Below are 84,360 nucleotides of genomic sequence, written 5' to 3' on the forward strand. Positions count from 1 at the left end.
CTGGACCCGACCGGCAGAGGTCAGGCACGATGGATCACACGGTGGAAGCCCGCTCTGAACGCTTTCGCGATCACCTTCGCGGACCGTTGGCCCGGATCAGAAACCTACTAATGGAAAACGGCCGAAACACCGTTAACGGGATAGTCCCCGACCCTGTTGGAGGGTCGCGGCTTTCGCTGTCTGGGTTGGCTAGTCGGCGAGCTTGGCGACTGCCTGAGCCCAGAGGAAGTACTTGTTGGTGCCCAGATCGCGCACGGTCTTGATGTTGAACGCATTTTTGAGGTGCTGGGCATCTCCGGGGCTCACACCTTGGAGTGCCTCGACGGGGGCGTCAGCGAGCTCACTGATCGGCTTTTCCTCGTATGCCTTGTCGAACTTGTCGGCTATTCCACCCATGACGATGACCTCCTGTGTGCGGCTCGGTGTACCGGGGTTGGCACACCGTCACCATCCTAGGAAGCGCGGCCCGAGCTCGAACCGGCGATCAACTCGCCTGGCGGCAGTCCAACAGCCGTGTGGACCGGGCCGGCCTCGGAGGTGCGCCGATAGGGTCACCCGGCCGGTCCCACTGACACCGTCAAGTGGGTTCGAGCATTCGAGCCATCAGGCACCAAGAAGCCGCGAGATTGATCGGGCAAACCCGTGTGCCAAAGCATCAACGCCAACAGTCCCGGATACACCTACCTGCACTCCAAAATGGACGCCGGGATGACCCGCCGGTGAGCCATGCGCTGCCTCAAACGTCAAGTCGCCGAGAAACTCTGGCGCACCATGTGCGACGACCACCGACGATGGCAAGCACTCCAGCAACTCGAAAGCCTAGCGATGTAAACCTCGACAGATCCCCGGCCGTCGCGGCGCAACACCCGCCTGCGACGGCTATTCCGGGGTGGCTGGCGAAGGGGCGGGGACCTGCTTCCCGCGTACCCCGAATCGGTGTGAGTGCGCCAGGTCCCCGCTCGGCTAGAGCGTACTAGGCCGCTCGAACATGCGTTCGCTGGCTGGGGTGGACGCATGAATAAGAACCCGTGGCGACCTGTTTTGGGCATGAAAAAGCCCCGTGCGTCGAATTGGGGTTCGACCACGGGGCTTGCAAGAACGCCCAGGGGGTTGGGGGGTGCGCAACCAGTGGGTGCGCGGCGCCTTACGGCGACATCAGCGTCTCCATGGTGGGGATATAGGTGTTACTTCCGTCGCCAGGCCCGCAGCGGCACAGCGAGGGCTTTGAGCAAGCGCTCGACGCGTCGGACCGGTGCGTCGCGGCCACCGAGGACCACGAGGTAGAGCAGCGGAAGAACACCCACCCCGAGCAGGGTGAGAGCGATGAGTCCCAGAGCGCAGAACGCAGAGACGTCTCCGAACATTTGATTACCCCTTAGGTGAGGTGCGCCGCGCACGCCGAAGAGACCAGCCGCCACGAGGGCGTGCCGGTCGGCGGTGCGTGACAGGGTGGTGGCCCCGATGCTGACCAGACGGTCAGCGGGCACAAAAAAACCGGCCAGTGGCCGGTTGTGCGCATAGTTCTAGCGCGTCATCAGTGTTGCACGATTTTCTGTGGATAACTCGCAGCTGCGACTCGGCGAGTCGGCACCTGCGGCCCCCCGAGGCGATGGCCGCCGCGCCAGGCAGCTCGCCACAGAGTTCACCTGTTGTTGGTTGGCAGCGCATATCGATGCCTGTCAATATTGAAGGATGTCGATACAAGAGGGATCTGCGGGCGAGGCGTGTTGTTCTCCGCTGGTGCGTGAGCCGTTGACCGAGGATTGGGCCGCTGATCTGGCGCGGATGTTCAAATCGTTGGCCGACCCGGTCCGGTTGCGGATGCTGAGCCTGATCGCCAGTCACGCGGGCGGTGAGGCGTGTGTCTGCGATCTCTCCGATTCGTTCGACCTGTCCCAGCCCACGATCTCGCATCACCTGAAGGTGCTGCGCTCAGCGGGCTTGCTCGACTGCGAACGCCGAGGCACGTGGGTTTACTACTGGGTGGTTCCGTCGGCGCTGCAGCAACTGTCGGCAGTGTTGCTGGTGGAGAGCACCATGACGGTGCCGGCCCAGGCCCAGGCGGAGGTCGGGGCATGAGCCAGAGCACCGCCGAGCATCCGGCAGTGGTGGGCAAGCTGTCGACCCTGGATCGGTTTTTGCCGGTATGGATCGGGGTGGCGATGGTGGCCGGTCTGCTGTTGGGCCGAATGATTCCGGGCTTGGACGATGTGGTGAGCGCGGTCGAGATCGATGGGATCTCACTGCCTATCGCGATCGGGTTGCTGATCATGATGTACCCGGTGTTGGCGAAAGTGCGCTACGACCGCCTCGACACTGTCACCGGTGACCGCAAGCTGCTGATCGGCTCGTTGGTGTTGAACTGGGTGCTGGGGCCGGCGTTGATGTTTGCGCTTGCCTGGCTCATGCTGCCCGACCTCCCCGAGTACCGGACCGGTTTGATCATTGTCGGTTTGGCCCGTTGCATCGCCATGGTGATCATCTGGAACGACCTGGCCTGCGGTGACCGTGAAGCCGCAGCGGTGCTGGTCGCGATCAACTCGGTGTTCCAGGTGATCATGTTTGCCATCTTGGGCTGGTTCTACCTGTCGGTCCTGCCGGGCTGGCTCGGGCTGGAACAAACCACCATCGACGCCTCCCCGTGGCAGATCGCCAAATCAGTATTGATCTTCCTGGGTGTCCCGTTGCTCGCCGGGTTCTTGACCCGCCGCTACGGCGAAAAAGCCAAGGGCCGCACCTGGTATGAGGAGACGTTCCTGCCGAAGATCGGCCCGTGGGCGCTGTACGGGTTGCTGTTCACCATCGTCATCCTCTTCGCCCTGCAGGGCGACCAGATCACTTCCAAACCGTGGGATGTGGTGCGGATCGCGCTCCCGCTGCTGGCGTACTTCGCCATCATGTGGGGCGGTGGCTACGCCCTGGGCGCCGCGATGGGGTTGGGGTACGAACGCACCACCACCCTTGCGTTTACCGCCGCCGGCAACAACTTTGAACTCGCGATCGCTGTGGCTATCGCAACCTACGGCGTCACCTCGGGCCAGGCGTTGGCCGGTGTGGTCGGCCCGCTGATCGAGGTCCCGGTCCTTGTTGGTCTGGTGTATGTCTCTCTCGCTCTGCGCAAGCGCTTCACCCCCACCCCCGCCCTCTCGTCTGTGACCAAGGAGTCCTGATGTCTGAACACCGCGCTCAACCCGAACTGTTGATGCCCCAAGCGTTGCTGTCGCGCACTGCAGCGGTGCTGTCTGAGAAGTACGAGGGTGTGTTCTCCCCGCAAACGGTGGAACGCTACGTGTTCGAGTCTTACACCGCGCTGCGCCGCACCTCCACGATTCACAACCACCTGCCGACGCTGGCCGGCCGGTTCGCTGCCGACCGGCTCACCGCTCTGGCCCAGTCCCAGGGCGACGCGCCCAAAGACGTCCCCGAGGTGTTGTTCATCTGCGTGCACAATGCCGGGCGATCACAAATGGCCGCAGCCCTTCTCAACCATTACGGCCAAGGCCGCGTCCATGTGCGCTCAGCCGGGTCGGCACCGGTCAATGCCATCAACCCGATGGTCATCGACGCCATGTCCGAGATCGGTTTGGATTTGGGTGCCGAGTACCCCAAGCCGCTGACCGACGATGTCGTGGCTGCCGCCGATGTGGTGGTGTCGATGGGGTGTGGTGATGCATGCGCGATCTACCCCGGTAAGCGCTACCTGGACTGGACGCTCGACGACCCGCAAGGACAATCCCTCGATGTGGTGCGCGCTATTCGTGACGACCTCGACACCCGGGTCCAGGAGTTGTTGCGCGAGTTGACCACTCCCGTTCCCGCCTGACCAGCTCGCCCCTCTCCCTCTGCCCTTGACGAAAGGATCTCGACTCCCATGACCACCACCCCCAGCGTCCTGTTCGTCTGCGTGCACAACGCGGGCCGTTCGCAGATGGCCGCCGGTTTCCTGGCCCACCTGGCCGGCGATGCGATCGAGGTCCGCTCCGCGGGCAGCGCCCCCGCTGACACCATCAACCCTGCCGCGGTGGAGGCGATGGCCGAGGTGGGTATCGACATCACCGCCCAAACCCCCAAGATCCTCACCACTGATGCCGTGCAGGCCTCTGATGTGGTGATCACCATGGGATGCGGCGACAGCTGCCCGATCTTCCCCGGCAAAAGCTACCGGGACTGGGTTCTCGATGACCCCGCCGGTCAAGGCGTGGAGGCGGTCCGGCCGATTCGCGACGAAATCAAAACCCGCGTCGAAGCGCTCATCGCCGAACTCACCTCCGCGTCCCCGGCCCACTGATCAGCTGATTGTTCAAGCCAGGAGAACCATGACTGACACCGTGCACGAACTGATCATCGTGGGCTCTGGGCCCGCCGGCTACACCGCCGGTATCTACGCCGGCCGCGCCGAACTGGCACCGCTGCTGTTCGAAGGCAGCCAGTTCGGTGGGGCGTTGATGACCACCACCGACGTGGAGAACTTCCCGGGCTTTCGCGCCGGGATCATGGGTCCGGAGTTGATGGAGGAGATGCGTGAGCAGGCAACACGTTTCGGTGCCGCCATCCACACTGAGGACGTCGACCAGCTCGAGCTGGCTGGGCCGATCAAGACTGTTCACGCCGGCGGGGTTGCCTACCACGCTCATGCGGTGATCCTGGCGATGGGCGCTGCGGCCCGCTACCTGAACATCCCTGGGGAACAAGAACTTTTAGGGCGGGGCGTCAGCGCGTGCGCCACCTGTGATGGCTTCTTCTTCCGGGACCAGGACATCGTGGTCGTCGGCGGCGGTGATTCAGCGATGGAAGAGGCCACGTTCTTGACCCGTTTTGCCCGCAGCGTCAGCCTGGTGCACCGCCGCACCGAGTTCCGGGCGTCGCGGATCATGCTCGAACGCGCCAGAGCCAACCCCAAGATCCGGTTTGTCACCAACGCCGAACCGGTACAGGTTCTCGGCGAGGGCAGTGTCACCGGACTGGTTGTCCGCGACACGATCACCGGCGAGCACACCACGCTCGCGGCGACCGGGATGTTCGTGGCCATCGGTCACGATCCGCGCAATGCATTGGTCGCCGGACAGGTCGACCTCGATGACGCCGGCTACGTACGGGTGCAGTCCCCCACTACCGCCACCTCGGTGGACGGGGTGTTCGCCGCGGGCGATCTGGTCGATCACACCTACCGGCAAGCGATCACCGCCGCCGGGACCGGTTGCGCTGCCGCGATCGATGCCGAACGGTGGCTCGCTGACCGCGGCGACATCACCAGCAACACCCTCGCCGCGGCCGGCCAGCCCGTCGCCGCCACCATCACCGCCTGACCACCTGTAGAAAGCCTGTGCCTGATGACTATTGAGATTTTTGAACCGGCCCTGTGTTGTGCCACCGGTATGTGCGGCGACGACGTCGATCAAGCTCTGATCAGCTTTACTGCGGACCTGGACTGGCTCCGCAGCCAGGGCGTCGACATCGCCCGATTCAATCTGGCCAGCGAGCCGATGGCCTTCGCCGATCGCGAACCGGTCACCGCATTTTTGCAGCTCTCCGGATCCCAAGGCCTGCCGTTGGTGCTGGTGGACGGTGTCACCGCGATGACCGGCCGCTACCCCACCCGCGAACAGCTGGCCTCTTGGGCCGGGCTCACCGCCTCGGGCGACACTCCCGCGACCGCACCGGCAGCAGGTGCCGGACTGCTCACCCTCACCGACACCAGCGGAAGCTGCGCTCCTGGCGCCGACGCCGCGAGCGGTTGCTGCTGACCGTGCCTTCCCCCACATTCCTCGACCAGGCACCCCGGTTTCTGTTCTTCACCGGCAAAGGCGGTGTCGGGAAAACCTCCATCGCGTGTGCTTCGGCCATCACCCTGGCCGGAGCCGGCAAGAGTGTGTTGCTGGTGAGCACCGATCCGGCCTCCAACGTCGGCCAGGTGTTCGGGCTGACGATCGGCAACACCATCACCACAATCCCTGCCGTGCCGGGCTTGTCGGCGCTGGAGATTGATCCTGAGGAGGCCGCGGCCGCCTACCGAGAACGGATCGTCGGACCGGTCCGTGGCCTGCTGCCCGAGGCCGAGCTCGCCACCATCACCGAACAGCTATCGGGCTCGTGCACCACTGAAATCGCCTCGTTCAACGAGTTCACCACTTTGCTCACCGACGTCGACGACAGGTTGGCCGGGTTCGATCACGTGTTGTTCGACACCGCACCCACCGGCCACACCATCCGCTTGCTGCAACTACCCGGATCATGGACCGACTTCCTCACAGACGGCAAAGGTGACCCGTCCTGCCTGGGACCACTGTCTGGGTTGGACAAACAACGCACCATGTATGCCGGGGCGGTCGCCGCGTTGGCTGACCCGACGCTCACCCGCCTCGTCCTCGTTGCCCGCGCCCAGCACTCCACTCTGGCCGAGATCGCCCGCACCCACACCGAACTCGCGGCCATCGGACTGACCACCCAACACGTGGTCATCAACGGCGTCCTTCCACGCCCGGACACCGATGATCGACTCGCACACGCCATCTACGACAGAGAACAACAGGCCGTCGCTGATCTGCCCCGTGAGCTCCGGGCGTTGCCGGTCGACCACATCGACCTCAAACCCACCAACATCGTCGGACTCGATGCACTCGCGAGTCTGCTGCGCCCGACCACCACTGATCGCCACGTCGGTACAGGACCGGAGATCACTGCCGACCTCGATGATGCCCCGCTTTCAGCACTGATCGACGAACTCGAGCCCCAGGGCCACGGGCTCATCATGTGCATGGGTAAAGGTGGGGTCGGCAAGACCACGATCGCCGCAGCGGTCGCGGTGGCCTTGGCCGGCCGCGGCCACCAGGTGCACCTGACGACCACGGACCCCGCCGCCCACCTCGCCGACACCCTCAGTGACGATGTGGACAACCTGACGGTCTCACGCATCGACCCCGCCGAGGCGACCGAGCAGTACCGCCAGCGGGTGTTGGCCACCAAAGGCGCTCACCTCGACGAGCGGGGCCGCGCCACCCTGGCCGAGGATTTGCGGTCACCGTGCACCGAGGAAGTCGCTGTCTTTCAAGCCTTTTCTCGTGTCATAAACCAATCGCGACGCACCTTCGTGGTCGTCGATACCGCACCCACCGGGCACTCCCTGCTACTGCTCGATGCGACCGGCTCCTACCACCGTGAGATCACCCGGCAGATGGGTGAGAACGCCTCGTTCACCACCCCGATGATGCGATTACAGAATCCGGACGACACCAAAGTGCTGGTCGTGACCCTGCCCGAGACCACCCCACGCCTGGAAGCCGAAGGCCTGCACCACGATCTGCAACGCGCCGGCATCACCCCGTGGGCGTGGGTCATCAACAACTCGCTGGCCGCCGCACACCCCACCTCGCCGCTCCTGGCCCGTCGGGCTCACGCCGAACTCGACGAGATCGCCGCCATCACCGACACGCACCATCGTGTTGCGGTCATCCCCATGCTGGCCACCGAACCCGTCGGCGTCAGCGCCCTACTGGACCTAGCAGCACCGACGCCGCACATCCGCACACCTGTCCACCACTGACGAACTATGCGCTACACCGAACGAAAAGGATTGCCTGCCATCATGAGTTCGACTCCTCGTGTTCTGTTTGTCTGCGTCAAGAACGGCGGCAAATCGCAAATGGCGGCCGGCCTGATGAGCAAGGTCGCCGGTGACTCGGTCGACGTCTTTTCCGCGGGCACCGCTCCCGGGTCGGCCATCAACGCACTCTCGGCCCGATCGCTCCTCGAGGTCGGTGTTGACATCTCCGCCAACACACCCCGCGCCATCGATCCGGACCTGCTCGCACACATGGATGTCGTGGTCACCCTCGGCCGCGAGGCCACACCTCCGGTCGTCGACGGACCCCGATACGAGAACTGGGACACCGACGAACCGTCCGAGCGTGGCATCGACGGCATCGAGCGAATGCGACTGGTCCGCGATGACATCGCCGAGCGGGTCACCGACCTCCATACCCGCCTCACCACCAACTAATTTCACCACCAGCACGCGCTCACGGACGCGGACCCGTACACACCCGAGTGGCGGGCACCCAATACCGGTGCCCCCACTCGTGTTCGACTCGTCAGCTAGCAATGCGCTAGTGGGAGGCGGCGCCAACCTGCGAGGCCTGCGCGGTGCCGCAGCACGCCGACGCCGACTCGTCAGCGACCGGAACATCGTTGTCGGCCAGCAGCTGTGGGCTGGTGCCGAAGGTGTCCGAGGCGGCCAGGACCGTGTAGACCTCCCATTTCTCGCCCGCCGGGCCGGTCACCCACACCTTGTCCTGGGTCGCGAAGCAGCACGTCGCGTTGATCTCTTCCTCGGTGAACAGGCCCTCCCCACTCAGGCGCGCGATCTCGGAATGGACCTTCTCGCTGGACTCCACCTCGACACCGAGATGGTTGATCGTTCCGCCCTTACCGGGGTTTTCCAGCAACACCAGCTTCAGTGGCGGCTCGGCCACCGCGAAGTTCGCGTATCCCGGCTTACGTTTGGCCGGAGCAACATTGAACAACTTCGAGTAGAACTCGACCGCCTGCTCCAGATCGTCGACGTTGAGTGCCAACTGCATACGGGACATAACTTCCTCCACCTGTGAGACATACATCGAACTAGCCGAGACCCAGAGTGCCGACCTCTTCGACATATGTCAATAGCGTGCGTAGGATTGAGACATGCCCAAGACGCTGCCGGTGATCGACATGACCGCACCCATCTGCTGCGCCCCAGTCTCGGCATCACCCATGGATGATGCAGCCGCCCTGGAAGTCGCGTTGCGGCTCAAAGCCCTGGCCGATCCAGTGCGCATCAAACTGATGTCCATCCTGCTCACCGACGCCGCCGGCGAAGTGTGCACCTGCGACCTGGCGGCCGCCGTCGGGCTCTCTGAGCCGACCGTCAGCCACCACCTAGGGCAGCTCAAGAAAGCCGGCATGGTCCACCCCGAACGCCGAGGCATGAACGTCTTCTACCGCGCGCATACCGACGCGCTCCAGGCGTTGCGACAGGTGTTGGACCCGACCTGCTGCCGCTAGCCAGCGCGCATCCATCAGGAGTTGTCCAACAACCTGTTGGACAACTTCTCCCCAGAACTTGACTAGTGCAGTCAAGGTTGAAAACGCCGCTACGGAAAGCGACATCGGTGGTGGTGTGCGGCTGGGATCCCGGTCCGCGCGGTGGACTTCGGGCGCTGGTGCCCCGGTGTCCCACAACCCTGCCGGCGAGCTGTGTTACATCAGGCATGTGGGTACCGGGTTCAGCGCCAAAGACCGGCGCATTCTGCGTGTGCAGCTCGAGGCGATCGAGCAACCGACCCCACCATTCAACCAATCGCTCGCGGCCGATGCTGGCTCGTCGATGCGGTGGGTCAGCGCCGTCTACGTCGGCGACATCGAGTACCGCGAGTTCACCGGCCACCTGCGCCATCCAGCTGGAAACGACTGCGGGACATACCCACATCCACTGTCGGGTGGCCCGGCGAGCATTAAGGGAGGTTATGGCCCTGCCTGCGGGCCCAGTCCCGGATCCCCTGCGTCTGCTCGGCTGCTGCCGACCGTTGGGGCTGGCGGTCGGCGGCCGCGGGCGTTCCTGGCCTGTTGACGACCTCGACGACCGTGAAGGTGGCAGCGCGCAACAGCTGCGGAGTCAGACGCAGACCGGTCAGGCTGTCGCAGAGAGCAAAGGTCGCTTCGTCGTCGTGAAACTCGGTACGTTTGACCGGCTCGTCGGGTTCGAGTTCGAACCCGCCGATCTGACGCATGATCGGCACAAGCTCATCAGGTGCCGATCCGTTCCGCTGAGAGGCGAACAGCGTTTCAAACCACGTTCGGTTCTCACCGTCGACGTACCAAAAGAAGTACGAGTTCTCGCTGCCGTGATGGACGACCACTTCCCTGCCGACTGAAAGTGGTTGCATCAGTTCCGGTGTCGCACCAACATAGCCGTTGTTTTCGTACATGATGACCCAATCGCCATGCTGGACGAGGCCGACCAAAAGATTGTTATCACCGATCTCCTCCCACGACTCTCGCGACCGCGACAGGAGCGTGGTGAGGTCGCCCCGCTCGGGTTGCCCGACTGTAGGCAGAGCGTTAATCACGTCGGGAACCGTCGCGTGGCGGATGAACGTCAAACAGAACCCGTAGAACAGATCCGGCGCCTTCTTGGTCCACGCGTAGTCCCGGTACGTCACATTCCCCATGGCAGCCACCATAGACAAATCAGACGCACAGTCGCAGTTGCGCACAAGGCCAATGCTTTCCAGGCTTTTTACACCCCATCGCCCCGCGCCTACTGAAATATCGAACCTAGTGTACCCCTGGGTCCCGCGCTGGGTGCCGTCGACGTAGCCGACGGGCAGCCAAACAGGCTCTTGGTGTGCGTTATTCGGGATTATCCAGTTCGTCTCTGACGTAGCGCTCCGATCGTCGCCCTGGGCGGTCGGCGGGTTGTGTCTCTGCCGAAGACTGCTGGCCTGAATCTTAATTCTCTGTCCTCACCATTCCGGGCCAGTAGTCTGCCCCTAGGGATATATCGAGCGGGGTGGGGGCGTTGGTTGTGGTCAAGTGGGTACAGGTCCTTTCCGCAATGGTCGACGGGCCCAGTGCCCCCGTGTCCGGCGTCGTTAGTCCAGAGGTGCCCGATGATCAGCGCACCTTTAACTTCGGGTGGGCCGGTCAACCACCACTGGTCGTAAACACGAACACGCCAGTACGGATGTGGAGACACGGTCACCGTCTTCGCGCCGAATTACTCAGTGGTGAACCAGCTTTCCGGACCGACGGAACTACTGCTTGGCAATTCAGCAACGGCGAGTGCGTCCGGGCCCCTCTTGGACGTGTCCTGTACGTCGGCCCCGGGGACGTGTTGATTCGAACGCGGTCGGCCAACGAATGGACTGGCTCTGACTTCACACGCCCCACAGACCGACCAATCAGGGAGATCGACTTCTTAGGACGGCACTGCTGGGAAGTTGAACTCGCTCCGCCGTCCCACAAGCCGGCGCCGATCCAGTTAGTCGTCGATGTAGCCACCGGGACGGTGCTCGAGCAACGCAACGACGCTTTCGCGATGAGGGTTTCATACATCGAGTTCGCAGTGATCGATCCGCCCTCGACGGACTTCTTTCAATGGGATGGGCCCGCCACGTCGATCGAAGAACGCGACGCGCTCATGCGGGCCGAACGAGAAAGGGCCACCCAGAACGGAGTCGAATGGTTCCGCGAGCACGTTAGCGCCGAGAAACTGCAGATCCCCGTGTCCATCGAACTGGAGGTTCAGGACGTACGCCAGTACACCGAGGATGGATCTTTCGAAGCAACCGTAGGCAGCCCCCGAAGCGGCATCCGTGGCATCCTCGCGCGACGGCCTCGGGGCTCAGAGTCGTGGCCATTGCGCTGGGAAAACGCCGAGCATTTGCCAGCGACCAGGTGGTCAACGCCTGACTATGACTGGGCCCTCGGCATGTATGAGCACATGACACTGGATACGTCGGTCCTGCACCGTCTGCAGGATCTTCTGCACCCCGGCTTTCCGGCCCAGCCGTCCACCTATCCCTCGAAACCCTGAAGCACTCACCTCGCGTGCAGCCAAGTCGCAAGACCCCACTGAGCGCGTTCGCTGTCGGTGGCCCCGGCTACGGTCCGAAACACGTGTTTAGGCCGGGCTACGAACGGAGCCACCATGTTGGTTACAACGGGTGCTCGATGCCGACGGCGGCGACACCTCGTGGACCGTGCTCGATGAGCACTACGCGGTCCTCGAGCCGGTAGATGTCTTCCTCGCTTACCTGACACGGATCGAGCGTTCTTCGACGACCGTGCGTTCGTATGCCTTCGATCTCCGCGACTACTTCACCTTCTTGCACTCGCGACAGATTGACTGACTGCGGTGGTCTCCGGAAGATCTCGGCCGCTTCGTAGCCTGGCTACGACTCACTTCGGACGCACGGCGAGGCACAGTGACTTGATTGATGCGGCGACCGGGCGTCGCCCGTGCGGTGGCACCGCGCAAGCGCCCGCTACGTCTTAGGCGCATCGGGCGTTTGTCCAACCGCCTGTTGGACAATTGCTGTGGGGCGCCGGTGCAGTGTGGCTCCTGCGGTCGCTGTGTTAGTTGGCCTCGTGGAAAGCGTCGACGATGGTGTTCGGGATGCGGCCGCGGTCGGACACTTCGTATCCGTTGGAGCGCGCCCATTCCCGGATCGCCGCCAACTGTTCCTTATTGGTGCGCGGCGCCGAGACGGTAGGCGCCTGCTTGCTGGAGCTGCGTTTGTGTCGGCCACCGATCCTGGTGGCCTTGTCGATCCACTTACCCATGTCTTTGTCGAACTTCTCCGCCGACTTCGCCCCGAGATCGAGCGAATAGTCCACACCGTTGATCGTGAACGTCTGCACAATGACCTCCGACGGGTCGAGTTCAGAGCCGTCGACGTCATCGGTGATTTGTTCAATGGTCGCGCGCGCCATAGCGGTCAGCCCTGTCGTAAATGGTGGTCAGTGGCGATCGTCCACCTGTTTAAGGGGGACGTCCGGTCTGTGTTCGCTGAACATACCGTTCATTTACCGGCACCTTCCGAACCGTGGGTGGCCACGTTATGTCGCGGTGCGCGCTCACACCAGATATCCGCTCCAACGGAAGGCGTCAACGGAAGGCCTGCACCCACCTAGTCGTCTTGGGCGTCGACGCTTACACCGTTGGCGCAGAACAGTGTCGCTCGAAACGTCGGTCGACGAGTCCTCGAACAAAACCCTGTCGTCGGCCAACCCCTATCTCTCGAGAGGCCGGCATGGCTCCGGGGACAGCAGAAGTCTCTAGTTGCTCCACACGATGTTGAGCAAGTCCATAGCGTGGGTGAGGTCGGCGTTATCTGGTGTCAGGGTGGTGTGGCCGAGGTCAACGATGTGTGGGCTGATGGTGGGGTCCCCGCCTTGTTCGTAGACCGCCCACAATGTGAGGCCGTCGCCGTGGCGGGAGTCGAACTCGATACCCGAGACCGGCTCCATCCTCGGGATAAGGGTGTTGATCCAGCGGGAGATCGCTTGGGTCAGGGCGCGGGGGCGCCCGTCGCGGATCGCGGCACCATCAAGATCATCCAACCCGTACGTGATTGCGGTCCTGCGGAACAGGGTGCGTAGTGCAGCGAGGGTGACCAGATGACCGGGCAGAACATAGGTTCCGGTGATCGTGCCGTAGGCCAGCACCCGCGGATGACACCACGCCGACGGCAGCTGCCCCGGCGATGCCGACGGGTACAGTTCGGCGTCCTCGTCGTCGACCACGATGTCCTCGAGCTCAGCAAGGACCTGGGGGGCTGGGCCGCGCGAACGCTAGTACTTCCAGCAGACACGCCAGCGGTGTGGCCCCGCAGTAGAGGGTGCGCCACACCCCGTCGGGGTCGTCCCACCGGCCGGTGAACCGGCCGTCGGTAGCGTATTCCCACGGTGTCCACGTCCACGGCTGCGGCAGATACCCGACCCGGTGCACCGCTGCACTGTCGCGGCGGGCCGCGGCCACCAGGCCGGCCGGTGTCTCAAACTCGATAACTACTGGCTGGGTCATCCGATGGCAGCGAACTGCCGTGCCGCAGCCAACACAAGCGGGCCGGTCTCGGCGAGGTCACCGTCACGCAGCAACACCGCGGGGGCCCGGTCATCAAGGATGGGGTTGAGGCCCTGGAACCACGCCTGCGCCACCGCGGGAGTGTCGCGGCTGGTGATCAACCGGGCCGCCCGATACGCGATCCGCAGACGCTCCACATCGGTGTCGTTGCCAATCGTGCGAACACCGTCGGCCCACTGTCGCACCGCCCGAGTCTCTTTGACCCGCCCCAGATAGGCAACCAGCTTCACGCCCAACAGATCCCGCAACGCCGTCACCAACTCGGCCTGCGACATCCGCGCCGCCTCGTTATACGCAGCCAGATCCGGCCTAGGATGAGCAGCAGTCATACCCAACACCTCCAATCACAGTGTAAAACACAACCAGCATCCCAGCCAGGTGATCCCGTTCCGCGCTCGCCACTCGGGCTGCGAGCGCCCCCCGCCAGCGATCAACAGTCGCGGGCCCTGCGGCCGTCAGCGCGCTTCACACCTGCTCGCGGGCGCTCACCCGATCTCGCTCAGGAGGTGTTCGGTGCGCGCCAGCAGTTCGCTGGTCTGGCGGTCCAGTGCGGTGAATATCTCGCCGAGGTCATCGAGTTCAGCGGTCGCGTGCCGGCGGGCAGACACTCCCTCGTCGTACGTGTCGGGCAGATCGACGACGGGAATGGTGACGCTGGCGGTGACGGTGGGTGCGGTGTGGCGGTCGGCCACGGTCTGTGCCCACAGTCCGCGGTCGGTGACGGGTCTGCCGGTCGCGCGTAGGTGGGTGTGCAGGATCGCCGAGACCGCCCGGGGTGAGAGGCCGGTGGTGGTGTCGCCGATGGGTGCAGTGGGGTTGCCCCACCTGTCGAACGCCGGCAACAGGACAGCGTCGGGATCGACAGGCTCATAGGCGACCAGGCACGGTGCTGGTGGTCGGGCGGGGGCCTGATGCAGGACCGGTGCCCAGGTCAAGGGTGAGGGCCGGCGGAGGGTGAGGTCTCGGAGCAGGGTCCAGCGGGTCCAGACCGCGTACGGCCCGTACCGATCGTGCAGGTCGGGTGCGGCGGTGATGTGGTGGTATCCGCCGACGTGCACAGTGCCGTCGACGGGGTCGGCGGTGATGTCCCCGCACCGCAACTCCCCCACCTGACCGACCGGGATCCCCAGCTGGCAGACCAGGGTGAGGATGAGGGCGTCGCGGCGGCCGAACAACCCGGCCGGCCACCCATGCGCCGGCAACCGCCCGATCGCCTGTACCGCGGTGTGGTGGTGGCGTTCTCGGTCCGACAGCAAAGTGCGGACGGCGGTGATGGTGCCCGGCGGGGTACGGCCGGTCAGGCGGTGGGCAGTGTTGATGGCCGAGACCCGACGGCGCAGCGTGGCCCGCGACAGACCCGGCTCGAAATGCAGGTACCGGGCCGTCGTGACCGGCGACGACCCCAGCGGGTCGAGATCAAAGGCGGTGCACCAGTCGGTGTAGAGCTGCCAGTCACCGCGGTAGGACCGCGGCAACCGATAGAGCATCTCATCGGCCAGTGCTGCGAGCGGTGGTTGGTGCCTGGTCATCGGGGTTACATGCCGATGGTGGTGGCGGCGTTCTGGACGTGAATGTTGTTGTCCCGGGCATAGTTCAGCAGCGATTCAACGGATTTGTGGCCGGTCTGCTTCATGATGGTGGTCGGTTCGTGGCCGGTGCGGAACGCTTCGGTGACGAACCCCGCACGCAGACTGTGCGCTCCGTAGCGGGTGATGTCCAGATCCGGGCGCGCGGCCGCCAGGCGGCGGCGCACCAGGGTGTGGATGAGTTGCCCGGCTGGGGCGGTGTCGGCGAGGTCGCTGGCCGCGGTCACCGACCGAAAGAGATCCGACTCTGCCGGCACCTCCGGAAGGACGCCGGCGCAGACGTGATGCTCATGAGGGCGGTCGGCGGCCAGGAGTCGGATCAGCCCGGCCCGCCCTAACCGGTCAAACGCATTGTGGCAGTGCAGCCACCGCACATACGCGCACGGCCCACACGTTTCCAAATGCTCCCCGGTCGGGAGGGCCTTGCGTTGACCCGTCCCATCTTGGTCGGTTTTCGACTTGCGGACGGTGATGATCCAGCCATCGCGGGTCCGCCGCACATCACCCACCGCCAGGGCGACGATTTCTGAGCGGCGCATCGCCCCCGCCCACCCGAGCACCAACGCGGCGGTGTCGCGGCGCTCCCTGAGTTTGGTGCGCCACGTGGTCGCCGACGCGCGGGCGGTGTGCACCATCGCCCGCAAATCCACCAAATCCAACGGATCTTCCGGTTGGCGGGGCCGCCGCCCTGACGCTGCGCCGCGGCGGCGGATCGCCGACAACGTGCCCGCGACCACGGGACTGAGCCACAGCGGTGTCTCATCGGGCGTCGACTGTTGCTGGGGTGCATGGGCTTTGTGGACGAACTTGATCGCCGCTGCCGCGCCCTCGATCGCCGACATCGAATACGCCGCATTCCCGCGGACGTCGACGGTGTTCTCCAGCGCGAGAAGGTAATCGGCCACCACATGCGGATGCGCCGGCAACGCCCGATGCCCATACTGGTCGCAGTACTTCTCGAACACCGACCACGCCCGCGTGTAATTCCTGCGAGTGGACGGTGCCCTGGTATCGAGCAGCGAGGTTTCCACCCGCCGCCGCACCTCCGCCGACACCTCCAACGACGCCACCGAACCTGGCGCCGGACCAGGATCAGCGGGTGACAGTAACTCCGTCACGCCACAACACCTTTCGGCTCGAGCGCATCACGTGCAGGAGGGCGCGAGAACAGGACGACCGCGCCCAAGGCCATCGAAATGACAGCCGGGGCTGTCGTCGACACCATAAAGTGTTCGCTGCCACTCGAGTACCGACACATGAGCCACCCGCCGGCACGAACCTCGGGCAGCATTGTCAGCGTGTGGTCGACGGCGTCGGCAACAACCAGCAGGTGCTCGGTGATCCAGTCCCACTCGTCCTCGGCCGCCAGCACCGTCGGCGCATCCGCGGTCGGCCATATGACTGTGTCATCGGGATACATGTCGGCAAACGCGGATTTCAGCCATGAAGGGCAATCCCCCACTACCGCATCGCGTAGCTCAGCGCGCATGCTGACCGCCACCGTCACGTCATCATCCTCCGCTGACCGAACCCCACTGTGCACCCTAGGCGACAGCGGCGAGCGAGCTGGGCGTGACGCGCCTACCACCCGCCGAACCTAACAGCGGCCACCGACAACCCCACCGGACACAGTCGGCCGTGGCAATTAAGGTTCCGTCCTTCACGAATCGGCGCTGCTGTAGCTGACGTAAACAGACATTATCGGCGTTGTATGGCCACACAGTGCGTTCTCCCACCCAGAGTCGAAGAACTCAAGCGTGCATACTCTGGCCTGCCGTCAGTGCCCCGTCGGCTCCGCGCTAACTGGTTTTGGCAGGAATACCCGGGCAACGCCGGGAACTGCACCGGCCACATCGGCGGTCGATCGGATGTCGCCAATCACCACCTCGACCGCACCGTCGGCACGCGCGAGGCGGGCCTGTTCCTCGCTCTTGACGAAAGCACGTACGGTCTCGCCTCGCTCGGCCAGCCTGCGCCACGCTGCGGCCCACTCCCGCGCCGGCTCCGGTCACCAGGATCATCTCCACCACGTCCACTCCTCTCGTCGACAACCGAACCGGCATGCGCCGTATGCGCTTTTGGACGCGACTTCATTCCGCTGCTCGTCGAGCGTCGCGCCCATGAACAGATCGCCGGCTCGTCCTACCTCGCTCCCCCGGAACTGAGCACTACCGCCCCCTGAGGTTCGCCCCGGAGAACTTCTTCCCCCGCCACTGCAGATGTGGCTCAGTGGACGCGCTCAGCGAGCACGGTGGCGATATCAACTGCAGTAGCGCAGTTCTCATCCACAACGCCAGCATTTTTGAGCGCGTACTCGAACTGGATGGTCCCACCCGATGGCACCGACACCCACAGCTGGCACGTTTGAGTGCCACTGAAGTTGCGGTCATCCTCGACGAACGCCGGCCGCCCAGCGACGGCCAGGGTGCGAAAGTTCACTTCATTGCGGTAGGCGTCCTCAAGGTCCTCGAATTGCCGCCAGATGTCGGGCAGGAAATACATCACCGCCGTAGTGGGCGCGGTGGGCAGGCTCTGCCACCGACAAAACCCGGAGCCGTCCCCGACCACACCCGGACTGACCATCCCGAACCGGGCCAGGTCGGCCTCGTCGAACACCGCGCACTGATGGTTCACCAGATCCGCCAACGTCCAGGGCGGAGACGACGGCGGCGGGGTATCAGATCCCCGAATCGTCACTGGCGTCGACGGCTGCGGCCGCGAGGAACCACCGTCGTCACCGAGATCGCACGCTGACACCACAAACCCCACCAACAGCACCACCGCGATCGCACGACTGAACCTCCTGCACCGCAACACAACATCCCCCTTACGTGCCCAACATCACTCAGTTCTCTTCCGGCACCACACGGCTAGTTTCTACCGGGTCGGCTGCGGTGGCGACCACGGCGGCGGATGGTAGTCGCCAGGCTTCGGTAGCGGAAAGGTCAAAGTCGGAGAGCTCACCGGCGGCGGCACGATGATCGTTGCTTCCGGATTCGCGTGCATCGCCTCAGTCAGCACCGTGATCGGCGGCGAACCCACGTCGCGCGCGTCCTGTTCGCTGATAGGCACATCGCCCACGACCGGGATGACCGTAAACCACCCCTTCGATTCCAAGATGCGGGCAGCGAACAAGTACCACTGACCGGGCGCGAGTGGTACGTCGCCGCCCAGGGACATGTACACCCCGGCCACTGTTCCCCCTTGCTGATTGACCAACGCGGTGCGCGCGACCGTACCTTTCACCACTACGCCGACAGTGACGTCGTACTGCGTTTCCGGACCACCTCCTAGAGATTCGGTGCCAGAGAGTGCGGCGACCTGCCCGGTGAAGATGTGGGTGGCCATAGCCACCAGGTTGCGCGGGTCGGTGGTGTCGGCGACCGGGTCATAGGGCATGACCAGAGTGGACGTTGCTGAATCGAGGGTGACAACACCGCCGGGCCACTGCGAATCACCCTTGCTGTCACCACATCCCGCCAACATCGCGACGGCCACCGCAGCCGCGCACGCCATCCGATGCGGCGACCGTCCACTTATGTTCACCACAACCCACCCTCCGCTGCCGAATCGATACCCCGCCGACAGGCCCGTCCCCGACAGTCTGCGCCCCGGCGCCTGCGTCTGCCCGAGTTACGACGTGATCGCCATGACTGGTCGGTGGTCAGACCCAGGGGTATTGCGTCGTTCGGCGGGGTTGTCGGTGATCGACGGGGTGGCGCCGGCGTGGTCGGTGGTCACCGCACCGTCGGCGATCTGATCGACCAGTGCGTGGCTGACCAGGATGTGGTCGATCAGTTCACGGCGGCCGCGGTAAATACGGGAGAACCGTTGATCCTCGGGGATGCGGGCGGCGAGGTTCCACAAGCGTTGACGATCGCCACTGTCAGGTTGGGTGTACCCGCCGGTGCCGATCTCAGATCCGGGCGGCCCCGCCAGCAGCTGGGTGGTCGCAGCATCGACGGTGTCATTGAGATCACCGAGCACCACCACCGGTGCGTCATCAGCGGCGGTGAGGATCGTTGTGGCGGCCGCACGGACCGTCGCCGCCTCCGCTGCCCGCCGGAACAACGCGTAGGTAGCGAACCGGGCCCGCTCATCCTCATCGCGAGGATTGAACCGGCCGCCAGGAAAGGTCAACAGTTTCGACTTGAGGTGGCAGGTCAGCACATGCATCCCGTCGACCACCGCATGCAAGGCGGGCCGGCCCATCGCCGTCTCCCCCACTGCGGTGTCATCGATCTGGACCGGGCGCAGCCCGTCGAGGAACGGGCCCACCTGGTACACCTGCGACAACGGGGTACGAGCTGCTATCGCCACCCTGATCCCGCGCCCGTCCGGATCAGCGGTCTCCACATGCCACGTACCGCCGACCCGGCCCAGCACGTCGTCGAGGGCTTCGGGGTCACCGATCTCCTGCAGCGCAAGAACATCCGGGTCCATAGCGGTGATCGTCGCCGCCAGCGCATCGGCCTTGGCCGCAAACTCGGCCGCACCGTCCGGGCCGCTGTCAGCGTTAGGGGTGAACAAGTTTTCCACATTCCACGTCGCGATCGAGACCATAAAGCCCACTGTCCCAAGACGTGAACGGGCAAGCGCGGAACCTCGGTGACCTCAAGCGAACGATCCGGTGAACACCTGTCATCCACCATGCGCGGGCAACGATCAGCGTGCGCAAGACTGAAGCCGACGAGTCCCGGCGGAACGGTAGCGTCGGCCTGGTGATCGTCTGGATTAACGGCACCCACGGCTCGGGAAAGACAACGACCAGCCGCCTCCTGCCGACGCTACTTCCAGATACACGAGTGCTCGACGCCGCGAACCCCGGCGATGCCCCCAATTTGATCGCGAGCTACGGGACCAACGGCGAACTCGGCTACGTGAAAGCGTTAGACCTACCGGCCACCGACCCCGGTTCGTCAACCGGACAGCGGTTCTCAAGACTCCTGTACGCCAACGATGGACAAACCGTGAAGGGTGAGTTCACCATCAGCTGATGACCCCCGGTAGTTGGCACGATCTTTTTACCCAGCGGGCCCGGCGACTCGAGACCAATAAACTCGGGAACATTCGCCGGGTCAGCTGGCGTTCCGCCGACGCCAGAATGCTCCAGCGTTTGGAACGAAGTCAACCACGAGATGTCCTATCACGCGTTTACAACGAGTCTCGCCACCGTCAACCCATCGCTTACAGTAAAACCTTCCGGCGCTAAATCTGCATCCTGGGAGCGACCCATTTCCCCGGTTAGACCGGCAGCTTCCCTGCGGGGGACGTCGAGATCTCGTTCGCCAGCTCGCAGCCTGGGTAATCTGACCGATCTATAGCTACCAGATCGATCGATACCACCTCCGATCACGCAAGCGTCGATAGAAGCACCAGCTACACGTTCAGAGGACAGATCCTTTATGATCTGCGTAACCCGTTGTGTTGCAATTGGATTCGTCTCCGTTGACAAGGTAGGCATTTCGCCGACTCCTGCATCTTCTTCGCCGTCGTCGTTCTGATTCTCACTGTCCTCTTCGAACCCGGCATCAGCGGGAGCTCGAGGCGCCGCTGCTACAGGCTCCCTTGGTAACCCAGCACCGTGCCGCTCAACGGGGATGGCCGTTCATTTTGGTCGGGGCGGGTCGTGGTGGGATCGCGAAAGCAGAGATCGCGGCGGCGACGGCAGCGGCTACCGAGGTGAACAGGAAGGCTTGCTGGAAGCCGGTGTTGTTCCCGTCGGCGACGAGACTGATCGCGGCGACGCTGGAAGCGGTGGCCACACCAACGGAGGCGCCGAATTCGTGGAAGGTGCTCAACAGGCCCGAGGCTATGCCGGCTTCCTCCGGACCGATTTGGCCCAGGGCGGTGGCTGAGGCCACAACGAACAGCGCGCCGATGCCGAAGGCGGAGAAGCTGACGCCGATCGTGGTGGCCAACGTCGTGGACCAGACCGCGGGCACCAGCAATCCTATGGCGGCGACGATCATGCCCGAGGCGCCAAGTGCGCGCGCTCCGAGACGGCCGATGAGGCGTCCGACGAGGTTGGCTCCGGCCATGGTGGCCAGGGCGATCGGGAGGAATAGCAGTCCGGTGGTGAGAGGTCCGTGGCCGGCCGACTGTTGGAAGTAGAAGGTGCCCAAGAAGAACACTGCGACCATCAGTGCTGTGCCGATCATGATGACGAACACTCCAGCTCCGACCGGTCGCCGGCCCAGAAGGCTGAGTTTCATCAGCGGCGATGAAGCGGTTCTCTGACGCCAGGTGAACAGCAGGTAGAGCACCACCGCGGTCCCGGCGGCCGCGACTGTTTCACGACTGGTCCAACCAGTCTCGCCGGCAACGGTCAGAGAGTAGATGGCCGAGCCCGTGGCTGCTGTGACCAGCAGTGCGCCAAGAACGTCCAGTGACGACTGGGGCGTCCGTGCCGGGGGCAACGGTGGCAGCACACGCAGCAGGCCGATCAACACAATCAGGCCTACCGGGATGTTGATGAAGAACACCCATGGCCAGCCTGGCCCGGCGGTGATCAGTCCGCCGAGCAGAACCCCTACCGCCGCGCCCCCGCCGCCCAAGGCCGACCAGATACCCAGGGCGCGATTGCGTTCATCCCCGACGAACAATCGAATGACCACCGACAAGGCCGCAGGTGAGAGCATTGCCGCTCCGACGCCCTGCGCGACTCGGCCGCCGAGCAACCATTCGGCATTCTCGGCGAGCCCAGCTGTCAGGGATCCGGCGGTGAAGGCGACGAGGCCTGCGAAGACAAGCGGCTTGGCCCCGTACAGGTCTGCACTTCGCCCACCGAGCAGCATCAAACCGCCGAACGTCAGGGTGTATGCGGCAACCACCCACGTCAGCGCCTCGCGCGACAGGCTCAGATCCGTACCGATCTGCGGCAGCGCGATCGCCACCACGGTCACGTCGAGGATGAGCATGAACTGGGCCGTACCCAATAGGGCGAGAGCAAGCCACCGCTTCGGGTTCAGCCCCTCGCCAATTTCCGAAATGTCCGTCGCGGAATTCATCACAGCCTCCTAAGTCATACACGAGCGTTCGAGTTATTCGCTGGTACGATAACTCATACAGTCGTGTACGGGAAGTGGGGATTCATGTCGACCGCCTCTCCGCGGGTCAACGTCAAAAGGGCTGACGCTGTCCGCAACGTCGAGCGCATCCTTGACGCCGCGATTGCCTGCCTGGCCCAGCGTCACAACGCGACGATGGCCGACATCGCCAAGGAGGCCGGACTCGGGCGGGTGACCCTCTATGGTCACTTCGCTTCTCGGCCTGAGCTCATCGACGCCGTCGTCGCTCGCGTGATCGAGCGCGGCGAGCAGACGTTGGCCGAAGTCAACACCGAGGGAGACGCCCGCGAAGCGCTGGCCCGTGTGATCGAGAGCAGCTGGCAATTGGTGAATCAGTCGCGCTCGGTCATCGCCGCCGCTGCAGAGGAGCTCTCGCAGGAACGCATCCGCCAACTTCATGACAGCCCAGCAGCCAGAGTAGAATCACTGATTGAACGTGGTCGCCGCGACGGGTTGTTCAGAACCGATATGCCGACCTCATGGCAACTCGCCGTGGTCCACCAAGTCCTTCACGGCGCAGCGACCGAGATCGCCGGCCACCGCCTCGATCCCGCCGACGCGCCCCGGATCATCATCACGACCGTCTTCACGCTTCTCGACGCCCGCTGATCCGAGCCGAACTATCGCGGGCTGACGCTCCCAAACAGAATCGCCCTAAACGCATCCGAACACGTGCGGCCGGCCCTACCGCACCCCGTGTGCACACGAACACGCTGCATGCGCTGCAAAATTCTCCACGGCCGCCCAATCATGCTCGACCGGCTTAACGAACTCGAAGCAGACCTGTCACCCGCCGAACCATAGCCCAAGCAAAAGGGGCGGATCGGCGGGGTCGAAGGCCTCACCCTCACCCTGTCGTTCCTTGCCCCAGAAGCGCGCCGGCTTCGAGCGCCTGAATCCCACTACGTCTACGCAACTGGGCATTACTGCCGAAGTTTCCCCTCTAGCGCCACACCGCAGCGACTGGTTGATCGTCGGGCCAGACGGTTCATCCTTGGTGCGCTGTTGCCAGGCGCGGGCACGCTCCGTACTAACGGGCATCCCTGCTCCTGGTGTGGTCCTAGGAAGTGAACGTTGGCGGTCCGCTGTGTGGTCGTTGCACTTGCGCGAAGGCACTCGTGGCCGCCAATGTCTGTAGGGCGTCGAACAGCTCGTCACCTCGCGGTGATCGGGGATGGCTGTGAGCACCGGCCCGAAGAATCACTGTCCGTTGATGCACATGATGGGGCTACCGCTAGAGTCACCGAGATTGTCCTGGCTCTGCTGGTGTCCCACGCGCACCGCACCGTCGTAAGTCGAGTCGTCGAGACTGTCAGCTAGCTGGGGATCGAGACCGCTCTCGGAGAGTGCATCGGCCACCATTGCTGTGGACACGTCGGCGCTCTGGGGGTGCACACGCTGGCCCAGGCGGTGCAGAGCGGTCCCAGTGCGCTGTCGCCGGCCCTGCCATGCGCAGCAGCCAGGACACGGCCCAGTTGCTCGGACACTTCCATGTGGTGACGTTGCTGCTCGGAAACATCTGCGCCCTTGTTGAACACTGCCAAACCTATTTGCCGCCAATCGATCTCGATGTCGCGGCGCCGCGCGGTGTTGGCCAGGCACCGGTAGGTGGCCCACGCGAACGGGCATGCCGGGTCAAAATAGAACGTCACTGCGCTCATAGGTACTCCTTCAGGTCACGGACTGTTGGACGTGTTGGCTCACTGGGAGTCTGCCGCTTCCAATGCGGCGATAGCGGCCGAGAGTTCGGCGGACGCTTCGGTGGCCACCGGCGCAAGTTCGGCTTCTCCGGAGACCTCGACCATCAGGTCGGGGTTCATGGCCTCGATGATCGAGTTCGATGGATTGGTGGGGTCAACGCGGACCACGACATTGCAGGGCAACAGCAGACCGATCTGGCGATTGACTCCCAGTGCGCGATGGGCCAGAGGTGGATTACAGGCACCGAGGATCAGGTAGTTTTCCATGTCCACATCGAGCTTTGTTTTCAGGGTGTCTTTGACGTTGATCTCGGTGAGGATCCCAAAACCTTGGTCGGCCAGTGCGGCGCGGGTTCGTGCGACTGCCTCGTCGAACGGGAGGTGGAGAACAGTGGAGATGGACAGTGCCATAATAGTTTTCCTTCCGGGCGGGGTGTACTTGATCGGATTCAGCGGAGTTCGGTGCGGCGTGGTAGTCCCAGGCGGTGCATCAGCAGGCTGGCTGGGCACCAGCCAACGGCAGCGAAGAGCAGCAGGTTCGCCGCTACGAAGGCGGTCAGCAGCAGCCACCAGGTCGACAGGCCAGTAGCCAGGGCCAGGCTCACTAGAATCATGAATCCTGCCAGAAGTGGCACTGCTCGGTCGACCGTCCACCTAGCGGAAGTTGTTCGGGTGTTCATCGGGTAGAGGCCTTTCTGGTGGGTGCTTAGTGGGAAAACGAGATGGCGGGCAGAACCTTTCGGAGCCAGATCGGTGACCACCATGCTGCCCGTCCGGAGATCCGGAGCAGTGCTGGTAGGAGCATGAGCCTGATCAGGACTACGTCGAGCAGAACGGCAACACCGAGGATGATGCCCATCTCTTTGGGCGGCAACGGGTCTGCCAGTGCGAAGGTGAAGAACACTGCGACCATCACCGCTGCCGCGGCGAAGATGATGCGTCCCGAATGAGCCATGCCGTCGATCTGCGCAGTATCGGCATCGCCGGTGCGTTCAAAGTGTTCTTTGGCCGTGGCGAGCAGGAAGACGGTGTAGTCCATGGCGATGGCAAAGATCATCGCGAAGAAGAACACCGGGCCCCAGCCGTCGAGGAACCCTTGCGGGGTGAACCCAAGCAGCCCGGACAGGTGGCCGTCCTGAAAGATTAGCTTGGCGACACCGAACGCAGCCGCCGTCGACAGGAGGCTGACGACGGTGCCGATCAAGGCGATCAGTGGGGCTTGCAGCGAGACCAACAGTAGGACGAACCCGAGGATCAAGATGATGCCGACGATCAGCGGGAAGTAGTCGTTGAGAGCCTGTTGCAGATCAAGGTTCTCGGCCGGGGCGCCGCCGACCAGCGCATTAGCGGGGAGTCCGTGGCGCAGGTCATCGACAATAGTGCCTAGTTGGGCATCGGAGGGATCAACCGCAGGCAGTGCTTGCAACAACACGTAGTCGGTGCCGTCGAGCGCCGGTAGCGCAGGGGTGACCATGCTGATACCAGGGGTCTGTGCCGCCGCCGTGGCAGCCTGCTGCGCCTGTGCTGAAGGTGCAACGATCTGGAGCATGCCGGGGGCTCCCTCCCCCATCTGCTGCTGAACCAGTTCATAACCCTGACGCACTGGTGCCTCCTCGGGGACCACCGAGATCGACGGCATAGCCACCTTGAGCCCGATGACCGGAATAGCCAGCGCGATCAACACCGCCAGCGAGCCGAGTGCGAACGGCCACGGGTGGTTGTGCAGGATCTTGCCCCACCGTTCGAACAACGGCGAACGATGTTGCTGGCGTTTGACGTACGGGAGCGAAGCAGCGTTCACCTTCGGACCCAGTGCGCCTAGCGTGGCCGGGAGCAACGTCAACGTAGCCGCGAGAACAAACGTCACCGCGAGCATGATGCCCACAGCCATCGTCCGCACCGCCGGCGCCGGCACCAGCAACACCGCCGACAAACTCACCAGCACGGTCAAACCCGACAGCACCACAGCCTTACCGGCGGTATCCATCGTTTCGGCGACCGCATGAGCCTTGCTGGTGTGATGTCTGAGAGCGTCCCGGAATCGGGAGACGATGAACAGCGCGTAATCGATGCCCAGGGCGAGGGCGAACATCATCGCAAAATTCATAGCCCACACCGAGATCGGCGTCACCTGATTAAGCAAAACGAGGCCACCGGCCGACGCGACCAGGCCCGCGATGGTGAGCAGCAACGGCAGCCCCGCGGCCACAAGCGAACCGAAAGCCAAAACCATGATCGCCAGAGTGACCGGCCACGAGAACAATTCGGCCTTGATCATCGCGTCATGGTTGGCCTTATTGAAATCGCTCCACAAGGCCGAGGCCCCTGTGGGATACACCTCGACACCATCACGCGAGAGCTTGGTGAGCTCCCCCTTGACCTCGCCGACAGCCCGAACCATGTCGTCGGTGTTCGCATTCGCGCCGGCGATCAAGATGCCGGTGTGCTGATCCGGACTGATCGTCATCCCCGGTTGTGGGGGCACCACCGCTCCGAACCGGAAGTCACCGCCGAACACTGTCGTGGCATTCGCGATCGTTTCTTGCATCACCGGGCTGTTGATGGTGTCCCGGTCAGAATGAATGACGACCTGCACCGCAGCCGACGAGTTCCCGCCGAAGTGCTGGCCCGCCAGCTCCCGCACCTGCACCGACTCAGACCCGTTGGCCTGCCATCCGGCACCGGCCAAGGAAGAAAACACCGATGGCGCAGCCGCCCCGAGACCGACGAGCACCAACAACCAGACGGCGAAGACCCAGCGGGATCGCCCGGCCATCGCCGAACCCCACCGGCCCAGCAGACCAGGCGCTGAGGTCGGTGGCGAACTGGGCTGCTGATCGGTGGTCGAGATGGCGGGCATGCAATTGATCCTTTTCTCCGAGATACCGGGGCTAGATACCCCCTGGGGTATCTATTCACAACCCGAAGGTACCCCCGGGGGTATCAATGGGTCAACCCCCGATCGGATCGCGTTCCCATACCCCCTGGGGTACCCTGGCACTTGTTACACAGACAGAGAGGCATGTCCCGTGACCGATGACGAAGAATCAATGGCGGCTGTACTGAACCGACTCCGCCGGGCACAGGGACAACTCTCCGGGGTGATCACGATGATCGAAGCAGGCCGCGACTGCAAAGACGTCGTCACCCAACTGGCTGCAGTGTCCCGAGCTCTCGACCGCGCCGGGTTCAAAATCGTTGCATCGGGGATGCGTCAATGCATCAATGGCGCCGACGGCGACCAACCGCCCCTGACTGAAGCCGAACTGGAGAAACTGTTTCTCGCCTTAGCCTGACGGCCGTGCCCATGTCCATAACCAGGCAGCGACGTCGTGGACTGGCCACGGGATAGGAGCATTCCCCTTGGACTACTGCAGTCAAGGGGCGAAATACGCTGCTACGGAATGCAACGTCGGTGGCATGCGGCTGCGATCCCGGTCCGCGCAGTGGCCACCAGGCGCTAGCGCTCGGAGCCCACAATCATGCCGGCGACCTGGTTGAGTTGGGCACGCGGGTACCGGGTTCAGTGCCAAGATCGCCGGCTTCTGTGGATGCAGCTCGAAGCGATCGAACAACCGATCCCGCCATTCACCCAACCGGGCCGATGCCGACTCGTTAATCGGTAGGTCAGCGCCGTCTACGTCGGCGATATGGGTACCGCGAGTTCACGGGCCACCTGCCACATCCCTGCCGTGAAGGGCCTGCGCGACATGCCCATCTCCACAGTCGGGAGGGCCGGGCGATCACTAGTCAGGGAGGTTGTGGTCCTGCGGGCTGGCCCCATCCCGGATCCCGTGCATCCGTTCGGCTGCTGCCGATCGTTGGGGCTGGCGGTCTAACAGACGTCGAGGGGCTGGGAGCCACCAGTTCCATTGTCCGAGTAGCCGCATGAGGGCGGGTACGAGGATGAGTCTGACCAGAATGGCGTCGATGGCTACGGCGATGGCGAGGGCGAAGCCGATCTGTTTGAGTTCGAGCATGTTTGCGGTGATGAAGCTGCCGAAGACGACGACCATGATGGCTGCGGCTGCGGTGATGGGTCGGGCGGTGTGAGCGAGACCTGCTGCCACGGCGTGTTGGTTGTCGCCGGTGGCGGCCCAGTATTCGCGCATCCGGCCGATGAGGAATACCTCGTAGTCCATCGACAGACCGAATAGGACCGCGAATACCAGTGTCGGTAGGTAGGTTTGGATGAATCCGGGGCTGGTGAAGTCGAGCAGCGATTCACCGATGCCCCACTGGAACACCACCACGGTGATGCCGAGTGCCGCTCCCGTGGCCAGCAAGTTCATCAGTATTGCCTTGAGTGGCAGTGCGATACTGCGGAAAGCAACGATCAGGAAAAGGAAGGACACGGTCAGCACCAGGCCGATGACGATCGGCAATTTGGCGGTCATCTCGTTGTCGAGGTCGACGAACTCGGCAGTGCTGCCACCGATCAGGATGTCCGAGTCTGCCCCGACTTGTCGTGCGCTGCTTCGCAAGTCAGCGATGAGGTCGGTAGCTGCAGTGGAATCGAACGGCACCGACAGGATCAGCGAGGTAGCCAGTCGACCATCACTGATGGTGGAAGGTCCGAGAGCGGCTACCCGCGGATCCGCTTGTGCTTGGTCGAGGTACCGCGCGACGGCGTTGTGGCCGGCGTCGGTGAGTGGCCCGCCGGAGGTGTCAGTGGCTACGACTTCCACTGGGGACAGTGCGCCGGGAGGAAAGTGCGTGGTGAGGGTGGCTGCGGCTTGCCCCGATGGGGTATCGGACAGTGAGGTTGTACCCATGTCCAGCCCGTAGCGAATGCCTGTCAGCGGGAGCGCCGCAAGCAGCAGGATTGCTACGGCGATGCTGCCGTAGAGCGCCGGCCGTTTCATGATTCGGTAGGCCCACTGGCCCCACCGTGTCCGGGCGGCGTCGTCCAGGTCAGCTGATAGTTCGGCGGGTTGGCATCGGCGTGGCGTCTGCCCGCAGTTAATTCTGGGGCCGAGCACGGCCAACAATGCAGGCAGCAGGCATAGGCCGACGACGAGCATGGCGGTGACTGCCGTAGCGACGCCGATAGCAATCCCCCGGAAGATGGGGGCTGGGATGACGACCAGCGAGGCCAGGGAAATCATCACGATCACCCCCGACGCCAGAATCGTGCGGCCCGTGGTCGCCAGGGTGCGGGCGACGGCGGCGTCGATCCTGTCTTGGTCGGATCGGTCAACAATTGCGCCGGCGTTGAGTTCTTCGCGGTAACGGCTGACGATGAACATGGCGTAGTCGATACCTACTCCGATGCCGATCATCGTGGCCACCGACATCGTCAGCGAGTCAAAGTCGGTCACTGCGGTGAGGACAAACAACGTGCCTGCCGTGAGCAACAATCCCACCAGCGCCGCCACAACCGGCACCACCGCGGCAGTTACCGCACCCAGTGCAATGACCAGCAGAATCAAAGCCACTGGGATACCGATCATCTCTGCCCGTTGCGCGTCGCTGTTCTGGATCTCGGTGGCGTCGTTTTGGATTGGTGAGTAGCCGGTGACTGCGACCTTGATCTGCGGGCTATCAAAGCGCGACAGCTCATGTTGGAGGGTGCGTGCCACCATGGCCCGGTCCGCCATGTCACCGTCGATTCCGACCAGCGCTACAGCTACACCACGATCATTCGGCGACACCAGCTGTTGCCCACCGACGTCGTAGGGACCAGTCACCTCGCGCGCACCCTCCACCGAACGAGCTGCCGCGATCGCCTGGTCGACAACCTGACGGAACTCAGGGCTATCCACGGACACGTCGGCTCCGTCGAAGACGATGACGTCCTGCTCGGCCCCCAATTGAGGAAAGTGCTGCGCCAGGATCGCGTCGACGTGTTCGGACTCAGACCCGGCAATCCCGAAATCCATTGCCGTCAAACGCCGCTCCAGTGGCCCGAACGCCATCGCGCAGACCACGATGATCAACGCCCAGCTCACCAGGACCGGCCACCGCCGCCGGCTCACCCATCTGCCCCACCGAGACAACACCGAGCCAGGGGCTAGACCGATGCGTGGCGGCGTCGCCACTGTGACTTTCACCATATTCGGACGATAACATCGAATATCAACGATGAATAGACCTGTTGAAGATCGGCGACAACGGCTATCATCGTCGCATGGCGATTAAAAGTGATGGGTGTGCGCCGACTACAGTAGACGCGGACTCACGTGTCGATGCAGCAGTTGCGCTGTTCCACAGTCTCTCGGACGCAACACGTTTGGCTATCGTGCGGCAACTGGCCGGTGGGGAGGCCCGGGTGGCTGACTTGGTGGCCGAGCTCGGTTTGGCGCAGTCGACGGTGTCAGCCCACGTGGGGTGTCTACGTGATTGCGGCCTCGTACAGGGCCGGCCCCAGGGCCGCCAGGTGTTCTATTCACTGTCGCGCCCTGAACTGATGGATCTGCTGGCGTCAGCGGAAACCCTGCTCGCAGCAACGGGCAATGCGGTCACGTTATGCCCGAATTACGGTGTCGCATCTGGAGTGAGCGGCGATGAGTGATGCCTGCGGCTGCGGCCACGACGAAGCCCCCGAGGACGACGAAGCCGGCGCCGACCCTGCACGCTGGTGGCAGGTCCTAGAGATCAAAGCTGCGATCGTCGCTGGGATATTGCTCGTGGCAGCACTCATCACCAGCGTGATCGAAGGCCCCCAATATCTCGAAGTGGGACTGCAAGTGGGTGCGCTGGTTATCGCCGGCTACACGTTTGTGCCCTCCACACTGCGCCGACTAGCCCGAGGCAAGATCGGGGTCGGCACCTTGATGACCATCGCCGCGGTCGGGGCGGTCATGCTCGGGGAAGTCGGCGAGGCGGCCATGCTCGCTTTTCTGTTCGCGATCAGCGAAGGACTCGAGGAATACGCCGTTACCAGGACCCGCCGAGGCTTGCGGGCACTGCTCTCGCTCGTGCCGGACACCGCCACCGTGCGACGCGGTGGCCGTGAACTCCTCGTGTCCCCCACCGACCTCGTGGTCGGCGACACCATGATCGTCAAACCCGGTGAGCGTCTTGCCACGGACGGCACGATCAGTTCCGGACACACTGCGCTCGACACCTCGGCGATCACCGGTGAGTCGGTTCCAACCGAAGCGGGACCCGGTAACGAGGTCTACGCCGGCTTCATCAATGGCACCGGCGCCCTGGAAGTGACGGTCACTGCTGCTGCGCACGACAATTCTCTGGCCAAAATTGTGCGGATTGTGGAGGCCGAACAGTCCCGCAAAGGCCAGGCCCAGCGACTGGCCGACAAGATCGCCCGCCCGTTGGTTCCCTCGGTGATGATCGCTGCCGGTGTCATCGCCGGTGTTGGCAGTGCCTTCGGAGACCCGCGAGTGTGGGTTGAACGGGCCTTGGTTGTCTTGGTTGCCGCCTCGCCGTGCGCGCTGGCGATCGCGATACCGGTGACCGTGGTCGCCGCGATCGGGGCCGCCTCCAAACTCGGTGTCTTGATCAAGGGGGGCGCCGCCCTCGAGGCGCTCGGCCGAATCCGTACCGTTGCGCTCGACAAAACCGGCACCCTGACCCGCAATCAGCCCTCAGTCGTTGACATTACGACCACCGGTGGTGCCTCACGCGCCGAGGTACTTACCGTCGCTGCGGCGCTCGAAGCGCGCAGTGAACATCCCCTCGCCCGCGCCATTTTGGCTGCCGCCGCTGACCCGGTCACTCCCGCCGACGACGTGGACGCGGTCACCGGCGCCGGCCTCGTCGGATCTGTCGAGGGCCACCCTGTTCGGCTGGGACGGCCGGGCTGGATCGAGGCTGGCGCCTTGAGCGATGACATCGATCGCATGCAACGAGCAGGTGCCACGGCCGTACTCATCGAACGCGACGGCACCGTCATCGGCGCCATTGCCGTGCGCGATGAACTTCGACCCGAAGCACCCACCGTGGTTGCTGGTCTACGCCGCGATGGCTACTCGGTGGCCATGCTCACCGGTGACAACGCGCGCACCGCCGCCGCGCTGGCCGAACAAGCCTGCATTGAGAACGTGCACGCCGATCTACGGCCAGAGGACAAAGCCCGCATCATCGACACGCTGCGCGCCCACCAACCCACCGCCATGGTGGGCGACGGCGTCAACGACGCTCCCGCTTTGGCCACCGCCGATTTGGGTATCGCCATGGGCGCCATGGGCACTGACGTCGCGATCGAAACCGCAGACGTCGCACTAATGGGTGAAGACCTGCGTCATCTGCCTTCTGCCCTTACCCACGCCCGCCGATCACGCACCATCATGCTGCAAAATGTGGGCCTCTCCCTGGCCATCATCATCGTCCTGATGCCCCTGGCCCTATTCGGCGTCTTAGGCCTTGCTGCGGTTGTCCTCGTCCATGAAATCGCGGAGATCGTCGTCATCGGCAACGGGGTGCGCGCGGGACGCACCACACGTCTGCACCTTCCCGACAACTCGACGACCGCCGACCGCCCACTAGCAAAGACCACACTATGAACATTGACGACAACGCCGCCCACCACGATCAGTCGATCGTGGTGGCACCAGCACCACAGCGGCGGCGAGTCCTGGTCGCGGTCGCCGCCACCTTGGCCGCCGTCGCACTCATCCTCGATCCCATCGCCCGAAACGCCCTATCCGACGGCCGAACTATTGACCTCGGGTTGCTCCAACTCGACCTCGCCTACAACACCGGGGTCGCTTTTAGCCTCGGCAACCAGCTGCCCACCGCGGTGATCCTCGCCCTCACCAGCCTCATCACCCTCGGCTTCGCGATCTATGCCTGGCGCACCGCATCTGAGCAACGAATGCTGCAGACCATCAGCTTCGCCGCCATCATCGCTGGCGCCGCCGCCAACGTCATCGACCGTCTCCTCGACGGCAAAGTCACCGACTACTTCCACACCGGGTGGTGGCCCACCTTCAACCTCGCCGACACCTACATCACCTGCGGCGTAGTCGTCCTAGTCCTCACCGTTCTATTCGAACCCGGCTTCACCCGCACATCCGAAAACAACAACTAATTGCTACTGGCCCACCACCTGTAGGGTCAGTGCGCCGCACCAGTGTTGTTCTGGCGGCGAATGAATTCGGCCATGCCCGGAACGGTGAATGCCACGACTCCGCGTTCAGGCGCCCAGATCAGGCCTTTCTTGATGCAGGCGTCGCGGTGCGGTGCCACCGACTGCATGGAGCTGCCCAGCGCTGTGGCGATCGCAGACGACCGTGGCTGATCGGTGCCGCTCACCGCCATGGCGTGTAGATACCGCCGTTCGGTCTCGGTCGCACGGAGCCACCGTGAACTGTAGAAACCGGCATCGAGGGAGGCGTGGCCGGTGCTCACCGCATCTTCGGCTTCAAGCAGCCTGAACGGTGATTCTGTTGCCGCACGCCACAATTCGTAGCCGAAGACTTGCAGGAAGTACGGGTAGCCGGCACTGGCAGTGACCACATAGTCAGCGGCCTCGTCGGTAACGGCCTGACCCAGCCGGGAAATCGGCGCGACAATGGCCGCCCGCGCCTCATCCTTAGACACAGGTCCGATGGTGCGGTAGTCAAATTGGCGTTCAGCGTAGGACCGTGCATCAGCCAACACTTGAGGGAGGTTCGGAAGTCCCGCCCCCACCACGAAGAACGGCCATCCCCGTTGAGCGGCACGGTGCTGGGTTGCTAACAAGACTTGCAGCAGCGGGGCCTCGAGTTCCTGCATTTCGTCGACGAATAGCCCGAATGCGTTGCCCTCCTTGCGGAGTTCATCGCACAACTCTTCAACGAGATCTTCGAACTCGACCCCTAACGATGCCTGCGGAGGCGGTGCGGCTTTCGACACACTAACCCCGGTGCCGAACGCAGTCGCCGACACCGAGAACTCCTCGGTCATCGCCCGGAGCCGGTCCACGATCGGCCGGGCGAACTTGCGGCGGCGCAGCGCACGGATGACGTCTTTGGAGATACGCCTGCGCAGCGCTTCGGCGCCTTCCTGACTCGTCTGCGCTTCGACCTCGACAACGACCCAATCGTTACGTCGCGCCTGGTCAGCCATGGTCGCCAGCAACGTGGTCTTGCCGACTCCCCGCAGTCCTTGCAACATCAACCCTCGGTCGTAGTGGCGTTGTTTGGCCCGGGCGACCAGTAGATCGAAACGCTCGAGCTCCCGGGTGCGACCCACCAGCTCGGGTGGTCGTGTACCCGAACCGGGCGTAAACGGATTAAGGCCAGATTCCACCAGCAGACACTAGCAAAGTATGGGGTTGTATAACGCCACGACTTATACGCTCCGATACGGCCTTACAGTCCGTCCTGCTGTCCGGACGCAGTAGTAGGTGCACGCACTGTCACCCTCGACATAAGCCCTTCGCTGCGGTTTCGGGTGGCCGAATATATAGTTTCGGCTACCCGTTAGACTGCGGGCATCGAACAGGAGGGCGCTGTGGTGGCAACGAGTGGAGTGCGTCCCCGGCTGGCCCGGGTTCGGGTGAGTTCAACGCTGCTCGGGCCTGCTTTCGTCGCAGCGATCGCCTATGTGGATCCCGGCAACGTCGCATCGAACATCAGCGCTGGCGCAGAGTTCGTGTATTTGCTGGTGTGGGTCATCGTGGCCGCGAATGTGATGGCCGGGCTGGTGCAGTATCTATCAGCGAAGTTGGGTGTGGTCACGGGTATGTCGTTGCCCGAAGCGGTGCGCGGCCGTTCTTCTCGTTCGACTCGGCTCGGGTATTGGGTGCAGGCCGAGCTGGTGGCGATGGCGACCGATTTGGCTGAAGTGGTCGGCGGCGCCATTGCACTAAATCTGCTGTTCGATCTGCCGTTGCTGGTGGGCGGGGTGATTACCGGGTTGGTCTCGATGGGGCTGTTGCTGGCGCAAGACCGTAGCGGCCAACGCCCGTTCGAGCGGGTCATCATTGGGTTGTTGGCGGTTATCGCGATTGGGTTCCTCACCAGTGTGGTCGTTGAACCGCCGTCGCCGGCCGCGGCAGCTGAGGGCCTCATTCCACGTTTCGAGGGAACCGAGAGCGTGATGTTGGCCGCGGCGATGCTCGGTGCCACGGTTATGCCCCACGCTGTGTATCTGCATTCGGGACTGGTGCGAGACCGCCACGGTGTCAACGGGCCTGGACCACTGCGGCGACGACTGCTCCGCGTGACCCGCGTCGATGTGGCACTGGCCATGCTGTTAGCAGGGGCAGTCAACATGTCGATGCTGCTGCTAGCAGCCACCAACCTGCAAGGCAGAGACGACGTCGACACCATCGAAGGCGCCCATGAGGCTATCGGGGACACCCTCGGGCCAGTCGTGGCATTGCTGTTCGCTTTGGGTCTTCTTGCGTCTGGACTGGCATCGACATCTGTCGGCGCCTATGCCGGCGCCATGATCATGGATGGGTTGCTGCAGCGCCGGATACCGATCGTGGTGCGGCGGCTGGTGACGTTGATTCCCGCCATCGCCATCCTTGCCGTGGGTATCGACCCCACCCAGGCCCTGATCGTGTCTCAGGTCATCTTGTCGTTCGGCATCCCCTTCGCTTTGGTTCCGCTGGTGCGATTTACCAGTGACCGTGCACTGATGGGTGAGGACACCAACCACCACGTCACCAGCTCTCTCGCCTGGCTCACCGCGGCGGTGATCATTGTCTTGAGCGTTGCCTTGATCTATCTGACTGTTCTGGGCTAGAGCAGCGATCGCTCCCGTTCGACCACTGTGCTCGTGGTGTTGCAGAGCCCGGCTTCGCCTACATCGACGCTCCTACACCACCATTCTTAGTGTCGGCCACCGGCGATTTCTCCAGGTTCGCCGCGGTGCCTACGCTGGTGGGATGAGTACAGCGCCCGCCGATTCGATCGACGTTCGACGTGCGGCAGCAGCGAGCATCGGGTGGGCGCTGGCCTGGGTCGGGGCGGCTGTGGCGATTGCGGTGACGGCCATTTCTGCCAGTACCGTGCTGGATCTGGTGGGGGTCGGCGATCCGGGCATTCTGACTCGCTACGGTCTGCCCGCGGTGCAGACGATGGGTGAGATAGGTGCAGTGGTCGCTGTTGGTGGAACGTTGTTTGCCGCATTTTTTGTTCCCCCGCAATCAGACGGGGTCCTCGATGTCGGGGGGTACCGCGCGCTGCGGTCTGCTGCTGTGGGCGCAGTGGTGTGGATGGTGTGCGCGCTGCTGATGGTCCCGTTGACCGTCTCGGACACGACCGGGTTCGCGGTATCGGAAGTGGTATCAGTCGACCGGTTGCTCACTGCGGTCGACCAGGTCGCCGACGCCCGATCCTGGCTCTGGACAGCGCTGTTCGCCCTGATGTGCGCGGTTGTTACACGGATCGCGCTCCGGTGGACGTGGACGCTGGTCGCGTTCCCGCTGGCTCTGCTGACCCTGATGCCCACAGCCCTGGCCGGCCACTCCTCGACCGGCGGCAGCCACGACATCGCGACCAATAGCCTGATCCTGCACATCGTGGGCGCATGCATCTGGATGGGCGGTCTGTTCGCAGTCCTCGTTTATGCTCGCGGACACGGCCACTTCACCGCACTCGCGGTCCGGCGCTACTCCCGAATCGCCCTGGGGTGCCTGGTCGTCGTCGGAGCCAGTGGAGTCATCAACGCACTCATCCGGGTGCACCTGGACCAATTGTTCACCGACACCTACGGACAGCTGGTCCTAGCAAAAGTCGCAGCGCTGCTCCTACTGGGTGGTTGTGGTGCCTGGCACCGGCGCATCACAATTCCGGCGGTAACCGGCAACGGCGGCGACCGTCAACCATTGATTCGCTTCGCCGTCGTCGAACTGCTGATATTCGCAGCAACTTTCGGGATCGCTGTCGGGTTGTCGCGGACACCGCCGCCAGAGAATGTGAATCCCGCAGAGATGCCGGCAACCGAACTGATCCTCGGTTACCGTCTCGACCAGGCACCCACGTTCGGTGAGATCGTCGTCGGCTGGCGCTTTGATCTGCTGTTCGGCACCCTCGCGATCGTCATGGCCGCCCTATACCTGCGCGGGGTCCACCGTCTCCGCAAACGGGGTGATGCCTGGCCGGTGGGGCGCACCATCGCATGGCTGCTGGGTTGTGCCGCAGTGCTATTCGCGACGTCATCAGGCCTGGGCAAGTACGCTCCGGCCCTGTTCAGCATCCACATGATCGCGCACATGATGTTGTCGATGCTGGCGCCGGTGCTCCTGGTCCTCGGCGGACCGGTCACGCTGGCGCTGCGGGCCATCGCGCCGGCTGGCCGGTCCTCTCCCCCCGGCCCACGCGAGTGGATCCTGTCCGTGCTGCACAGCCCGTTCTCGCGGCTGTTGACCCATCCTCTGGTGGCGTCGGTGCTGTTCGTCGGAAGCTATTACGTGCTGTACCTCGGTGGGCTCTTCGACGTCCTCACTGAATACCATGCGGCGCACGTCGCGATGAATCTGCACTTTCTGCTCAGCGGGTACCTGTTCTACTGGGTGGTGATCGGGATCGACCCGGCCCCACGAAAGCTATCCCCAGTCACAAAACTGGCAATGGTGTTCGGCTCGTTACCTTTTCATGCCTTCTTCGGTGTTGCGTTGATGAGTACCGACAGCGTCATTGCCCGCACCTACTACAACAGCCTTCTGCTGCCGTGGAACCCGAATCAGCTGAACGATCAACGTTTGGGCGGAGGTATCGCATGGGCGGCCGGTGAAATCCCACTGGTGCTCGTGATGTTGGCGTTGCTGGTCCAGTGGTCTCGCCAGGATAAACGCCAAGCCACCCGCTTTGATCGCCGTGAAGATCGCGATCACAATGCCGAATTAGTCAGCTACAACGCGATGTTGGCGCAGATGGCCGGCCCCTCGACCCGCCCGGTGACCGCGACTGATTCCACCAGCACCGCCGCACCCACAGCGTCGCCCCAGCCGCCGGCCGACGCACAGTCAGAACCCCCTGAGCGTCGCTAGAGTTCGAGGCCCAAGTGCTGGCCGACCACGTCGGCGAGTTCGTCGGCCGACTCGAACACCTGCGGCAAAACCGCGGCCACGGTTCCATCGGCGCGGACCAGCACGGTGCAGGGATAGACACGGGGCACCGACAGCGCAGCGGCAAGTCGGGCGTCGGTATCGACGACAGTCGGTAGGTTCACGCCGGTCTCGATCAGCAAATTCAGTGACAGCAGCGGGTTTTGCGAACCCTCCCGCCCTTGAACGGTAAGCACCCGCATTCGGTCACCAGCTCGGGCGGCGAAGTCGGCAACCACCGGCAGCTCGGTGCGGCACGGCCCGCACCAGTGCGCCCAGATATTGATCAGTAGCGGTCGCCCGGCTGTAGCGCTACCCAGGTCCACGGTGGCGCCGTCGGCGAGACAGGACAGGACGATTCCGGTCAACGCTGACCCTGGCGCGGGCGGGGTGCCATCACCGACTGGGCAGGGTTGCAGGGCCGCCCGCTCGCGGGCCTGGGCCATGTCCTGCTCGCTGACGTCCGCGTTGATGCCGGGCAGTGGCGCACTGGGGTTGACTCCCGGATCGACTGGCTCTGAGGCAGTCTCGGTGGCCCGGGGCCAGATCGCCACAATCATGGCCACAATGACGATGAGTGCGGCGATCGACCACCGGGCCGAGCCCGACACGTGAACACGGGGCATCATCGTCGCCTTCACCGTCCTCTCGCGGTCATCACCTGATTGACAGCTGCAGGCCGACCCTGCCACGACAGGTTCGCTGGGGCGTCTTCCTTGCGGTTGCTCCCCGTCATTGTGCTGCAATCTCAGTCGGCACTGGGTTCGGTGGAGGACTCGGCCGTCCCTACGGTCAGCGGGTCACGACGAGCGCGTTCGGCTTTTGTGCTGGCCACCTTGTTGTGGGCGCCGACGTGGGCTTCGGCGCGCATTCGCTCGACCATGTGAGGGTAGTGCAGCTCGAATGCGGGCCGCTCGGAACGGATTCGGGGTAGCTCGGTGAAGTTGTGGCGGGGCGGTGGGCAGCTGGTCGCCCACTCTAGCGAGTTGCCGAAACCCCAGGGGTCATCGACGGTGACGATCTCCCCGTAGCGGTAACTGCGGAAAACGTTCCACAGGAACGGCAGTGTGGAGGCTCCCAGGATGAACGCTCCCACTGTCGACACGATGTTCAACGCAGTGAATCCGTCCGAAGGTAGGTAGTCCGCGTAGCGGCGGGGCATGCCTTCGTTGCCGAGCCAGTGCTGCACCAAGAAGGTGGTGTGGAATCCGATGAAGGTCAGCCAGAAGTGAATTTTGCCGAGCCGTTCGTCCATCATGCGTCCGGTGATCTTTGGGAACCAGAAGTAGACGCCGGCGTAGGTGGCGAACACGATGGTGCCGAATAGGACGTAGTGAAAGTGTGCGACCACGAAGTAGCTGTCGGAGAGCTGAAAGTCCAACGGGGGGCTGGCTAGCAGCACACCCGTCAAACCGCCGAACAGGAAGGTGACCAGGAACCCGATCGAGAACAGCATGGGCGCTTCGAAGGTGAGGTTGCCTTTCCACAGGGTGCCGATCCAGTTGAAGAACTTCACGCCGGTGGGTACAGCGATGAGGAACGTCATGAACGAGAAGAACGGCAGGAGCACGGCGCCGGTGGCATACATGTGATGGGCCCACACCGCCACTGACAGCGCCGCAATCGCCAACGTGGCGTAGATCAATCCGGTGTACCCGAAGATCGGTTTGCGGGCGAAGACGGGGAAGATCTCTGAGACGATGCCGAAAAATGGCAGGGCGATGATGTACACCTCGGGGTGGCCGAAGAACCAGAACAAGTGCTGCCACAGCAGCGCGCCGCCATTGGCGGGATCGAAGATGTTGCCGTCGAATTGCCGATCGAACTCCAAAGCCAGCAATGCTGCTGTGAGCAGCGGAAATGCCAGCAAAATCAGCACACTGGTGACCAAAATATTCCAGGTGAAGATCGGCATCCGGAACATGGTCATACCTGGGGCGCGTAAACACACCACCGTGGTGATCATGTTGACCGCCCCCAAGATGGTGCCCAACCCTGAGACCACCAGCCCTAGAATCCACAGGTCCGCGCCTACTCCCGGTGAGTGCACCGCATCTGTGAGTGGCGTATAGGCAGTCCACCCGAAGTCGGCGGCGCCGCCGGGGGTGAGGAAACCACCCAGGGCTGCGCTGGACCCGAACAAGAACAGCCAGAAACTCAGCGCGTTGAGCCGTGGGAACGCCACATCGGGAGCGCCAATCTGCAACGGCAGAACGACGTTGGCGAATCCGATGACGATCGGGGTGGCATACATCAGCAGCATCACCGTGCCGTGCATGGTGAACATCTGGTTGTACTGCTCGGTGGACAAGAACTGCAGCCCCGGCGCGGCCAGTTCGCCACGGATCAGCAGCGCCATCAGGCCGCCGATCAAAAAGAACGCGAAACACACCACCAGGTACATGATTCCGAGCGTTTTATGGTCGGTGGTGGTGAGCATTTTGTAGAGAAACGAGCCCTTGCGACCGGTCCTGTCCGGGTATGGACGGGACGGGACCAGCTCCACGGGACGATCCAACAAGCTCATGACTCCACCCAACTGATGCGATTGACTACCACCACTAACTACTATGCAGCATAGTAGTTAGTGGTCGACAGTCGGACCAGTCAGACAGCAGCGGACCGAAGTGGGTGGCCCTCATACTATCAACCATAGTATTTGCGGCGCGGCCGCCTTCCCGCCATACTTGCACGCATGCGCATACGACTACGTAATGAGTGGTGATGGGGGCCGGACACTCGCACAGCGGCATTGAGCCTGGGGGTGCGGCCAGTGCATCTGGACGCCATGTGCGGCGCCTGTGGATGGCGTTGGGTCTGGGTCTTATGACCCTCCTTGCTCAGGTGATTGTGGGATTGGCGACGTCGTCGCTGGCGTTGCTCTCTGATTCAGCGCATGTATTTACCGACGTGCTCGGGGTGGCGATGGCGTTGGTGGCGGTGATGGTGGCTCAGCGAGCTGCCGCTCGAGCTGATCGCACCTTCGGCCTATACCGGGCTGAAGTGTTCGCCGCGTTGTTCAATGCGGTGCTGTTGTTCGCGGTCGCCGCCTGGATTTTGTACGAGGCGTCCCAGCGGCTCTCCGATCCGCCCGAAGTTCCGGGGGTGCCGGTCATCGCGGTCGCGGTGGTGGGGCTGGTGATGAACGTGACCGCGTTCGCGCTGTTGAGATCTGGCGCCAAAGAGAGTCTCAATGTTCGGGGCGCTTACCTCGAGGTGATGGCCGACATGATCGGCTCGGTGGGCGTGCTGATCAGCGGGGTGCTCACGGCGGTGTTCGGGTGGCGGTACGCCGATCCGCTCATCGGGGTCGGTATTGCCCTGTTCGTGTTGCCGCGAGCGTTCACCCTTGCCCGGGGTGCGCTGCGCATTTTGCTTCAGCATGCTCCGGCAGGCATTGATGTCGACGCGGTGCGCGAGGACGTGGTCGCCGTAGAGGGAGTGATCGAGGTCCACGATCTGCATGTGTGGACGCTGACCTCGGGCATGGAGGTGGCCTCGGCTCATGTGGTGATCGCACCCGATGCCGACTCCGCCCTGGTGCTCGCAGCGGTCCAGCACATGTTGACCACCCAGCACGGCCTCGAGCACGCCACCGTTCAAGTCGAACCCGCGCAGGGGTCGGGCTGCCACGACTTGTCGTGGTGAATGAGCAGCCCACTGCCCCACCCGGCGCTGGCCGATTGTGTACTGGTGCGCCGATAGCCGAACGAGGTCAGCTGATGTCGGGGACCCCGAGGGCGACCAGCATGGTCATGAGCAGCAACCAGCCGAGCCCTTGCCAGATCGGCCAGGTACCGCCGCGCTTCCAGACGCGGTAGGTCTGGACGAATGCGCCCAGCCCGCCGAGGAAGAAGATCGCCGGCGCACCGAAACCCCAGACCGGCCAACCGGTCTTGTTGTACAGGATCACTGCGGCTAGCCCTGCGATCATGACGGCCGCGAGGTAGGCACCGCCTGTGCGTAGGGCGGTGGGGTCATTCCATGACTTGCTGACGTCGTCATTGTTCACAGCAGAGGGCCTTTCACAGGGGATTAAGTTTCGTCGGCCAGGCGTTGAACGACGGGTAATAAGTCTGCGGCGGTGACTGCTCGCAGAAACACTGCGGCCGCCCGGTGCTGGCGGTCCAAGACAACGGTGGTGGGCACGACTGAGGTCGGGGTTCCCAACGCGGCGAGGGTACGTCCGTCGTAATCGAAGATCGATGGATACGTCACCGCGCGGTCGACAACGAAATCGCGGGCGGTTTCTTTGCGGTCTCGAAAGTCGATCCCCAGGAACGCAACCCCGCGAGTTTTGGTCTGGGCGTAGACCTCTTCGAGTACCGGGGCCTCGGCGCGGCAGGGCCCGCACCATGATCCCCACACGTTGATGACCACCACTTGCCCGGTGTAGTCGGTCAGGCGGATGGTGTTCTGGTCAGCGAACAGATCCGGTCCCCTCAGCGCGGCGACTTTCTGGCGGCTGGGGGGAGGATCGTAGAAGATAACTGTTTGCCCGTTCGGAGAGACGAACTCGAACGAATCGCCCTGGCGGACGGCATCATCACCGGTACCGCACCCGGAGAGTACGAGTACGAGTACGAGGGCCGCCACCACCGCACTGGTGGATTGCCACCTGTTGCGCGGCGCTGGTGACGATGTCGTGGTGGTCATCGGCTGCTGTTTCCCAACTGACGAAGAAAACGGTTGTAGGATTCGAGCTCGTCGTCGTGCTGTGCGGTCTGGGCCGCGGTGGCAGCAGAGGACATCTTCTCTTCATCGCGGCGCCACCGGGACGCGAAGACCAGCACGATGAGCAACGCCACCGGCTCGCCGTAGGACCACGCCAGCGCTCCAGCCACGGACTGGTCCTCGACCGGATCGATACCCCACTGCGGCGGGGGGTCGGCGAAGCTGGCCACCAGGACGGTCGGCGACATCATGAACACCACACCGAAGAACACGTGCAGCGGCATCTCCAAAAAGATGTCGAGGAGTCGGCCGATGTTCGATTGCCGTCGCGGCAGCGGACCAATCGAGAGAATCGGGATGATGAACAGCAGCCCGCTGACGAGGAAGAACACCTCCATGGCAGTGTGGCCAACCCACGTGGTGTTGAGAGCATCGAAGATCGGCGAGAAATACAGCCCGTAGAAACTGAACAAGAACACTGGGATCGCGAAGCCCGGGTGCAGCAACACCCGGCTCGGTAATGACCGGGCCAAGCGAAGTGTGGCCCGCCGGAAATCTCTGCCCCTCCCCTGGTTTGGCACCACGGCAAAGAGCAGCAACCCGGGCGAGCCAAGGACCAGTAGCGGCGGCACCAAGGTGGATAAGGTCATGTGCTGGAACATGAATGCGCTGAACAGTCCGACACCATAACTCTCGATGGCCAGCCCGGTGACCGCGATCAGGATCAGGCACCCGGCCAGAAAACTCACCGAACGATGCCAGGGCCACCGCTGACCGCGCCGGTGCAGGTACACCAACCCGATGCCGTAGGCGGCACCCATCCCAGCGCCCACTGCAGGGAGCAGCGGAATTGTCGGCAGATCCCAGCCGAGCATGGCAAGAATGCTCGGCGGAGCCTGCGGCAGGTCTAGTAACGCACCGCTCATCTCTTGTGCCCGTACCCTTCTGCCCGCACCGCCTGCTACCGCCTACCAACCCGGTGGCCACACCCCGTAAACTACTAAGCATCGTAGTAGCAAGGTGTGAGGAGAAGATACGTGCCCGGTATCGGATGTGGCGTCATCATGATCGAGGTCGGCCAATGAGTCGTACTGTGCGCATCACGCTTGCGGTGGTGTTCGTGTTCTGCCTGGCCCTCACGGCGGTGTTCGTGGTGACCCGAGCCGGTGACACCGACGCCGAGCCAAAAGGCGTGGTAGTGCGCTCGGATTCTGAGCGGTTGTCCTCGCCGGCAAACTCTCAGGCCACCTTCGTCGAGTTTCTCGATTTCGAGTGCGAGGCATGCGGAGCGATGTACCCCGCCGTAGAACAGCTGCGGCAAAACTACGGCGATCGAGTCACGTTTGTGGTCCGGTATTTTCCGTTGCCGGGACATTTCAACGCAGACCGCGCGGCGCGCGCGGTCGTCGCCGCAGGCAACCAGGGCCGGTTCGAAGCGATGTACCGCACCATGTTCGACACCCAGTCGCAGTGGGGCGAACAGCAAGTACCGTTGGATGACCTGTTCGCGTCCTACGCCGCCGACCTCGGACTGGACATGACTCAGTTCCAGGCCGACTACACGTCCCAGGCCACACGTGCGCGCATCGATGCCGACCTGCGCGACGGCGCCGAACTCGGGGTCCGCGGCACACCGACCTTCTTCATCAACGAGGCTGAAGTGCAGGCAGGCAGCTACGACGACCTCAAGACCGCATTGAATGACGTTCTGGCACCGTGACTTCGATGTCGTCGCATCTTTCCGGCACCGCTGAGGATTCACCTCGGCGGGACGGTCCTGGAAAACGCACTGTGTTGTTTCCGCGGTTGCTTCGGTGGGTGCTGGGTGTGTGCGGGGTCATCGGTCTGATCGCGGCGTTCACGCTGACGGTGGAAAAGTTCGAGCTGGCCACCGACCCGGACTACACCCCCACCTGCAGCCTCAACCCCATCGTGAACTGCGGGTCGATCATGGATACCCCGCAGGCTGCGGTGTTCGGTTTTCCGAATTCTCTGCTGGGTATCGCCGGGTTCACCGCGGTGCTCGCGATAGCAGTGCTGCTCACCCCCGCCACCCCGGCCTGGATATGGATGAGCACCCAGGTGGGGTTGAGCGCGGCCGTGGTGTTCGTCCATTGGCTGATCGTGCAGAGTTTGTACGAGATCGGGGCGCTGTGCCCGTATTGCATGGCGGTATGGCTCGTGGTGGTGGTGGCGTTCTGGTACGTCACCCTGCGCAACCTCGACCGAATAATTGTCAGGGGCCGGGCTCGGCGTCTGGTCGATGCGCTGATCAGTGTGCACTCGGTGGTCCCGGTCGTGTGGGCGCTGACCATCCTCACACTCATCATCATCGAGTTCTGGTGGTATTGGTCCACTCTGGGCTGATTCGCCCCCCGCTCGTGCGCGCCTGAGATGGCGTTAGATCGGCAGGGTGGTGTCGGTAATGAACATATCCCGGACCCACACCACGAAGTGGTCCCAGATGCCGGTGATCAGTGCGATGCCCACCGCAACCATCAACAGCCCGCCCGCTACCTGGATGCGCCGCGAGTTGCGACGCAACACGCCCACCGCCCTCACCGCCCACGCCGAGCCAAACGCCATCGCCACGAAGGGCAGTCCCAACCCGAGGCAGTACGCCACGATCATCGACACTCCCCGGGCAGCGGTGGTGTCAGCGGTGCCGCTGGCGGTGGCAATGATCGCCGCCAGCGTCGGCCCCAGACACGGGGTCCATCCCAGCGCGAACACTCCGCCCAGCAGCGGTGCACCCACCAGGTGCGATACCTGGCGGGGATGAAATCGCACATCCCGTTGCAGGGCAGGAAAAGCACCGATAAACACCAGCCCCATCACAATGGTGATGACGCCACCGGCACGTTGAAGAATCTCGCGGTTGACGATCAACGTCGAGGTGACACCGAAAATGGTGGCTGTGGCCAACACGAACACGACAGTGAACCCAGCGACAAACAGCAGTGCAGCGCCGGCCACCCGGTACCGCCGAACGCCCTGAAGCGTGTGGTCATTCGACTCCGAAGAAGACTCGCCCGCGGATATGCCGACAAGATAGGACACATACCCGGGCACGAGCGGAATGACACAAGGTGAGGCGAACGAGATGAGTCCGGCCGCCAGGCATGCACCCAGCGCCAGGAGCAGTGGGCCACCGGCCGCTGCGGCCGAGAACGCCTCGCCCACCCCGGCCACAGCAAAGTCGGACACCTGCACCCTCCTCGCTGTTTAGTGCACACCGGACACGACCAACCTAACTACTACGCACAATAGTAGTTACATCCGGGGTGTATTCGGCCCTACGGACCGACTACGTGCCCGCCGGAGCGGCACCAAATTAGAGCGCGCTGCCGGCTACCCAGGTGTCCCAGGGCACGCTCCAGTCCCCGTTTTGCCACAATTCCAACGCAGGCCCGCCGGTGTTGCGCACTTCCACAACGTCGCCGGTGACCGAGAAGTCATAGAACCACCGGGCGTTGTCGGGGTTGAGGTTCAGGCAGCCCGCAGACATGTTGGTATTGCCCTGCTGGGCAATGGTATCGACGAGCTCGTGTAGGTAGATGCCGTCGTTGCTGATGCGGGTGGCGTAATTGATCGATTGGCGGTAGCCGAGTCGGGAGTTCACCGGCAGCCCGTAGGTGGAGGAGTCCATGATGACCGGGTTGGCCTTGTCCAGGACGGTGTAGATGCCCGGCTGAGTCCAAAAATGAATGGTGCGACCGTTGACCGTTTCGGTGCCGCCGCGGCCCATCGAGGTGGGCATGGTGCGCACCAGTTCCCCATTGGCGTATACCGATACCTGCTTGGTGGTGTCGTCGGCAACCGAGACGTGGGCATCGCCGATCGTGAAGGACACGCGCACGTCCTCTTGGCCGTACAGCCCGTTGCCCAGGTCCACTCCGTAGACGTCGGCCGCCACGGTGACCGCGGTACCCGGGGCGTAGTAGTCGCGGGGCCGGTAGTGGGCGGTCTGATCATCGATCCAGTTCCATTGCCCCTCGACCGCCGGCTCGGTCTGCACTGACAGCGCCCGCTGGGCCGCGGCCCGGTCGGTGATCGGCTCATCGAACCGTACGGCCACCACCAGCCCCACCCCGTATGCGCGTCCGGAACTGAGCGTGCCGCCACCGGTCGTCAACAGCGACGGTTGCGTCAGGTTGTTCGGTGCAACCGTGCTGAACGCACTCGTGTGTTCGGCGGGCCGACCTTGGGCGTCGGTACTTGTCGCGACCAGCTCATAGGTTTTGTTGTAGCCCAACGGCGTATCGGGTTTCCACGTCAGCCGGTCTGGGGTCATGATCCCCGGGATGACTCGACCTTCGTCATTGGTCATCACCACCTCCGCCAGGGTGCCGCCTGTGACGGTCACCATCACCGCAGCGAGCGGGTCGACATCGCGGGCACCGGGCGCGGGAGTAAATGCCACTGCCAGGTCGCCCGATGCCGAGGCCCCCGAAGGCGACGGCGGCGAGGGGGATGCGCCGTTACTGGAAGAGCAGGCTACTGCCACGCCAGTGATCACCGCGCCGGCCCCGGCCACGAGCAGACTCCGTCGACTGAGCTGCACCCCATTCCACCCAGACCGCTGCGTCGGCACTAAGAACACTCCTCCGTCGTGACTACTAGGACGATTAGTAGTTTACGGAACCAGTGCGGTCGTACCGGACACCGACAATCACCCCAGCAAACCAGAGCACGTCACACCTTTCGTCTCCGCCCCGCGAAAAACTAGGATAGATAGTAGTAACCTGTCGGAGATTCAAGTGACCCTGACCGTCCCGCCCCGACAAGGACCCTCGTTGGCACGCCACCGCTTACCTGACCTCTCACCACCTACCACTGTCGTTTCTGACTATCGCCCTGCACCGGCCACGCCGGCCCTGCGCCGTTACGTCAGCGGTCCGCCGGTCTCGGCGGCTCGCGGTGGACGCCACCGGCTGGTCGACGAGCCCGTGCCGCGCCGTGAGGTGAGATCTGCGGCGGCAGCAGATTCGTTCGTCGCAGCCCGACGCGGTCGAGTGCAGCGCATCGACCCTGCTGCCGGGCACCCTCGACCGATTCGTCGACCGGCGCCGCTGGCCCCGTGGGAGCGGGCACTGTGTGTCGACGCAGCCTCGGGCCCCACCACAGAGCCAGGTCACTTCTGGGAAGCCCTTTTCGAGAAGTCACTGGACCAGCCCGGGCCTCCCGCGGGCGCATCGCCGAGCAGCGAGCGACGCGGTGGTGTCCTCGCCTCGGCAGCGGCAGGAACCATGGTCGTGGCCGCCGCAGGAGTGGCCGCGGCAGCACTGCTGCACACCGAAGCACCCTCGGGCGCGCAGACCACCACTCTGGCGATGTCGACGCTTGAGCCACCCACCACCAGCCCACCCCCGCCAGTGGTGTTGCCGCCGATGCCAGCACCACTCGATGCGCTGGTCACGTCGTTGCAGGAACTCACACCCGAGCTAGGGTCCCCGCTGATCGCGCCCCCACCACCGCCGGCGGCTGCACCGCGGTCAGCGATGCCCACCACCGGCACGGTGACCTCGGGGTACGGCGCGCGGTGGGGCACCTCCCACGATGGACTAGATATCGCCAACACCATTGGCACACCCGTGATCTCAACGACAGACGGCGTGGTCATCGAATCGGGGCCCGCGAACGGATTCGGGCTGTGGATCCGGATACGTCAAGACGACGGCACCATCGGTATCTACGGCCACATCAACGAGACCCTGGTCACCACCGGTCAGCAGGTCAGTGCCGGTGAGCAGATTGCCACCGTCGGCAACCGCGGTTACTCCACCGGCCCTCACCTGCACTACGAAGTGTGGGCAGAGGACGGCACCAAACTCGATCCGGTGCAATGGCTAGGCGGCCGCGGCGTCGAGGTTGGGTGAGCCGCAGTGGACGCACCCTGCGCTGCAGGAGACAATAAAGGTATGAAACGGCTGGGAGCACTCGAAGCCGACGTCATGGACGTCCTGTGGAGCGCCGGACCGCAACCACAGTCGGTGCACGACATCCTCGACGCCCTCGCGGATCGGCCATTGGCGTACACCACCATCTTGACCGTCGTCACCAATCTGCACACCAAGGGCTTCCTCAACCGCGTCAAGGTCAGCCGCGCGTACCTGTACTCACCGGTGCAGACCAGAGAAGAAGCCACCTCCCAGGCACTGCGAGACATTCTTGACCGCAGCGACAATGCCGCCGCCGTGCTGATGCATTTCGCCCAAACCGCCACCCCCGAAGAACAAGAGGCCCTACGCAAGAGCCTGCGTACCAAGCGGGCTCGACGGTGACCCTGGCCATCACACTGGGACTGGCCGCGGCACTTATCGCAGTGTTGATACCGCAGCTGCTGCTGGGCCCTCTCGCTACCGCAGGGCCCAGGGCGATGGTCGCGCTCTGGCTGGGCAGCATCGCCGCCTTTTTCCTCCTCGCCGCTTCTGCAGTGGTCGTGGCAGCTTGGCCCCGCCACGCGCCCGGAGAAAATCTCACCGATGTGTGGATCCGCTGTTTGAGCTCAGCGCAACACACCATGCGCCCTTGGGTGTCGGAGATCGTCATCTCGCTGGCCGTGACCGTGGCTGTGTGCAGTGCCGTTCGCGTCGCGGTCATCAGCAGTCGCCACCGTCGCTCCCGCCTGCAAGTATTGGATTATCACCACGACATCGTGACCGTGCTGGCGCGCCCGGGCCACCAGGAGGGGCCGTACCCCGTGCTGTGGCTCGATCATCCGTTGCCGTTCGCGTACAGCATCGCCGGCAATCCCGGGTTTGTCGTCGCCACCGAGGGCTTGAAGAGCTGTTTGACCTCATCGGAGGCTCAAGCTGTACTCGACCACGAAAGGGCCCACCTCAATGGCCGCCACCATCGCATCCTCGCACTCTGCGAAGTGCTGGCCAGCGCACTGCCCTTCGTGCCGCTGATGACCCACGCACCAACGGCGATCGCGGCTCTGGTTGAACTCGACGCCGACCAGACCGCCGCCACGGCCACCAGCCCCGCAGTCCTACGGTCCGCGCTGAGCCGGGTTATCGAACAACAGAGCACAGCCAGCCTCAGTCCCGGCCAGGGCTGCACCGCCCGGACACAAACCACCACCGACCGCCGACTACGCACCCTGGCTGGCCCGCTGGCCTCGCACCCGACCGCGCTGGCCTACACGGCGTACGCCGTCATGCCCGCGGCCATCTCAGCCCTCACTGCAGTGACGACCATGGCCGCACTCTCAGCCCTCTTCTGCACCATCGCGTCCTGACCCACCGTCCTGCGCCGCCCCACCAGGATCGGAGAGTTGGGGCGTGGCGGGGTGTGCGGCCGGAGCCTCAGGCTCTGCCTCGTTGCTGTCGCCGCGTGAGTGAAAGACCAACAGCAGCCCGATCGTCCCCAACCCCGCCACGACCAGAACAATCACAAGCAGCACCACCCAGTTGTCAGCCAGCTTGCCCTCAGGATCATCACCTGGGTGTAGTTCTGTTGACGAACTCGTTGCATCCGGTACATCGGTCACCGCACCCGGTGGCGGTGGCGGTTTGATACCCGTCGCCGCGGACACCGAAGCGGGTGGCACCGACGCCGACCGAGCCACGGAGAAAGCGATCTGACCTGTGATTGGGTGTCCGTCTGCAGAGACCACCCGGTAGTTCACGGTGTAGGCACCTGAACCCAAATCCGCTTGTATCTCAACCCCGACCCGCGCTGCATTGACCAATGGAGCCGATACCTTCATCGGCTGGTTGTCACTGTCGAGAACCGCTACCTCGGCGAAGTTCTTCGAGATGGATTGGTTGAACACCAAGTCGATCGTTACCGGAGCCTGCTCAAGGACCGCTCCGTCGGCCGGTGTGGACGACCTCAGCGCACTGTGCGCCGACGCCGGCCCAACACCCAGCACGGTGCCTACCGCAGCGACCGCGGCAATGATGACCAGCCTGGCGATCGTCACCAGCGGTGACGTGCGTTCGTTCTCGTGTTGTTTCACCCCGCGAAACTACTATACGCGGTAGTAATTAGCGCGCAGGGCAATCGCGGACGCTCACCTTAGACCTGTACAGCATCTGCAAGAAATCTACGGGTCCCAGCGTGTGCATGCCATCAGACAGACAACGCGTAGCCACAACGCGATGCCTCGACGAGGCCATCGTCACCACGAGGCAAAGTGACATGACATTTTCTGCTGTTAGCAGCGAAGAGTGAATCGACGTGCTCGGTATGGCACTGTCATCCTGCAGAAGGATCCTGAAGGCTCTTGCGGCGAGCGGCTCGTCAGCAGATGCTCATTGTCGTGAACGACGCCATCTACGCCGAGATCGATCGGTACGAGCGATTCCTTCCGCCACGCTTTCGCGGCGCTCCGCGACCGACGCCGACATGGTGGTCCTGGCGCGGTCACCGAGTGCACATCGCCCGCAAGAACGAGCCCCTGGCTCCGGTTCGCATCATGATCATCCACGGTGGCGGCGGCCACGCCGGCGCTCTGTGGCCGCTTTCTGCAGTTTTGGCCGCCGATGGGACCGAGATTATTGCGCCCGACCTGCCGCTGTACGGGCGCACTTTCACGCCCTCGCCCGGCGACGTGCGCTACCGCGACTGGGTTGATCTGCTGTGCGACCTGGTGGTCACCGAAACCCACAACGATGCACGCCCGCTCGTTCTGTTCGGTGCCAGCATGGGAGGGATGCTCGCCTACGAAACTGCCAGTCGCACACAAGTTGCCGCCGCAGTCATCGCTACCTGCCTACTGGATCTGACCGACCCCGCCGCCCGCGCAACAGCTGCCAGGTGGGGACCTTTAGGGGTTAGCGCTCCCCGCACCCTGCCACTCCTGGCAGGGGTGGCACGAACTGTGCGACTTCCCATCGCCTGGGTGGCGCGAATGAACGTAATGAGCGCCAGTACCGGCCTAACCCGCCTATGCGCAACAGACCCACTCGGCGGGGGCACCCGGGTACCCTTGGGGTTCTTGGCCGACTGGTTCACTTTTGCGCACACACCGCCCCAAAATTATCGTGGGCCGCAACTGACGCTGGCACACCCAGGCGCCGACCAATGGATTCCGGCACACATCAGCGAGAGGTTTTTGGCGCGAGTCACTGCACCAACTCACGCGACCCGGCTGGAAGATTGCGGCCACTTCCCTATCGAGGAAGCAGGGCTCTACCAACTCGAGAAATTAACGGCCGACGTCGTCTCCTCGCTCAGTTAAGAGAGCCGGGCGGTGCAGAGACGTTTTGCGCCCACCTGGCGGAGAGCATCGGTGCCATAACCCGCCGCGCTACGGGTCGATTTGGCCCCCATGCTCTAGTTACTGACACCGAAGCCGCGACCTCCTTGAGGACGCGGCTTTCGGTGTTCGTCGGCTAATTAGTCAGCAAGTTTGGCGACTGCCTGGGCCCACAGGAAGTACTTGTTGGTGCCCAGATCGCGCACGGTCTTGATGTTGAACGCGTCCTTGAGGTGCTGGGCATCGCCCGGGCTCACACCTTGGAGCGCCTCAACGGGGGCGTCAGCGAGCTCACTGATCGGCTTCTCCTCGTATGCCTTGTCGAACTTGTCGGCAATTCCACCCATGACAATGACCTCCTGTGCTCGGCTCGGTGTACCGGGTTCGGCACACCGCCACCATCCTAGGTAGCGGACCGAGCTAGCATCGGCGATCACTCGCCGGGCGATGGTCCAACAACTGTGCCAAACCGCATAGGACATAGCGGCTTATGTGCGACGACCGCCGCTGCAACCTCATCATCAATCTCGAAAGATGAACCGCTGCGCGGGTAGAGGGTGCGGGGACCTGCTTCCCGCGTGCCCAGAATTAGCTGGAGCACACCAGGTCCCCGCGCCACGCGTGTAGTCGGTGATCGAACAAAGTCCTACGGTCGCAGGCTCACCGCAGTCAGCTTGACCTTCGAGTTGAGTTGAAGGTTTACCGTCGTCGCATGAGTACTTATCGCATCTCCCAGCTCGCCGAGCGGACCGGCGTTCCGGCGACGACGCTGCGCTTTTACGAGCAATCGGGGTTGTTGCCGGCTGGTCGGACACCGGCTGGGTACCGGGTGTACGACGAGACAGCCGTCGACCAACTGGCGTTCATCAATTCCGGGAAAATGATGGGGTTGGCGCTCGATGAGATTGGTGAGTTGCTGCAGGTGTGGCAGTCGGGAGTGTGCGCCTCGGTGCGGTCTCAGCTGGCGCCGTTGGTAGATCAACGTATCGTGGAAACCGACCGGAGGCTGGCCGAGTTGTCGGCATTCGCCGACCGTTTACAGAGCGTGCGCGTCGGACTTACAGGTCCGGCTCCAGCTGGGGGATGCGGCCCAGAGTGCGGCTGCCTGATTAACGACACGCCCCCGCAGTCTGCGGTTGTGGGCCCAGTCCGAGATCTTGGGGTCACCGACGTCAGTGCACCGAACGCACCGTCCGTTGTCGAGCCGGTGATTGCGTGCTCCTTGGGGCCTGATGATCTGTCCGAACGCACCGAGCAGTGGCGGCAACTCCTAGGCCAAGCCATCTACCGTCGGCCGCTGGCGCGCGAGGGGGCCACCATCACCTTGCGGGTTGGGTTTGCCAACCATTCGCGGGTGATCAGCGACGTGGTCACTCTCGTTGCTGCAGAACAACAATGCTGTAGCTTCTACGGCTTCACTGTGCATATCGGCGGCGGCGAGGTGGTGGTTGATGTTCGGGCACCACAGATGGCGGAGCCACTCATGATCGATCTGTTCGGAGCCCTGACATGAGTCCGAATACTAAGCGGTGGCGGGGTCCTGTCGGTGCGCTGACCGCCATGATCGGCGCGTGTGCGGCGTGTTGCGCGGGGCCACTGCTGGCATTCTTGGGCGGGTTGGGGTTGGTTTCGACTATTGGCGCGGTGTGGATACCTGCACTTATCGTCGTGGCGGTTGTCTCGGTTGGAGCGTGGGGCGTCCTGCGTCGCAGTGCCGCTCGTTCATCCTGTACAACGCCTCGCTCGGGTGAGGTGGTCGATCTCGACGACCCCGTACTGTTTCCTGGCCCGAGATGACTAGGTGGAACTGGGTTAGCAGTCCTACATTCTGGTGGTGAGATCGATTGACGGGCAACATAAGTGACGTTGGCGAGAGTGGGTAGTACGTAGTGACACGCACAGGTGTGGCGGATCGGCTGGAGCAGCATCAAATTCCGATCTACCTACTGGCGATACTGGCCGGCATCTGTCTGGGGTTCGCGGCGCCAGCAGCCGGACCCGGATTTGAGCACGCCATCAATCCCGTCCTGGGAGCGTTGCTGTACGTGACGTTTCTGCAGGTACCGGCCGCCGAGTTGGTGCAATCGGTCCGTGACGTCAAGTTCCTCACCGCGGCGGTTGTGCTCAACTTTGTGGTCGTGCCGATCATCGTGGCAGTCATGTTCGTGCTGTTGCCCTCGGACCAAGCGATCCAGATCGGGGTGCTGCTGGTTCTGCTATGCCCATGCGTGGACTACGTCATCGTCTTCACCGGCCTCGGCGGCGGGGACAGTCAACGCCTCTTGGCATCGACTCCCCTGTTGCTCATAGCTCAGATGGCTTTGCTGCCCCTCTTTCTCGTCATGTTCATGGGCTCCGATCTCGCCGACACGGTCAAGGTCGGACCGTTCATCGAAGCGTTTATCGTGCTGATCGTCATCCCGTTGGCGTTGGCGTGGCTCACCCAGGGCTGGTCGGCACGAACAACTGCGGGCCATACGTTCGGTGGCGGCGTCAGCACCTTGATGGTGCCGTTGATGGTTGCCGTGCTCACTACTGTGATCGCCTCGCAGATCCCGAAGATCGACGACAATCTTGCCGATGTCGCGGCCGTGATCCCGGTCTATGTCGCTTTCCTGATCATCATGGCCTTCGCGGGAGCCACACTTGCCCGCCTGCTTCGACTCGACGTCGCCGGCAGCCGGGCCATCGTGTTCGCTGGAGCCACACGCAACTCGCTGGTCGTTCTACCCCTGGCGCTGGCGCTGCCCGCAAGCCTTGAACTCGCCCCCGCCGTGGTCGTCACGCAAACCCTCGTCGAGATTATCGGCATGGTCATCTACGTCCGTCTCATCCCGCGACTACTCCCTCAATCACCCGGCGAGATGCCCGAAGTGCCTACCGCACCAACCGCGGTGTGACCTGGCGGCCATGACTGGGCTCAACACCAGCGAACGGGTACCGGTGTCTAGCCGATGTTTGGACATGAAAAAGCCCCGTGCGTCGAATCGGATTCGACCACGGGGCTAGCAGGACGGCCCGGACGGGAATGTGCGTAACCAGGGTGCGCGACGCCTTACGGCGACATCAGCGTCTCCGTGGCGGGGTTGGGTACTACTTCCGATGGAATGCAGTGCTGCGCTAATTGGATTTAGCGCAGGATTCACCTGGCGGCGTTGCCATCACAATCGCGCGAGCACCGAACGATACAAGTGGGCACTTACGGGGCACCCGCACCACACGTGACCGCGGTGCCCCGTCCCGCGCCTATGAGATACAGCGAGGTACCTCACAGGTTTTGTGAGAATCAGCGCTTAACAAACAGTTGAGCCAGCGAGACGGGTGTTCATCCAGCGGTGGCGGCGTCATGGTTCATACGACCGGTACAACTTGGATCGACAAGCCGGAACATATGCGACAGTCGGCTGCATCGAAAGTTCCATGCTGCTAATTCAACCCCCCATCTGGGGGCGTTACACCGATGGGCCCACTCACACCGCTGGCCTGAACATAGAGGTCAGCCTTGTCCACTAACTGGCTTCTCGCAGAGACTTTCGGACACAGCGCGCCTTCCATCGTCGCGGTTGGCCGCTCGGCAAAGAAGTTTATACCGGCCCACCAACTTCTCCGGAGCAGTGCATCGAAGAACGCTGTCCGGTGCGCAATAACTGACCTCACTGCCGATCCCAGGCCGGTGAAGCGCTTCATCGGCGATGGCAGTCGTCGAGTTATTGCCGAGCCCATTCTCACACCCGCAAGACGAATCCATGGAGTCTGGCTCTGGATTGGTCCTGCTGACGAAGATCCGCCTCCCCACGATCAGGCTGGCGCCTGGACATACAGCTTGACCAACAGGACGGTGCAGGGGAGCGAGGACATGGCGAGACTGCTTGGTTCTCCGCGAGACTGTCAAGCGGCGACGGCGCCGGCTTCGGTGTTCCGTCGAGTTCGTACGGACGACGACGAAGGCACAGTTCTTGCCAAGATCGTTCGAGCCGATCCAGGCAACGAGCACCAATCCATATGGACCATCCAGAAGGTCGATGGAACCTTTCGCGCAGCACACATTTCGTGGCGGATCGTTAGTGATGCTGTTGACGCTGACGCGAACCGTAGCGGCCGAACGGAAACCAGCGTCCGGGGAATCGTGCACGATCTCGGCCCCCTCGAGCCCGCATCAATTGTTCTCAAACAGACCCTTGAACAGCGCGTCCTGGATGCCTTGACTTCAGAGGGAACCTATCGGGCGCTGGTGGATCCGCGCACCCTGACCCTCCTTCGCTGGTACCGCTCGGCACCAGTTCCTGGCCTCGCGTGGGAACGCACCGAAGGTTCTCCCGAACCTGGGGTACACCCGGACGATCGACGAAAAGCTCGGGAATTGCTTTCCAAACATGACCTCCATCGATCACGGGGGCGACTCCGTTTCAGGGCAACAGACGGTTCCTGGATGCCACTGGATCTCGATGCGACAACCGTCTGCCTGGATGAGCAAACCACTGCTGCGCTAGTCACAATCGCCAGACCCTCTGGTCATAGGCGATTCCGCGAAGGACCGCAACAAACTCGGTGAACGTCCATACACGTAGGTGGACAGAACTGGACACGCTCACCCGATCACGGAGAAAGATACTATGATTTTAAGTTGCGCGTAAACCTACAATCCTTGCGCGCGTGTTCGACGGTACTGCTGCGTACGACCCCAAGCTTCTTCAATCGACCGATCGGTCACCCCGTACGCCTGCGCCATCGCCTGAATGCGCTCGTCAGTCGGCGGTTTCTGGCCACGCTCAATCTCACCAAGCAGGGTCGGCGAGATCGCGATAAGTTTTGCCGCTTCGTTCTGCGACAAGGCCGCTAGCACGCGTAGATCCGCGAGGCGAACCTGCGAGGGAGGCAACGGGACGAGCGCGGCCACCGATGTCTCCAGTGCGGCCGCCAGTCGCCCCAACATTGCTGGGGGCGGAGTACTTCGACCAACCTCCCATGTGGAGACCGCTTGTCTGGACGAACCCACCTTCGCAGCGAGGTCGTCTGCACTCAAGCCAGCACGCACTCGAAGGTCCCGTAACCGGTCCGCGCGAAATCCTCGAACACCACTTCGCGGCATCTCGTTTCGCTTCCGGGTCGACCAACAGAACCCCCTCAGTCTGACTCAGCAAAGAGGTTGAAATGTCACCGTCGCGTTTTATAGTTGCGTGTTATAGTTGCATTGTTCATCGAGTACCTAACAGAAGGAATCCCAGATGAATCCGTTGCGCACTGTCTGCAAGTTGCTCTACAGTGCGGATGCGTGCCTTTCCGGGAGTCCTCGGTGTTTGTCGATCTCGACACCGCTTGTAGCGCGAGACGAAACACGGCCCGTGCCCTTCGGCCGTTCCTCATCGCCCGCCAGGAGCAACCGACCTATGAGCGCACCCGATCTCAACAACCCGTGTCTCGTTCTGCGGGGCAGAGACACGCGGCACATTAGGAGCGCGGCCAATCACGAGGGACATCACCTTGTCTGAGGCAGCAACTCAGTGGGTTCACGCATGCGAGGCGATCTGCATGAACCCCCAAGCGGGCGGCCTGTTTAGGTGCGCACGACCACCAGGACATTCCGGACCACACGAGAGCTTTGGCGCAGACGGGATCGTTTCTGCCCGTTGGCGATCCGTTCTCCCGCACCCGCGACATAGGTAGCGCCTTCCGCCATCGACGAATACGACTGATCTGAAGGGGGTCCACCCGACTCACCCACATAACTGAAACCGGTCCGAGCGCGTTCGAGATTGGCGTCCTGCGCGCGCTCGGACCGGGAACGTCTAACGCCATCCACAGGCTCGATGGTCGCTGACCCCTGGAGGGTAGGCGATCGTCGGCGCTTAAAGCGAGGAAGCGGCCTTTCATGCCGAACGATCAATCTTCCGGCCCGTCAACTCCGGCGAGCCACCCCAACATCACCTCGAGGCCTACTGCAAATTGCATCGGGAGAATGCCAGGTTTTCGCTGTGTTGATCCCGCAGCTATTCACGGCGGAGCGGCGACCTGCATGCTCGGCCACGCACTCGTTGAACTATGCCGACATAAGCCACGTCGAATGACCTCTCACAGCCGCAACCAGTGAGAAGAGACGACCCCCGGACGTACGCGGAGATTGTGGTCTGACGCATACGTACCGGGGGCCGTCGAACTGCCCAGCAATAGTTCCTCGATCACGCCGAGGGCGCGGCCGAGGTCTCTGCAACCAAAGTGAGCCATTCCAGCGTAGGCGGTCCGGTCGCGGTTGAAAAGCAGCCACCGGCGCCCGCCCAAACCTGTGACTGGCCGCCATCTTGCCCTTCACACCTCAATCCCACGCCGAAAGGACCGACAAGTGAAACGCCTGGCGGCACAACGCACACATTCACGCTCGTACCCGAGAGCAATCGCAGCAACCGTGGCCACAGCTGTCGTCGCAGCTACGGCGCTAGTCTCGGGCACAGGCGTGGCATCGGCCGAATCCTCATGCCCAGGCTTGATGGTCTACGGCATTCAGGGCACCGGACAGTCGAGCCCGGACGCGGACCCCGAGCAAGACGCAGGTTTCTTGTCCCGCGTGCTCACCCCCGCCATGCGCGAGGCCGGCGAGTACATGGACCGCGCGTACGTGCCCTACGACGCCGGTTTTGGCGGCGCAGTTCCGGGTGGAACCAAGCCGTATGCCGAGTCGGTCGACGGTGCGGTCACCACCGCGAAGAACTGGATCAAAGACAGAGCAACTGATTGCCCTGCAACGAAATTCGGGCTTGTCGGCTACTCGCAGGGGGCACACGCGGTGCGCGTCGTCCTCAACGACATCGTCAATGGTCAAACGGCCATCGACGCCGACAAGCTCGCTTTGGTCGCGAACTTCGGCGACCCCGGACGACCCGAAGGTGCCCCGCTGTTCCCAGGCCGTCCTGGCCAGTCTTCACCGTCCCCGGTGCCGGGAACCGTTGGTGAAGCCGTGTCACAGGTCATTGCGGCCGTGCCGAGCACCCCGCAGGGCGGTGGCATCGCACCTGAAGCAGATGTTGATGACACCGCCTACCAAGCCATTGCCGGCCGCTACCTGTCCTCCTGCACCGATGGCGATCTGGCCTGCGACGCACCAGCGAACGCGCCTCTGGCCCATCTGGTCACCAACATCGCTGGCCAGAGCGAACTCAACCCCGGCGATCCGCTCGGTTCGTTGTCGACCATCGCCGAAGCACTGGCGATGACCACCGTCAAAACGGCAGTTCCGCTGATCAACGAAGACATTCAGGCTCCCGAGAACAACCTTGAGTCGCTGTCCTATGAGCCGTCACAGACGCTCTCGCAGCGGCTGGCGACAGCATCGGACCCGCGTACACCGCTGCCGTCGATCTCAGACGCACTGTCGGCGGTCATCAAGGTTGGCACCATCGGGCTCAACGCAGTCAAGACTGTCGTGCAGACCGTCGCGACCCCCGAAACAATCGGTGCGCTCGCCGTTGCCGGCGCCACCAACCCGCTGGCCGTCGTCGGGATCCTCGGCGCCAAACTCGGCGAAGCCGCGGTCGCTCTAGCGCCACCGGCGACCCAAAAACGCTGGGTCTCGAACGCTTTTGATGCATTCAAAGCCGAACTGGGCGCGAACAAAGACCTGTTCGAGATCAGCTCACTCCTGAAGTATCGCGACGCCGCCAAACAGCACAGCTCCTACAGCGACGTCGCCGCCACACCGACAGGTGCACCGCCCACGACCTTGGTTGCGGACTGGATCACCGCCGCTGCCAAAGACATTGCGGGCCAGGAGACGACCACCAGCACCCGGACCTCCGGTCAGCTACTCAGCAGCTACCCGAGCGCGCCGTCGTCATCGCCGGCACTGTCCACCACCTCCAGCAGCGCCACGACCACTATCTCGACCACTGCTCCGGCCAGCGGCGTCTCTGAGCCCCCGAGCGTCAGTGCGAATCCAACGGTGAGCGGTGATCTTCCGCCGTTCATGACCGGAGAAGAGAGCAGCCAATGACCGCCACAAGTCGCACTGTGTGCGGCTTTGTGCCCGGCGGTGGCGATTACTTCACCACCGGTCCCGAGATCACCACAGCGTGCCCATTGGAGGTGTCTGATGACTGACCGTGAGACCGAGCAGGGCTGGGCGAGCGACCCCCAGGTAGCCCACTGGCTGGGCGAACATAACGCCCCCTCACCCGACACGACCACCTCGGCCGACCAACCGGTCGAGGCAGAGTCAGACTCTGCACAGTCCGGATGGTCCTCCGACACCACCGTGTGGGCCCAGAACGCAACGGTCAATGGCTGGCTCGACTCGGAACCCCCGGCCCACACCGAACTCGCCGATAACCCGGTTCACCCCGACGGGGCACGCGCTCCCGTCGAATCTGGCTACGACACGCAGATCACTGCACCGATGAGCCCGATCACCGCCACCGGACCACAGCCGACTCGGCCGTCGCCGCTGACAGCTCCAGCAGCGATACGCCCCATGGTCACTGCCGCACCGGATGTGGCCTCCCACTCTCCCCGCCGTCGGCCAAGTCGGCGCACGGTGGCGATGGGGGCGGCAGTGTTGGCCGCTGTCGTCGTGGTTCTGGGCCTGATCATCACCGTGGCTGCCTTCGTCGGCGATGCCAGCGATGACGGCGGTACCCCGATCGCGCAACCACCGGCCCCCTCTGCGGTGATCGCACCGCCGGCCACGCCCGAACAGGACGCTGACTGCCCCAACCGGTCAGAGAACGGCGTGATCACTGGCCGAGATCCTGGCGGCACCAGCAGTGGACCTGCGGTGATCAAGGCCTTCGAGCATGCCTACTTCGTGCAACGGTCCGGGGTTCAGGCGCGAGCGTTCGCAGCACCGTTGGCCCGGGTACCGACCGCCGAGCAAATCCAGACCGGCATCGATTCAGGCCTGGTGCCTGGAACTCGCCACTGCCTGGCGATCACCAGCCGCGGTGACGGCTTATGGGGCGTGGAACTGACCATGCTCCCCCCTGCCGCCGGTGAGCCCGTCAAGTCTCGGCAACTGTTCCAGACCGCCGAAGTCGAGGGCCGCACCCTCATCACTGCCATCACCAAAGACACCAATCAGTGAACGGAACACACCGTGGCTGCCACGAAACGACCTGTGCACGAACACTCTTCACCCGTCGATGTGTCGGCGTACACCGACACCGACATCGCCCGCTTCTTTGGCGCCCTCGGCGTTCCTGCTGACAAAGTCGACGCCCTGATCGCCGAGCGCCGCGCCGAAAACCGGCCCCCACCAACCGTTTCCGACCCCGCAAGTCACCGCTAACCCACTGCTCGTCAACCAACGAAAGGCACTACCGCTCATGAAATCGCCACGACACGCACTGCCCGAGACCCCCTGCACACCACCCTCATTTCCGCGCGACGCCCATATGCCGGTTCGGGCCCGGGCGATGGCTGCGATGGTGGTGACCGCAGTCGCTATCGGCGGCGCAGGCGCCCTGGCAGGCCCGGCATTTGCCGACCCCGAACAGCCCGGAGTGACCGACGTCCCGCAAACGTCAGAACAGCCCGGCATCACCGACCAACCTGTGGCACCCGCACCGGCACCGGCACCCGAGCCCGTGCCCGACTACGGCCCTGGCATCGTGCCCTCACCGCAGTGGGAAACCGCCCCGGTTATCTACACCGAACCCTCGGGCCCCCCGGCCACCGCGTACACCCCGCTGCCCCAGTCCGCGCCGACCCCGCCGCCGGCAGCGCCCGCGCAGCCCGCGCCGCCTCTCGCACCGATCCTGGTCAAAGACCCAGCAGCGGAAATCCGGGCGGGCAACTACGTCATCGATCGCCCCGACTGGGTGAGCCCGGAAGTAGCCATCTCCACCAACGAGTACATGGCCTACATCGAATGGCGACTCGCGCAGTTCTTTGAGTCGCAGGGCTTCCCCCGCGATGAAGCCGCGCGTCGTGCTGCTGCGGCAACCGCAGGGGCAGGTCTAGGTGGCTTCACTGGAGCACTGGCCCTAGGCGTTCCGACAGCGGTGCTCTTCTCGATCGTCGGTGCGGTCGGCGGCGGCGTCATCGGGTCGGTCGTCCCGCCCACCCCCTTCAACACCTTGCCCGGTATCGGCATCGGCGCCGCGGGCGGTGCCGCCCTGGGCTTCGGTCTCGGCGCGGTCGCCGGCGGATTGGCAGGTGGCCTGGCCGGTGGACTGCTGGGCTGGGCATTGGGTGCGGGCGATCCGAACGCTAACCCGGGCGCTCCGTGGGCACCCGAGCCCGCACCAGCACCGGCGCCGCTACCCAACCCTGAGGGCAACCAGTACCAACTGGTCCTCGATGCACCCGCAGCCGCCGACGCGGGCTTGCCAGCTGTCGACTACACCGTCGACACCGGCGGCGATGTGTCCTTCTCGGCCAACATCGCCGGCATCCCACCGATCAACGGTGGGTGGACCGCCGAGCAGGCACAAGCGCCGCTCCAGGCGCTTGGCCCCCTCGAGCAACCCGCCAAGGACGCGATCGCCGGGGCCACCAAACAGATCGGTGACGGGCTCACCCAGATCGTGGACGGCCTGCACATCAGCTACCCGCAGACCGTCTCGCCGGCACCGGCCGCGTGAGGACTGCCAGTCGATCCACCCCAGCACAGCGACCAACCAGGAGGCGATGAGCTGATGAGCACGGCCCCGATCACCCCGTCCGAGCAACCGATCACCGGCCCACAGCCCGTGATGGCGTTCACCGCGGGGGCCATTCGGCCTCCCGATGAGGCAGACATGCTCGACTGGCGCACCGAACCTGGTTCGCCCGCGTTGATCTGGGCCGTGGGATGCCACGGCGGGGCGGGAGTGTCCACCCTGGCCACCCAGCTCGCCCACGTCGGCGACAGCGGCCAACGATGGCCCGCTCGCCCCGACGAAGCCCCGTTCGTGGTTCTCATCGCACGCGAATCCGCGCGTGGCCTGGCCGCCGCCGAGGTGGCGGCCAGGCAGTACCACACCGGCCACGCACCCGGGCACACCCGGCTCCTGGGTTTGGTTCTCGTTGCCGCACAACCAAAACAGTCCTCGCTCACCGGGAAAAAGCCCGCTCCCTCGCTGCGGCGACATCGTGAACTGATCGTCACCCTGTTCGACCACATCTGGCGCATCGACTGGCACCCCTACCTGATCGAACGACCCCTCACCGACCTGCCCAGCGCCGGACCCGACGAACCGGTCGCCAAGAAGTTCGACCCAGCCACCCACGTCGCGCCCGACATCCTCACCCTCGGCCGCGAGCTCCGCGACCACGCCCGAGACGCCCTCCAACAGACCGCCACCCCCTGACCTCGTCGTCATCTTCCGCCACATCCCCTGCCCGCCTGGGCCCTACAGAAAGAGAAGTCAATGAGTATCCGCAGCACCGTTCAAGCAGCCAACGTGCACGTCACCAATGTGGCCTTCGACCCGATTCCGATTCCTGGCCTGTCGGACAAGTTCAACACCTTCGGTGGGTGGGCCATGTTCGCGGCCTACTTGGCCACCGGTGTCGCTCTCATCGTCGGCGGCGGCTACATCGCGTGGGACAAGATCACTGACCACGGCGGCGGCAAGGGCGTCAAAATCGCGGTCGGCTCGATCCTTGGAACCGCCGTCATTTCCTCTGCCAGCACCATCATCACGGCCGCACAGTAAGCCGCACGGGTCTGATCATGAGAGGTAGCAATGCATCTGACCACCACCGTGTGGGCAGCAGACCTTCCACCGGAGGTCAGCCAACCGTTCATCACCCTCGGCGGATACTTTCTGACCCTGCTGAACTTGTTCGCGGCAATTCACTTGATCTTCCTCGGGGCGAGCATCGCCTGGGAGAAGGTGAAGGATCGGCCGATGGCCGACATCGGCAGCGGCGAGTGGGCCACCAAGATCATCGTCGGGGTCTGGATCGCAGTCGTGGCCGGCGACATCGCCGCGGTGGCGCTCATCTGACCGTCCTGGTTGCGGCGCTGGTTGCCGTCGTGCTGGCGGTATCGGGGTGTGGCGGCGACAGCGGCGAGGACACCGCGCCCCAGCCCACTCCGGTGCGGTTGGACGCTCCGCCGACAAACCTGACCTGGGCCTCGTTCAACGGCATGTCCATCCCACAGGCTGACCAGGGACCGCGCACCCCCGACCAGCTCGCACCACGTGGGTTCGAGCAATCCCCGGCCGGGTCTGCGCTGGCGGCAATCAACGCCACCATTCGCATGTCGGTGGCGACCGATGATCAGTGGCCGCAAATTGTGCGCACGTTGCTCGCTCCTGGTCCGGCTCGAGATGCGTTCATCGCCAGTCGTATTCAGCTCTCGACCACTGACCTGGTGCCGGCCGGTCAAGCCCCGCTCGTGCTGGGCTGGCAGGTCACCGCGTTCACCCCGGAGCAGGCGGGTGTCGATGTGTTCACCCAACTGCCCGATCAATCGCTCGCGGTCAATCACACCACGGTGGTGTGGACCGGATTCGGCGACTGGGGGCTGCTACTGCCCGACGCCAACGCCGCCGCCCCTGCGGTGCAGACGATTTCAGCTGTTCCCGCCGGCGCAGTACGGATCAAAGGAGACTGACCATGTCGATGCCCGACCCCGCCGATGACCGGTCCCGGCTGCAACGCGCACGCGAGGTGCGCCACAGCGGCGGCTACAAAACCACTACGTTGCTGCTGTCGTCGCTGCTGATCGGCGCCATCATCCTCGGTGCCATCTACGTGGCGGTGTCGGGCAACGACGACAACAACAGCGCCCCTCCCCCGGTATTTCCCCAAGGCACCGGCGAGCCCTCTGCCCAGCCTGCCCCGGCCACCGAGCTACCCGCGGACGCCTTCGGTATCCCCACCACCGACTCACACGGCCGCCGGATCGAGACGCCCACCAACCCGCTCGGACAGGTGCTCCCGCAAACGGCCAAACCTTCCCCGTCAGGCAGCATCACCGATCCCGATGCGCCGCTGGAAGCGCCGAAAGGCTTGATGTGGCAACGCGTCAACGGCGCCCCGCTGGGTTTCTCCACCTCAGACGGACCCACCAGCATCGACAGCTCCGGGGTGCCAGCCGGGTTCTCCCACACCCCGCAAGGCGCTGTGCTGGCTATCTGGCAGATCTTTCAGCGGGCGGCATGGGGTCCAGGCGAACAAACCCAAGCAGTGGTGCGTGAGCGGTCGGTGGTCACTGCCCAGTCTCAGCCGGTCGTGGACCGAATGATCAATGGTCGAGAAGAGATCGAGCGCCTGCGCCCTCAGCTACCGGCAGGCATGTTCGATGTGCCTATCGCGGTCAAGGTGTCCAACTACGACAACGACTACGCCCACATCCAGATCGCGGTCCCCGCCTCACCGAACCGCAGCGACGGCGTCATCGCCGCCACCTACGCCTTCGACGTCATCTGGCGCGACGGCACCTGGAAATGGGTGGTTCCCAACGACGGCGCCGACACCGGCTCCACCATCGTCAGCCTCAGCGGGTGGTCACAGTGGTGACGGCAACCCTCGAGGCGGCGCCGCTGCCCGCGGCCCCACCCCTGGCACCTGAGTCGGTGATCGAACCTCTAGTCAGCGGCCCAGTGCTGCGGTGGGTCCGCCGCATGGCCGTCACCGTCGCCATGGCCCTAGTCCTGGCGACCGGTGGCGCGATGGTCACTGGCGGAGCGGGCCCGGCCGCTGCCAACCCGGTGTGCGACGGTGCCGGCGCGGTGATCGGTGTGGTCGTCGGGGAAGCCTGCGAGGCGGTCACCGATTTCGCTGGCGACAAAGCTGGTGACGCAGTCGATTCAGCGGTCGGCGGCACCTTCGAGAAGATCGTCAACTCGCTGCTCGACTCCTACCAAACAGTCCTGACCTGGGCATTGTCGTGGTGGATCCAACTCCCCACCCCCGAACTCGACAACACCAACACCCTGATGCAAGACATCCACGAACACATGGTGCAGATCCAGGTGATCGGGCTGACGTTCTCGCTGATGTTCTTCGGCTTCCGGATGATCATCGACCGCAAACGCTCTTTGGCCGACGACGCCGAAGACGGATTCAAAATATTGATCCGGGCCGGATTGGCAGTCTCGGTGATTCCGCTGATGATCACCGTCGGCGGGCAAGCCTCCGACGCGTTCTCCACCTGGCTGGTCAGCGACGCCATCAATGCCGGCAACAACGACGGCGACATCATCAAGAACTTCCTCAAACTCAACCTGTTGACCGGATCTGCCTTCGGTACAACCGGACTGGGCATCCTGGGGTTCTTCGGCTTCCTCGGAGCCCTGGCACAGCTGGTGTTTCTGGTCGTGCGCCAGGCGATGCTGATGCTGGTCGTCGCCGCACTGCCGGTCGCTGCATCGTTCTCCGGGACCGGACCCGGCTCGCAAACCTATCAACGCCTCATCGGCTGGTCCGTCGCGTTCCTACTCTTCAAACCGGTGGGCGCATTGGTGTACTTCATCGCGTTCAAAGGCGCAGGGCAGAAAGACAACGAGCAGCAAGTAGTCCTGGGCATGGTGCTGATGGCGTTGTGCGCGTTCGTGTTGCCCTCCCTGATGCGGTTGGTCGCCCCCGCAATCGGCACCATGGGCGCGGGCGCATCAGGAGCTGCCGCCGGCGCAGCGGTCATCGGCACCGCCGCAGCGGCAGGCACCATGGCCGCCACCATGGGCGCAGGTGGCGGAGCCGGTGGCGGCGCGGGCACCTCCCCGATTGCCGGGCGCACCGGCGGCCAAACCGGCGGTTCGATGACCAGCTCGTCCGGCAGTCCCGGCCCGGGCAGCGGCGGGGACGGTGGCAGCAACAACAGCCCACCCTCGTCGCCACCCTCGGTCAAACCCGGGGCCCAGCCTGCCTTGTCCGGCGGTGACGACTCCGGTAGCTCCTCGGGCAGCGGCGATTCAGCCGGGCCGCTCAAGGCTCTCACCGAGTCCGGTGGTGTTGGCGCTATGGCCGGGGCCGGGGTGGGCGCGGCGGGCTCGGCAGTGGGCAATGAATCCGACGTCGGTGGTCCCCCGATCTCCATGCAGCCGCGCATGCAATCGGGGTGGGGCGAAAACGCCATGGACCGCTAACCCCACCTCTGCCCACCCCGTAGCCAGCACCACCTGAAAGTGAGTGACCCCGATGAGTCAGCAGCCCTCCCAACAGCGGTTGTTGTACCGGCCCGCCCATGCGTTTCGTTCCGCGGGCGCGTTCGGCCTGACCATGTTCTCCACGATGCTCTTGTTGGGTGCCTTGTTCACCTGGGTGATCGTGCTCATGCTGCCGTTCCCCGCCATCATCAAGTACCTCGGCTACCCGGTTGCTTTGGCGCTGGGGATTGTGCCGCTGGTCATTTCGATCGGTGGCCGGTCACTGTGGGAAGTGGCGATGGGCAAGGGGGCGGTCATCGCTGAGCAACGGCGCGGACAATCGATGTACCGGTCCGGACCGTTCAGCCAGATCCCCAACGGCACACCGCCACCGGGGTTGCTGGCCACCAGCCGCACCTTCGACTTTCATCCCGGCGATGGCAGCGCCCCGTTCGGGCTGATCCAGTTGTCCTCCCGCAACTTCTACACGCTGGTGTTGCGTACGTGGCCCCAGGGCGGGGAGTGGAACATTCAAGCCACCCGTGACCGCTGGGTCGCACGCCTGGGCGACATGCTCACCTTCATCGGCCAGTCACCCGACCTGGTCGCGGTGACCATCACCATCGAAACTCTGCCCGAATCAGGCAAAAGAGCCTCAACCCTGATGCGTTCACGCCTCGATGAGAACTCGCCGGTCGATGCCCGCCAGGTCATCATCGAAGCTGTCGAGAAAATCCCGTCGGCCGAAGTCAAACTCGATGCCCGCGTAGCGGTCACCTGGCGCGCCGACACCGCGTTCCGCAAACGCGACGCCACCGACATGGGCGAGGAAATCTCCCGCCGTCTGGGCCGGGTCAAGGACTACTGCCACTCCGCCGGGCTGCGGGTGCGACCCATGCTCGAGCGCGAGATCTGCGCCATCGTGCGCCGATCATTCTCTCCCGGAGATGAACTCGACTTGGAGACCGGGCTGATGACCGGCGAGCCCATGCGGTTGCGGTGGGAAGACTGCGGCCCGGTCTCCGCCTCGGATCAACATGACTGCTACCTGCACGACGCCGCCCGATCGTTGAACTGGACGATGGCCGGCGAACCCGAGGCCCCGTTCGATTCCAACGTGCTCTCCGATCTGCTCAACACCCGTGCCGAAATCCCCCGCAAGCGAGTGACATTCGTCTACCAGCCCTACACCCCGTCCCAGGCCACCAAGATCGTCAACAAGGACCACAACGACGCCCGCCAGGCCATCAGAACCCACGTCGGCAAGCTGTCCGAACGGTCGCTGGTGCGGATGGAGTCCAGCGAAGCTGCCCGCCAGGAACAAGCTCGCGGCGCGGGTATGACCCGGGTGTCGATGATCGTCACCGCGACCCTTCCGGTCGAGGGTGACACCCGCAAGGTCGAGACCCTGGTCACCGACCTCGGTTTGGCTGCCGCCGTTCGTCTCACCGCGGCCAAGGACCAGCAACTCGCCGTCTTTGAAGCCGGTCTCGGGTTCGGCGTGATCTTGGCCGAAGAAGCCTCCGTCTCCGACAAACTCGCCGCCTAACCGCCAGCCAGGAGCACACACCATGCCCATCTTCAACTCTTCACCCACCGACGACGCCCGCCGCCATCACTTCCTGAAACTGATCGTCATCAATAGCGTTCGCACGATCGTGTTTTGCGTTATCGCACTGCTCGGCGCGGGATCGCTGGTGTGGCTGGTACCCGACCATATGGCCGCTCCGCTGGCCCCGATCTACGCCTTGTTCATGGTGGTGCTGGCCCACCGCTGGTTCGCACCAGACCGCAGGCCCCCCTCTGGATCGGCGGCCGCCCCAGGCATCGAGGGACCAGCTGACGACGAGCGGAGCCGGTGATGGTGTCGGTTCTTGGGCGCTCGCGCCGCCTGGTCCGCACCAGCGCCCGCTTGCCGCAGGTGTCCACACCACTCTCGATCGCGGACTACCCCTCAGCCGGTGGCCACATCTTCGCTTTGGTGCACGCTGAGCAGACCGCGCACTACACGGTGCTCCTCAACTGTGAGGGCTCATTGGCCCAGTGGGCGAACCTGTTTGGGCATCGGGCCATCAGTATGGGACCGGACGCCCCGGACGTAGTCGGGCTCTCAGCGGTGTGCGAGAGCGCCCCGGCCAGCGTCGACGGCCGCCGTCAATGGCTCCTGGCCGAGGGACATCACTACCTCGACCCCGAGACCGACATCGCCGTGCGCGCTCATGTGTCGGTCACCTTCGCCGCCGTCGCAGACGACACCCGCAAAGAGCCGCAGGAGATGGGCGTGGAAGTCGGCGCACGCCTTCCGGCGCTGATCGGATCGCTGCTGGGCACCGGGCTGGCAGTGACCCCGATGGGAACCGGCGACGTGCTCGACCTGGTGTGCGCGGCCTACAACGAGATCACCGACACCGACGGGGTCAGTTGGCCCGAGATCGGGCCGGTGGAATCGCACCGGGTGCGTACCCTGCTGTGCCACGACGACTTTGTCTCCTCGTCGTGGCTGATCAGCCCCCACGTTCTCGATGCCGAAGTGCTCCAGACACTGATCGCACCAGCAGCATTGGTGCCGCGCAAAAGGGTCACTGTCACCTATCGCTCGACCCGCCTGTCCCCCGAGATCGACCCGGACGATCCGTCGGCGCTGCTGCACACCCCACACCTGGAGCGTTTCGGCGGGATCATCACCGCCACCGAACCATTCGGCCGCACACCCACGATCGAGCCGGTCACCGACGGTCTGCCCCTCTATGGCCGTCTGGGTCTGCGCAAGGGCTATGACCGGCACGCCGAGTTGTTCGCGGCCGGCGTGGGCATCGGGGTGCTCCTGCCCGAGCACAGCGACATCACCGACGAGCCCACTCGCCACCGCCACCGCCGCGCTGCGGACTGATTACCGGCCCTTCGACCCGAAAGTAGGTAGCGCTCATGACCATTACCGATTTGTCCTCCCGCAGCGGCCGTCACCGCGACCCGCAGACCCCGGTCCCGGCCGACGAGGATGTGCTGGCGTTACACGCGGGCACCCTGACCACCCCGCCCCCGGCCACCAAGGTCAAGAAGAAAAAGCAACGCGAGCTGTACTCCGAGGAAGAGCGCGAGGATCTCGCCGACCAGACCCGCCAGGGTGGCCTCGGCATCAAAGCCGCGGTCGCCCGATCCCGCCTGGACAACGATGCCCGTCGCCGCCAGCAGCGCCGCGAAGCCCACGAACGCCCCATCGAGTTCGACATTCCGTCGCTGGCCCGTACCGACGCCGGCTATGACGGCAAAGGCGGCGGCACCGTCGCCCACGTGCCTCGTCCCAACGAGTTTCGGGGTACCACCGCTCAGGTGCCCGGGTTCTACCCGTTCCCCATCGGTGCTTCGGCGCCGTTGACCGGCGCACCCACCGGCATTCATCAGGTGACCGGTGCGATCGTCGGGTTCTCGGCGATCGAGTGGTTTGAAGCCGGGGAGATCACCGCACCGTCGGCGATGGTGTTCGGTCTCAACGGTTTCGGTAAGTCGACCTTCGGTAGACGCCAGGTGATGTACGACATCGCCACCGGGGTGCGACCGCTGATCATGGGCGATCATCGCCCCGACTTCACCGACCTGATGCGCAAGATGGTGCAGCGCGACGACTACGGCAATGTCGTCATCAATCCCGAGACCGGGCAGCCGTACGCCCCGCAGGTGTCAGCGGTCGGCTTCGGCCATCCGCTCAACCCCTTGGCCGTCGGCGCGTTCGGCAAACTCATCGCCCGCCTGCCCGCTGCGCACCGGGAGATGGCCGAACGAGAAATGCGGGCCCGCCAGGTGTCTGCGGCCATCGGGTTGCTGGAGATCTCGGCCGGCAAACGCATCGCCCCGCACGAACGGACCTTGCTCACCACCGCGCTGCGCGTGCTGTACGCCTCGAGCAACGAGTTCACCCTCACCCACGCTCCCATCCCCGGCGACGTGCTCGACCTGCTGCGCAAAGTGCCGCAGACCTTGATCGATGCCACCGCCACCGCCACCGACACCGACCCCGAACTCGCCCGCGCCCGCGACCTGCTCGACGCCTCAGGCTCCCTGGGCCGGCGCCCGAGCGACGAACTGGCGATCGACCGCTACCTGTTGCTGACCGAGAACCTGCGCCAATCCCTGGACCAGATGGTCTCGGGACAGTTCGGGGAAATCTTCAACGCCCAAACCGAAACGCCCATCGACATCGATGCCCTCGGGGTGTGCGTGGACATGTCCAACATCCCCGACAGCGACCACGCCCTGCGCGCAGCGGTGCTGCTGGCGTGCTGGTCCGACGGCTTCTCGGCCGTGGAGGCCTCTCACAAACTCACCGACGCCGGCATGCAAGGCCCCCGCAACTACAACCTGGTGTGCGACGAGTTTTCGCTGGTCCTCGGCGTCGGTAACGGCATCGTGCAGCGGGTCGATGAAGTGACCCGCGTGCAACGCAAACAAGGCACCGGCACCCTGTTCACCACCCACACCGTCAAAGACCTCCAGGCGTTCGACTCGATGGAAGATCGCCAGCGCGCCATGGGATTTCTTGACCGGGCCCGCGCCACGATCTGCTTTCCGCTGCCCATCGAGGAAGCCAAATTGATGGAAGGCAAAGTCAACCTCAACGCCCAAGAATCAGCCACCCTCGCCGAGTGGGCCACCACTCCGCGCGGCGTGGACGACCCGGTCGTCCCCGAGATCAGCGAAGACCGGTGGGCCGCCGGGGAACGGGCCGAACAAACCGGCGGGCATTCCATCCCGCCCGGCATGGGCAAGTTCCTCATCAAAAACGGCGAAAGCGATCTTCCCGGCATCCCCGTGCAGATGCACCTGACGCCCACCGAACGCGCCCTGGAGCTGCACAACACCAACAGCCGGTTCAAGCGGGGACGGCCCACCACCCTTGCCGCCGAGCAGGCGACTGCTGACGCCACGGGGGCACGTCGATGAGTGCCGACGCCGCCACCGACGGTTCGGGCGATGAGGTGGTCGAGGACCTCCTCGAGCGACTCGGATCCCATAACCCGACGCGGGCCGCGCACCCCGTCGAAGTGCAGGAGCTGGCCGTCTCAGCCGTGCGTGAACTGCTGCGCAACACCGGCATGTCTGTCTCAGCTGCCGCCACCGAGGTCGCGGTCAGTATCGGCTGCGGGGTGACCACGGTGCTGCGCTGGTGCAAACTGGCCGGCGTCGGCCGGGACGACACCCTGGGCGTGCGCGAACGCGAGTACGAAGCCCGCCTCGCGGTGGCCCAGCGCATCAACCGCGAACTCACCGACCTCGCCCGCCGCCACTACCGCGACGGTCTCTGATGGGTGAGGGCGCCGCGAAGGGGGCGATGGCCTTCATCCTGGGCATCGTCTTGTTTCTCGGTGCCTGCGGCATCATCGTGTCCTCGGTCGCCAGCGACGACGATGCCTGCGCTCCCCTGAACTCCAGCGTCATCGACGCACCGGCCGGCGCAAGTCTGTCGCCCGGCCAGCAGGTCAAGCCAATGAAAACCGCTGACTTCGTGATCAGTTCGGGTTTCGGGCCCCGCGACGGCAGCATGCACCAGGGCATCGACCTCGCCGGCGACGACGGCTCACCGATCTACGCCGCCGCCGACGGCACCGTCATCGCGGCCGGTGACGCCTCCGGGTTTGGGCAGTGGATCGTGCTCGACCACAACATCAACGGCCACAAGTGGTCCACCGTGTACGGGCACATGTGGCCCCACGGCGTGCTCGTCAAACCAGGCCAACACGTCACCGCCGGCCAACACATCGCCGCGCTGGGTAACAACGGCCAATCAAGCGGTCCACACCTGCATTTCGAGGTCTGGGACGGGGGGCACCGCGACTTCGGTGGCGGCACCGCCATCGACCCGGCCGGATGGGTCAACGACAGCCCCGAACCCGGAAGCGCGCCCCCACCTGCCCAACCCGCACCCCCGGCCGAGCCCGCACCGGCTCCCGCTCCAGCCCCGGTAGGAGCGCGTGCTCCCCCACCCGCTGACTCCACGGTGGTCTCGGCGGCGGACTGGGACAAGGTCGCCCAGCTCGAATCCGGCGGCAACTGGGCCATCAACACCGGCAACGGCTATTTCGGTGGGTTGCAGTTCAATCCGCAAACCTGGACCGGCAACGGCGGCGGCCAATACGCCGCCACCGCCGACAAAGCCACCCGCAAACAGCAAATGGAGGTCGCCAACCGCGTCCTGGGCACCCAGGGATGGGGGGCGTGGCCGACCACGTCCGTAGAAGCCGGGGTCACCAACAAAACGCCCGCTCCCGCCGGGGCCTTCGTCAACGCCGCGACCACTCCCGCGCCCGCTCCGGACGCCAAGGCTGCTGCCGAGAGCGGACCGCTGCCACCGCTACCGGCCACCAAGGGCACCGAAGCCCAGCTCCAGGTCGATTCGGTGCGCGTTGCGCGTGCCGTGGCCGCCAAGTTCCCTCAGATCCAGACCATCGGCGGATGGCGCGCCGGCGGCGGGCCGGTCGGAGATCACCCTGAAGGTCGCGCCGTCGACTTCATGATCCCGAACTACACCTCCCAGGACGGGATCGCGCTCGGCGACGAAATCAACAAGTACGTCCTGGACAACAAAGACTTCTTTCACGTCGAATACACCATTTGGCGGCAGCAGTATTTCCCCGCAGTCGGTGCCCCGAGCACGATGGGAGACCGCGGCACCCCCACCGAAAACCACTTCGACCACGTGCACGTCACCGTCGTCGGCGGCGGCGCTCCCAAGGGCAACGAGGTCTACACCGCGCCCGGGGTCAACGGTTCAGGCAGCGCTCCGACCGCCGAGTGTGACCAGCCCGAGGGCGGCACCCCTGGCGGCGGGGTCGACAACCTCGCGGCCGGCAAAGTGCCCCCGGAGTACGAACCCTGGTTCCGCAAAGCCGGGAAGCTGTGCCCGCAAATCAGCTCCGCGTTCCTCGCCGGAATCGGTAAGCAGGAAACAGGTTTCAACGCCTCGCTGGTGTCCCCCGTCGGCGCCCGAGGCCCCATGCAGTTCATGGACTACACCTACCCGTCGTGGGCCAAAGACGATGACGGCAACGGCACTGCCTCACCCACCGACATCGGCGATGCGGTGATGGCCGCAGGCCGCTACTCCTGCGACAACGCCCGCATCGTGGACGAGGCGATCGCCAAAGGCACCGTCAAAGCCCCCGCCGACGGCGGCGCACCCAAGCTCTACGCCGAGTCCTACAACGCCGGGGTCGGAGCGATCCTCGAGGCCGGTGGTGAGCCCTCCGGCGGCGACTACGACGTCCAAACCCGCCCCTACGGCACCAATGTCGTGCGCTACATGCACGAGTTCGCCCAACAAGGACTGGATCAACGATGACCCGCACCCCCGCAACCACATTCGCCGTCGCCGTGGTCACGGTGCTGGCCCTGCTCGGCATCACCGCGTGTGGATCCAGCGACGACCACCGCCCGCACACCGACCACGAGCACGGTGAGCACTACACCGCCCCACCAGGACTCGTCGACGCCCCGGCGCCCAGTGGGGCGCTGACCAGAGCTCTGACGGCGATCTTCAGCTGGGAACCGGTGACCGATAAATCCCCCACTGACGCCCTGCGCCGCGCGGCCCCGCACCTGACCGGTGACGCCCTCGCCTCAGCGCAGACCCCCGATGCTCGCGGTGTGCGCACCAGCACCGAATGGGCCGGGTGGCGCAGCTCCGGTGATCTGATCACCGCCCGCGTCACCGACGCCCAAGCCACCCTCACCAGCCCCGGCAAGGCATTCGGACGCGCCAACGTCACCCAAACCGTCCTCCACCTCAACGGCGGATCCACCCCCTACCGCTCGTTCACCGTCCACGCCCAGCTCCGCCAGGTCGAGGGCACCTGGAAACTCGCCACCTACCCCGACAACGCCGAATAACCCTGCCGCACTTTAGGAGACACCGATGAACATGATGGGCACCACCCGCCGGGTCACCCCCGGTAAACGCGAATCTGCCACCGACCCCGGGCTAGTCCTCGCCGGCATCGCCATCACCGTTCTCGCGGTGGTCTCGATCGTGCTGGTGTCCTCAGTTCACCTGTCCGGCGCCGACAATGCTCCGATCAACCCGGCAGCCTTGACGTTGAGCATTGCCCAGGACAAGACGCCCTGGACCGGTGCGATGACGGCGATTGCCGTCGCCGAAACGCTTCTGCTCGTCGGGCTGGCCGCGGCAGGTGTGTGGCTGTATGTGCGCCGCTCCAACCCCGCAGCCCGCGACTTCGACCGGGCCGCCCGTCTGATGGGCCGCGGCCGCCAGATCGAGTTCCTCACCGAACGCGGTGCCCTCGCCAAAGCCGCAACCCTGGGCGTCCCCCGAGCATTCGGTCCCGGGCTTCCGCTCGGCAAAGCAGTCGCCGGCGGCAGACGGCTGTACTCCAACTGGGAAACCTGCACCGTCGACATCTGGGGACCTCGACGCGGTAAAACCCTGAGCCGGATCATCCCCGGCATCCTCGCTGCGCCCGGCGCGGTGCTGGCCACCTCAAACAAGTACGACTACATGGTCAAAGCCACCCGCGCCTTGCGCCGGCGCATGGGCCGGATCTGGCTGTTCGACCTCCAGAAGATCGCCAACCACGAACCGGACTTCTGGTGGAACCCCCTGACCTACATCACCGACGACGACACCGCCGAAAAAGCGGTCTCTGTCCTGGCCGTCGACGGCGTGCCCACCGGAGGGGGCGGCGGAGGCAGCGCCGAGTTCTTCCACAAAGCAGCCTCTCGCCTGCTCAAATGCCTCCTGCTCGCTGCTGCACTCGACCGCAAACCCGCACCGATCGTCGCCGCCTGGACCGCCATTCCCACCGACGCCAGCGAGGCCGCTGAGATCCTCGACCGCCACGGATGGCCCCGGCTCGCCAACGAAGTCCGCGCCGCGGTCGCCTCCCCATCCGATCAGCGTGGCGGTGTATTCGAAACAGCCCTGAACTGGGCGTCAGTGTTCACCATGTCCACCATCCAAGCCTGGATCACCGACCCCGGCGACGGCCGACCACACTTCGACCCGGACGCGTTCGTGCGGTCCAAAGACACCGCCTACGTCCTGTCTCGAGGCAAGGGTGACGGCAGCTCCGCTGGACCCATCGCCACGCTGCTCACCGTGGCAGTGTGCGAGGCCGCCGAGCAGTTCGCCGCCGAGCAGGGTGGACGTCTGCAGGTGCCGCTGGTCTGCCAGCTCGATGAGGCCGGCAACGTGCTGCGCTGGCCCGCCATGGCCGAGAAGTACACCCACTACGGCTCGCGCGGCATCCTGCTCTCGGCGATGTTCCAGTCCTGGAGCCAGGGCGTGGCGACCTTCGGCAAAGAAGGCTGGTCGACGCTCTGGGATGCGGCAGGAGTCGCGATCTACGGCGGCGGCATCAAAGACACCGACCCCCTGGGCGACTTCTCCCAACTGATCGGCCAGTACCAGTACCAGTCGGTATCCCGCAGCTCCGGCGGCGGAGGCGGCTCGACCTCGCGCAGCACCCAAACCGAACGCGTCCTCGACGTCGCCGACCTCGGAGCGATCCCGTTCGGCCGCGTCATCGCGTTCGGAGGGTCAGCCGCCCCGGTCCTGATCGAGACCGAGTTCTGGTTCAACACCCCACTGGGCAAAAAGGCCCAGCAAGCCACCGACGAAGACGACGCTGCCAAAACCCTCCTCGACCTGAACGACGGAGGATCTGCGCGATGACTCTGGACCACAACGGGTTTGACGCTCCTGCCCCACCTCGTGACCCCGGTGCAGAAACTGTCGCAGCTATCGCTGACAAACTGGTCGAGACGCTGGGTGACGCTGCCCAACGATCCATCGGGCAGGTCCTTGCGAAAGCGACCGGCGATCCGCTCAGCTCTGCGATCGAGGGCAGTGAGCTGCTCCTTCAGTTCGAGGCAGACACCGCTCGCGCAGTGCACCAAGCGTTCACCCCTGCGGCGGTGGACGAAGCGATTGTCGAAGCGGTTGCTGACCTGGTGTATCCGCCAGAACCGCAACTGCAATTCGAAACCCTCGATGCCTTCGTGACCGGTTACATCGCCCGGGTATTTCGCCGAGATGTTGTGCACGGCCGCGACTATCTGTGGTGCCCACGCTGGTTCGAGCACGAACCAGCAGTCGTCACACTAACCGGGTTGTGGCTGTCGTTCGAGGTGCTGCGCAACGACCCAGGCACCGGGCCTGCGGTGTGGCAGCGCGACTACCTGCTGCCCCTGATGAATGCGCTGACCTCCCCGAGCGGACCTTTGGTCGGCTGCAAAGCCACCCACCACGCGAAGTCTCTTCCGCCGCTTCCGTGCGACCCGACCCCGCCAGGGCTGTTTGAAGACACCCCAGCTGAGGTCACCGACGCCGTGCGTACCCGCACCACCCCACCACCAGCGCCCTCGGCCGAGGCCGGTAGAACGCCGCAACCCGCGGCCTCTCCCAGCCGATAGCCCGCACACCCCTAGGAAAGGAAACCCGTTGTGAGTGAGACAGATACCGGCCATGAGCAGGAAGTAGGCCGAGCGTTTGGGCAGGTGATGCGGGTGGCGTTGGCAATGGCCTCCCAATTGGCCCAGCACCGCGCCCGCCAACGTCAGCAGCGTCAGCAGCAACTCGAACGCATCGCCCGCGAACGCCAAGCCGACATTGACGCGCAGGAGCGGGAGCTGCGCACTCGCGAAGCAGAGAAGGATCGGGCGGCGCAACAGACGGCCCGGGAGCAAGATCGGGCCAAACAGCAAGCAGCTCGAGACCAGGCCATCGCTGACCGGAACGCCGCTCGCGATGCCCTGTTCGCTGACCGGGAACGACATCAGACCGCACGCCGGATCGCTGAGTACCAGCTCAATCGAGTCGATCGCGATAAGTGGTGGGAGAACGCCACACCGGAGAAGATTGCGACCGCGTACCGCCAGGCCCAGGAATGGCGCGGCGAGTCCGGAGCGGCGATCAACGCCGCAGAGGTCATCGAAGAACGCGTCGGCGCCGAAAAAGGACTCAACCTCGCCGACGTGTCCGAGGAAGACCTCGACACGGCGTTGGCGGAGGCGTACATGACACCCCGCCAACGCGCCCAACGTGATGCCGAACGCAAACGTGAACAGCAGCAAGGCCAAGACGCTGGCAGTGACCGGCTCACCGCCCAGAACCTCGCCGATTCGCTCATTGCTGACGCCGACCGTGAGGACGCCCAAGTCGACGCCGAACTTGACGCCGACGGTGGACCGGCCCACACCCCTGTCGAGTACAGCCCCGCCGCCGCCAAAGCGCGAGAAGAGATCCGCGCGATGCTCGCCGGCAAGAAGCGCAGCGCGACCGGCCTTCCTGGCAGCACGCCGTCACCGCTGCTCAATCTGCCGCCCACCCCGGAGCGCGACGACCAGGTCGAGGACATCGATCCATCACGACCCTTGCTCAATCTGCCGCAGACCAACACCAACACCGCCTCACCCGATGACCCAGCTGCCTCGCTGCTGAACATGCCCGATCCCACCACCGGCCTTTCCCCGGACAGCACGCCGTCGCCGCTGGCGGACGTCATCGCCTCTGGTGCGCAGCTGGCCGCCGACGCCGAACCGACAGTGGCAGCAGTGAAAACACTGGCCACCGACGCGACGGGCCCGAACCTCGATGCGGCGGCAGCGAAAGCGGCAGATCAGCGTCCTGCCGGCTACGACACCGTGGAAAGGCGGGAGGCGACCGAAGCATGGGTGCGCGAGAACACCGAAGCGACCGAGGAAGCGATCTCCGCTCGGATGGCCGCTGACATCAGCTCCGCCCATCCGCCACAGGCCGCGGTCGGAGCAAAAGCCAAAACTGCCGGCAAAGCCAACACCACCGGTCAGGTCCGCAACCTCACCAACACCCAGGGCCCCCAGCACCGCCAATCACGCTGACCCCGAGGAACGTTCGACATCTCTGCAACCAACCACCCGAGTGAGAAGGAGTACCCCTCATGGCGCTATCCCGCGCAGAAGAATGGGCCAAGGCCAAAGAGTTCGTCGCCGAGCACGCCGACGAGCTCCACGACCTCGATTCACCCAGCGCACTTTTCAAATATTGCGAGAAGAAGCGCCACGGCGGGAAGTCGCTATGGCCCAAAGTGCGCACGGAACTACGCAAACAGCTCGGCATCGACCTCGACCAGATGCGTGCTGACGCCGCTGCGGCCCTCGCCGACAAAGCCCGCCACCTGTCGGACTCATCAGCCGATGCGCCCACCGTCGAGCTGTACACCGCAGGCGAACTCCTCGAGAAACCCAGCCGCGACGACCCCGATGAAGTCGAGATCGTCCCGGCGTTCGCGATCGCCGACCTGGCCGGAGACCCGGTGTGGTTCGGCAACGTGCACCCCAACGACCGAGACAAGATGACCGACGAGCTGGCGGTGGCCACCGATGCCGCCCGCAAAGCGGTCTGGCTCGCCGGCCAAGTCCGCGACGATCAGGGCCTGGAAATGGTGCGAGTCATCATCCACCACAGCCACCCCGGCCTCGACGCTGCGGCGCTCGCCCGCGCCGGGGTCAAACACCTGGTGGCCGTGACACTCTCACACGTTGATGACTCGGCCGAGAACCCGGCCACCGCCATCTGCCTCGACGCCCCCGGGTACCGCGACTGGCACGAACACCGCCTCTCCGACCTGCTGGCCACACCGGCCGCCTCAGGCCGGTGAGCACCCTTGAGCGCACCATCGCCCCAACAGCCCGCGGACCCGATCACCGTCTACAGCAAACCGGCCTGCGTGCAGTGCACCGCCACCTACAAAGCGCTCGACAAAGCTGGCATCGACTACGAGACCGTCGACATCACCACCAACCCCGACGCCCGCGACTACGTGATGAGCTTGGGCTATCAGCAAGCGCCCGTGGTGGTTGCCGGCGAGCACCACTGGTCTGGGTTCCGCCCGGACAGAGTCAAAGCAGTAGCAGCCCAGCAGCGCTCTTCCTCACCGTCACCGCCGGATACCGCAGCAGCAATGTCGGAGCTGCTGCGCGCCACCACCGTCCCGGCGACGACAGCATCCCTGGTCGCCGGGCCACCCGAGAACACCCACGCCGCCTCCACCCAGCCGGTGACACCACCAGCTCAACGCCAGCAGGGGCGCACGAGATGGTGATCGTGCGCGCGGCACTACCAAGCGGCGTCCAACCCGACACCCAATGGGCAGCCAGCCTCACCAAGCAACTGAGAACAGTGACCGTCGACGCCCACCCCGCCAGCGCCGGGGAGGTCTATCTCGTGCTCACACCCGTCAACGGTGCGCACCCCGCCGCCGCCGGGAAGGCAGCAGCCGAACTCATCGCGACACCACGCACCTTCGGATTGCGCATCGCTGCGCACACCTACGACCTCAGCGACCGGGACTAGCCCGATCGCACGGCCACTTCGAAAGGAGCCACACAGCCGCAACATTCAACGATTCGACACAAGCAATCGCATACAGCAATCAGTCTTCTGCAACTCTCTGCAACCAAAGACAAGGATCACCATGACCTCGATACGCTCCAAAATCGCCGCCAGCGCAATGACAATCGTTGCCGCTGCCACCATCGCGGTAGGAGCCGGTGCAGGCACCGCCAACGCCGACGATCCCAACTGGCCCAATTACAAAGTGGGCCCGTACCCGTCGATGCAGGCCTGCCAAACGGCGATGACTCCCTACATCAGGGTGTCGGGATGCTTCCACGACTTCTGGCCCGTGCAGGCGTACTACTTCTGGGGCGAAACGATCTAACGCCCGGACCTGGAGCCGCCGACACCCCACGTGTCGGCGGCTCTACCCATTCAACCAAAGGACCTCCACCAGTGAGCATTCCCGACGATCCCGCCTACCTCCTCGAAGACGCCCGACAGAACCTGATCGACGCCGACAGAGAACCCCCCGGCAGCACCCGACGCCGCTCCTTCGCCCACCACGCCGAAACCCAATGCGCCGACCTCATACTCCGGCCGGAGTCCTCCGAGACGCAGCGCGCCCAAGCCTCAGTGTTCCTCGAGCAAGCCCAAGCGATCCAGAAAGAACCATCCACTGACCCGCCCAGCAATCAGCTCGGTACCCGAGTCGCCCAACGCCGGCAACAACGCGACAACGACCGCGCCCAAGGCCCGCCGTCAGTCCTCGACGCCACAGCCAGCCACCCTCGCCACGACATCGCCCGAGCCACCAACGGACACGCACCCTCCACACCCATCCACGACACGCCTCGCCGCAACCCAATCGGCCCAACCCGCTAGCCATTCAGTGCCGTGTGTGTCGAAACACCTCCCAGTGACACCACGAATGTCCGTGCGCACTGCTAACGTTCACCACCGAGCCTGGTCCCAATGCGACACTCCCCCCGTCGCATCCAGGTGCTCGCACCCCCCTAGACCGCGAGCACCGGGACCAGGCTTACCCCTATCAAGGCAATGCTGCGCCAGTCCTGGACTACCGCAGGATGATTGCGGCCTATACCGTCGAGCGATGAAACGTCAGCGTGTGATGTCGTGCGCTCTGCTCAGTGTGGCCACCGCTGCATCGTTGTGGGCGGCCCCAACCGCTGCGGCCGCCCCTCCGCCGCAGCCGTCATTGAAGTCGTCCATCACCTTGCAGGTGCCCGGCGCCGTGTGGGGTTACGGCGGCGCTGGCATCTACCAGCCTCGCGTCTTCTACGGCGACAGCCACATCAACCCGACACCGGTCGGGTACGGCTATGTCTTCCACTGGCGCAACCTGTCGACCGGGGCCGCCGGCACCATCCTCGACTTCCCCCACCGCCGCGCCGCCACCCGCACCGGCCCAGGACAGGTCGTCGTCACCGGCGAGTACCCGCGTCAACCCAGGATCTACGCCGTCACTCCCAGCGCCGGCAGCTTCTACGTCGACCCCTAGCCGACCGCGATCCTGACGCCGCCCGAAGGGCGTAAAAGTCACCGACATCGCGGCGGTCCATCCAATATTTGACCTTGTAGAGCGGCACTCAGCCGTCCCGAGCCGACTTCGCTCGAATCCGAGCGCCCATGTCCATCCGGGGCCGTGTGCTCTGCGGGTTTCGACTGCTGAGCCTGTCTCGTCGTTCGTCATTACACTGGCTGTTGGGCCTTCTCTGGGGAGGGAGGAAGAGCGTGGTGGCAACAGTCCGGACTCGCCGAGCGCTTGCCTGTTTGACTCCGACTGTGGTGCTAGTCGAACTGTCATTGGTGGCTGGTGGCGTGCTGAGTCTGGCGCGGGCGGTATGGGTGTTCGTGCTCGTGGAAGCGTCTTTAGCGGTCGTTGGTTTGACAGTGATTGTGGCCGCCGTGCACCACTATCGGAGCGCTGCGAGCGCAGGTAGCGAAAGTCGCTGGGAAGCAACTCAATCGGCTCTGCGCTCAGTGCTCCCCCGGCGTGCCGCACAGGCAATGGGGATCGAAGCCAGAGCGTGGTGGGCGTTAGCTCGCTGGCCGCGTCATCGCCGGCCGGGTCGCGGTAAATTCTCCTATGGCCGCGATCTCCGACCGCTGCTCGGCATGGTCATCGGGCTACTCGTCCTCGAAGGGCTAATCATCGAGTTCGTCGTGGGCGCCATGTTCGGCCACGGCTGGTGGCTGTGGGTTCTGGCCGCAGTTCACCTGTACGCAGTGTCCTGGATCCTGGGGATCCTCGCGTCACTGCGCACCCTTCCGCACGAAGTGAATGAACGGTTCATCGTGTTGCGTGACAGCATCTTTTACGAGTACCGACTGCCCCTCGATCAGGTGAGGCTCGGCCGTGTTGCCACCACGCACAACACCGGCCGGTCGGGCTTAGTCATTGACCCGCACACCAACGTGGGCAGACTGTGTCACGGCGAGGGCACCGTGACCATCGAGTTCAACCACCCCGTACAGATGGCTGACGCATACACCCGACGACTAGCAATCTCCGTAGACAAACCCGCCGACTTCGTCACCACCGTTCAAACGCTCCAAGCCAGCGCAGGACGCTGAATTCATCTGTATGCGGCCCGTTTACCGCTTGGCCGTATCTATGGTCGTGACGAGCAAAGGGGGACGGCACATGCTTGAAGAAGGTCAGCGCGGCGAACGCCGGAACGATGTGAATGGTGTCGCACCGGTCTACGACCGGATTGGGATCGGTTATGCCACCGGCCGCCAGCCAGAACCGCGATGGATGCGGCAGATCGAATGCGCTATCGGTGATGGTCTGCGGGTGCTCGATGTCGGCGCGGGCACTGGCTCCTACGAACCCACAGACCGGACTGTGGTGGCGGTGGAGCCATCGCGGACCATGATCGAGCAGCGGACGCAGGCCAGCGCCCCGGTTGTCCAAGCAGTGGCTCAAAACCTGCCGTTCGCGGACGGTCAGTTTAATGTCGCGCTCGCCATCTTGACCGTGCATCACTGGGCAGACGTGGATGCTGGCATTGCCGAACTTCGTCGGGTATCGCGCCGACAAGTCGTCCTCACCTACGACCCCACGCTGCACGCCCAGTTTTGGCTCTGCGACTACATTCCCGAAATCGCTCACTTCGAGCTCGGCCGTGCACCCTCGGTCGAACGTCTCGCGTCCCTGCTCGAATCCGAGGACATCCGCACGTTGCGCGTCCCCGCCGACATGCGCGACGGTGTCCTGGTCGCAAACTGGCAGCGGCCACAGGCCTACCTCAACCCCGCTGTCCGTGCCTGCTGCTCAGGCCTGGCCCAACTCGACCAGCACGCGGTCGACACCGGGATCCGACAACTGAGAACCGACATCGCTGACGGAACATGGGACCGGCGCTACGGACACCTAACCGCTCAAACTGACTACGACGGCGGCTACCGACTGATCATCGCCGAATAACAGAATCGACGGCATCCCAACCAGAAGTACCGCTACGACCGCACGATGACGGCGGTAGCACTGGTTCAGTACAGATCCACTTCGTCTGTGCGGGAATAGCCGCCGACGGCAGCTGGCTCGTTAGTCACTCGTCGGTAAGCGTCGGGGCGAAGCGGCGTGCCCAAGTTTCACGGACGGCGACTGCAACCAACACCACAGCCACGGTGGCCATCGTGCTGAACTCGACAGCGTCGAGGACACCGGGGGTAGCCAACAACAGCAGTCCAAACGCCACGCACGGCGCGGCTACCGTCACGATCCCCGGTACTACCTGGCGTACTGCAATCGCCTCGACCGCAGCGGCGATGAGCACCACCGCAAACGTCACCAACGACCACACCTCCAACTGCGTCCACGGGTCCTGATACGACGACGATGCAGAGAAATTCGCGATAGCCACTGGCGCTTGAATCGGAGTGTTGGCCGTCCAGTTCCCTGACCACCCAGCGGGGGACGTGGCGCCAAGGAAGTAGCCGTAGCCATAACTACTGGCACCCGTCCAAGTAATGCCACCCGCAAAGAGGGTCACCACCATAAAGACCCACCACACACTATGGCCAGTGATTCGGGCGAGGGACTATCCCGTTAACGGTGTTTCGGCCGTTTTCCATTAGTAGGTTTCTGATCCGGGCCAACGGTCCGCGAAGGTGATCGCGAAAGCGTTCAGAGCGGGCTTCCACCGTGTGATCCATCGTGCCTGACCTCTGCCGGTCGGGTCCAGC

89 protein-coding genes and 3 pseudogenes are annotated in these 84,360 nt (G+C 64.2%); 58 read left to right on the top strand and 34 right to left on the bottom strand.

What is annotated here, in order from left to right; translation table 11 throughout:
- Positions 1-189: 189 nt before the first annotated feature.
- Positions 190-396 (bottom strand): hypothetical protein, encoded by a 207-nt coding sequence (locus tag KXR83_RS24820; RefSeq protein ID WP_023955796.1) that lies wholly within the window; start codon positions 394-396, stop codon positions 190-192.
- A 788-nt stretch (positions 397-1,184) separates the two neighbouring features.
- Complete coding sequence (locus KXR83_RS24825; protein ID WP_023955798.1) at positions 1,185-1,487, bottom strand: hypothetical protein; 303 nt, start codon at positions 1,485-1,487, stop codon at positions 1,185-1,187.
- A 205-nt stretch (positions 1,488-1,692) separates the two neighbouring features.
- Here KXR83_RS24825 and KXR83_RS24830 point away from each other — a divergent pair, with 205 nt between their 5' ends.
- The 8 genes from KXR83_RS24830 to KXR83_RS24865 are packed head-to-tail and all read left to right on the top strand — an operon-like array spanning position 1,693 to position 7,996.
- The gene (locus KXR83_RS24830; protein WP_023955800.1) at positions 1,693-2,079 is read left to right on the top strand and encodes an ArsR/SmtB family transcription factor; all 387 of its coding nucleotides are present in this window, start codon (positions 1,693-1,695) and stop codon (positions 2,077-2,079) included.
- Entirely contained in the window at positions 2,076-3,170 is a 1,095-nt protein-coding gene (gene arsB / locus KXR83_RS24835) for an ACR3 family arsenite efflux transporter (RefSeq protein WP_023955802.1), read from the top strand. Before KXR83_RS24830 ends, arsB begins: the two co-directional genes overlap by 4 nt.
- A complete protein-coding gene (locus KXR83_RS24840) occupies positions 3,170-3,823 on the top strand; it encodes an arsenate reductase ArsC (RefSeq protein WP_023955804.1) in 654 nt (217 codons plus the stop codon). Before arsB ends, KXR83_RS24840 begins: the two co-directional genes overlap by 1 nt.
- Positions 3,824-3,871: 48 nt before the next feature.
- Positions 3,872-4,288, top strand: a complete 417-nt coding sequence (locus KXR83_RS24845) for an arsenate reductase ArsC (protein ID WP_023955806.1) — start codon at positions 3,872-3,874, stop codon at positions 4,286-4,288.
- A 28-nt stretch (positions 4,289-4,316) separates the two neighbouring features.
- On the top strand, positions 4,317-5,306 hold the full coding sequence (gene trxB / locus KXR83_RS24850) for a thioredoxin-disulfide reductase (protein ID WP_023955807.1): 990 nt from the start codon (positions 4,317-4,319) through the stop codon (positions 5,304-5,306).
- 21 nt (positions 5,307-5,327) lie between these two features.
- Positions 5,328-5,744 (top strand): arsenite efflux transporter metallochaperone ArsD, encoded by a 417-nt coding sequence (gene arsD / locus KXR83_RS24855; RefSeq protein ID WP_031331597.1) that lies wholly within the window; start codon positions 5,328-5,330, stop codon positions 5,742-5,744.
- Positions 5,745-5,746: 2 nt separating this feature from the next.
- On the top strand, positions 5,747-7,540 hold the full coding sequence (gene arsA, locus KXR83_RS24860) for an arsenical pump-driving ATPase (protein ID WP_031331598.1): 1,794 nt from the start codon (positions 5,747-5,749) through the stop codon (positions 7,538-7,540).
- A gap of 42 nt (positions 7,541-7,582) precedes the next feature.
- Positions 7,583-7,996, top strand: coding sequence for a low molecular weight phosphatase family protein (locus KXR83_RS24865; RefSeq protein WP_031331599.1), 414 nt, complete (start codon positions 7,583-7,585; stop codon positions 7,994-7,996).
- A gap of 106 nt (positions 7,997-8,102) precedes the next feature.
- Here the strand turns inward: KXR83_RS24865 and KXR83_RS24870 are convergent, their stop codons facing one another.
- Positions 8,103-8,585: an ArsI/CadI family heavy metal resistance metalloenzyme gene (locus KXR83_RS24870; protein WP_031331600.1), complete on the bottom strand. Its 483-nt coding sequence runs from the start codon at positions 8,583-8,585 to the stop codon at positions 8,103-8,105.
- Positions 8,586-8,679: 94 nt separating this feature from the next.
- Here KXR83_RS24870 and KXR83_RS24875 point away from each other — a divergent pair, with 94 nt between their 5' ends.
- Both KXR83_RS24875 and KXR83_RS24880 read left to right on the top strand, forming a co-directional pair.
- Entirely contained in the window at positions 8,680-9,039 is a 360-nt protein-coding gene (locus KXR83_RS24875) for an Rv2640c family ArsR-like transcriptional regulator (RefSeq protein ID WP_023955812.1), read from the top strand.
- 166 nt (positions 9,040-9,205) lie between these two features.
- The gene (locus KXR83_RS24880) at positions 9,206-9,604 is read left to right on the top strand and encodes a hypothetical protein (RefSeq protein WP_161633979.1); all 399 of its coding nucleotides are present in this window, start codon (positions 9,206-9,208) and stop codon (positions 9,602-9,604) included.
- Here KXR83_RS24880 and KXR83_RS24885 read toward each other — a convergent pair.
- Entirely contained in the window at positions 9,489-10,205 is a 717-nt protein-coding gene (locus KXR83_RS24885) for a DUF6461 domain-containing protein (RefSeq protein ID WP_116917969.1), read from the bottom strand. The genes KXR83_RS24880 and KXR83_RS24885 overlap by 116 nt on opposite strands.
- Positions 10,206-11,074: 869 nt before the next feature.
- Between KXR83_RS24885 and KXR83_RS24890 the strand changes: the two genes are divergently transcribed.
- Positions 11,075-11,572: a hypothetical protein gene (locus KXR83_RS24890; protein ID WP_152538000.1), complete on the top strand. Its 498-nt coding sequence runs from the start codon at positions 11,075-11,077 to the stop codon at positions 11,570-11,572.
- Between the two features lie 130 nt (positions 11,573-11,702).
- Positions 11,703-11,888, top strand: coding sequence for a hypothetical protein (locus tag KXR83_RS24895; RefSeq protein WP_031331602.1), 186 nt, complete (start codon positions 11,703-11,705; stop codon positions 11,886-11,888).
- A gap of 226 nt (positions 11,889-12,114) precedes the next feature.
- Here KXR83_RS24895 and KXR83_RS24900 read toward each other — a convergent pair whose 3' ends face one another.
- The 11 genes from KXR83_RS24900 to KXR83_RS24950 all read right to left on the bottom strand — a co-directional run bounded on the left by KXR83_RS24900 (position 12,115) and on the right by KXR83_RS24950 (position 19,773).
- Positions 12,115-12,471, bottom strand: coding sequence for a histone-like nucleoid-structuring protein Lsr2 (locus KXR83_RS24900; protein ID WP_437427110.1), 357 nt, complete (start codon positions 12,469-12,471; stop codon positions 12,115-12,117).
- A gap of 345 nt (positions 12,472-12,816) precedes the next feature.
- Positions 12,817-13,284, bottom strand: coding sequence for a hypothetical protein (locus tag KXR83_RS24905; protein WP_235189426.1), 468 nt, complete (start codon positions 13,282-13,284; stop codon positions 12,817-12,819).
- 13 nt (positions 13,285-13,297) lie between these two features.
- On the bottom strand, positions 13,298-13,564 hold the full coding sequence (locus KXR83_RS24910; RefSeq protein WP_235189428.1) for an RES domain-containing protein: 267 nt from the start codon (positions 13,562-13,564) through the stop codon (positions 13,298-13,300).
- Positions 13,561-13,953: a hypothetical protein gene (locus tag KXR83_RS24915; RefSeq protein ID WP_031331603.1), complete on the bottom strand. Its 393-nt coding sequence runs from the start codon at positions 13,951-13,953 to the stop codon at positions 13,561-13,563. Before KXR83_RS24915 ends, KXR83_RS24910 begins: the two co-directional genes overlap by 4 nt.
- Positions 13,954-14,109: 156 nt before the next feature.
- On the bottom strand, positions 14,110-15,153 hold the full coding sequence (locus tag KXR83_RS24920; RefSeq protein ID WP_023955818.1) for a hypothetical protein: 1,044 nt from the start codon (positions 15,151-15,153) through the stop codon (positions 14,110-14,112).
- Positions 15,154-15,158: 5 nt separating this feature from the next.
- The gene (locus tag KXR83_RS24925) at positions 15,159-16,328 is read right to left on the bottom strand and encodes an integrase (protein ID WP_023955819.1); all 1,170 of its coding nucleotides are present in this window, start codon (positions 16,326-16,328) and stop codon (positions 15,159-15,161) included.
- Positions 16,325-16,717: a hypothetical protein gene (locus KXR83_RS24930; protein ID WP_023955820.1), complete on the bottom strand. Its 393-nt coding sequence runs from the start codon at positions 16,715-16,717 to the stop codon at positions 16,325-16,327. The genes KXR83_RS24925 and KXR83_RS24930 overlap by 4 nt, the downstream gene beginning before the upstream one ends.
- Positions 16,718-16,987: 270 nt before the next feature.
- Positions 16,988-17,179: an NAD(P)H-binding protein gene (locus KXR83_RS24935; protein ID WP_116917971.1), complete on the bottom strand. Its 192-nt coding sequence runs from the start codon at positions 17,177-17,179 to the stop codon at positions 16,988-16,990.
- Between the two features lie 257 nt (positions 17,180-17,436).
- The gene (locus tag KXR83_RS24940) at positions 17,437-18,027 is read right to left on the bottom strand and encodes a DUF3558 family protein (protein ID WP_081729659.1); all 591 of its coding nucleotides are present in this window, start codon (positions 18,025-18,027) and stop codon (positions 17,437-17,439) included.
- Positions 18,028-18,087: 60 nt separating this feature from the next.
- Positions 18,088-18,759, bottom strand: coding sequence for a hypothetical protein (locus tag KXR83_RS24945; RefSeq protein ID WP_133248758.1), 672 nt, complete (start codon positions 18,757-18,759; stop codon positions 18,088-18,090).
- Positions 18,760-18,843: 84 nt separating this feature from the next.
- A complete protein-coding gene (locus KXR83_RS24950) occupies positions 18,844-19,773 on the bottom strand; it encodes an endonuclease/exonuclease/phosphatase family protein (protein WP_023955823.1) in 930 nt (309 codons plus the stop codon).
- Between the two features lie 107 nt (positions 19,774-19,880).
- Between KXR83_RS24950 and KXR83_RS24955 the strand changes: the two genes are divergently transcribed.
- The gene (locus KXR83_RS24955) at positions 19,881-20,207 is read left to right on the top strand and encodes a hypothetical protein (protein ID WP_023955824.1); all 327 of its coding nucleotides are present in this window, start codon (positions 19,881-19,883) and stop codon (positions 20,205-20,207) included.
- A 594-nt stretch (positions 20,208-20,801) separates the two neighbouring features.
- Here KXR83_RS24955 and KXR83_RS24960 read toward each other — a convergent pair.
- Entirely contained in the window at positions 20,802-22,220 is a 1,419-nt protein-coding gene (locus KXR83_RS24960) for an MFS transporter (protein ID WP_023955825.1), read from the bottom strand.
- Between the two features lie 84 nt (positions 22,221-22,304).
- On the opposite strand from KXR83_RS24960, the gene KXR83_RS24965 reads away from it, so the two are divergent.
- Entirely contained in the window at positions 22,305-22,889 is a 585-nt protein-coding gene (locus KXR83_RS24965) for a TetR/AcrR family transcriptional regulator (protein WP_038252471.1), read from the top strand.
- Between the two features lie 591 nt (positions 22,890-23,480).
- Here KXR83_RS24965 and KXR83_RS24970 read toward each other — a convergent pair.
- The 4 genes and pseudogenes from KXR83_RS24970 to KXR83_RS24985 form a co-directional block, all read right to left on the bottom strand.
- Positions 23,481-23,941, bottom strand: a pseudogene (locus KXR83_RS24970) (mycothiol-dependent nitroreductase Rv2466c family protein).
- A 39-nt stretch (positions 23,942-23,980) separates the two neighbouring features.
- Positions 23,981-24,391: a DUF302 domain-containing protein gene (locus tag KXR83_RS24975; protein ID WP_437427111.1), complete on the bottom strand. Its 411-nt coding sequence runs from the start codon at positions 24,389-24,391 to the stop codon at positions 23,981-23,983.
- A gap of 38 nt (positions 24,392-24,429) precedes the next feature.
- Positions 24,430-24,660 carry a YgaP family membrane protein gene (locus tag KXR83_RS24980; RefSeq protein WP_031331613.1) on the bottom strand — a complete coding sequence of 77 codons (231 nt, stop codon included), beginning with the start codon at positions 24,658-24,660 and terminating at the stop codon, positions 24,430-24,432.
- A gap of 26 nt (positions 24,661-24,686) precedes the next feature.
- Positions 24,687-26,840 carry an MMPL family transporter gene (locus KXR83_RS24985; protein ID WP_023955828.1) on the bottom strand — a complete coding sequence of 718 codons (2,154 nt, stop codon included), beginning with the start codon at positions 26,838-26,840 and terminating at the stop codon, positions 24,687-24,689.
- 169 nt (positions 26,841-27,009) lie between these two features.
- Here KXR83_RS24985 and KXR83_RS24990 point away from each other — a divergent pair, with 169 nt between their 5' ends.
- Entirely contained in the window at positions 27,010-27,276 is a 267-nt protein-coding gene (locus KXR83_RS24990; protein ID WP_023955829.1) for a metal-sensitive transcriptional regulator, read from the top strand.
- A gap of 450 nt (positions 27,277-27,726) precedes the next feature.
- Here KXR83_RS24990 and KXR83_RS24995 read toward each other — a convergent pair whose 3' ends face one another.
- Entirely contained in the window at positions 27,727-30,036 is a 2,310-nt protein-coding gene (locus KXR83_RS24995; protein ID WP_437427112.1) for an MMPL family transporter, read from the bottom strand.
- Between the two features lie 74 nt (positions 30,037-30,110).
- Here KXR83_RS24995 and KXR83_RS25000 point away from each other — a divergent pair, with 74 nt between their 5' ends.
- The 3 genes from KXR83_RS25000 to lspA are packed head-to-tail and all read left to right on the top strand — an operon-like array spanning position 30,111 to position 32,975.
- A complete protein-coding gene (locus KXR83_RS25000) occupies positions 30,111-30,494 on the top strand; it encodes an ArsR/SmtB family transcription factor (RefSeq protein WP_023955830.1) in 384 nt (127 codons plus the stop codon).
- Positions 30,487-32,448, top strand: a complete 1,962-nt coding sequence (locus tag KXR83_RS25005; protein WP_437427113.1) for a heavy metal translocating P-type ATPase — start codon at positions 30,487-30,489, stop codon at positions 32,446-32,448. The genes KXR83_RS25000 and KXR83_RS25005 overlap by 8 nt, the downstream gene beginning before the upstream one ends.
- The gene (gene lspA / locus KXR83_RS25010; RefSeq protein ID WP_023955831.1) at positions 32,445-32,975 is read left to right on the top strand and encodes a signal peptidase II; all 531 of its coding nucleotides are present in this window, start codon (positions 32,445-32,447) and stop codon (positions 32,973-32,975) included. Before KXR83_RS25005 ends, lspA begins: the two co-directional genes overlap by 4 nt.
- Before the next feature lie 26 nt (positions 32,976-33,001).
- Here the strand turns inward: lspA and KXR83_RS25015 are convergent, their stop codons facing one another.
- Entirely contained in the window at positions 33,002-34,177 is a 1,176-nt protein-coding gene (locus KXR83_RS25015) for an ATP-binding protein (protein ID WP_023955832.1), read from the bottom strand.
- 207 nt (positions 34,178-34,384) lie between these two features.
- On the opposite strand from KXR83_RS25015, the gene KXR83_RS25020 reads away from it, so the two are divergent.
- Together KXR83_RS25020 and KXR83_RS25025 are read left to right on the top strand one after the other, a co-directional pair.
- Positions 34,385-35,623, top strand: coding sequence for an Nramp family divalent metal transporter (locus tag KXR83_RS25020; protein WP_437427119.1), 1,239 nt, complete (start codon positions 34,385-34,387; stop codon positions 35,621-35,623).
- A gap of 142 nt (positions 35,624-35,765) precedes the next feature.
- Entirely contained in the window at positions 35,766-37,871 is a 2,106-nt protein-coding gene (locus tag KXR83_RS25025; protein ID WP_023955833.1) for a cytochrome c oxidase assembly protein, read from the top strand.
- Here the strand turns inward: KXR83_RS25025 and KXR83_RS25030 are convergent.
- A complete protein-coding gene (locus KXR83_RS25030) occupies positions 37,868-38,554 on the bottom strand; it encodes a TlpA family protein disulfide reductase (RefSeq protein ID WP_235189436.1) in 687 nt (228 codons plus the stop codon). The genes KXR83_RS25025 and KXR83_RS25030 overlap by 4 nt on opposite strands.
- 122 nt (positions 38,555-38,676) lie before the next feature.
- The gene (gene ctaD / locus KXR83_RS25035) at positions 38,677-40,455 is read right to left on the bottom strand and encodes an aa3-type cytochrome oxidase subunit I (RefSeq protein ID WP_437427114.1); all 1,779 of its coding nucleotides are present in this window, start codon (positions 40,453-40,455) and stop codon (positions 38,677-38,679) included.
- Between the two features lie 197 nt (positions 40,456-40,652).
- Here ctaD and KXR83_RS25040 point away from each other — a divergent pair, with 197 nt between their 5' ends.
- Complete coding sequence (locus tag KXR83_RS25040; RefSeq protein WP_023955835.1) at positions 40,653-41,576, top strand: cation diffusion facilitator family transporter; 924 nt, start codon at positions 40,653-40,655, stop codon at positions 41,574-41,576.
- Between the two features lie 67 nt (positions 41,577-41,643).
- Here KXR83_RS25040 and KXR83_RS25045 read toward each other — a convergent pair whose 3' ends face one another.
- The 3 genes from KXR83_RS25045 to KXR83_RS25055 are packed head-to-tail and all read right to left on the bottom strand — an operon-like array spanning position 41,644 to position 43,528.
- A complete protein-coding gene (locus KXR83_RS25045) occupies positions 41,644-41,940 on the bottom strand; it encodes a TMEM128 family protein (RefSeq protein ID WP_038252460.1) in 297 nt (98 codons plus the stop codon).
- Positions 41,941-41,963: 23 nt separating this feature from the next.
- Entirely contained in the window at positions 41,964-42,584 is a 621-nt protein-coding gene (locus KXR83_RS25050; RefSeq protein WP_023955836.1) for a TlpA family protein disulfide reductase, read from the bottom strand.
- Positions 42,581-43,528: a cytochrome c oxidase assembly protein gene (locus KXR83_RS25055; protein ID WP_023955837.1), complete on the bottom strand. Its 948-nt coding sequence runs from the start codon at positions 43,526-43,528 to the stop codon at positions 42,581-42,583. The genes KXR83_RS25050 and KXR83_RS25055 overlap by 4 nt, the downstream gene beginning before the upstream one ends.
- Positions 43,529-43,683: 155 nt before the next feature.
- On the opposite strand from KXR83_RS25055, the gene KXR83_RS25060 reads away from it, so the two are divergent.
- Together KXR83_RS25060 and KXR83_RS25065 are read left to right on the top strand one after the other, a co-directional pair.
- Positions 43,684-44,322, top strand: a complete 639-nt coding sequence (locus tag KXR83_RS25060) for a DsbA family protein (RefSeq protein ID WP_023955838.1) — start codon at positions 43,684-43,686, stop codon at positions 44,320-44,322.
- A 5-nt stretch (positions 44,323-44,327) separates the two neighbouring features.
- On the top strand, positions 44,328-44,969 hold the full coding sequence (locus KXR83_RS25065; RefSeq protein ID WP_031331623.1) for a vitamin K epoxide reductase family protein: 642 nt from the start codon (positions 44,328-44,330) through the stop codon (positions 44,967-44,969).
- A 33-nt stretch (positions 44,970-45,002) separates the two neighbouring features.
- Here KXR83_RS25065 and KXR83_RS25070 read toward each other — a convergent pair whose 3' ends face one another.
- Both KXR83_RS25070 and KXR83_RS25075 read right to left on the bottom strand, forming a co-directional pair.
- Positions 45,003-45,809 (bottom strand): cytochrome c biogenesis CcdA family protein, encoded by an 807-nt coding sequence (locus tag KXR83_RS25070; protein WP_031331625.1) that lies wholly within the window; start codon positions 45,807-45,809, stop codon positions 45,003-45,005.
- A gap of 127 nt (positions 45,810-45,936) precedes the next feature.
- The gene (locus KXR83_RS25075) at positions 45,937-47,139 is read right to left on the bottom strand and encodes a L,D-transpeptidase (protein WP_437427120.1); all 1,203 of its coding nucleotides are present in this window, start codon (positions 47,137-47,139) and stop codon (positions 45,937-45,939) included.
- Positions 47,140-47,362: 223 nt separating this feature from the next.
- Between KXR83_RS25075 and KXR83_RS25080 the strand changes: the two genes are divergently transcribed.
- Genes KXR83_RS25080 through KXR83_RS25090 form a run of 3 tightly spaced genes read left to right on the top strand, consistent with a single transcriptional unit; the run spans position 47,363 to position 49,848 of the window.
- Positions 47,363-48,481 carry a M23 family metallopeptidase gene (locus KXR83_RS25080; protein WP_341476878.1) on the top strand — a complete coding sequence of 373 codons (1,119 nt, stop codon included), beginning with the start codon at positions 47,363-47,365 and terminating at the stop codon, positions 48,479-48,481.
- A 42-nt stretch (positions 48,482-48,523) separates the two neighbouring features.
- On the top strand, positions 48,524-48,886 hold the full coding sequence (locus KXR83_RS25085) for a BlaI/MecI/CopY family transcriptional regulator (RefSeq protein ID WP_023955843.1): 363 nt from the start codon (positions 48,524-48,526) through the stop codon (positions 48,884-48,886).
- A complete protein-coding gene (locus KXR83_RS25090) occupies positions 48,883-49,848 on the top strand; it encodes a M56 family metallopeptidase (protein WP_023955844.1) in 966 nt (321 codons plus the stop codon). The genes KXR83_RS25085 and KXR83_RS25090 overlap by 4 nt, the downstream gene beginning before the upstream one ends.
- On the opposite strand, the gene KXR83_RS25095 is transcribed toward KXR83_RS25090, so the two are convergent.
- Positions 49,819-50,571 carry a copper resistance CopC family protein gene (locus tag KXR83_RS25095; RefSeq protein ID WP_023955845.1) on the bottom strand — a complete coding sequence of 251 codons (753 nt, stop codon included), beginning with the start codon at positions 50,569-50,571 and terminating at the stop codon, positions 49,819-49,821. The genes KXR83_RS25090 and KXR83_RS25095 overlap by 30 nt on opposite strands.
- Before the next feature lie 303 nt (positions 50,572-50,874).
- On the opposite strand from KXR83_RS25095, the gene KXR83_RS25100 reads away from it, so the two are divergent.
- Positions 50,875-51,795, top strand: a complete 921-nt coding sequence (locus KXR83_RS25100) for an alpha/beta hydrolase (RefSeq protein ID WP_235189438.1) — start codon at positions 50,875-50,877, stop codon at positions 51,793-51,795.
- A gap of 158 nt (positions 51,796-51,953) precedes the next feature.
- Here KXR83_RS25100 and KXR83_RS25105 read toward each other — a convergent pair whose 3' ends face one another.
- A complete protein-coding gene (locus tag KXR83_RS25105) occupies positions 51,954-52,160 on the bottom strand; it encodes a hypothetical protein (RefSeq protein WP_023955847.1) in 207 nt (68 codons plus the stop codon).
- A gap of 365 nt (positions 52,161-52,525) precedes the next feature.
- Here KXR83_RS25105 and KXR83_RS25110 point away from each other — a divergent pair, with 365 nt between their 5' ends.
- The 3 genes from KXR83_RS25110 (at position 52,526) to KXR83_RS25120 (ending at position 56,365) form a co-directional block, all read left to right on the top strand.
- Positions 52,526-53,326: a MerR family transcriptional regulator gene (locus tag KXR83_RS25110; protein WP_023955848.1), complete on the top strand. Its 801-nt coding sequence runs from the start codon at positions 52,526-52,528 to the stop codon at positions 53,324-53,326.
- A gap of 376 nt (positions 53,327-53,702) precedes the next feature.
- The gene (locus KXR83_RS25115; RefSeq protein ID WP_023955849.1) at positions 53,703-54,713 is read left to right on the top strand and encodes an arsenic resistance protein; all 1,011 of its coding nucleotides are present in this window, start codon (positions 53,703-53,705) and stop codon (positions 54,711-54,713) included.
- A gap of 602 nt (positions 54,714-55,315) precedes the next feature.
- Positions 55,316-56,365, top strand: a complete 1,050-nt coding sequence (locus KXR83_RS25120) for a GAF domain-containing protein (RefSeq protein WP_161634007.1) — start codon at positions 55,316-55,318, stop codon at positions 56,363-56,365.
- Positions 56,366-56,449: 84 nt separating this feature from the next.
- Here the strand turns inward: KXR83_RS25120 and KXR83_RS25125 are convergent, their stop codons facing one another.
- Positions 56,450-56,710: a helix-turn-helix domain-containing protein gene (locus KXR83_RS25125; protein ID WP_235189531.1), complete on the bottom strand. Its 261-nt coding sequence runs from the start codon at positions 56,708-56,710 to the stop codon at positions 56,450-56,452.
- Positions 56,711-56,713: 3 nt separating this feature from the next.
- Positions 56,714-56,902 (bottom strand): annotated as a pseudogene (locus KXR83_RS25130) (helix-turn-helix transcriptional regulator); the annotation flags it as partial.
- Between the two features lie 1,248 nt (positions 56,903-58,150).
- Here KXR83_RS25130 and KXR83_RS25135 point away from each other — a divergent pair.
- From KXR83_RS25135 to KXR83_RS25270, 28 genes and pseudogenes are all read left to right on the top strand, one after another.
- The gene (locus KXR83_RS25135) at positions 58,151-59,794 is read left to right on the top strand and encodes a cutinase family protein (protein WP_437427115.1); all 1,644 of its coding nucleotides are present in this window, start codon (positions 58,151-58,153) and stop codon (positions 59,792-59,794) included.
- A 99-nt stretch (positions 59,795-59,893) separates the two neighbouring features.
- Positions 59,894-60,880: a hypothetical protein gene (locus KXR83_RS25140; protein WP_023958320.1), complete on the top strand. Its 987-nt coding sequence runs from the start codon at positions 59,894-59,896 to the stop codon at positions 60,878-60,880.
- 12 nt (positions 60,881-60,892) lie between these two features.
- Positions 60,893-61,084 carry a hypothetical protein gene (locus tag KXR83_RS25145; RefSeq protein WP_023958318.1) on the top strand — a complete coding sequence of 64 codons (192 nt, stop codon included), beginning with the start codon at positions 60,893-60,895 and terminating at the stop codon, positions 61,082-61,084.
- A gap of 37 nt (positions 61,085-61,121) precedes the next feature.
- Complete coding sequence (locus tag KXR83_RS25150) at positions 61,122-62,381, top strand: hypothetical protein (protein ID WP_152538062.1); 1,260 nt, start codon at positions 61,122-61,124, stop codon at positions 62,379-62,381.
- A gap of 54 nt (positions 62,382-62,435) precedes the next feature.
- Complete coding sequence (locus KXR83_RS25155) at positions 62,436-63,089, top strand: DUF6668 family protein (protein WP_023958314.1); 654 nt, start codon at positions 62,436-62,438, stop codon at positions 63,087-63,089.
- 60 nt (positions 63,090-63,149) lie between these two features.
- Positions 63,150-63,437, top strand: coding sequence for a hypothetical protein (locus KXR83_RS25160; protein WP_031332337.1), 288 nt, complete (start codon positions 63,150-63,152; stop codon positions 63,435-63,437).
- A gap of 30 nt (positions 63,438-63,467) precedes the next feature.
- A complete protein-coding gene (locus tag KXR83_RS25165; RefSeq protein ID WP_023958312.1) occupies positions 63,468-63,731 on the top strand; it encodes a hypothetical protein in 264 nt (87 codons plus the stop codon).
- 29 nt (positions 63,732-63,760) lie between these two features.
- Entirely contained in the window at positions 63,761-64,345 is a 585-nt protein-coding gene (locus KXR83_RS25170) for a hypothetical protein (RefSeq protein ID WP_051406516.1), read from the top strand.
- A 2-nt stretch (positions 64,346-64,347) separates the two neighbouring features.
- Positions 64,348-65,253: a hypothetical protein gene (locus KXR83_RS25175; protein ID WP_023958308.1), complete on the top strand. Its 906-nt coding sequence runs from the start codon at positions 64,348-64,350 to the stop codon at positions 65,251-65,253.
- Positions 65,238-66,821 carry a hypothetical protein gene (locus KXR83_RS25180; protein WP_437427116.1) on the top strand — a complete coding sequence of 528 codons (1,584 nt, stop codon included), beginning with the start codon at positions 65,238-65,240 and terminating at the stop codon, positions 66,819-66,821. Before KXR83_RS25175 ends, KXR83_RS25180 begins: the two co-directional genes overlap by 16 nt.
- 52 nt (positions 66,822-66,873) lie before the next feature.
- Entirely contained in the window at positions 66,874-68,370 is a 1,497-nt protein-coding gene (locus KXR83_RS25185; protein WP_152537969.1) for an SCO6880 family protein, read from the top strand.
- 22 nt (positions 68,371-68,392) lie between these two features.
- Positions 68,393-68,683: a hypothetical protein gene (locus tag KXR83_RS25190; protein WP_023954620.1), complete on the top strand. Its 291-nt coding sequence runs from the start codon at positions 68,393-68,395 to the stop codon at positions 68,681-68,683.
- A complete protein-coding gene (locus KXR83_RS25195; RefSeq protein ID WP_023954622.1) occupies positions 68,683-69,711 on the top strand; it encodes an SCO6880 family protein in 1,029 nt (342 codons plus the stop codon). Before KXR83_RS25190 ends, KXR83_RS25195 begins: the two co-directional genes overlap by 1 nt.
- Before the next feature lie 35 nt (positions 69,712-69,746).
- Positions 69,747-71,759 (top strand): hypothetical protein, encoded by a 2,013-nt coding sequence (locus KXR83_RS25200; protein WP_023954624.1) that lies wholly within the window; start codon positions 69,747-69,749, stop codon positions 71,757-71,759.
- A complete protein-coding gene (locus KXR83_RS25205; RefSeq protein WP_023954626.1) occupies positions 71,756-72,121 on the top strand; it encodes a hypothetical protein in 366 nt (121 codons plus the stop codon). Before KXR83_RS25200 ends, KXR83_RS25205 begins: the two co-directional genes overlap by 4 nt.
- A complete protein-coding gene (locus KXR83_RS25210; protein ID WP_023954628.1) occupies positions 72,121-74,154 on the top strand; it encodes a transglycosylase family protein in 2,034 nt (677 codons plus the stop codon). Before KXR83_RS25205 ends, KXR83_RS25210 begins: the two co-directional genes overlap by 1 nt.
- On the top strand, positions 74,151-74,702 hold the full coding sequence (locus KXR83_RS25215; protein ID WP_437427117.1) for a hypothetical protein: 552 nt from the start codon (positions 74,151-74,153) through the stop codon (positions 74,700-74,702). The genes KXR83_RS25210 and KXR83_RS25215 overlap by 4 nt, the downstream gene beginning before the upstream one ends.
- 25 nt (positions 74,703-74,727) lie before the next feature.
- Positions 74,728-76,503, top strand: a complete 1,776-nt coding sequence (locus KXR83_RS25220; RefSeq protein ID WP_023954632.1) for a type IV secretory system conjugative DNA transfer family protein — start codon at positions 74,728-74,730, stop codon at positions 76,501-76,503.
- Complete coding sequence (locus KXR83_RS25225; RefSeq protein WP_023954634.1) at positions 76,500-77,243, top strand: DUF4913 domain-containing protein; 744 nt, start codon at positions 76,500-76,502, stop codon at positions 77,241-77,243. Before KXR83_RS25220 ends, KXR83_RS25225 begins: the two co-directional genes overlap by 4 nt.
- Positions 77,244-77,273: 30 nt before the next feature.
- Entirely contained in the window at positions 77,274-78,689 is a 1,416-nt protein-coding gene (locus KXR83_RS25230) for a hypothetical protein (protein WP_152537970.1), read from the top strand.
- Between the two features lie 59 nt (positions 78,690-78,748).
- On the top strand, positions 78,749-79,468 hold the full coding sequence (locus tag KXR83_RS25235; RefSeq protein WP_023954638.1) for a hypothetical protein: 720 nt from the start codon (positions 78,749-78,751) through the stop codon (positions 79,466-79,468).
- Positions 79,469-79,510: 42 nt separating this feature from the next.
- Positions 79,511-79,741: pseudogene (gene nrdH / locus KXR83_RS25240) on the top strand (glutaredoxin-like protein NrdH); the annotation flags it as partial.
- A 164-nt stretch (positions 79,742-79,905) separates the two neighbouring features.
- Positions 79,906-80,163: a hypothetical protein gene (locus tag KXR83_RS25245; RefSeq protein WP_023954642.1), complete on the top strand. Its 258-nt coding sequence runs from the start codon at positions 79,906-79,908 to the stop codon at positions 80,161-80,163.
- A 121-nt stretch (positions 80,164-80,284) separates the two neighbouring features.
- The gene (locus KXR83_RS25250) at positions 80,285-80,530 is read left to right on the top strand and encodes a hypothetical protein (protein ID WP_152537971.1); all 246 of its coding nucleotides are present in this window, start codon (positions 80,285-80,287) and stop codon (positions 80,528-80,530) included.
- Between the two features lie 71 nt (positions 80,531-80,601).
- On the top strand, positions 80,602-81,030 hold the full coding sequence (locus tag KXR83_RS25255) for a hypothetical protein (protein WP_437427118.1): 429 nt from the start codon (positions 80,602-80,604) through the stop codon (positions 81,028-81,030).
- A gap of 229 nt (positions 81,031-81,259) precedes the next feature.
- Complete coding sequence (locus KXR83_RS25260; protein ID WP_023954649.1) at positions 81,260-81,667, top strand: hypothetical protein; 408 nt, start codon at positions 81,260-81,262, stop codon at positions 81,665-81,667.
- 386 nt (positions 81,668-82,053) lie between these two features.
- Entirely contained in the window at positions 82,054-82,743 is a 690-nt protein-coding gene (locus KXR83_RS25265; RefSeq protein ID WP_152537972.1) for a hypothetical protein, read from the top strand.
- 70 nt (positions 82,744-82,813) lie between these two features.
- The gene (locus KXR83_RS25270; protein WP_023954653.1) at positions 82,814-83,599 is read left to right on the top strand and encodes a class I SAM-dependent methyltransferase; all 786 of its coding nucleotides are present in this window, start codon (positions 82,814-82,816) and stop codon (positions 83,597-83,599) included.
- 124 nt (positions 83,600-83,723) lie between these two features.
- On the opposite strand, the gene KXR83_RS25275 is transcribed toward KXR83_RS25270, so the two are convergent.
- Positions 83,724-84,038 (bottom strand): hypothetical protein, encoded by a 315-nt coding sequence (locus KXR83_RS25275; RefSeq protein ID WP_023954655.1) that lies wholly within the window; start codon positions 84,036-84,038, stop codon positions 83,724-83,726.
- Positions 84,039-84,360: the final 322 nt, after the last annotated feature.

The sequence above is a fragment of the Williamsia muralis genome (genome assembly GCF_051487485.1).
GTDB classification, from domain to species: domain Bacteria; phylum Actinomycetota; class Actinomycetes; order Mycobacteriales; family Mycobacteriaceae; genus Williamsia; species Williamsia muralis_B.

Coding starts and splice junctions, on each gene's coding strand:
- KXR83_RS24915 (WP_031331603.1), bottom strand. CDS start 13,953: ATGACTGCTGCTCATCCTAGGCCGGATCTGGCTGCGTATAACGAGGCG.
- KXR83_RS25190 (WP_023954620.1), top strand. CDS start 68,393: ATGCCCATCTTCAACTCTTCACCCACCGACGACGCCCGCCGCCATCAC.
- KXR83_RS25215 (WP_437427117.1), top strand. CDS start 74,151: ATGACCCGCACCCCCGCAACCACATTCGCCGTCGCCGTGGTCACGGTG.
- KXR83_RS24845 (WP_023955806.1), top strand. CDS start 3,872: ATGACCACCACCCCCAGCGTCCTGTTCGTCTGCGTGCACAACGCGGGC.
- lspA (WP_023955831.1), top strand. CDS start 32,445: ATGAACATTGACGACAACGCCGCCCACCACGATCAGTCGATCGTGGTG.
- KXR83_RS25000 (WP_023955830.1), top strand. CDS start 30,111: ATGGCGATTAAAAGTGATGGGTGTGCGCCGACTACAGTAGACGCGGAC.
- KXR83_RS24840 (WP_023955804.1), top strand. CDS start 3,170: ATGTCTGAACACCGCGCTCAACCCGAACTGTTGATGCCCCAAGCGTTG.
- KXR83_RS24920 (WP_023955818.1), bottom strand. CDS start 15,153: ATGACCAGGCACCAACCACCGCTCGCAGCACTGGCCGATGAGATGCTC.
- KXR83_RS24995 (WP_437427112.1), bottom strand. CDS start 30,036: ATGGTGAAAGTCACAGTGGCGACGCCGCCACGCATCGGTCTAGCCCCT.
- KXR83_RS24965 (WP_038252471.1), top strand. CDS start 22,305: ATGTCGACCGCCTCTCCGCGGGTCAACGTCAAAAGGGCTGACGCTGTC.
- KXR83_RS25200 (WP_023954624.1), top strand. CDS start 69,747: ATGACCATTACCGATTTGTCCTCCCGCAGCGGCCGTCACCGCGACCCG.
- KXR83_RS24980 (WP_031331613.1), bottom strand. CDS start 24,660: ATGAACACCCGAACAACTTCCGCTAGGTGGACGGTCGACCGAGCAGTG.
- KXR83_RS25155 (WP_023958314.1), top strand. CDS start 62,436: ATGAGCACGGCCCCGATCACCCCGTCCGAGCAACCGATCACCGGCCCA.
- KXR83_RS25060 (WP_023955838.1), top strand. CDS start 43,684: ATGAGTCGTACTGTGCGCATCACGCTTGCGGTGGTGTTCGTGTTCTGC.
- KXR83_RS24875 (WP_023955812.1), top strand. CDS start 8,680: ATGCCCAAGACGCTGCCGGTGATCGACATGACCGCACCCATCTGCTGC.
- KXR83_RS25260 (WP_023954649.1), top strand. CDS start 81,260: ATGAAACGTCAGCGTGTGATGTCGTGCGCTCTGCTCAGTGTGGCCACC.
- KXR83_RS25025 (WP_023955833.1), top strand. CDS start 35,766: ATGAGTACAGCGCCCGCCGATTCGATCGACGTTCGACGTGCGGCAGCA.
- KXR83_RS25110 (WP_023955848.1), top strand. CDS start 52,526: ATGAGTACTTATCGCATCTCCCAGCTCGCCGAGCGGACCGGCGTTCCG.
- KXR83_RS25165 (WP_023958312.1), top strand. CDS start 63,468: ATGCATCTGACCACCACCGTGTGGGCAGCAGACCTTCCACCGGAGGTC.
- KXR83_RS25085 (WP_023955843.1), top strand. CDS start 48,524: ATGAAACGGCTGGGAGCACTCGAAGCCGACGTCATGGACGTCCTGTGG.
- KXR83_RS25055 (WP_023955837.1), bottom strand. CDS start 43,528: ATGAGCGGTGCGTTACTAGACCTGCCGCAGGCTCCGCCGAGCATTCTT.
- KXR83_RS25195 (WP_023954622.1), top strand. CDS start 68,683: ATGGTGTCGGTTCTTGGGCGCTCGCGCCGCCTGGTCCGCACCAGCGCC.
- KXR83_RS24830 (WP_023955800.1), top strand. CDS start 1,693: ATGTCGATACAAGAGGGATCTGCGGGCGAGGCGTGTTGTTCTCCGCTG.
- arsB (WP_023955802.1), top strand. CDS start 2,076: ATGAGCCAGAGCACCGCCGAGCATCCGGCAGTGGTGGGCAAGCTGTCG.
- KXR83_RS25040 (WP_023955835.1), top strand. CDS start 40,653: ATGGGGGCCGGACACTCGCACAGCGGCATTGAGCCTGGGGGTGCGGCC.
- KXR83_RS24885 (WP_116917969.1), bottom strand. CDS start 10,205: ATGGGGAATGTGACGTACCGGGACTACGCGTGGACCAAGAAGGCGCCG.
- trxB (WP_023955807.1), top strand. CDS start 4,317: ATGACTGACACCGTGCACGAACTGATCATCGTGGGCTCTGGGCCCGCC.
- KXR83_RS25105 (WP_023955847.1), bottom strand. CDS start 52,160: ATGGGTGGAATTGCCGACAAGTTCGACAAGGCATACGAGGAGAAGCCG.
- KXR83_RS25235 (WP_023954638.1), top strand. CDS start 78,749: ATGGCGCTATCCCGCGCAGAAGAATGGGCCAAGGCCAAAGAGTTCGTC.
- KXR83_RS24870 (WP_031331600.1), bottom strand. CDS start 8,585: ATGTCCCGTATGCAGTTGGCACTCAACGTCGACGATCTGGAGCAGGCG.
- KXR83_RS25175 (WP_023958308.1), top strand. CDS start 64,348: ATGTCGATGCCCGACCCCGCCGATGACCGGTCCCGGCTGCAACGCGCA.
- ctaD (WP_437427114.1), bottom strand. CDS start 40,455: ATGAGCTTGTTGGATCGTCCCGTGGAGCTGGTCCCGTCCCGTCCATAC.
- KXR83_RS25140 (WP_023958320.1), top strand. CDS start 59,894: ATGACTGACCGTGAGACCGAGCAGGGCTGGGCGAGCGACCCCCAGGTA.
- KXR83_RS25005 (WP_437427113.1), top strand. CDS start 30,487: ATGAGTGATGCCTGCGGCTGCGGCCACGACGAAGCCCCCGAGGACGAC.
- KXR83_RS24820 (WP_023955796.1), bottom strand. CDS start 396: ATGGGTGGAATAGCCGACAAGTTCGACAAGGCATACGAGGAAAAGCCG.
- KXR83_RS25270 (WP_023954653.1), top strand. CDS start 82,814: ATGCTTGAAGAAGGTCAGCGCGGCGAACGCCGGAACGATGTGAATGGT.
- KXR83_RS25065 (WP_031331623.1), top strand. CDS start 44,328: ATGTCGTCGCATCTTTCCGGCACCGCTGAGGATTCACCTCGGCGGGAC.
- KXR83_RS25030 (WP_235189436.1), bottom strand. CDS start 38,554: ATGCCCCGTGTTCACGTGTCGGGCTCGGCCCGGTGGTCGATCGCCGCA.
- KXR83_RS25210 (WP_023954628.1), top strand. CDS start 72,121: ATGGGTGAGGGCGCCGCGAAGGGGGCGATGGCCTTCATCCTGGGCATC.
- KXR83_RS25205 (WP_023954626.1), top strand. CDS start 71,756: ATGAGTGCCGACGCCGCCACCGACGGTTCGGGCGATGAGGTGGTCGAG.
- KXR83_RS25250 (WP_152537971.1), top strand. CDS start 80,285: ATGACCTCGATACGCTCCAAAATCGCCGCCAGCGCAATGACAATCGTT.
- KXR83_RS25050 (WP_023955836.1), bottom strand. CDS start 42,584: ATGACCACCACGACATCGTCACCAGCGCCGCGCAACAGGTGGCAATCC.
- KXR83_RS25220 (WP_023954632.1), top strand. CDS start 74,728: ATGAACATGATGGGCACCACCCGCCGGGTCACCCCCGGTAAACGCGAA.
- KXR83_RS24910 (WP_235189428.1), bottom strand. CDS start 13,564: ATGACCCAGCCAGTAGTTATCGAGTTTGAGACACCGGCCGGCCTGGTG.
- KXR83_RS24960 (WP_023955825.1), bottom strand. CDS start 22,220: ATGAATTCCGCGACGGACATTTCGGAAATTGGCGAGGGGCTGAACCCG.
- KXR83_RS24865 (WP_031331599.1), top strand. CDS start 7,583: ATGAGTTCGACTCCTCGTGTTCTGTTTGTCTGCGTCAAGAACGGCGGC.
- KXR83_RS24975 (WP_437427111.1), bottom strand. CDS start 24,391: ATGGCACTGTCCATCTCCACTGTTCTCCACCTCCCGTTCGACGAGGCA.
- KXR83_RS24950 (WP_023955823.1), bottom strand. CDS start 19,773: ATGGTCTCGATCGCGACGTGGAATGTGGAAAACTTGTTCACCCCTAAC.
- KXR83_RS25160 (WP_031332337.1), top strand. CDS start 63,150: ATGAGTATCCGCAGCACCGTTCAAGCAGCCAACGTGCACGTCACCAAT.
- KXR83_RS24900 (WP_437427110.1), bottom strand. CDS start 12,471: ATGGCGCGCGCGACCATTGAACAAATCACCGATGACGTCGACGGCTCT.
- KXR83_RS25225 (WP_023954634.1), top strand. CDS start 76,500: ATGACTCTGGACCACAACGGGTTTGACGCTCCTGCCCCACCTCGTGAC.
- KXR83_RS25185 (WP_152537969.1), top strand. CDS start 66,874: ATGAGTCAGCAGCCCTCCCAACAGCGGTTGTTGTACCGGCCCGCCCAT.
- KXR83_RS25245 (WP_023954642.1), top strand. CDS start 79,906: ATGGTGATCGTGCGCGCGGCACTACCAAGCGGCGTCCAACCCGACACC.
- KXR83_RS24985 (WP_023955828.1), bottom strand. CDS start 26,840: ATGCCCGCCATCTCGACCACCGATCAGCAGCCCAGTTCGCCACCGACC.
- KXR83_RS24890 (WP_152538000.1), top strand. CDS start 11,075: ATGAGGGTTTCATACATCGAGTTCGCAGTGATCGATCCGCCCTCGACG.
- KXR83_RS25150 (WP_152538062.1), top strand. CDS start 61,122: ATGAAATCGCCACGACACGCACTGCCCGAGACCCCCTGCACACCACCC.